Below are 113919 nucleotides of genomic sequence, written 5' to 3' on the forward strand. Positions count from 1 at the left end.
TTTCCGCACGTGCTCGTCGTAGAAGCGCTCGAACTCGGGGTGCTCGGCATCGCGGCCTTTCACCGAACTGTGGCTCGGGTCGTGGATGTCGGGGAAGAACGCCATCCACAGCATCTCCTCGAACGCCTCCGGGCTCTGCGAGGTCACCTCGATGCCATCCTTGTGAGCGCGCTCCTGGGCCTGCTCCTGGGCGTTGGGCACCTTCGCCAGCCAGCGATTCCACCAGTAAGGCGTCAGCAGAGGAGGGAAGTCGATGTAGCGGTGGGTTGCCACATCGGGGTGCGAGGCCAGGTGCTCGAGCAGGATCGTCGTGCCCGAGCGGGCCAGGCCGGCGACGTAGACGGGGCGGTCGACCCGCTTGTCGGTGATCGCATCCCGGACCGCGCGGGTCTCCAGGTTGCCAAGCTTGATCCAGGTGCGGGGTTTGCGGTGGATCCAGCCCCCCAGCCAGTGCATCCAGCCGGGGACCACGAAGCCCGGATCGCTGATGTCTCCACTGGCGGTCGTTTCGTTTCTGGCTGCGCCTGGCTCGGCGGCCCGAGGCGCCGAATCGTCGGAATCAAAGTGGTTCATTCGATTTTCGCCCAGCGATAGGTGATCAGAGAGACGATCGTCATGATCGGAAAGAAGACCGCCAGCCAGTGGCGCATCCAGCCCGGCCCGAACGGAAGATACTCGGGCTCCGGCAGGTCGAAGGCGATCCGCGTAATGCCGCTCTCCGCGGACAGGTAACCCAAGGGGTTGGCGGCCAGCCAGTTCCACCAGTGGCGTTGCTCGATCACCGGAATCGGCGCCGTGATGGCAACGTTGGCCAATTCGCTGTCGCTGTCGCTGACGATCACGTGGGGGCCATCGTCCTGCTGGACCCACTGCGCGTCGTAGGTGTCCGGCGTGACCTGCACGGTCGGGGTGTCGCCTGCCGCCGGCAAGGCGTGGGCGTAGTAGCTCTCCAGCCAGGTCAGTAGCGCCAGCAGGGGCAGGATCGAGACGAGTGTGGGCAGGAACACCAGCCCGAGATGCTTGAAGGCGGCGAGAAACTGGTTGCGGATCAAGGGTCCGGCATCACTGAACTCACCGTCGAACTCGTTGAGTCGCTGGCGTGCGGCGCGGGCCTCGCGCTTGGCGTGGCCGATTCTGCCTTGCGGCGAGACCAGTCGATACAGGAACAGCGTGCCGATACCGGCGATCGTCGCCCATACGATCAAGCGCACGGTGGCCGGCAGGAACGACTGCATCCCGCCATCGATGGCGCCGAAGATCGGATCGGGCAGATTCAGTAAACCCATGTGTCCTCCTGACACAAGCCGCTCCTCGGCGCGTCGCTCGGCGCCGAAGACAGGGGTGACGTTTCATGGCGAGGGGAAGTGCCTCGGGATCGATGCGCTGACCGGGACGCGCCAGGACGTCCCGGCCCATCACCCTGGCTTCACGAGCGCTGGTCGGCCTGCGGCGTCTCGCGCTGCGTCTGTTCGACGCGGGTGGTGGTCGGCGGCGACTCGGGGTCCTGGGCGGTGCGGGCCTGCGCCGTGGACGATTCGCCCGCCGAGGCCGCGGCGGCTTCGGCCTTTCGGCGCCGACGCATGCGACGGATCGGCCACATGATGACGAAGAACAGCGCCATGCCGACAGCGGCGATGATGCCCCATAGCGCCGTGAGAAGGCTCAGGCCGGCGCCCGGGCCGACGTAGGCCTCGGCGGTGAGCGGCAGGATGGCACCGACGGCCAGCACGCCCGTCAGCAGGAACTTGTCGTATCGCTTGGTCAAACGCGTCATGACGATCACCTCCTAGTGGTGTCGAGATCGGCGCGGAAATCCGCGTCGAGGTTGGCAGTGGCGATGCGCTGACCCGATGAGACCACGGGGACGTACTGCTCCTTGTCACCCCCGCGAGCGGGATTGATGAACTCCCAGGCGATCTCCCCCTGTGGAGTCGTCTCGAACAGCCGGCCGCCATCGGATTCGGTGATCAGCCGGTTGCCATTCGGCAGTGTCTGCGCGGCACCGCGCAGGCCGCTGTCGAAGGGGTGTTCATCAGTGCCGCTATAGCTTGCGACAATCGCATCGTCGTTCGGGTTCACTTCCAGAATGCGGGTACGATTGCCCCGCTCGAAATTGCCCAGGTTGTCGAACAGCGTGAAGTTGCCGTTGGGCTGGACGCGGGCGGAATGCTGGCCCAGCCACGGCCCTTTCATGGCCCAGGTCATCTCCCCGGCGTCCGGATCGACCAGCGCCACCGCCCCGGGGTGGCGGAACGACAGCATGATCTGGCCGCCGTGGCCGTTGGCCGGCGCGAAATTCCGGGTCAGTTCGTCGTCCAGGTATTGAACGCTATTGGTGTGAAGCGGGTCCTCGGTGGCGAAGCTCGGCACCGAGTAGAAAAGAGCGGCGAAGGGGGAGTCGATGAAGGCGTCGCCGAGCGAAACCTTGCTGATCTCCTCGCCCGTCTCCCCGTCCAGCCTGACCAGATAGTCGTCGAGCCACGGATAGGAGAGGGCCTGGAAGTCTGGCACCTTCCGCTGAGTGAACGCATGGGTCAGGGTGATCACGTCGCCGTCCGGGGTGATATCCAGGTCATGGTGGGTGCTGGCGTGATACTTCCAGATGACCCGGGAGTCGGCATCGAGTTTGACGATGCCGTATCCCCACGGGGTGTCGTTGTCGGCGATGTACATGGCGACCAGATCGCCGTTGGGCAGGACCTTGGCCTTGCGCCAGTACATGCGGTCGTCGGGACGGGGATCGCGGCCGGTCGGGCTGGTTTCCCAGACGTCGCTGTAGGGCAGTTCCCAGCGGTGAACGACCTTCCCGTGCATATCGACCAGGTTGGCGTAGGGGCCGTCCCCCGAGGTGTAGAGCGTCAGACCCTCGTAGGCTTTCTCCGGGTCGTCGATGGTGGTGCCTCGATCATCCCGGCGGGCGTCGCGCCACAGATCGGTCCCGGTGTAGAGGTCGTCATCGGACTGCTGCGCGATGACGGCAACCGCCGCCTTGTGGGCATCGTCGAGATAGGTATAGGGGAACGACTTCGTCAGAATGACGAAGGCGCCCCCGATGAAAGCCATGAAGGCAATCGCCACGCAGAAGATGGCGAAGCCGGCACGATCCGCATTGTGCATGTCGCCGTTCCTGAAGTTGCTGAGCCAGCCCCTTCAATCACCCCGGAGTCCGCCGGTCTGTCACCTGGCGAGCACTCTCTGCCGACGCTTCCTGCGCCGGTCGTTATCGTCAATCGAGCTTAAGGCGACCGGATCGAAAATGGATGAGGTTTTTTGTCAGCGGCTTTGCCGGTATGGGGGCGTTTGGTTACCGGTGGTGAGTCCGGTAACCCACGGCGTCGTCTCCCGCGGCCGGCCTCGGTGACGAGTGGGCCCGCGTCCCGGATTTTTCCTGGCGTTCGGTGACGGGGTCGATATCATCGTCCGCTTCGTTCGTCGGCAGCGTTCGGCGGATACCGTTCACGGTTCGAAAAGAGGCGATGCATGAATGCTGTGGTGCTGGCCATCCTGATCATGGTCACGTTGAGTCTGGCGCGGGTATCGGTCGTATTTGCGCTGATCGTTGCCGCCATCGCGGGTGGGCTTTATGCGGGCATGCCGCTCGATGCCATTCTGGAGGCTTTCAACGGCGGCCTGGGCAACGGGGCGACGGTGGCGATCTCCTATGCGGTGCTGGGGGCATTCGCGGTAGCGCTTTCGCGCTCGGGTATCACCCAGGGCCTGGCTCGGCGCGCCGTCCAGCGATTCCATCTCGAGGGCGCCGGCGCTCGCCCGCGTCGCGTGGTACTGGCGCTGCTGGGCTGTCTGCTGCTGGCGGCGATCAGTTCGCAGAACCTGATTCCGGTGCATATCGCCTTCATTCCGATCCTGGTGCCACCGCTGCTGACGCTGATGAACCGTCTCGAGCTCGATCGCCGCGCGGTGGCCTGCGTGATCACCTTCGGCATCACCGCCCCCTACATGCTGCTGCCGGTGGGGTTCGGGGCCATCTTTCTCAACGATATCCTGCTCAACAACCTCAACAGCAGCGGTGCCCAGCTCGGCCTCCAGGTCGAGGCGGCCCAGGTACCGCTGGCCATGGCGATGCCGATCGGCGGGATGGCGCTGGGGCTGCTGGTGGCGGTGTTCTTCAGCTATCGCCGTCGGCGGCATTACGAGGACCGCGCGCTGGTGGGGCAGCGGGACGACGAGCAGCCCGCGACCACGCTCGATGGAGAAGCCGGTCTCCGCGGCTGGCAGAAGATCGTGCTGGTGGCGTCACTGGTCGGCACGGTGGTAGTGCAGTTGCTGACCGACTCGATGGTGCTCGGCGGACTGTTCGGCTTTGCGCTGCTGTCGGTCAGCGGCGTGTTTCGCTGGCGTGCGCAGGACGACGTCTTTACCGAGGGCATGCGGATGATGGCGCAGGTCGGCTTCATCATGATCGCGGCCGCCGGTTTCGCCGGAGTGATGCAGGCGACCGGCGCGGTGGACAGCCTGGTGACGAGTTCGGCGGCGATGATCGGCGACCACAAGGGGCTGGCCGCGTTGATCATGCTGCTGGTGGGGCTGTTCATCACCATGGGGATCGGCTCGTCGTTTTCCACCATCCCGATCATCGCCTCGCTCTACGTGCCGCTGGCGCTGGGCTTCGGCTTCTCGCCGCTGGCGACCACCGCACTGGTGGGGACGGCGGCGGCGCTGGGCGACGCCGGCTCGCCGGCCTCGGATTCCACGCTCGGCCCCACCGCCGGACTCAATGCCGACGGCCAGCATGACCACATCTGGGACAGCGTGGTGCCGACCTTCCTGCACTACAACGTGCCGCTGCTGGTCTTCGGCTGGATCGCCGCGATGACGCTGTGAGCCGCGAGCCGCGAGCCGCGAGCCGCGGGCTAAGAGCGCTGGCTGGCGTAATCGGCGATGGCGCCCGGTGTCGTCCACCACACGCCCTGGGCCTCGCGGTAGTCGGCCAGCTCGGTGAGCACCTCCCGCAGTTGACGCAACCGGAACGGCTGACCGATCAACCAGGGGTGCAGCGCGATGCCCATGACGAGAGGCTGCCGGCGTGACTGCTCCAGCAGTTCCCGAAACTGATCGCGGATCATCGTCGTGAACTCCTCCATCGAGACGCGATGGGTCGAGATGGTCGGAATGTCGTTGAGCTCCTGCGGGTAGGGGATCGACCAGAGCGTGCCGGCGCGAGTGCTCATGGCGATCGGCCGGTCATCGTGCGCCCAGTTGAGCTCGTAGTCGAAGCCCGACCCCGCCAGCAGGTCCGGCGTCGCTTCGCTTTCCGAGATCCACGGTGACAGCCAGCCGGCAGGCGCCTGGCCGTAGCGCTCGGCGAGACGGTCGCGGCAGCTGCGAATCAGCTCTTGCTCCCGGGTTTCATCCATCTGGCCCTGGCGTTCGGCGTTGGTATGGCCATGGGCGATGATCTCGTCGCCACGCGCAACGAAGGCATCCAGCAGCTCGGGGCAGTGATCGAGAACCGAGGTGTTGGCGATGACGCCCGCCGGCAGGTTCAATGCCTCGAAGAGTTCGAGACAGCGCCATGCCCCTACCCGGTTGCCATATTCGCGCCACGCGTAGTTGAGCACGTCCGGCTCGCCTGCCGGCGCGGGCGGCGCGATCCCCACGCCGCGACCCTCGCCGAAGGCGTAATGCTCCAGATTGAGCCCGATGTAGACCGCCAGGTCGGTATTGCCGGGCCAGTGCCAATCGTCCCGATCGGTGATCGGGCGGTAGGCGAAGCGTTGGTGGTGGCGTAGCGGGCGTCGAGTCATCCTTGTCTCTCCGGTGGGTCGAGTGAGACCACTAGCGTAGACGCGAACGGGCGCCGATGAGGCAATCTCGCGTCAGGGGCTGCTAAGCTAGAGCCACCTTCATGACTCGTTTAGGAAAGATGCATGAGCAAAAGCACCGGCAAGAGCCCCAAGAGAACCGCCAAGGGCGGCCGAAATAGCGCCAAGCCGCTCGACGCGGATGCCATGGCGTTCCTCGAACGCTATCTCAACAACGCCTCGCCCACCGGCTACGAGTGGGAGGGGCAGAAGCTGTGGATGGAGTACCTGCGCCCCTACGTCGACGAGTTCATCACCGACACCTACGGCACCGCCGTCGGCGTGATCAACCCGGACGCCGAGTACAAGGTGGTGATCGAAGGCCACGCCGACGAGATCTCCTGGTACGTCAACTACATCACCGACAACGGCCTGATCTACGTCATCCGCAACGGCGGCAGCGATCACCAAATTGCCCCTTCCAAGCGGGTCAACATCCATACCGACAACGGCATCGTCCAGGGCGTGTTCGGCTGGCCGGCGATCCATACCCGCCGCCAGGGCCCGAAGGAGAAGCCGCCGGAGCTCGACAACATCTTCATCGACGTCGGCTGCAGCACCAAGGAGGAGGTCGAGGCGCTGGGCGTGCACGTCGGCTGCGTGATCACCTACCCGGACGAGTTCTTCGTGCTCAACGGCGACAAGCTGGTCTGCCGGGCGATCGACAACCGCATCGGCGGCTTCATGATCGCGGAAGTGGCGCGGCTGCTGAAGGCGCGCAAGCAGACGCTCGATTTCGGTCTCTACATCGTCAATGCGGTGCAGGAAGAGGTGGGGCTGCGCGGTGCCGAGATGATCGCCGAACGGCTCGACCCGAATGTGGCGATCGTCACCGACGTCAGCCACGACACCTCGACGCCGATGATCGAACCGCGCCGCGAGGGTGCCAACAAGATCGGCGACGGCCCGGTGATCTGCTACGCCCCGGCGATCCAGAACAAGCTGCGCGAGCGGTTGATCAAGGTCGCCACCGAGCAGAAGATCCCGTTCCAGCGGCTGCCGCGCTCGCGCGCCACCGGTACCGATACCGACGCCTTCGCCTACTCCAACTCCGGTGTCGCCTCGGCACTGATCTCGCTGCCGCTGCGCTACATGCACACCACCGTCGAGATGGTCCACAAGCAGGACGTCGAGAACGTGATCGAGCTGATCTACCACGCACTGCTCGACATCAAGCCCGGCGAGACCTTCAGCTACTTCGAGTAGGTGTCATGATGCCGGCCCGAGTCGGGAACTCGGGCTGGCGTCGTCGAGCCCCCGCCCTCGATTGCCGGGCCCCGCGTCACCCACGACAAGGCCGGGAGCGGTCGATAGACCAAAGCCCTATTGCACTATATGAATTGACTTGTCTGCTCTGGTATGCCAAAGATATGCCAAGGCGACGCCACAATACAAAACAGTCGCTTCGATCCGAAAGGCTGCCTCCCGGCGGCACACGACAACAACAACTCTCAGGAGTCGAACATGCAAGCGACCCTCTCCCGTCTGGCTGCCTGCGGCACGGCAGCGGTCCTCTCCCTGGCGACATTCGGCGTCCAGGCGGCGACGCAGTTGATGATCGTCACGCCGTGGCCGGAGGGCAACTTCCAGGTCAAGACGCTCAATCAGTTCGCGGACGCGGTCAAGGAAGCCACCGACGGTGAAGTCGAGCTGGACATCCACGCCGGCGGCGATCTGGGATTGAAAGGTCCCGAGCTGCTCTCTGCGGTGCGCGACGGCATCGTCCAGGGCGCCGACATGCTGCTGACCCAGCAGGTCGGCGAGGCGCCGCTGCTGGGTATCGAATCCGTGCCGTATCTCACTCGCAACCAGGACGATGCGGCGCTGCTGCGCGACACCGCCTGGCCTTACTACGAAGCCGTGGCGGCCGAGTTCAACCAGAAATTCCTTTACACCGTGCCGTGGCCCGGCCAGGGCGTCTTCACCCAGCAGCCGGTGAAGACCGTCGATGATCTCGCGGGCGTGAAGCTGCGCACCGTCGACAAGAACGGCACCGAATTCTTCAAGGCGCTGGGTGCTTCCCCGGTGCAGATGCCGTGGGGCGAGGTGGTGCCGGCGCTGGCCTCCGGGGCGATCGATGGAGTGACCACCTCGACGCCCTCCGGCGTCGACGGCAGCTTCTGGGAGTTCACCGACTACTTCAACAAGCTCGACTGGCAGCTCGCACCGGACGTCGTCTCGATCAATCTCGATGCGTGGAATTCGCTGACCGGCGAGCAGCAGCAGACGATCGAATCGCTGGCCCGGAAGATGGAGCCCCGGTTCCAGCAGATCTCCCAGGACGAGGATACGCGCAACGCGAAGATTCTCGCCGATCACGGCATCCACATGTCCGCTCCCGATGCCGCGCTATCGGAGCAGTTGACCGAGGCGGCGCAGCCCCAGTGGCAGCAGTTCCGCGACACGGCCGGCCCCAAGGCCGACGAGCTGATGACGCGCTACCTCGAGGCCCGCGACGCGCCCTGAGCGCATCGCCATCCGACAATCCGCGAATCGGCTTGCCGGTTCGCGGCTGACCCACCGGCTTTCTTGCCCGCTCTTTCTGGGGAGTCTTCCCATGATCTCTCGCTTGCTGCAGTGGAGTGATCGCCTGGCCCGGGCGAGCGCGGCACTGGCTGCGCTCGCCATGGCGCTGCTGTTCGTGCTGATGCTGTCGGAAATCGTCTCGCGCAATCTGCTCGGGACCAGTCTCGGTTTCAGCTGGGAGGTCAGCGGCTACCTGCTCGGGCTGATCATCTTCATGGCGAGCAGTTGGGCGCTGCGCCATGACAAGCACATCCGCATCACGCTGCTGCGCGAGCATCTGCCTGCCGGCGGCGTGCGCTGGCTCGATCTGCTGGCGACACTGCTCGGCGTGATCATCGCCGGCTTCTTCGCGGCGGCGTTCATCGGGTTCTGCCTGCAGACCTGGCACAGCGGCACGGTGTCGAGCACCCCCCAGCAGATTCCGCTGATCTACCCGCGTGCGTTGATGGCGCTGGGGCTGATCGTGTTCACGGCGACGCTGATCGTGCGCGCCCTGGTGCTGGTCGCCGCGCCGGAACTGATGAGCGATCAGAAGCGGCTGGACTCGGCGCTGCCGACGGAGGGCGAGTCATGACCGCGATCATGTTGACGGCGTTCGCGCTGCTGGTGGCGCTGCTGGCCAGCGGCGTCTGGGTCGGGTTGGGGCTGGCCGGTGTCGGTATCGTCTCGCTGGAGACGTTCCGCGGCTTCATGCCGGTGGAGAAGCTGCTCGCCCAGACGGTGTGGAACTCCACCACCAGCGCCGAGCTGGTGGCGCTGCCGCTCTTCATCCTGATGGGGGAGCTGCTGTTCCGCAGCCGTCTGACCCAGCTGCTGTTCGACGGACTGGCGCCGTGGGTCGATCGTGTGCCGGGGCGGCTGCTGCACACCAACGTGCTGGGTTGCACGCTGTTCGCGGCGATCTCCGGTTCCTCGGCGGCGACGACGGCGACGGTCGGGCGCATCACCTCCAGCGAACTGATGCGGCGGGGCTACGATGCCCGCATCGCCGCCGGCTCCCTTGCCGGGGCGGGCACCCTGGGATTCCTGATTCCGCCCAGCACGATCATGATCATCTACGGCGTACTGGCGCAGGTATCGATCCTCAAGATGTTCGTCGCCGGAATCGTCCCCGGGCTGCTGCTGGCGCTGGCCTTCATGACCTACCTGGGCGTCTACGCGCTGACCCACGCCAGCCAGCTGCCGCCGCGTCAGCGGGGGCTGGGCGTGCGGGACTACCTGCGCGCACTGGTCCAGTTGGGGCCGGTGGCGTTGCTGATCGCGTTCGTCATCGGCAGCATGCTCACCGGCATGGCGACGCCCACCGAGGCGGGCGCGGTGGGCGTGCTGGGGGCGCTGGTAGTCTGCCTGCTGCAGCGCTGTCTGAGCTTCAGGAGCCTGTGGAGCGCGCTGATGGGAGCGGCACAGATCACGTCGATGATCGGGCTGATCATCGTCGGCGCCATGTTCCTGTCGGTCGCGATGGGATTTCTCAACGTGCCGCGCACCATCGCCGACACCATCGGCTTGCTGGGGCTGTCGCCACTGGCGCTGGTGGTGGTGCTGCTGATCTTCTACGTGGTGCTGGGCATGCTGCTCGAGGGCATGTCGATCATCGTCATGACGTTGCCGATCACGTTGCCACTGATCACGCAGGCGGGATTCGATCCGATCTGGTTCGGTGTCTTTCTGGTGCTGGTGGTGGAGATGGCCCAGATCACGCCGCCGGTCGGTTTCAACCTGTTCGTGATCAACGGTATCACCGGCATGAAGATCAGCCAGATTGCGCGAGCGGTATTCCCGTTCTTCTTGATCATGGTCGCTTTCACGCTGCTGCTGGCCATCGTGCCGGAGATCGTGACCTGGCTTCCGGATCACCTGTCGCCGCGCCAGTGACGATCAATCTTCGAGTGTTCCGATGATGACGCCGACTTATCACATCGTGCCGCTGGCCGATCAGGGCGTACTGATCGATTGCGGCGAGACCATCGACATCGAGGTCAACCGCTGGATAGAAGCCGCCGCCCTGGCCGTACGGGCGGCGGGAATCGCCGGCGTGATCGGCATCGTGCCGACCTACCGTTCGCTGGCGATCGAGTACGACAGTGCGACGATCACCCAGCGCGAGTTGACCGCGCGCCTCGATGCACTGCTGGTGGCACTGAGTGTCGGCCAGCGCCGCAGCCGACGCTGGCGAATTCCGGTCGTCTACGGCGGGGAGTTCGGGATCGATTTCGACGACTTCCGCCGCCGCCACGAGCTCTCGCGCGATGAGCTCATTGCCCGCCATACGGCGCCGGATTACCGCGTGTTCATGATCGGATTCATGCCCGGTTTCGCCTATCTGGGCGGCCTCGACCCGCACCTGCACACGCCGCGTCGCGACTCGCCGCGGACAAGGACGCCGGCCGGCAGCATCAGCGTCGGCGGCCAGCAGACCGCCTTCGCGTCGGTGGAAGCGCCCAGCGGCTGGCATCTGCTCGGTCGCACACCCGTGCGCAACTTCGCGGTCGGGCGAACCCCGCCGATCCTGATCGAGGCCGGCGACTGCGTCCGTTTCGACGCGATCGACGGCGCACGCTTCGAGACGCTCCAGCAGGATCGTGACTGGCTTCCCGACTGGGAGTGGATCGAGAGTGGGGAGGCGAACCCATGAGCACCGCGATGGGGGTTCCGGAACCGGGCGCCGGCGTGGCATTCGTGGTCGAGGCGCCGGGCATGATGACGACGCTGCAGGATGCCGGACGCCTCGGGCAAGGCCATCTCGGGTTGCCGCCCTCGGGAGCGCTCGATGGCATGAGCCTGGGGCAGGCCAATGCCCTGGTCGGGAATGCGCCGAAGCCGGACTGCCAGACGGGCCAGCCCCAGGAGTTCGGCGCGCTGGAGATCACCCTGCTGGGCCCGCGCCTGCGACTCTCGGGCGGCCGCTGCGTGGTCGCGGTGACCGGTGACGCGGAGGTGCTGGTCAACGGCCGGCGCGTCGAGACCTTTCGCGCCCTGGCGCTGGAGGCGGGCGACGAACTGCACGTCCGGCGCGTCCTCTCCGGGGCCAGGGCCTATCTGGCGGTGGGCGGGGGCTTTGCCTCGACGCCGTTTCTCGGCAGCGTGTCGACGCTGGTGCGCGCCGGTGTCGGGGGCTTCGACGGGCGCGCTCTGGAGGCCGGCGACCGGCTGCCCCTGAGCGACCCGGCGGCCGGCATCGAACACGCCGGGCGCGTGGGGGAACGGCATCTGCCGCAGCGGGAGAAACGGCCCGTCCGGGTGGTACTGGGACCGCAGTCGGGCGCCTTCTCCCATGCCGGTATCACCCGCTTCCTGACCGCCGAGTGGACGATCTCGACGCTCGCCGATCGCATGGGCTATCGTCTCCACGGCCCCGAGTTGAAAAGTGCCGCAGGGCACAACATCGTGTCCGATGCGTTGCTGACCGGTAGCGTGCAGATTCCCGGCGACGGCCGGCCGATCATCGCCATGCACGACCGCGGCACCACCGGCGGCTACCCCAAGATCGCCACGGTGATCCGGGCGGATCTGGCTCGGCTCGGGCAGATGAAGCCCGGCGATCGGCTGCGCTTCGAGGCGATCGAGCCCGCCCATGCCGAGACCTTGTGGCGCGGGCGCCAGCGGGCCTTTCGTCGCTATCTGGCGGGACTTGCGACCTGAGTTACGTATACTCGAACATCGACGACGTTTAACCATTCACTGGCAGGGAACGCGGCAATGCAAACGCTGGATATCGACCGCATACTGCAAGGGACGCGCATCCGGAGTCTGTCGGGTCAGGCCTATCAGCAGCTGTTCGAGATGATTCAGCTGGGGCGCCTGCCGGCCGGTACGCTGCTGCAGGAGCGCAACCTGGCCGAAGCGCTCGATATTTCGCGCACGCCGGTGCGCGAGGCGCTGAGCCGGCTCGAGCACGAGGGCTTTGCGGTCCGCGTGGCCAGGGGGCAACTGGCGGTCAAGGCGCCCTCGGTACATGAGTACATGGAGATCCTGCGGGTGCGGGCCCTGCTGGAGGGCGAGTCGGCGGGGCACGCTGCCCAACGCCTCGCCATCGAGGCTATCGATGTCCTGGTGCAGCAGGTGACCACGCTGCTGGAGACATCCGAGGAGGCCCGCACGTCGGAGCAGCTGCACCGTGTCGACGATGCTCTGCACAACGGCATCGCGCTGGCCAGCGACAACCGGCTGCTGGCCCGAATGGTCGCCGACCTGCGCCTCAAGACCCGGGTGTTCGATCTGGCCCAGGTACCCGAGCGCTTCGAGCCCGGCTGCCACGAACACCTGGCCATTCTGGAACAGCTGCGGGCGCGGGACAGCCAAGGGGCGCGGGAGGCGATGGAGGCTCACATCGACAACGTCCGCCGGAGCATCATCAACCGTCTGGCGTACATCTGACCCGAACTGCCACACCGTGGTCGTCGTTCACGCCTGAATCAGCGCCGCTATCACGCGAACCCCCTCGGCAAAATCCGCCAGGCGCATCGCCTCGTCGGGATTGTGGCTGCCGTGCTGGTTGCGCACGAACAGCATCTGCGCCGGTATTCCCGCGTTGGAGAAGGTCGCCGCGTCGTGGCCCGCGCCGCTCGGCAGCAGGCGATGGGCGATGCCGAGCTCCGAGGCCAGCGCCCGACAGCGCTCGGTCAGGGCGGGGCTCATCGGCGCCGGTTGACTGGCGGTGCGCGGGCCCAGGTCGAAGCGGACGCCGCGCTCGTCCGCGATCCGCTCGGCGGTCGCGAACAGGAAGCGCTCCAGATGGCCCAACGTCTCGGGGCTCTCGCTGCGCACGTCGAGACAGAAACCGACCTCTCCGGGAATCTTGCTGAAGGCGTGCTGCGCCGGCGGAGTCGCGATCTGGCCGACGGTCACGGTGGCGCTTCGGCCCTGCGTCTCGAGCGCGGCCCACTCCCGCTCCAGGGCCAGTGCCAGTTCGCAGAAAGCCATCAGGGCATCGTGGCGGTGCGCCCTGGCCACGGCGCCGGAGTGCCCCCACTCGCCGAGACAGCGGGCCTGGCGATAGCGGAAGCTGCCCGCGATCCCGGTGACGATGCCCAGGGCCAGCTCCTCTGTCTCCAGCGTGGGGCCCTGCTCGATGTGAAGCTCCAGCATGGCGTGCAGGGCGCGCTGCCCGAGCCAGCTATGGCCGGCCGACACCGCCTCGGGGTCGCCACCGCAGTCCCGCATGTGATCCCCGAGTGAGCGCCCGGTGTCGGCTCTCGTCACCTCCAGATCCTCGGCACGCAGTTGGCCCAGCGCCGATCGACTGCCGAGGTAGGAAGCGGGGAACCAGGTGCTCTCCTCGGCGCGAAACGCCGCCACGATGATGTCGCGTCGGGGCGTGATGCCCGCGCTCAGCAGCCCGGCGATCGCCGTGAGGCCGGCAACCACACCGGCGGCACCATCGTAGTTGCCGCCCTGGGGGACGGAGTCGAGATGCGAGCCGATCAGCCACGCGGGCAGGCTCCGGTCACGACCACGGCACACCGCGAAGTGGTTGCCGGCGGCGTCGGCATGGGTTTCCAGTCCCAGGGCCTCTGCGGTGTCGACGAACCGTTCGTGAGCGGCTTGCTCGCCGGGGCCGTAGGCATCACGGGTGATGCCGACCTGCTGCGCGTAGGGCGCAGCCAATTCGGTGAACAGCCGCTCGGCCAGGGCGATGTCGGGCGGGATCTCGTTCATGAACTCAACCTGTCGTTCCAGGCAGTGGGATTGAGCATCGGGGTCGGCGCTTCTCCGCGACTGACGTCGATGACGTGTTGGGCGACCGCCCGCGCCGTGCGCGACATGCTGGCAGCGGTGGAGCCGCCGTTGTGGGGCGAGACGACGACATTGTCCAGTGCCAGCAGCGGATGATCGTAGGGCATCGGCTCGACGGCGAAGACATCCAGCCCGGCGCCCGCCAGGCGCTGTGTCGCCAGCGCCTCGGCCAGGGCGATCTCGTCCACCGTGCCGCCACGGCCGGTATTGATCAACAGCGCCGAGGATTTCATCAATGCCAGTTCCCGGCTGCCGATGAGATTCCGGGTCCGTGCGTTGAGGCCGACATGCACCGACACCACGTCGGCGCGTGTCAGTAGCGCCTCCAGCGAATCCATGCGCTCGGCGCCCACCTCGGCCAGGGCGCTGTCCGGGGCGTTGGGCGAATAGGTGATCACGCGCATGCCCAGCCCCGTTGCCATGCGGGCGGCGCGCTGGCCGATATTGCCGAAGCCGACCACGCCGAAGGTGAGCCCGTCGAGTTCGAGCATCGGCACGCTGTATTTGAAGGCGAAGAAGTCGCCTTCCCGCACGGTACGGTCGGCCAGCGGCACTCGCTTGGCCGCGGCGAACATCAGCGAGATGGCCTGTTCCGCCACCGCCTGGGCGTTGCTGCCTGGCGTGTTGGCGACGACGGTGCCATGGTCCGTCGCGGCGGGAATATCGATCGCGTCGACGCCGACACCGTGGACGCCGATCACCTTGAGCCGGGGTGCACCTGCCAGCATGGTGCGGTTGACCGCGGCACTGCGCACGATCAGGGCGTCGGCATCGCCGAGTAGCGCCCCGACCGAACCCGGATCGGCGGCCGGGGCGTCGATGACGCGGATGCCTGCCTGACGCAGTGCGTCGACGCCGTCCTGGTGGATGGGTTGGGCGATCACGCAGGTGAAATCGGTCACGCAAAGCTCCTCGTATTGTTATTGATCGCGTCATGGATAAAGTGTCTCGCCACTCGCCATGGATCTTTTCGTTGGCGATGGCCAGGGGAATACGCGAATTGCATACTATTGGTATACCATGGCGCAAGGCCATACGACACCGCCTTGGTCTCGAGCGATCTTTCAACAACAAATGACGCAACGACTTCAGGAGACACCAGATGAGTACCCGCGTGGACCTCAACTGCGATATGGGCGAGAGCTTTGCCGCCTGGCGCATGGGTGACGACCTCGCCATGCTCGATATCGTCACCACCGCGAACATTGCCTGCGGGTTTCATGCCGGCGACCCGATGGTGATGCACGAGACGCTGACCCAGGCCCGCGAGCGTGGGGTCCAGGTCGGCGCGCATCCGAGCTTCATGGATCTGGTCGGATTCGGACGGCGCCGGATCGAGGGCGAGACCCCGGCGGATCTGGAAAAGCAGTTGATCTATCAGATTGGCGCCATGCGCACCATGGCCGAGGTGGTGGGGCACCCCATCCGCCACGTCAAGACACATGGTTCGCTCGGCAACATGGCGGCCGAGGATCGGCAACTGGCACTGGCCGTCTCCCGGGCGATCGTCGCCGTCGACCCCGCCCTGATCCATCTGGCCATGCCGGGCATGCAGACGTCGCTGACCGCGCAGGAGCTGGGGCTGCAGGTGGGCAACGAGGTCTTCGCCGACCGGGCCTACGCCGACAACGGCAACCTGCTGTCGCGCAAGCTGCCCGGCGCGGTGATTCACGACCCCGACGTCGCTGCCGACCGGGTCCTGCGCATGCTCGAGGAGCAGGCCGTCACCACGGTTTCCGGCAAGCGCATCCCGCTCGAGATCGACAGTATCTGCGTTCATGGCGATACGCCCGGCGCCGTCGAGATGGCAGCCGTGCTGCGTCGGCGCCTCGAGAACGCCGGCGTCGAGATCCGGCCGATGGCCGACATCGTCGCCGCCCGCCAACCGTCGGGAGGTCTCCGTCGATGATTCGATTGGCCGGACGCCTGTCCGTCGTTCGCCCCTCCGCATCCATCGAAATCAGCGGGCGCGCCGCAACGATGCGCGCCGAGGGGATCGATGTGATCTCGCTCTCCCAGGGCGAGCCCGATTTCGAGACGCCAGTCGCCATCCGCGAGGCCGCCAAGGCCGCACTGGATGCGGGGGAGACCCGCTATACCGCCGTCGACGGCACCCCCGCGCTCAAGCAGGCTATCGTCGAGAAATTCCGCCGCGACAACGGCCTGGCGTACCGCACCGATGAGATCAGCGTCGGCGCCGGTGGCAAGCAGGTGATCTTCAACGCGCTGATGGCGCTGGTCGATCCGGGCGACGAAGTGATCTTCGCCGCGCCGCACTGGGTCTCCTATCCGGACATGGTGCGCCTGGCCGGTGGCATGCCGGTGGCGGTCCCTTGTCCGGCGGAGACCGGCTTCAAATTGACGCCGACGCAGCTGCAGGCCGCGATCACCCCGAAAACCCGCGTGCTGATCCTCAACTCACCCGGCAACCCCACCGGGGCCGGTTACACCCGTAGCGAGCTGACCGCGCTGGCGGCGGTGCTGCTGGATCACCCCGATATCGTCGTCCTGACCGACGATATCTACGAGTATCTCGTCTATGACGACTTCGAGTTCTGCACCCTGGCCGAGGTCGAACCGCGGCTGAAGTCGCGCACGCTGACCATCAACGGTGTCTCCAAGGGCCACGCCATGACCGGATGGCGAATCGGCTTCGGCGCCGGTCCGGCAGAGCTGATTCGGGCGATGGCGGTCATGCAGTCGCAGACGACCTCCAACCCGGCCTCGGTTTCCCAGGCGGCGGCGATCGCGGCACTCGCCCAGCCACAGGACGACATTCAGCGGCGCAATACGATATTTGCCGAGCGGCGCACGCGCTGTGCCGAGGCGATCAATGCGGTCGAGGGGCTGGTCTGCCGACTGCCGGAGGGCGCGTTCTATCTGTTCCCGAACTGCGAAGGGCTGCTGGGACGCGAAACGTCAGAGGGGGTGAAGATCGAGGACGACCAGGCGCTGGCGCTCTATCTGCTCGAGTCCGCCCGGGTCGCTGTCGTGCCGGGCAGCGCCTTTGGTCTGCCCGGTCATTTCCGGATCTCCTTCGCCACCGGTACCGAGCCACTGCTCGAAGCGTGTCGCCGGATCGACGAGGCCTGCCAGGCGCTGCACTGACTCGCCATCGTCGGGCGTGGAAAAACGGAAGGGCGGCAGGATGACCTGCCGCCCTTGAACGTTTAGTGATGTGTCGGGATGCTGCCTCGTAGCTCGTAGCTCGTAGCTCGTAGCTCGTAGCTCGTAGCTCGTAGCTTGCGGTGCTCAGATACCGACCAATCCCTCCCACCACTGGCGAATCGGCTTCCACCAGCCGGGGGCGTCTTCGCGCTCGTGCCGGTCGCCGTCGAGATAGACGGTGGCGGTGAGGCCGGCGGAGAGCTTGGTCCCTTCGGGAATGTCGTCGAGTGCGATACGCACCGGGATGCGCTGGGAGAGGCGTACCCAATCGAAGGAGGCGTTGACCGTGGCAAGGCCGTTCTGCTGACTGCTCAGGCTGCTGTCGCTGATGCCGCGGGCGAAGCTGTCCACATGACCCCATACGGGCCGGTCGCTGGAGAGTAGCTGGATCCTGGCGGGCGCGCCGATGTCGATGCGGTCCAGCTTGGTCTCCTCGAAATAGCCCAGCACGTAGAAACTGTGGGCATCGACCAGGGTCATGGCATCCGTTCCCACGGTCACGTACTGGCCCGGGCGCAGCAGCAGGTTGGTGACGTAGCCGTCGACCGGCGCGCGCACGGTGGCGCGCTCCAGGTTCAGCTTGGCCTGATCGACCTCGACCTTGGCCTGCTCGACTGCGGCCTGGGCCGTGGCCAGCGAGAACCGAGCGTTGTCCTTGTCCTCCTGGGAGACGTAGTTCTTCAACCGCTGGCGACGGCTGTTGGCGGCCTGGGCCTCGTCACGCTTCTGCACCAGCTGGTGCAGGTTGGCCTGGGCCTCGTCCAGGGCCAGCCGGTAGCGCTGTTGATCGATGGTGAACAGCACGTCGCCTTTCGCCACCCGCTGGTTGTCGTGTACCTCGAGACTGTCGACGAGCCCGGCGACATCGGTGCCGAGATTGACGACGTCGGCACGGACCCGACCGTCGCGGGTCCACGGGTCGTGCATGTAGTGATTCCAGAGCTGGGCGACGGCGACGATCGCCGCGACGACCAGGGCGAGGGTCAGCAGCAGCCGCACAGTCTTGCGGAGTCCGGTAGGCCAGTTCATCAAGGTCTTTTCCTCATCCAGCGATCGGTAGCGAGCCCGTCAGGGCCAGCACCGACCACAACAGCAAAGCGTAGATCGCGATATCCGCGAGCACCGGTTGCCAGAACCAGTGATAGAGCCCCAGGCGCACGAAGAGACGCCGGAGAACCAGGTAGAGCCCCAGCGCCACCAGAACCGGAACGGCCAGCGGCGGCATCAGAAATCCCAGGAAGGACCATTCAGCCAGCATGTCGCGACTCTCCGGTAGTGGCCGCCATCGAGACGTCTGCCGTCTCGGCGTTGGCGCGGGCTTCGAGGGTCACGCCCGGCGCCTCGCGCATCAGGTGGCCCAGCATGGCGATCTCCCCGATGCTGGCGATCGGCAGGTGGGTCTCGTGATAGAGCCGCTCGACCCAGGCGATGGCCTCGTCGGCCAGGCTTTGCCAGACGGCGGGGTCGTGGCGTTCGCGGGCGATCAGTCGTGCGCCGATGCCCGCGAGCCAGGCTTCGATCTCGGCACGGTGGGGGCCGAGGGCGCCGCGCAGACGGCGGATGCGCCATACGCACAGCGCCATGGCATGGAGGTCGATGGCTTCGCGCAGGGCTTGGTCGCTGCCGCCGAGGGCGACCAGCCGGCCCAGCCGGTCGTAGAGGCGACTCTCCAGGCGGGGACGGTTGGGCAGTGATTTCTCCCGCATCAGCCGACTCAGGCCGCGCCAGTAGGTGGCCATCAGGATGCGGATGCGCTCGTCCGGCGAGCGCTGGCGCAGCAGGGAGTAGGTGAACATGGCGCAGAGGGTGCCGATGATCGAGGCCAGCCCGCCGTTGATGTAGCGCGCCGGGGCGAAAGTGTAGGTGGAGTTGAGGTTGAGCAGCGTCATCATGGTGATGGCGCCGGCCAGCCCGATCGCCGACCAGCGCGGATGAGGGGTCAGCAGCGTGCCGATGGTCACCGGTATTGCCACCGCCAGCGCCAGCAGCGGGAAACCGTTGATCACCGGCAGCACCAGGAACAGCAGCACGCCGCCGAAGATCACCGCGGCGATCGAGCCCCACAGGAACTGATAGACCACCGCCGCGGGATCGGGCGCCTTGGCGAACAGCATGGTGAAGACGCCCAGCAGCATCATGGCGAGATAGCCGGAGTGCCAGCCGCTGTGGATCCAGAACAGGCCCAGCAGCTCGAAGGCGACGAACACGCGGAAGGCGTTGAAGCGGGCCACGAAGTGCTCGTTGTGGGTGGTTCGCGAGCGGCGCTCGCGGGGTAGCGTCTCGATCCGCGACGAGGCCGGGTCGTCGAGCGCGTGGCGCAATCGCCGGCCGTGCTGGAGCAGCCCCAGCACCTCGCCCAGACGCTGGCGCACCAGCTCGGCGCGGGCACGGCTGCGTGGCTCGACCGTGGTGTCGTCCCAGTCGAAGTCGGCCAGCACCAGGCGTTCGCTGGGTTCGCCATCCGGCGCCGACTCGATCGTCTCGAGCAGCGGGACCGCCGCCGTTGCGAGTTGGTTCAGCCAGCGTTCGCCGTCGTCGCAGGCGCGCAGGTAATCGAGCGCCGTCTGCAGTTCCCGCACGGCGGTGAGCAGGGCCAGACCATCGGCGGCAAAGCGATCCAGCGCGGGAATGAAATGGCTGAGCCGGCGGGTCTCGAGGCGCGTCAATCCTCGCAACTTCTCGAACTGCTGATAGGTCGCCAGCAGCGCCTTGAGCCCGTCGTCCCGCTGCGCCCGTGAGCGCGGGGCGTCCAGCGAGGCCAGCGTTTCCCGGGCGCTCAGCGAGAGGAAGGATGACAGCGCGCCGGGCAGCGCGCGGCTGCCGAAGCGCGGCGCGATGACCACGTGCATCAGCAGTCCGCAGCCGATCCCCAGCGCCGTCTCGGTGAAGCGTGCCAGCGCGATCGTCCAGATCTGGTCGACGCCGGTACCGATCGCCGTCAGCGAGACCAGGGTCGCGGTATAGCCGCTGAGCATCATCACGTAGCCGAGATACTCGTCCTGCTCGAGCATCACCCAGTACATGCAGAAGGCGAGCCAGCCGCCGGAGAACAGCAGATAGAGCATGGGCTGCTGGCCGAACAGGGCGATCAGCGCCAGCCCGACGACCGCCCCGAACAGGGTGCCGAAAAGCCGTGCGACGCTGCGCCCGATGATGATCCCGAGCGGAGGCGTGCCGCCGGTGAACATGACCGGCTGCAGGGTCACGATCATCACCGCCAGGATCGCCCAGGCGGGTTGGTAGAGATCGAGGCGCATGGCCAGGAACAACGCTAGCCAGACGGCCAGCACCGTTCTCAACGCCAGTAGCCAGTGATCGGCAGGAATTCGAATCATGAATGACCAACGCCCATGGGTGCGCTCACCCATGGGTCATTATTGAAGCGGAGTAAAAGTTAGGCTGCGAATGATCACATTCTCTTCGCCGCAAGTCTACAGTTTTGGGCAAAAATCGCTGAGGAGGTGTTAACCCACTCGGTGAGTGAAGGCGGGACCAGGCAACATCGAATGGGAGAAGGACCGGGCTGACGCTCCAGTTTGCGCTGGAGGAAATGCGCAGTCTGAGGCGGGCGCCGAGTTCGGGCTCGCGTGCGAGGCCGATTCCAACGCCCTATTGTCGAGCGCAGGCTTTTGCCAGCCACCTCTCGAGGGACGAAACCGGGAGGCGAGCCCTATGCCTGGCCACCGGGCGGTGGCCAGGGAGGATCCGAGCGTGTGGCGGCGGTTCGCTTCAGAAGCGGTAGCCGATGCCGCCCATGACCACGACGGGGTCGATATGGACCGTGGTGTCGTAGGACTCGCCGCCGATCGTGGCGGTGGTGTCGGAGTCGATATCCAGGTACCAGGCCGCCGCATTCAACGACCAGTGGTCATCGATCAGCAGGTCGATGCCCAGTTGCGCCGCGGCGCCCCAGGAGTCATCCATCTTCAGACTGCCGCCGTCGACCTTCTCGTCGGAGAAGTGGGTGTAGTTCAGGCCGGCGCCGACATAGGGCTGAACCCGGGCATCGGTGCCGCCGAGTGGGTAGTACTGCAGCGTCAGGGTCGGCGGCAGATGTTTGGTGGAGCCCATCTGGGTGCCATCCAGATTGATGTCGTGCTTGAAACGTTGGGCGGCCAGCAGTTCGACGCCCCAGTTGTCGAGGAAGCGATAACCGAGCGTGAAGGCGAAGCCGCTTTCGTCGTCGACGTCGATCTTGTCGACGCCGATGGCATCGAAGTCACCGTTGTCGCTCTTGGGCGAGACCTTGGCGATACCGAAGTGGGTGAACCAGTCGCCGGCACCGTAAGCGAAGGCGCTGCTGGCGCCGAGCGATGTCGCTACCGCCAGTCCGGCGATGCTCAAGCGGCGTAGGATCGTGTTCATGAGTGGCGTTCCCTTGATGGCCCTTGGTGTACTCGCCGCGACCGGTTCGGGTCGTGGCATCGGGATCAGGCTACGACCGAATAACCACAAAAAGAATGTGGTTATTGGTCGCAGAAGTATTCTTAGGGAAACGGGAAACGGGAAACGGGAAACGGGAAACGGGAAACGGGAAACGGGAAACGGGAAACGGGAAACGGGAGGCAGGAAAAGGAAAGAGCCGGCGCCTTGCCGGCTTCAGAGATGGCGCCGCCGCTGCGACTCTACCGGCCAGTGGTTGGAGAGCCTCTGAGCCAGCGGGCGTTCGCAGGCGAGATGGATGCGCGGCAGCCCCAGCCACGTTGCCAGTTGCTCGAACTGCTGCGCCAGGGCGGCGAGTTGCGCCTCCCCGAAGCGGACCTCCGGCTCCGGGTGGAGCGCGAGAACCGTCAGTTCGCCCTCGGCACGACGAGCGCGGAGATCGATGCGGCCGACGAGCCGGTCGCCGTGGAGAAAGGGCATGACGTAGTAGCCGTAGACGCGCTTGCGAGGCGGTACGTAGAACTCGAGGCGATAGTGGAACCCGAACAGCCGCTCGGTTCGTTCGCGGTACCAGACGAGCGAGTCGAACGGTGACAGCAGGGCAGCGGCTTCGATGCGCCTCGGCACGCTGGGGTCGCCGAGCAGATAGCCGGGCTGGCGCCAGCCCTGCACCGCGACCGGCGTCAAGGTGCCGTCCTCAACCAGGGTCTCGAGCGCGGCGCGGGTATCGTTCGGTGCCAGCCGATAATAGTCGCGCAGGTCTTTCTCGGTGGCCACCCCCAGGGCGGCGGCGGACTGGGCCAGTAGTTGGCGATGGGCTTCGAGCAGGTCGGGCTCGGGCCGGTTCAGCACCGCCGCCGGCAGCACCCGCTCGGGGAGATCGTAGAGCCGTTCGAAGCCCCGGCGGCGGGCAACGGTGACCTCGCCGGCGGCGAACAGCCACTCCAGCGCTTGTTTCTCCTCGCTCCAGTCCCACCACGGGCCGGACGGCCCTTCCCGCGTGTTCAGCGCCCCCGCCCCCAGTGGCCCCTGCTCGCGCACGCTGGCCAGCACGCGCTCGATCACGTCGCGCCGCTCCCGCCCGAATCTCGCCAGGTGCTTGTAGATGCCGATGCCGTCCTGGGCGCGGCGCATGCGCCAGCGCATCGCCGGATAGAGCGAGAGCGGCAGCAGCGAGGCTTCGTGGCCCCAGTACTCGAACAACGACCGATGGCGATTGCGGCTCCAGGCCGCCTCGTCGAGCAGTGCCGTCGGATACGGGCCGAGCCGCGACAGAACGGGCAGGTAGTGGGAGCGTGCGAGGGCGTTGACGGAGTCGATCTGCAACACGCCAAGGCGACTCAGCAGGCGGTTGAGATGGCCGCGGTTGACGGTTTCGGGGGAGGAGGCGCTGAATCCCTGGGCCTTCAGGGCGAGCCGCCGGGCCTGGGCAAGAGAGAGATGACGGTGGGGGGCAGTCACTGGCGGCATGAAAACGACACTGTCTCGGCGATGGTTCGAGAAGCAGTGTCGTTCAGGTGGCCTTGATTGACCAGTGCGAGAAACGGCCGGCGGTGCCGCCGGCCTCGCCGCGTCAGTCGTTGGTCGTCAACGCCTCGATCAGCGTGTCGACGTTGTGCTGGAACATCCCGAGGTAGGTGCTGCCTTCGCCATCGGGTGTCAGCGCGTCGGCATACAGCGTGCCGCCGATGGCGATGCCGGTCTCTTCGTGCAACTGGTTGATCAGCGCCGGGTTGCTCATGTTCTCCAGGAACAGTGCCTTGGCGTGACTGCTCTCGATCTGCTGCGTCAACTGGGCCATGTCGCTGGCGCTGGGTTCGGCCAGGGTATTGATACCCACCGGCGAGAGCAGCTCGAGACCGTAAGCGTCGGCAAAGTAGCCGAAGGCGTCGTGGCTGGTGATGATCAGGCGATTCTGCTCAGGAATCTGCGCCATGCGCTGCTTGGTCTCGGTGTCCAGCGCTTCCATCTTCTCGATGTACTGCTTGGCGTTGGCGCGGTAGTCGTCGGCATGATCCGGATCCGCCTTCACCAGCGCATCGCGGATGTTGCGGGCGTACTGCTCGCCGTTCTCGAGATCCTGCCAGGCGTGCGGATCGACATCGCCATGGTGGTGGTGACCTTCCTCACCGCCATTCGCGGCCTGATCATGTTCGTCGTGGTCGTGGTCGTGGTCGTGGTCGTGGTCGTGGTCGTGGTCGTGGTCGTGGTCGTGGTCATCATGATCGTGACCATGGTCCTCGCCCTCATCCTCGTCGCCATGACCCTCGAACGGCCGCGTCTTGACGCCGTCGCTGGCGACCACGATGTCGCCCTGATATTCGCTGGCGTCGATCAGGCGATCGATCCAGCCTTCGAGCTGCAGGCCGTTGACCACGATCAGGTCAGCGTCGGCCAGCGACTGCGCGTCAGAGGGCTTGGGCGAGAACGCGTGCACGTCGCCATCCGGGCCGACCAGCGAGGTGACCGAGACGTGATCGGCACCGATGGTCTCGACCATGTCGTCGAGGATGCTGAAGCTGGTGACGACCTTGAGCGGCTCCGCCTGGGCATAGATCGGTGACAGGGCGGCGACGCTCAGACCGCCGGCGATGAGGCCCTTGAGCAGCGTGGAAGCGATGGATTGACGTGACATCTTGAATTCCTCGAGTGAAGTTGAACGATGGAGTGCCGAGTCAGCCGTGGGCGTCCGGCGGCAGCATGGGCTGGACGCGCCGACGCCAGCGGGCAAAGACGCTGTGGTACCGCCCGAACAGCGCGGAAAACAGATAGATGACGCCAGCGAGCAGAATGATGCAGGGACCGGAGGGCAGGCCGGCGTGATAGGAGAGCAGCAGGCCTCCCACGCTCGAGATCATGCCGATGGCGATCGCCAGCCCCATCAGGCCTTCGAGGCGTTTCGACCAGAAGCGCGCCGCGGTGGCCGGCAGCATCATCAGGCCGACCGCCATCAGCGTCCCCAGCGTCTGGAAGCCGGCCGTCAGATTGAGCACCATCAAGCCCAGGAACAGGCCATGCACGGCCCCGCCGCGAATGCCCTGGCCGCGCAGGAACAGCGGGTCGAGGCACTCCACCACCAGGATGCGGAAGATCGCGGCGAGCACGATCAGGGTCAGGCTCGACACGCTGACGATCAGCCACAGCGCGGTACTGTCCACCGCCAGGATCGAGCCGAACAGCACGTGGGTCAGATCGACGCTGCTGCCGCGCATCGAGATCAACATCACCCCGGCGGCGAGCGAGATCAGGTAGAAGCTGGCGATGGCGGAGTCTTCGCGATGGCCGGTCAGGCGCGACACGCTGCCCGCCAGCCCTGCCACCAGCAGCCCCGCGATCAGGCCGCCAAAGCTCATCGCCGGCAGCGAGAACCCGGCCAGCAGGAAACCCACCGCCACGCCCGGCAACACGGCGTGGGCCATGGCGTCGCCGACCAGGCTCATGCCGCGCAGGGTGAGGAAAACCCCCAGTGGCGGAGCGACCAGCGACAGCGCCAAGCCGGCCACCAGCGCGCGGCGCATGAAACCGAAATCGATTAACGGAGAGAACAGCCAGTCGATCATATCAGCGTCTCCGCCGTGGAGGAGGCGTCGCCGACCCGGGCGGGCGTCGACCAGGTGCCATGCCCGCGCTCCAGGTGCAGGATCCGGTCGGCCAGCCGGGTCATCTGATCGTGATCGTGCAGCACGATGATGATCGCCGCGCCCTTGGCCGCCATGTCCTGCAATACCTCGATCAGCACCTCGACGGTGGCGGCATCGACATTGGCGAACGGCTCGTCCAGCAGCAGCAGTTGGGCTTCCTGCATCAAGGTACGGCCCAGCAGGGCGCGCTGGCGCTGGCCGCCGGACAGCTCGCCCAGCGGGCGATGTTCGAACGCCTGCAGGCCCAGGCGCTGCATCACCGCCTGGCCGCGGCGGTACTCCGCCGGGCCGTAGCGCTTGAAACTGCCGTGGGTCGGCCAGCAGCCGCTCATCACCAGCTCCTCGACGCTCATCGGGAAGGTCAGATCCAGCGCCAGCTGCTGCGGCAGCCAGGCGCGCCGGGCGTTGGGTACCCGACAGTGAACTCGACCGCTGACGGGGCGCAGCTCGCCCATGATCCCCTGGACCAGCGTACTCTTGCCGGCGCCGTTGGCGCCCACCAGCGCGGTGATGGTGCCGGCCTCGAAATGACCGTCGATACCCTCCAGCACCATGCGGTTGCCCTGCGCCAGCGATAACGATTCCAGCGTCAGCAGGGTGTTGGGCTCATCCTGCGCCTCTGTTCTCCACTGCCCCATCAACCGAACACCCCGGCAGCCCAGCCCGCGACGAGCCACAGCACAGCCAGCGGCAACAGCGCCAGCAACACGCGCCGCCCGGCGCCCAGCGACATCAACGAAAAATGGCACGGCCCATCGGGGCGGTGCCGGTGACGGTGTGACATGACGATCTCCTGAAACGGAGGCAAAGGTTATAACATAACAAATGATGTGGAAAGGGGAGATTGTGAACGACGCGATCTTGTAGGAGATCGCTGACAGTCCTTTGGTTGGACTTGTGGTGCCGCAGCATCTGCGTTACCAACGGTTACGGGACGAACCGGTAGGTAACGAAGCGATGGAAGATCTATCTTCAAGCGATCTCAAAACGATCCTGCACTCCAAGCGTGCCAATCTCTACTACCTCCAGCACTGCCGGGTACTGGTCAACGGCGGCCGCGTGGAGTATGTCACCGACGAGGGCAAGCGCTCGGCCTACTGGAACATCCCCATCGCCAACACCACCTCGCTGCTGCTGGGTACCGGCACCTCGATTACCCAGGCGGCGATGCGCGAGCTGGCCAAGGCGGGCGTTCTGGTCGGCTTCTGCGGTGGCGGCGGCACGCCGCTGTTCTCCGCCAACGAAGTCGATGTCGAGGTCGCCTGGTTCAACCCACATAGCGAGTACCGCCCCACCGAGTACTTACAACAGTGGGTGCGTTTCTGGTTCGACGATGCGCTGAGGCTAGAGGCGGCACGCAGCTTTCAGCGTGCGCGCCTGACCCAGGTCGAACGGCACTGGCTTGACTCACGCTTTCAACGCGATACCGATTTCAAGCCCAGCGCAGCCGAGTTGAAGGCACTGCTAGAGGGCAGCCGCAGCGCCATCGACCAAGCAGCGGACACCACCGCACTGCTGACGGAAGAAGCCCGGCTGACCAAGCAGCTGTTCCGGCTCGCCACCCAGGCGGTCGGCTATGGCGAATTCGTGCGCGCCAAGAAAGGTAGCGGTGTCGACCCCGCCAACCGTTTTCTCGATCACGGCAACTACCTCGCCTACGGACTGGGCGCCACTGCTAGCTGGGTGCTGGGATTACCCCACGGTCTGGCGGTGCTCCACGGCAAGACCCGACGCGGCGGCCTGGTGTTCGACATCGCCGACCTGATCAAGGATGCGGTCATTCTGCCGCAGGCGTTCATCTCCGCTAGCCGTGGCGACGAAGAGCAGGCATTCCGCCAGGCCTGCATCGAACGGCTCACCCGCGTCGAGGCACTGGACACGCTGATCGAGTTGGTGCAAGGCGTTGCCGAGCGGCTGGACGGGGAAGCGCGGCGATGAACGTGCTGATCGTCTCCCAGTGCCGCAAGAACGCCCTCAAGGAGACCCGCCGGGTTCTCGACCAGTTCGCCGAGCGCCGCGGCGAGCGCACCTGGCAGACAGCGATCACCAAAGCCGGACTCGACACGCTGAGAAAGCTGCTGCGCCAGACAGCGCGCAAGAATACCGCCGTCGCCTGCCACTGGATTCGCGGCCACGACCACAGCGAGCTGCTATGGATCGTCGGTGACGCCTCGTCATTCAATGACCGCGGCGCCACGCCGACCAATACCACCAAGCGCAATGTGCTGCGGGGCGAGGATGAGAACGACTGGCACTCGCTGCGTCAGATACATCTTCTAGCCTCGATGGCTGCACTGTTCCACGACCTGGGCAAGGCCACCGACGCCTTCCAGATGCGCCTCTCCGGAAAGTTGGAGGGGCGCAACCGTTATCGCCATGAGTGGGTATCGCTGCGGTTGCTCGAGGCCTTCGTCGGTGACGATAGCGATGCCGAGTGGCTGGCGCGGCTACATCAGCCAACAGCCGAAGACGACGCCTGCTGGCTGACGCACCTCAGAAGAGATGGGCTAGATATCCCCGCGGCAGGCGAATCTCCCTTCGCACGCTTACCTCCACTCGCCGCCGCCATCGGCTGGCTGATCGTCAGCCACCACCGCCTGCCGGCGCTACCCGCCGAAAACGACGACGGCTCCCAGAAGTGGGTGGGGGCCAAGTCGATACTCAATGCCAGTAGTCTTCCAGCTCTGCCGGAGGCCATTTCGGCCACCTGGAACGAATGCGTCGAGCCCGCGGATGCCAGCGAGCTGGCGCCATGGTGGCGGTTTTCTCACGGCCTGCCGATCACGGACAAACCATGGCGAGAGCGGGCGCAACGCTTGGCCCGGCAACTAGGCGAGCTGCATTGGCAGACGCCACCGCTGGAATCGCCCTATGTCATGCATCTGGCCCGGCTCGCCTTGATGCTCGCGGACCATCACTACTCGAGCCTCGTCGATGTTGGGCGACTCAGCGGGCCTTGGAACGAGGCGCTCCATGCCAATACCACCGTTGACCAGGGCAAGCGCGAGCGCTGCCAGCCGCTGACCGAGCATCTGCTGGGCGTGACGCGCGCCACCGGAGAGATCGTTCACTCACTGCCGGATATCGCCACGGCACTACCGCGAATCGCACGCCACAAAGGGTTCAAGGCGCGCAGCCGTGACGCCCGCTTTCGCTGGCAGGACAAGGCCTTCGATCTTGCCTCCGGCCTACGCGACATGGGCCAGGAACAGGGCTTTTTCGGCATCAACATGGCGTCCACCGGCTGCGGCAAGACCATCGCTAACGGTCGCATCCTGTATGCGCTGGCCAACCCGGAGAGCGGCGCGCGCTTCTCGATCGCGCTTGGCCTGCGTACGTTGACCCTGCAGACCGGACAGGCTTACTGCGAAAGGCTCGGGCTCGGCAGCGATGAACTGGCCATCCGCGTGGGCGGCAGCGCCAGCCGCGCGATGTTCGCATATCAGCAGAGCACCGGCGGCTCTGAGTCCCGCGCCGAGCTGCTCGATGATCAGGGGCACGTGCTGTTCGAAGGCGATATGGATGCCCACCGCGTACTGGGTAAGGCTGTCGTCGATCCGCAGGCACGGGCGCTGATCCAGGCGCCAGTGCTGGTCTGTACGATCGATCACCTGATGCCGGCTACCGAGAGTCTGCGTGGTGGCGGACAGATTGCGCCGATGCTGCGGCTGATGAGCGGCGATCTGGTGCTCGACGAGCCGGACGACTTCGATATCGATGATCTGCCCGCGCTGACACGGCTGGTCTATTGGACCGGCCTGCTGGGCTCTCGCGTGTTGCTCTCTTCCGCGACACTACCTTCGGCGCTGGTGCGCGGCCTGTTCGACGCTTACCAGGAAGGGCGCGCCGACTACCAGCGGCATCGCGGCATGCCCCATGCGCCGGTCGCTCCCATCTGTGCCTGGTTCGATGAGCATGGCTGCACGCACCAGGGCTGCGCCGATGGGGGCGACTTCGATAGTGCCCACGCGGCTTTCGCCTGCAAGCGCGCTGCCCGGCTCGCTAAGCTCGACCCACTGCGACGCGGCACGCTCGTACCTATTTCAGCGCCTTCCAAGCATCCGGACGCCATTCATGAGGCAGTGGCGCAGACGATCCTTACAGAAGCCCTCGCCCTGCATGATCGGCACCACTCGCGTGATACGCACAGCGGCAAGCGCGTCAGCTTCGGCCTGGTGCGCATGGCCAATATCGAGCCGCTGGTCGCGGTGGCACAGGCCATCTATCGCGCTGAGATTCCCGAGGGCACCCAGATTCACCTGTGTGTCTATCACTCGCAATTTCCGCTGCTGCTGCGCTCACGCCTGGAAGCCCGGCTCGACCGGGCGCTGGACCGCCGCGACCCGGCTGCAGTGTTCGAACTGGCCGACATTCGCCGGCGACTCGTCGGTGACACCGACGATCACCTGTTTGTCGTGCTGGGCTCACCGGTGACTGAAGTCGGCCGGGATCACGATTTCGACTGGGCCGTGGTCGAACCCTCCTCCATGCGCTCGATCATCCAGCTCGCCGGGCGCGTGCGGCGCCACCGGCCCGAGCCAGTCGAGATACCCAATATTGCCCTGCTGGAAACCAACGTGAAGCATCTGAAGGGCGAACGACCCGCTTTTCGCCGGCCAGGCTTCGAAAACAATGATTGGCCGCTGACTAAGCATCGACTGCCTACGCTGCTGCGCGATGAGGAAGTCGCCGCCATCGACTCGCGCCCGCGCTTACTGCCGGCCGAGCCCCTCGAGCCCACCAGCAAGCTGGTCGATCTCGAACACGCGCGGCTCACGATGCTGATGGTGGAGGGCGCCGAACCACCCGGCCAGCGACGCACGCGTCGGCGCAAGCCGATCCACCTGGGCGCCTATCTGTTCTACCGGCCAACGGCGATGTCACTGAGCGCCGTGGCGATCCAGCAGCAGCCTTTCCGGGAAGACAACGTGCCGGATGCCGAATTCGTGCTGCGTCCCGACGAGACCGAAGAGGATTACGGCTTTTGGCGTGTGGGTCAGGAAGGCCAGGAGGCGACGCTGACCCCGGTTGAATCCGAGCTGGACCGTCTACCGGACGAGGCGCTGCACAACCCGCGCGTATCACCTTGGAACGAACCGGACTACCTGGCGACCTTGAGTGAACAAGCCGAGGCCATGGACATGACGCTCGAGCAATGCGCGATGCGTTTCGGCCGCATTCGCCTGAAACCGGATCGGGCCCCGCAGGGTTGGCACTTTCATCCGGCGCTAGGGTTTGTGAGGAAAAAATAACCGTTCACGCTACCAATGAGGGGGAATATGTCAGAACCGATGAATAGTCCACCGTCGACGCTTGAGTCAGTCATTCGCGGATTCATCTACAACCGTTTTCTGACCAAGACGGAAAAGCTCGCGCCGGACGACCCCGTTTATCTCAAACTGCAGCAGCAGTTCGATCCGCAGGCCTGGCTTTCCGACGCCGCGCGTCGCGTCAGTCAGCTTCAGGTCGTCACCCACTCGCTCAAGGCGATTCATCCCGACGCCAAGGGCACCAATCTCTATGTAGAGCCCGCTCAGCTAAAGCGCCGCGAACTGGTGGGGAGCCACTGCCTGCCGGCTGACTTCGAAGGCGATGTCGTAGGTAACGCAGCCGCTTTGGATGTCTACAAGTTCCTCAAGCTGAGATGGGAAGAACACTCGTTACTAGAGCTAGCGCTCGATGGCGACGAGGCACTGATCGAGGCCTTGAGTCCAGATCGGGCGGAAGCAGAAAGCTGGGTAAGCGCCTTCGCGGATATCGTCGAGCCAAAAGGGACGCCGAGTTCCCATGCGCGTGGCAAGCAGGTCTATTGGCTGGTGGGCGATAATCCTGCCAGTGACGAAGACTATCGCTTGTTGGCACCTCTATATGCGACAGCGCTCACCCATCCGGTTCATGCACGACTGAGCGAGGCACGTTTCGGGGACCACGCCAAGGCAGGTCGTAAGGCACGACGCGAAGACGCCATTTTTCAGGGTGGCTATGCCGACTACCTGAATCTCTCGGTTCAAAAGCTTGGCGGTACCAAACCCCAGAACATCTCCCAGCTCAATAGCGAGCGTGGCGGCCAAAATTACCTGCTCGCCTCCCTTCCCCCCAACTGGCAGTCACGCGAGATCTACGCGCCGATGCGTGATCCGTTCAAGGCGTTCAAAGGGCGCCCGGAAGTTCGGCGCACGCTCAATGAACTGAAGCACTTTCTCGAATCCGACCCCACCGCCAACATGCAGACGCGTGATTTACGCGATGACCTGACCGCCATGCTGGTCGATGAGCTGATGCTGTTCACTTTCGACATGCACTTGCTCCCACCGGGCTGGACCACTGAAGCGCGCTGCGAACTCGCACCGGAAGAGCAGTACTGGCTCGACCCCGGGCGGGCCGAGCAGGACGCGGAATTCGCCGAGGCGCGACGCCAATCCAATTGGCACGACGAGATCAGCGCGCGTGCTGCGCTCTGGCTCAATCGCGAGCTGGGACAAAAAAGCCCGCTGCAGTTCGGCGATATCGAGCATGAGCATTGGAAAGGTCGGTTCGACAACGTTTTGAAACGCTTCCGCCGCCAGCTCGACGACCTGCAGGATGCGCTGCGTGATGACGAGGAAGACACAGGAGAGCTGACATGATCGATTCCATCTCGCATCTCCTGGTTCTGCCCCGACTTCGCATCCAGAACGCCAACGCCATCTCCAGCTCGATGACCTGGGGCTTCCCCGCCATGAGCGCCTTCATGGGCGCCATCCAGGCGCTGGAGCGCAACCTTCCCGACGATATCCGGATTGTCTTCGATGGTGTCGGCGTGGTGTGCCACCACATCGAGCCGCAGGTCACCGAGGGCGGATTTACCCGAGCGTTTCACCTCACGCGCAATCCCGTGGACAAGTCCGGCGCCACGGCAGCCATCGTCGAGGAAGGACGCGCGCACCTAGACGTGACCCTGCTTATCGGCATCGAGTCCGATGGCGACGATCTGAGTAATACCGAGCGTCGTCGGGCCATTGCCCGCCAACTGTTCGATCAGGTGCGGAGCATGCGAATCGCCGGTGGCAGCGTCATGCCGCCTCTCAGCGAGGCAAAACGGCAGCGCCCTGAGCTGATCACCTTCGATGACAACGAAGAAGAACGCAGCAAACAGTGGCGACGCCTCAAGCGACGGCTACTGCCTGGCTTTGCGTTGGTGCTGCGAGATGACTATCTGGCCGAACACACGAAAACACTCGAGGCCGACGACGACAGCGCGACGGCTCTGGATGCCTGGCTCGATCTCTGCCGGCTCAATCATGAATGCCGAATCGAGACACATGAGGACAAGGAGGGCCAGAAAAAAGAAGTGGCTCACTGGGAGATTCGTCGTCCCTATCCCGGCTGGCTGGTGCCCATCCCGGTCGGCTATGGCGCTATCTCCGAGCTATTCGATCCCGGCGAGGTCACCAATGCGCGTGATTCGCGGATGCCGTTCCAATTCGTCGAGAGCCTCTATTCGATCGGCGAGTGGGTCAGCCCGCATCGGCTGCGCACCCCGGACGCGCTGTTGTGGTTCGTCGACAACGATCTCGAACGTGGCGTTTACCGCCTCACCAACGATTACAGCCTGACCCATTCCGAAGCAGACTGATCATCAAGGAGAATCCATCATGGCCAAGAACGACGCTCTAAAAACCGCTTCCGTCCTCGCCTTCGAGCGCAAGCTCGACCCCTCCGATGCCCTGTTCAGTGCCGGCAACTGGGACAAGCGCGACCAATTTACCGCCTGGCCCTGCATCCCGGTCACGGAAAAGTCCGTGCGTGGCACCATCTCCAACCGCCTGAAGACCAAGGATCAGGACCCGCTCAAGCTCGATGCCGCCATCGAAAACCCCAACCTGCAGACCGTAGACGTCGCCGCGCTGCCCCACGACGCCGATACCCTGGCGGTACATTTCACGCTGCGCGTGCTGGCCGGCGCCGGTACCCCCTCAGCCTGCAATAGTGCCGACTATCAAGCCAAGCTGAAGCAGGCTGTCGAGGGCTACGTCAGCGAGCACGGCTTCAGCGAACTGGCCCATCGCTACGCCTGCAACCTCGCCAACGGCCGCTTCCTGTGGCGCAATCGCCTCAAGGCCGAGGCGCTCGAAGTGACGGTACGCCAGACTAAGGCCGGGGAAACTGAACAGGCATGGACCTTCGACAATGCTCTCGACCGCTCGACCCGTGATTTCAACGGCGACGAGCAGACCCGCGCGCTAGGGGAGGTAATCGCCAGTGCCTTGGCCGGCGAGCAGTATCTACTGCTGGACGTGGTCGCCTTTGCCCGTATCGGTGCCGGTCAGGAAGTCTTCCCATCGCAGGAGCTGATCCTAGACCGCACCCGTGGCGACAAGAGCAAGACGCTTTACAGCATCGGGGATGACAAAAGCGCCGCCATTCACTCCCAGAAGATCGGCAACGCCCTGCGTACCATCGACACCTGGTACCCAGCACCAGAGGACGGCAGCGACTTGGGGCCGATCGCCGTCGAGCCCTACGGCTCGGTAACCACCCAGGGAACGGCCTACCGCCAGCCGAAGCAGAAAGTGGACTTCTACAACCTGCTCGACAACTGGCTGCTCAAGGATCAGGTGCCGGCGACCGAGCAGCAGCACTTCGTGATGGCGACCCTGATCCGTGGCGGCGTCTTCGGCGACGCGGGGTGAACCATGGACCACTATATCGACCTGCGACTGCGACCCGATCCGGACTTTCCGCCCGCGATGTTGATGGGCGCGCTCTACGGCCGACTGCATCGCGCGCTGTTCGACCTGGACGCGAACGATATCGGCGTGAGCTTCCCGGATCACAAAACCGGTGTGAAGGCACGCACGCCGGGCGACCGGCTACGTCTGCATGGAACACAACAGAGTCTGGCGCAACTCATGACGCAACCCTGGCTCGCCGGCATGCGCGAACTCGTGGAAATCGCGGAAACCCTACCGGTGCCCGACGACGCGCTTCATCGCGTGGTCAGGCGCCGACAGTTCAAGACCGGCAATGATAGCCAGGTAAAGCGCTATGCACGGCGTCATGCCATCGATCTTGAGGAGGCGCAAGCCAAGTTCGCACACACCAACGGGCCACGCATCCCCTTGCCCTTCGTGTCACTCAGCAGTCGATCCAGCCAGCAACGCTTTGCGCTGTTCATCGAGCATGGCGAACCGCAGCCGACACCGATCAGTGGTCACTTCAACCACTACGGCCTGAGCCAGGAGGCGACCGTACCCTGGTTCTTTTGACCCTTTTTTCGAGCGTTTTTATAGCGCTCGGAAAAACAAGGGTTTAGCGACGCCTCCGCAAAAAGGGAGGCGTCGCGTTTTATGGCTATTGCTCTTTAACAATCAGGGTATTAGCTTGGAAAAGCTCTAGTTGGCTGCCGCCCAGGCAGCTCAGAAATACCACATCAACGGCACCGGCAAGGTGGTCGTGTTGGCTGCCGCCCAGGCAGCTCAGAAACTGCTCATTGTCTTCACCAGGCCGTCATCCTAGTTGGCTGCCGCCCAGGCAGCTCAGAAAGGATGTCTACGGTGAGCAATGCGCAGCTTGATGTTGGCTGCCGCCCAGGCAGCTCAGAAAAGCATGCCAGCAGACTTCGCCGCGCCTTTGGCGTTGGCTGCCGCCCAGGCAGCTCAGAAATCGAGCGTCGCGTTTCCAACGGATCGGCTCAGGTTGGCTGCCGCCCAGGCAGCTCAGAAAGTCCGGAAAGGAATCCAGCCAAACGTCATCCTGTTGGCTGCCGCCCAGGCAGCTCAGAAAAACTCGTCGAGATCCAACTGATCGTCGGTGTAGTTGGCTGCCGCCCAGGCAGCTCAGAAAAGCTCGGCGCGGCGGGCCGCCGTGTGGTCATCGTTGGCTGCCGCCCAGGCAGCTCAGAAATTTCCATCATCCGGGGGTGCCTCAGAGTGTCCGTTGGCTGCCGCCCAGGCAGCTCAGAAATGATCCATCGGACCCATCACCAGAGCCACCACGTTGGCTGCCGCCCAGGCAGCTCAGAAAAGTACGTGATCGACTCCGGTATTGCCGATATCGTTGGCTGCCGCCCAGGCAGCTCAGAAAAGGGGCCGCGTCAGCGCCACGAGCAACAGGCAGTTGGCTGCCGCCCAGGCAGCTCAGAAAATGGCCGCGTACGAGTGGCTGATCGACAAGCCGTTGGCTGCCGCCCAGGCAGCTCAGAAAGATCAAGTCGCCCAGGTGGCCGGCGTGGGCTCGTTGGCTGCCGCCCAGGCAGCTCAGAAAATAGCGGCAACACTGACAGTATCGCTAATCTCGTTGGCTGCCGCCCAGGCAGCTCAGAAAACGATAAGGGCTATCATCTGGTAGCCCTTCATGTTGGCTGCCGCCCAGGCAGCTCAGAAAAGGCGGGCGATAATGAATATCGAGCAGAGCTTGTTGGCTGCCGCCCAGGCAGCTCAGAAATGCTGCGCGTTGAGCCCCCACGCCAGGGCCTTGTTGGCTGCCGCCCAGGCAGCTCAGAAAAGCCGGGCCCGGACCGACTGCGCCGTGGTGCCGTTGGCTGCCGCCCAGGCAGCTCAGAAACAGGAGCCAGATGCCGATGAAGACGCGTAAAAGTTGGCTGCCGCCCAGGCAGCTCAGAAAATACTACTGGGCGTCATACGTCGACGTCAGCGGTTGGCTGCCGCCCAGGCAGCTCAGAAAAGCGGGGCAAGCCGCTGAGTGCGGAGGCCACGGTTGGCTGCCGCCCAGGCAGCTCAGAAATTGGCATACTCCTGCTCGACTTTGCCGAGCGCGTTGGCTGCCGCCCAGGCAGCTCAGAAAAATCCCGAGCTGCCGGAGTCGCCCAGGCTTTCGTTGGCTGCCGCCCAGGCAGCTCAGAAATTACGCAGCGCGCCGAGCTGACTGGTCAGCGCGTTGGCTGCCGCCCAGGCAGCTCAGAAACTATGGCGAAACCACGCAAGCCCACCAGCTATGAGTTGGCTGCCGCCCAGGCAGCTCAGAAAAGATGAATTTCGATCTCGAAGATGGCCAGGACGTTGGCTGCCGCCCAGGCAGCTCAGAAAGTCGTGCCGACGTTCTTGTGGTCAGTGCTGAAGTTGGCTGCCGCCCAGGCAGCTCAGAAAATCCGCAACGAGCGAACGGTGCCGTTCATGGTGTTGGCTGCCGCCCAGGCAGCTCAGAAACCACATGCTACGCGTGCGTTGAGCGCGCTGGAGTTGGCTGCCGCCCAGGCAGCTCAGAAATGCATAATCGACAGCACGTCCTGGGCGCCAACGTTGGCTGCGCCCAGGCAGCTCAGAAACAGACGGTCACAGTGGACCGCCAGGGCGAAGAGTTGGCTGCCGCCCAGGCAGCTCAGAAACAGTACCTAGACGAGCGAAGGAGGATGCTGCAGTTGGCTGCCGCCCAGGCAGCTCAGAAATCCATTTCTGCGGAAGACGGCAGCCTGCCAATGTTGGCTGCCGCCCAGGCAGCTCAGAAAGCCACGACCAGAATTCTGTCGCGTCCAATGCTGTTGGCTGCCGCCCAGGCAGCTCAGAAAGACATATCGACGTTGGCGCCGGCGGCTTCCTGGTTGGCTGCCGCCCAGGCAGCTCAGAAAGAATGCCTGCGGGTACACCAGCAATCCTATCGAGTTGGCTGCCGCCCAGGCAGCTCAGAAATGACGACGGGAACCGCGATGGGCTTCCCGATCGTTGGCTGCCGCCCAGGCAGCTCAGAAAGTGTAGACGTTGATACGATGCAGCTTGTCGCGGTTGGCTGCCGCCCAGGCAGCTCAGAAAATCCGTCCGCTGGAATCAAGCAGCGTTGACGCGTTGGCTGCCGCCCAGGCAGCTCAGAAACAGTGGCGCACCATCGCGGGCGCCAAGTCGATGTTGGCTGCCGCCCAGGCAGCTCAGAAAAGCGTCAGGGCGCTGGCCTTGAGGTCGCCAGTGTTGGCTGCCGCCCAGGCAGCTCAGAAAACCTGGTGTGTAGAGGAACAGGTTTCGGAAGTGTTGGCTGCCGCCCAGGCAGCTCAGAAATACAACGATCTACTGATGGAGGCCATGTAATGGTTGGCTGCCGCCCAGGCAGCTCAGAAAAAGCTCTGGCATGGATCGAATATCCATTACATGTTGGCTGCCGCCCAGGCAGCTCAGAAAGCTTCAATGAGCGCCTTGATGTTTGATGCCCTGTTGGCTGCCGCCCAGGCAGCTCAGAAATGCCACTGGATGAACGCCGCCGCGTTGCGCAGGTTGGCTGCCGCCCAGGCAGCTCAGAAAAGAAAACAAGACATCAATCTTGTCGAAGGTACGTTGGCTGCCGCCCAGGCAGCTCAGAAACGGCGCTGGGCCGGGCGAAATACGCAGGGAAAGTTGGCTGCCGCCCAGGCAGCTCAGAAATGACCGCGGCGACGCCGAGATTGACCGCCCCGGTTGGCTGCCGCCCAGGCAGCTCAGAAATGCGGAGCATCGCCAATTTCCTCATCGCCTTCGTTGGCTGCCGCCCAGGCAGCTCAGAAAAAGTTGCGCTTCAAGCCGCGCATCATCGTTGTGTTGGCTGCCGCCCAGGCAGCTCAGAAAGCCAAGCAGATGCGCGGACGCCTGCAGGCTCTGTTGGCTGCCGCCCAGGCAGCTCAGAAAGGTTACCGAATGGACTGGAAGCCGCGTTACCGGTTGGCTGCCGCCCAGGCAGCTCAGAAATCAAGCGCGATCGCCGCCTGGTGAACCTTGTAGTTGGCTGCCGCCCAGGCAGCTCAGAAAGCCACGCAAGAAAGGGAAGGGCGCACCCCCGAGTTGGCTGCCGCCCAGGCAGCTCAGAAATCTATCTCATCTCTGTTTTCAATCGGCAGGTAGTTGGCTGCCGCCCAGGCAGCTCAGAAAGGATCGGCCATGGCGTGTGGCCGAAACCCGGCATTGGCTGCCGCCCAGGCAGCTCAGAAACCAGTGGAGCGATCTAGCGGAACGGGGGGAGCGTTGGCTGCCGCCCAGGCAGCTCAGAAATGAGCCACCACCAGAGTCGCCAGAGCCATCGCGTTGGCTGCCGCCCAGGCAGCTCAGAAAAGGACGTGCCAGTGCAGCGGCGCGCGGATCACGTTGGCTGCCGCCCAGGCAGCTCAGAAAGCCCATGACTCCTCAGCTCGCCTCGTTGCTATGTTGGCTGCCGCCCAGGCAGCTCAGAAATCGGCGACGAACGCTTCGATGCATCGGTCACCGTTGGCTGCCGCCCAGGCAGCTCAGAAAATGTACGACGCCGCGCAGGCGGATATCGATGCGTTGGCTGCCGCCCAGGCAGCTCAGAAATACCCGGTAGACGAAGACCGGCGGCTGTTTGCGTTGGCTGCCGCCCAGGCAGCTCAGAAATCGAGGCCGCCAAGTTGAAGCAGCAGGGCGTTGTTGGCTGCCGCCCAGGCAGCTCAGAAAAGCTGGTACGCCAAAACGATGCGCTGAAATCCGTTGGCTGCCGCCCAGGCAGCTCAGAAAGACATATGGATATCGCCACCCTTGCCGCCGTAGTTGGCTGCCGCCCAGGCAGCTCAGAAAGGTTCAACGGCTACACCTACACGCCGACACCGGTTGGCTGCCGCCCAGGCAGCTCAGAAACGGTCGAAAACCAGTTCCTGGTACCGGACACCGTTGGCTGCCGCCCAGGCAGCTCAGAAATTGAATCGGGACAGGGCTTCGCTGGCGGAAACGTTGGCTGCCGCCCAGGCAGCTCAGAAATGAAACCGCCGGCGGCAGCATTGGACGGATTCGTTGGCTGCCGCCCAGGCAGCTCAGAAATACCCCGATCCACGGCCCGCATGGCTCGGTGGGTTGGCTGCCGCCCAGGCAGCTCAGAAAATGATGCTATCCGCCGGCGAACCGCTCGCCTGGTTGGCTGCCGCCCAGGCAGCTCAGAAAATCGCCCACGACGCCCTCAAAAAGCAGAAGCCGTTGGCTGCCGCCCAGGCAGCTCAGAAAATCAAGGCGTACAAGCGCCAGGACTCACGTGGGTTGGCTGCCGCCCAGGCAGCTCAGAAAACGAGAGCGACCGGATAGCACGCTTGCGAGACGTTGGCTGCCGCCCAGGCAGCTCAGAAAATTGCACTTGATATCCCATGGCGCGTAGGCCGGTTGGCTGCCGCCCAGGCAGCTCAGAAAGCCGGCTGAAGTCGATCCAGTCCGTCGAACGCGTTGGCTGCCGCCCAGGCAGCTCAGAAAGTTCGCGCATTGCGGATGGATATCGACTCAGAGTTGGCTGCCGCCCAGGCAGCTCAGAAAGATCGACAGCACGTCGTCATCGTCGAGCTGATGTTGGCTGCCGCCCAGGCAGCTCAGAAAGCAGATATAGCGCTGCGGGCGCCGCTAGTGCGTGTTGGCTGCCGCCCAGGCAGCTCAGAAAATGACGGAACGCAATGACAATCCCCCTCTCGGGTTGGCTGCCGCCCAGGCAGCCGATAAGGACATAGACCGGGGGAGGGCGCCTTGGGCGAGGCCTCACTCCTCCAGCGCGTAATCGATCGTCGTCACCACTCGTACCCGCTTGATGTCGGGGGTGTAGCTGTCGACATCTTCGATCGAGAAGTAGCCCTGGTTGGCGCTGCGGATCTCGCCGACGCGACTGCCTGAGTCCCTGGCGAATTGCTGGGCGACGCCGCGCGCATCCTTGGTGGCTTCGGCGACCATCTCCGGCTTGATGTCATTGAGGCCGGTAAACAGGAATTCGGTGCGGTAGTCGTAGTTGGGTGACAGCACGACCCCGGCGCGGACCAGTTCTCCGGTCTGGGGCATCGCTTTCTTGACGCTATCCACCGCCGGCGTACGCAGCAGCACCGTGGCTTCGGCCTGGTAGCGCTCGTCGGGCCGGTCGGCGCCGTAGAGATTGGCGAAGCGGTCGGTCACCTGGGGCGAGGTCACGGTGATGTTGTCGGTCTGGAAGCCTCGCTGGGTGAGAAACTCGCGAATGCGGCTCTCCTGTGTCGTCAATTCCTGCTGCAGCGTTTCCAGCTCGTTGGCGGTGACGGTGTAGTGCAGCGGCCAGAGTGCCATGTCCGCCGGCACCTCGCGCTCCGAAAGACCCTTGACCGTGACGCTGCGGCCGGCGTCACGCCAGGTTTCGGCGGCGTCCTCGATGTAGCTTCCGCCCCAGATCATGCCGATGGCCAGCAATCCGCCCAGAATGATCGCGCTCCGTGCCTGTCCCATTGGTTTCCCCTGTTTTCCGTACGCCGGCTGGCTTCGTTATCGTAGCCGGTTGGCAGTGCCACAGGGCAGCCCCCGCGTGGCGGGTACGGATATTTTTCTATCAATCTCGGTGATAGACGACTTCAAGGCAACTGATTAGCCACCTAATAAACTGGCCCCCATAATCTCTTCAACGGTCAGGCCAAGAGGCCAACCACGCAAACGAAGATGATTGGAGGTTTACCATGAAAACTCGCATTCTCGCCGCTGTCGCTCTGGCTATCGCACTTCCCGCTGCCGCTCAGGCCAACAGCGTCATGGAACAACGCGCTTTCGCTCAGCAGCATGAAGCCCTCAATACCCAGGCGACTTCCCAGTACCAGTTGCTGCCGAGCGAGTATCGAATCAACACCGTCAGCGGTGGCCACAGCACCGCAGCCGATAATTCCCTGGCCTATGTCGCTGCTACGACCCAGCGTGCAACCGACATCGCGGGCGGCAACGATAGCCTGGTAGGCCAAGGCCAGAGCACGGCCGCTGCCCAGGCGCTGAAGAATGTGAATGGGGGCGGTAACAGCGAGCGGGGCAGCGTGGAAATGTCCTTCGCCAGCCTCGATTGATACCGACGACACACGATATCCCTGCGTTGCGCCCGTGCTGACGGGCGCAGCGAATCGGTAGGCACTGCTTCGGGTCCCGCGACCTTCCAGTACCTCCAACTTCCCCGGTCCACCCCCTGGACCGGGGCTTTTTGCATTCAGTCCTCGTCGTCCTCTGACGCCTGGAAAGCGCGCTTGTCGTCGGGCAGGCGGACCATGTCGCCCTTGGCGAGGTCCCCGAAGCTGTCGTGACGCTCACCGTCATCGCCGATCAGTGCCGCGACCTTGCCGATGCTGACGCCATCCTTGTAGGCCTCGACCTGAACGCGCACCGTCGCGCCGTGGTAGCGCGCGGTCAGCATCATCCCCGGTTGCGGGGTGACACGATGCTGTTCGTCCTTGGCGTAGTGGGCGTCGACACTGGCGCCGCCCGGCGCATCCCACTCGATATGCTTGTGCATGGCGTTCTCCTTGCCGTTAGCGTTGTCGCGGTTTCAGCGTAGCCGCTAATCGATTGATTTGCCGCCGGCATCGCAGGTTGCCTCATGCTCGGCGAGATCGCCGCGGTGCCACGATCGGGCCGCTCGAGCACGCCGAAAGGTGAAGACACGAACGGTTACGGACGCTTGTCTTTTGGACGGCTTGCCAGCAGAGTGAACGTGGTCTTTCGCAACCCAACAAAGAGCGATAAAAGCGATGAAGAAGACAGTACTTGCACTCGCCATTGCGGCAACCACGGCATGTGCCGGTGTCGCGCAGGCGGATGTCAAAGTGGGATTTCTGGGGGGCTTCACCGGCGGTATCGAAAGCCTGACGCCGCCGATCTTCGATGGCGCCAAACTCGCGGTGCAGGAGATCAACGATCAGGGCGGCCTGCTGGATGGTGAAAAGATGGTCATGCCCTCGGGTGACACCACCTGTTCGGATGCCTCGGCCGCCTCCAACGCCGCCGACCGGCTGGTCAACAGCGAGAAAGTGACCGCGATCGTCGGCGCGCTGTGCACCGGTGCCACCATCGCCGCGGCCAACAATGCCGCGATTCCCGGCGGCGTGGTAATGGTGTCGCCGGCTTCCACGGCACCGGCGGTGACGGATCTCGATGACAACGATCTGGTCTTCCGCACCGTGCCCTCCGACGCCTTCCAGGGTGAGCAGTTGGCCAAGCTGCTGCTCTCCAAGGGGATCGAGGACGTCGCCGTGACCTACGTCAACAACGACTACGGCCAGGGCCTGGACGACGCTTTCACCAAGACGTTCGAGGCCGAAGGCGGCTCGATCTCCGCCAACCTGGCCCATGAGGACAATCGAGCGGACTACCGGTCGGAGATCGGCAAGCTCTCCTCCGGCGGCTCGCAGACGCTGGTGGTGCTGGCCTACGCCGATACGTCCGGCCAGACGATCCTGCGCCAGGCCTACGAGAGCGGCGCCTTTACCCAATATGCCGGCGGCGACGGCATGGTCGGGAACGCGCTGGTCGATGCGGTGGGCGCCGACGTGCTGGAGGGCATGATTGCGACGCGTCCGGGCTCGCCGGACGTGCCTGGCTCGGATATCTTCAACGACCTGGCCGAGAAGGCCGGCATCGACCCCAGCGCGGTGTTCGCGGCGCAGGCCTACGATGCCGCGTTCCTGCTGGCGCTTGCCATCGAGAAGAACGGCAGTGCCGACCGTGAGGGCCTTTCCGAGGCGCTGCGTGACGTTGCCACGGCGCCGGGCGAGACGATCCTGCCGGGAGAGTGGGAGAAGGCCAAGAAGCTGATCGATGAAGGCAAGGAGATCAACTACGAAGGCGCCTCCGGCAGCGCGGAGTTCGACGACAACGGCGACGTGCCGGGTATCGTGGTCGAAATGGCGGTCGAGGATGGCAAGTTCGTGACCAAGGGTCCGATTGGTGAATGACTAGTGTGACCCAAGGGTTGATCGCCGACTGACCATTATCGGCGTCCACTCAGCAAAATCCCGAGCCAAGGCTCGGGATTTTGCGTTCTGGCCTACCGAATCGGCAGGTCTCGGTGCGGTCGGCTTCAATCGTGGTGCGCGACCTTCTCCGGGATCAGCCCGCGCGGGGCGAAGCGCAGCACCAGCAGGATCAGCAGCCCGATCACGAACACTCTCGCCTGCAGGGCGCGGCTGTCGAGATTCCCCGGTTGCCAGTCGAACCAGTGCGCGCCCAGTGCGACGATGGCGTGCATCACGGCCAGCGCCATCGGCCCCGACATGATCCAGATCACGTAGACCAGCACCGCGCCGAACAGCGTGCCCAGGTTGTTGCCCGGGCCGCCGAGGATCACCATCACCAGCACCAGGAAGGTGTGGTTGAGCGGCAGGTAGCCCTGCGGATCGAACAGCCCGTTGAAGCTGGTGAGCACTGCGCCACCGATCCCCATCAGGATACAGCCGAAGACGAAGATCTCCTGGCGGCGACGGTTGATCGATTTGCCCATGGCCGCGGCGGAAACCTCGTTGTCGCGGATGGCGCGGATCATGCGCCCCCAGGGGGCGTGATAGGCGCGATGGAGCAGGAAGAAGATCACCGCGATCATGACCACGGTCACCGACAGGTAGAGCGAGCGGGCGGTCAGGAAGCCGACCTGGCCGGGGTCCGGTACCGGCCAGGGCAGGGGCGAAATGGTCGCGGTGCCGCGCGTGAGCCAGTCCGAATTCTTGAGGAACGCCTTGATGATCTCGGCGATCCCCAAGGTCGCGATGACCAGATAGTCGCTGCGCAGGCCCAGGCAGATATGGCCGATGAAGTAGCCGACACCGCCGGCCAGGGCGCCACCCACGATCCAGCCCAGCCACACCGGCAGCCCCAGCCCGCCGATGAACTCCACCTGGGACTCGATATCGCCGGTGACGCTGCGCAACCAACTGATCACGACCAGATAGCCCACCAGCCCGGCGACGATGGCGAGGATCGTGCGCAGCAGCTTGGGGACGCCGATGCGGTCGAGCCGGCTGATGGCGAACACGATCGCGGTGACCACGACCATCGCCAGCAGCACCCAGCCCAGCCGACCGGGAAGGTCGCTTGACCAGAACGCATGATTGACCGGGATGCTGAAGAACGTCGCCGAGAAACCGCCCAGGGCGACGAAGCCCATGATGCCGGCGTTGAACTGACCGGCGTAGCCCCACTGGATGGTCAGGCCGAGAGCCAGGATCGCGTAGCAGGAGGCCTCCACCAGCATGCGGGTGGAGTAGGCCGGACCCATGGTCGCGAAGACGGCGAGAACCACGAGGGCAAGGCCGCCGAACAGCACCAGCTCGCGGATCGGGAGCGTGCGACGATCGGAAGTTGCGGGGCGTTGCGTTGAGGGGGCAGTCATCAGATCACCTTCCCTTTGAAGATGCCGGTCGGGCGCCAGATCAGCACCGCCACCAGAATGAAGAAGGGCACCACGATCTTGTACTCGGTACCCACCAGCGCCAGGTTGTTGGGCAGTTCCAGCCAGGTCGGCAGGCTGTCCCGCAGCGGCCTGAGCAGTACCGACCAGTTGAAGACCGCCAGTGTCTCGGCGAAGCCGACCAGGAAGCCGCCGGCGATGGCGCCGTAGGGGTGGCCGACGCCGCCGACGATGGCGGCGGCGAAGATCGGCAGCAGCAGGAAGAAGCTGAGGTCCGGCTTGAAGGCGACATCCAGCGACAGCAGCGTGCCGGCGATGGTGGCCAGCGACCCGGCAATGACCCAGGTCAGGGTAATGATCAGCTTGGTATTGATGCCGGAGGCGCGTGCCAGGTCGGGGTTGTCCGACATCGCCCGCATCGCCTTGCCCAGGCGCGCCCGGGTCAGGAACAGGTGCAGCCCGACCACGGCGACGATGGTGATCACGAACAGGATGATCTGGGGCTCGGTGAGGATGATCGGCCGGGTCACGCCGGGCACGTCGATACGAAAGATCTCCTTGCGCGCATCGACGTAGAGGTTCTGCGAGCCGGTGCCGGCGAACAGCCGGATCAGTCCCTGCAGCATCAGCGTGACACCGAGCGAGGCGATCACCATCACGATCGGCTTGACGCCATGGCTTCGCAGCGGCTGGTAGAAGGCGCGATCGATTCCCACGGCCACCAGCGAGGTGAACGCCATCGCCACCGGCAGCATGACGATCGCGGTGGGCAGCCCGAGGGGATCACCGGCGTGGGGGAATGCGAGTGTCAGCAGCAGCACGGCGAGGGTGCCGAGCGTCATCATGTCGGCGTGGGCGAAATGGGCGAAGCGCAGGATGCTGTAGATCAGCGTCACGCCGACGGCGCCGATGGCGTAGATGCAGCCGGTGACACTGCCGGCCACCACCACGTAGTTGAAGAAGTAGATCAGCTCATTCACGACGAAATCTCTTGTTGAAGACGGGCTCTCGCAAGCCTTGGCTCGCCAGCGGGACGACGGCGCTCAACCACCGAGGAAGCTCTTGGCCACCTGAGGATCGTTGAGCAGCGCTTCGCCGGTATCGCTGAACCGGTTCTGGCCGGCCGCGAGCACGAAGCCCTTGTGGGCGATGCGCAGCGCCTGCTTGGCGTTCTGCTCCACCATCAGCACGCCGACGCCGGCGGCACTGATGGTTTTCACCCGGTCGAATATCTCGTTCATGTAGCGTGGCGAGAGCCCGGCGGTGGGCTCGTCGAGCAGCAGCACGCTGGGTTCGTTCATCAGCGCCCGCCCCATGGCCACCATCTGGCGCTGGCCGCCGGAAAGCTCGCCGGCGGGTTGGCGGCGCTTCTCCCGTAGCGGGGGGAAGAATTCGTAGATCTGCGCCTTGAGCCGCGAGACGGTGGCGGGCTTGAGAAAGGCGCCCATTTCCAGGTTCTCCTCGACGGAGAGACTCGGGAAGATGTTCTTCTCCTGCGGCACGAACCCCATGCCCATCTCCACCAGCTTGTGCGGTGAAAGATTGGTGATCGGCTTGCCGCGCAGCCGGATCTCGCCCTGGGTGATCGTCAGCAGGCCGAAGACCGCCTTGAGCATGGTCGACTTGCCGGCGCCGTTGGGGCCGACGATGACGCCGATTTCGTCGGCCTCGATCGTCATGTTGACCCCGTTGAGAATGTTCATGCCGCCGTAGCCGCCATGAACGTCAACTGCTTCGAGTAGTGGCATTGGGTGCTCTTTGTTATTGCTTGGCAATGGGTTGCCGTCGTGTCTCGGTCCTGGCCTAGGCGGTCTCGGAACCAAAATAGGCTTCGATCACTTCCGGATTGTTCTGGATCTCGCCGATCGAGCCTTCCATCATCACCTGGCCCTGGGCCAGCACGATCACCGGGTCGCACAGGCGACCGATCATGTCCATGTCGTGTTCGATGACCAGGAAGGTATAACCCAGCTCGCGATTGAGCCGTTCGATATTGCCCATCAGGTCGCCGAGCAGGGTGCGGTTGACCCCGGCGGCGATCTCGTCGAGCAGCACCACCTCGGCGTCGGTCATCATGGTCCGGCCGAGTTCGAGCAGCTTCTTCTGGCCGCCGGAGAGGTTGCCGGCCAGTTCGTTGCGGACATGGGACAGGCCGACGAAATCGAGCACCTCGAGGGCGCGGCGGCGGACCTCGGCCTCCTGACGCCGCACTTCGCCGGGTTTCAGCCAGGTGCTGAACAGGTTCTCGCCCTCCTGCCGGGGCGGGACCATCATCAGGTTCTCCAGCGAGGTCAGGTGGCTGAACTCGTGGGCGATCTGGAAGGTGCGCAGCAGCCCGCGGTGGAAGCGCTGGTTGGCGGAGAGATGGGTGATCGCCTGGCCGTTGAGCAGGACCTCGCCGCTGTCGGGCGCGAGGCTGCCGGCGATGATGTTGAACAGCGTCGATTTACCGGCGCCATTGGGACCGATCATGCCGGTGATGGAGCCCTTGGCGACCTGGATGGAGCAGTCGTCGATGACCGTGAGGCCGCCGAACGACTTGCGGATGTTGCGGACATCGATGATCGGCGTCATCGCGTCTCCCCCGAGCATTTATTGATATTGTCCTGGCGCGCCGTTGGGGGGCGCCTGTCTCTGTCTACCGCGATCTCGACCTCGTTGCGCCCGCTGGCGGCGTGCGTGAAGAGACGGAATGCCGGTGTCTTGTAGCCTTGTTGTTGCCGATTGTACAGCCGTCGGTCGCCATGAGTAGTCTTTCTTAATCAACGCTACGCTGGCCCAAACGACGACACCCGCCGAAGGGCGGGTGTCGTGGTTATTGCCACTGCGATCTGACGGCAGTGGAGGCTCGCGGGGCGATCAGCCTTTCTTGCCGGCCCGCTTGCGCTCGTTTTCGGTCAGGTGTTTCTTGCGCAGACGAATGAAGCTCGGGGTGATCTCGACCAGTTCGTCGTCGTCGAGGAACTCGATCGCCTGCTCCAGGGTGAAGCGAATCGGCGGCGTCAGCACGATGTTCTCGTCGTTGCCGGAGGCGCGCATGTTGTCGAGCTTCTTGCCCTTGGTCGGGTTGACCACCATGTCGTTGGCGCGGTTGTTGATGCCGATCAGCATGCCTTCGTAGACCTCGGTGCCGTGGTCGACGATCAGCTTGCCGCGCTCCTGCAGGGTGTAGAGCGCATAGGCCAGCGCCTTGCCCGGCACCATCGACACCAGCACGCCGTTACGACGTTCGATCGCGGCGTCCGGCTTGAGCGGGCCGTAGTGATCGAAGCGGCTGGTCAGGATGCCGGTACCGGAAGTCAGCGTCAGGAACTGGCCACGGAAGCCGATCAGGCCGCGAGCCGGGATGATGAAGTCCAGGCGCACCCGGCCCTTGCCGTCCGGGTTCATGTTGGAGAGCTCGCCCTTGCGGTAGCCGAGCTCTTCCATCACGGCGCCCTGGTGCTGCTCTTCGCAGTCGATGATGACTTCTTCGTAGGGCTCCTGCTTGACGCCATCGATCTCGCGGATGATGACCTCGGGGCGGCCGACGGCCAGTTCGAAGCCTTCGCGACGCATGGTCTCGATCAGCACCGACAGGTGCAGTTCGCCACGTCCGGAGACCTTGAACTTCTCGGAGGACTCACCCTGCTCGACGCGCAGCGCGACGTTGTGGATCAGCTCCTGCTCGAGGCGATCCTTGATGTTGCGGCTGGTGACGTACTTGCCATCCTTGCCGGCGAACGGCGAATCGTTGACCTGGAAGGTCATCGAGACGGTCGGCTCGTCGACGGAGAGCGGCGGCAGCGCTTCGACGTTGTTGACGTCGCACAGCGTGTCGGAGATCGCCAGGTTGTCGATACCGGTGATGCAGACGATGTCGCCGGCGGTGGCTTCGTCGGTCTGGACCCGCTCCAGGCCCATGTGGGTCATGACCTGGCCGATCTTGCCCTTGCGGACGGCGCCTTCCTTGGTGATGACGCTGATCTGCTGGCTCGGCTTTACGCTGCCGCGCTTGATGCGGCCCAGGCCGATGACGCCGACGTAGCTGTTGTAGTCCAGCGCCGAGATCTGCATCTGGAACGGGCCGTCGAGTTCGACCTTGGGCGGTTCGACGATGTTGACGATGCTCTTGAACATCGGCGTCATGTCTTCGGCCATGTCGTCCGGCTCCATGCCGGCGATGCCGTTGAGCGCGGAGCAGTAGATGATCGGGAAGTCGAGCTGCTCGTCGGTGGCGCCGAGGTTGTCGAACAGATCGAAGATCTGATCGACGACCCAATCCGGGCGCGCGCCGGGACGGTCGACCTTGTTGACCACCACGATCGGCTTGAGACCCTGGGCGAAGGCCTTCTGGGTCACGAAGCGGGTCTGCGGCATCGGGCCGTCGACGGCATCGACCAGCAGCAGTACCGAATCGACCATGGACATGACGCGTTCGACTTCACCACCGAAGTCGGCGTGTCCCGGGGTGTCGACGATATTGATGTGGTAGTCGCGGCCGTTGCCGTCGTTCCAGCGGATCGCGGTGTTCTTGGCCAGGATGGTGATGCCGCGTTCCTTCTCCTGGTCGTTGGAGTCCATGATCCGCTCCTGGCCTTCGGCCTTGCGGTCCAGGGTGCCGGATTGGCTCAGGAGCTTGTCGACCAGTGTCGTCTTGCCATGGTCGACGTGGGCGATAATGGCAATGTTCCTAATGCTCTCGATGCGAGCGTTAGAGGCGTTGTCACTCATGGGGCGGTTTCCATCGTAAAATGTGTGCGCCCATGTCTAGGGGCTGTTGACGTTTCAGCGCGAGCCGCGGTGCTGCGCCAAATGGCGCCAGGCCAGGCGCGGGATGCAGAGAAGGGTGGTTCCCTTTTTTCAATCCCGCAACGCCGCATGGCGCCATTTGCCGCGCAACCCGAAGGGCCGGGCCAGTGTTTGCGTGGTGCTGCGTCATTCGTCATTCATTTGGAATGACCAAACTACGCTCCTCACGCCTTGCCCCGCACAATCACTGGCTCCGGCGCGGCCGTGCATGAAACGCCGACAGCCCCTAAGTCGATGATCCGCGCTCTAGCGCTGGATCGACGAGTCCCCTGGGCACTGAGTAGGAGGGTCGGGCGCGCATTGTACAGGCAAGCGCGCGACACTGGCTACTTTAGTCTATCGGTGCCATTCGCGGGCTTTTTCGACGACAATCCCGTCGCCGCCCGTGCGCCTCGACGATCTCGAAAGCGGCGAGCCAATCCATTGAAAAGCGAGGGTTTCATGTCGTCGGAGGAAGGAGAGCGGGAGCGCGCGGCACGAATCATCGGATGGGTTCGTGCCGACGCCTGGCGCCTGGATGCGCTGCGCCAGGCGCGTGCGTTGCGTCTCCCCGACTGGTGGCTGGCCGCCGGTTTCGTGCGCAACCTGGTCTGGGATCGCCTGCATGGCTATTCGTCATCGACGCCGCTGAACGATATCGATCTGGTCTACTTCGATGCGACCCACGTCGACACCTCTGTCGATCGGGCCCTCGAGCGCGAACTCCGGCGCGTTGCCCCGCTGCCCTGGTCGATCAAGAACCAGGCGCGGATGCACGAGCGCCATGGGCATCGTCCCTACACCTCTATAGAGGAAGCGTTGAGCGTGTGGGTCGAGTGTGAAACGGCGGTGGCGGTGACCCTCGATGACGATGACGGCATTCGCCTGACGGCCCCCCTTGGCACCGCCTCGCTGCTGTCGGGTCAGGTGACGCCCAACCCGCGGCATGGCGATAGCGAAGTGTTTCGGCGCCGCGTCGTTGCCAAGGGGTGGCAGCGCCGCTGGCCGGAACTCGAGATCCGGGGGCTTTGAGAGGCGCTACGAGGGCAGGTTGCCCAGCAGCCAGTCGAACAGTCTCCCCTGGCTGTTGGCGACCGGCTGCGTAATGACGAAGCGCGGCAATAGCACCGTGTCGATCGGTGGTTCGAGCCAGCCCGTGCGGTGCGTCAGCACACGTTCGATGCCGGCGCTGGTCGCCAGCCGCGCCAGCTTTTCGTCTGTCTCTGTCGAGGCGCTGGTGGCGATGCGAAGCGGATGGCGGCACAGCACCGCCAGCTGGTGCTGGCTCTCGCGGAGCTGCACGAGGGCGGAAGCGTCTCCGCTCGTGGCGTGCGTGGGGAGCAGGCTGCCGAAGCGGAACAGGCCGCCCTGCTCCAGACGGCGGATGCTGAAGGCGTCCAGGGTTTCGTCGGCGAACGCCGGATCGCTATCCAGCGCCGAGGCGACGGCATGCAAGGTGATGGCGTCCTGCGAGTGATCGAGTTCGGCGACATAGTTCCTGATCGCCTGGCTGTAGCGCTCGTCGCGCTGCGCTCCGGCGGCGGGCGGCGCCGGCAGGCCGGCCTCGGCGAGCAGGCGCTTCGCGTGGTCGGCCGTCTCCTGGCTCCAGAGGGCTTCGCCGATGGCTTCGTGCCATGAGCTCCAGGCCCTTCTGGTGACCGGGCCGGGAAGAAAGACATTGGCCGGCAACGTCAGGCGCTCCAGGGTCGGCGACACCTGTTTCAGCGTATCGCGCCAGCCACCGTCGAAGGTGAGGGCAATGCGCGGCAACTGGTCGTGATGCAACTGCAACACGCTCTCCAGGCTGACGATCTGCGCGCTCTCGCTGAGGCTCTCCAGCAGATGACGAAAGCTATCCGGCCCCAGGCACCAGTCGGCCCTGTGAGGCAAGCGTGCCTCGGCTTCATCGTCCAGCACGCGATTCAGCGCGAGAATGGCGCTCCGCCCCCACAACGGCTCACTCAGGCTGAGACGCCAGTGACCGCGTAGACGCTGTACCACATCCTGTGTGCGATCCAGCCTAGACATGGGCCATTCCATTACTCGAGTCGTCGATCGCCATCAACACATGGCTTCTCTCTACAGTATCCGTTGCCTATCGATTTTCGGCAAAGGTTGCGAAGCGGATTCGCGAGCTTTCTTTTTTGGTGCAACGAGGCGTTTGTGTGCTCCAAGTTGGTGCGTCTAAGAGGTTTGAGCTACTCCCTTGGGAAGGAAGAGGCGGAAACGACGTCTGGAGGCGTCAGGCAGATTTTCGATAAAGCAATTTCAATCAAATACTTATTATCGGGCGTCCGGTCCTTGCCTCATTTTGGCACATTCTCTGCATAGTTATGTAAAAACGGTGTGCGCGTGGGCAAGAGCGTCGACTTCGTGCTACAAAACACGCATGCCACAAAACGGTGTTGGATATTCGCCAACGAATCGAGCCATGGCTCACAGTGGAGGACAACATGTCTGAGAAAACCCTCGCCCTTATCGAAGAACACGACGTCAAGTGGGTGGATCTGCGCTTTACCGATACCAAGGGCAAGGAGCAGCACGTCACCATTCCTGCCAGCGCCATCGATGCGGAATTCTTCGAAGACGGCCAGATGTTCGATGGCTCTTCCATCGAAGGCTGGAAGGGCATCAACGAGTCCGACATGATTCTGCGCCCGGAAGACGGCACCGCCTTTCTCGATCCGTTCACCGAAGACTCCACGCTGATCCTGCGCTGCGACATCATCGAGCCGGCGACCATGCAGGGTTACGAGCGTGATCCGCGCTCCATCGCCAAGCGCGCCGAAGCCTATCTGAACAGCACCGGTCTGGGCGACACCGCGTTCTTCGGTCCGGAACCCGAGTTCTTCATCTTCGACGAAGTGCATTGGAAGACCGATATCGAAGGCTCCATGTACAAGATCTCCTCCGAAGAGGGCGCCTGGTCCACCGACCGTCAGGTCGAAGGTGGCAATCTGGCACACCGTCCGCGCGTCAAGGGTGGGTACTTCCCGGTGCCGCCGGTCGACAGCTTCCACGACATTCGCAGCGCGATGTGCAACACGCTGCAGGCGATCGGCCAGAGCGTCGAAGTGCATCACCACGAAGTGGCCAACGCCGGTCAGAACGAAATCGGCGTCAAGTTCAACACGCTGGTGAAGAAAGCCGACGAAGTTCAGGAGATGAAATACGTCATCCATAACGTCGCGCATGCCTACGGCAAGACGGCAACCTTCATGCCCAAGCCGCTGGTTGGCGACAACGGTTCCGGGATGCACGTTCACCAGTCTTTCTGGAAGGACGGCACCAACCAGTTCGCGGGTGACGAGTACGCCGGCCTGTCCGAGATGGCGCTGTATTACATCGGCGGTATCATCAAGCACGCACGTGCCTTGAACGCCTTCACCAACGCTTCGACCAACTCCTACAAGCGTCTGGTGCCGGGCTTCGAAGCGCCGGTCATGCTGGCCTACAGCGCGCGTAACCGCTCTGCGTCGATTCGAATTCCGTACACTGCCAGCCCGAAAGGCAAGCGCGTCGAGACCCGTTTCCCCGACCCGACCGCCAACCCGTACCTGGCGTTCTCTGCGATGCTGATGGCCGGTATCGACGGCATCAAGAACAAGATTCATCCTGGCGATGCCATGGACAAGAACTTGTACGACCTGCCGCCGGAAGAAGGCAAGAAGGTCCCGACCGTGGCGACCAGCCTCGATCAGGCCCTGGAAGCGCTCGACACCGATCGCGCCTTCCTGACCGAAGGTGGCGTGTTCACCGACGACATGATCGATGCCTATATTGCGCTGAAGAGCGAGGACGTCGAGCGCCTGCGTCTGGCGACGCATCCGGTCGAATTCGATCTCTACTACAGCGTCTGAAGCTCGAGCCCAGGCCCGATGCCTTGCAGAAAGAGAGCCCCACTTCGGTGGGGCTTTTTCGTGGGGCCGTCTCCCGGAATGGTGGCCATGAAGCGGACCTTGGAAAGCGGGGCGAGTGGCAGGAGATACCGGCCAGGTGAAGGATCGAAGCCGCCGGCCGATAACAGGGTGATCGACAAGGGAGCGCCAACGGATGCGCACGAGGATGGTGGTATCGGTGATATCGATTTGCCTGGTGGCCGGGGCCGTCCTGCCCGCGATGGCGGCATCGGTCTATCGACACGTCGATGCCGAGGGTAACGTGGTCTACAGCGACGAGCCGGGAACGGGCACGCGCGTCGATCTCAAGCCGATCACGGTGGTCGATCCCACCGAGGTCGAGCCACGTGCGGACTCGCGCCAGTCGATCACGCCCGAGACCCCGGCAGTGGAGTACGAGCGTTTCGTGATCACCCGTCCGGAGAACCAGCAGACGCTGCCGACAGGACAGGCGGGAAATGTCCAGGTCAGGTTGGCGATCGAGCCCGCGCTGCAGCGGGGCGACCGTGTCCAGCTAAGGGTGGATGGCAAGGTGAGCCAGTCGCCGATGCACACCAGCGTCTTCGTGCTGACTCAGTTGCCGCGAGGCGAGCATCAGCTTCAGGCCGACCTGGTCGATGCCCAGGGGCAGGTGAGGCTTTCGACGCCATCGGTGACGCTCTACGTGCAGCGTGCCAGCATCAACCTGCCGGCCAATCCCAACAATCCCAATCGTGGCAAGTAGTTCCGTCTGCAGCGGCGTCGTGCCTCCAATCGGTAGCCACGGCCTCCAGCGTTTGCACTATTTTGGTGAATGAATTTCCAATTTTTATCCGGACCTCCCTGTCCATGGGCGAAATCGGGGAGTGGCGCGGTTTTTGCACTGTATAAGCACGTACCGGATCACCACGATGGAACAACGCATGTATCAACGTTTGCTGGAGCATCTGACGACCGCCGTCCTGTTACTCGACGAGCGGCTTCACGTGCGCTGGCTCAACCCCGCGGCCGAAGCACTGTTGGCGGCTAGCCGGCCCCGGGTGGTCGGTCAGTGGCTGGAGTGCCTCAACGGCGAGGATGGCAGTGTGCGTCAGGTGCTGCACAAGGCCATGCAGGAGTTCCATCCCTATACACAACGGGAAGCGGCACTGGTGCTGGCCGCGGGGGACGTGATCACGGTCGATTTCACCGCGACACCGATCACCAGTCGGGAACTGCTGCTGGAGATCGAACCGCGGGATCGACTGCTGCGCATCTCGCGGGAGGAGGCCCTGATCGCGCGACAGGAGACGGTCAAGGTGCTGATGCGAGGACTCGCCCACGAGGTCAAGAATCCGCTGGGCGGCATTCGTGGCGCCGCCCAGTTGCTGGAGCGTGATCTTCCCGACCCGCAGCTCACCGAGTTCACCCGGATCATCGTCGAGGAGGCGGATCGCCTGCGGGACCTGGTCGACCGCATGCTCGGCCCCAACACGCTGGTGCGTCACGAGCCGCTCAACGTGCACAAGGTGCTGGAGCGCGTTCGTGCACTTCTCGAGGTGGAGCATCACCGGTTGAGCTTCGAACGCGACTACGATCCCAGCGTGCCGGATCTGGTCGGCGACGAGGCGCAACTGATCCAGGCGGTTCTCAACATCGCGCGCAACGCCGTCCAGGCGATGGAGGAGTTCGGGACGCCCGAGCCGCGGCTGCTGCTGCGGACTCGCGTCCGCCGTCAGTTCACCCTCGGCGCCGAGCGCCACCGGCTGGTATGCGAGGTCGCGGTGATCGACAACGGCCCCGGCATCCCCGAGCACATCCGCGAAACGCTGTTCTTTCCGATGGTCTCCGGGCGTGCCGAGGGCAGCGGTCTGGGATTGTCCATCGCGCAGTCGATCCTGCATCAGCATCAAGGCCTGATCGAGTGCGACTCCCATCCGGGGATCACGGAGTTCCGGTTATTGATCCCCTTCGAGGCGCCACAGTGAGCGTGTCGGCTCGCTATATCGCTGCCGAGTCTGGCGAGTGGCCCATATCGACGCCGCCAAGCACACGATTCACCGTTCTGCTGGAGAACTGCCATGACTGAAGTCGCCCGTATCGCGATCGTCGATGATGACCGCGCTATCCGCTGGGTCCTGGAAAGGGCGCTGGCACAACCGGATCTCGAGGTGCAGTCCTTCGAGCGTGCCGATGCGGCGCTCGAAGCGATCGAGCGACAGCCCCCGGACGTGCTCCTGACCGATATCCGCATGCCGGGGCTCGACGGTCTCGACCTGATGGCCAAGGTGCGCGAGATGCATCCCGATCTGCCGGTGATCGTGATGACGGCGCACTCGGATCTGGATAGTGCGGTCGCTTCCTACCAGGGCGGTGCCTTCGAGTACCTGCCCAAGCCGTTCGACGTGGACGACGCACTGGCGCTGGTGCGGCGCGGCGTTGCCCATGCCCGGGAGCGGCGCTCGCCGGCGGCGATGCCGGAAGGGCTCTCGGCCGAGATCATCGGCGAGGCGCCGGCGATGCAGGAGGTGTTTCGCGCCATCGGCCGGCTGTCGCAGTCGCATATCACGGTGCTGATCAACGGCGAGTCGGGCACCGGCAAGGAGCGTGTCGCCCAGGCCCTGCACCAGCATAGTCCGCGCAGTGGTCACCCGTTCATCGCGCTCAACATGGCGGCGATTCCCAAGGACCTGATGGAGTCGGAGCTGTTCGGTCATGAAAAGGGGGCCTTTACCGGCGCCGCCGCCCAGCGCCGCGGGCGTTTCGAGCAGGCCGACGGCGGCACGCTGTTCCTCGACGAGATCGGCGACATGCCCGCCGATACGCAGACGCGGCTGCTGCGCGTGCTGGCGGATGGTGAATTCTACCGGGTCGGTGGCCACGTGCCGGTCAAGGTGGATGTGCGGATCATCGCCGCAACCCACCAGAACCTGGAAAAACTGGTGACGGAAGGCCGTTTTCGCGAGGATCTGTTCCACCGGCTGAACGTCATTCGCGTCCATCTGCCACGGCTGTCGGAGCGACGCGAGGACATTCCCCGGCTGGCCCAGCATTTTCTCGCCGAGGCCGCCAAGGAGCTCTCCACCGAGCCCAAGGTTCTGACCCGCGAAGCCGAGACGCATCTCACGCATCTCCCCTGGCCGGGCAACGTGCGGCAATTGGAGAACACCTGTCGCTGGCTGACCGTCATGGCCTCCGGTCGGGAAGTGCTGGTCGACGATCTGCCGCCGGAGCTGCGCGAGCTCGAGGGGACCGAGGCGCCCAGCGGAGACTGGCGCAACGCGTTTCGCGAGTGGGCGGATCGGGCCCTGGCCTCGGGCCACACGCATCTGCTCGAAGAGGCGATGCCGGATTTCGAGCGGATCCTGATCGAGACCGCCTTGAAGCATACCGGCGGGCGCAAGGGGGAGGCCGCCGAGCTGCTGGGCTGGGGCCGCAACACCTTGACTCGGAAGGTGAAAGTGCTCCTGCCGGCGCTAGCGGACGAATAGGCCCAGTGCTGGCCAGCGCGCTCGATCGAGCGCCCGAGGGTGAACTCCGTCGGCGTTGACGTCAGGGGCCGATGGGACCAGGAGCGACCAAAGTCGCGCTTTTTCGACATGGCTTGGCCAGAGTAGGCTCGCGTAACCAACTGAAAACTGGTTTGACGAGGCCGCTCCTGCCATGGATCCGTATCAGTCGATACCCGCCCGGGTGCAGGTCACCGAGGTGGGACTCCGCGATGGGCTGCAGAACGAAGCCAGACGACTGAGCACCGATGAGAAGGTGGCCCTGGTACGGTCGCTGGTCGCCGCCGGGGTGCGCGAATTCGAGCTGACCTCGTTCGTCAGCCCGCGAGCGGTACCGGCACTGGCTGATGCCACGGAACTGGTGAGGGCGCTGGCCGACATCCCCAACGTGCACTGGTCGGCGCTGGTTCCCAACGTCCGCGGCGCCGAGCGCGCGCTCGAGGCGGGTATCGACTCGGTGGTGCTGTTCGTGTCGGCCTCGGAGACCCACAACGCCAAGAACGTCAACCGCGACATTGTCACCTCGCTAGCGGGTTTCGCCGAGATCGGGCGTCTGCTCGACGGTAGCGGGGTCGAACTGCGCGGCGCCATCGCCACGGCCTTCGGCTGCCCGTTCGAGGGCGACATCGACGTCGCCAAGGTTGGCGACATCGCCCGCGCCTTTGCCGATCTGGGCGCTCGCCGCGTAGCCCTGGGCGATACCACCGGCATGGCGACGCCGCCCCTGGTCAGCGAGCGAATTCTTCACCTGCGCGAGGTGGCACCCTCCCTCTCCCCGACGCTGCATTTCCACAATACCCGGGGCATCGGGCTAGCCAATGTGATGCAGGGCCTGTCGCTCGGTGTTGCCCGCTACGAGAGCGCCATCGGCGGGCTGGGCGGATGCCCCTTCGCCCCCGGCGCCAGCGGCAATATCGCCAGCGAGGACCTGGTCTATCTGCTCACCGAGATGGGCATCGACACCGGTATCGAGCTGGCGGCGCTGATCGAGGCGGGTCAACTGGCCACCCAGTTGATAGGGCGGCCGCTGCCCGCGCAGGTTACCAAGGCCGGACGGCGACTCGCGCTCAACGGCAGCGACACCGTCGCCACGGCACGGGGGTGAGCATGCCACCGTTGTCCTTCCCGACCGCCGGCTCACTCGATGGCATCCGCGTCATCGACCTCACGCGGGTCATCTCCGGCCCCTTCTGTACCCAGATGCTCGGCGATCACGGAGCCGACGTGATCAAGGTCGAGCCGCCCGGGCGCGGCGACGTGGTGCGCGCCCAGGGCAACATCGTCGAGGGCTTGAGCTGGTACTTCGCCCAGTTCAACCGCAACAAACGCTCCTTGACCCTGGACCTTCGCAGCGAGAGCGGCAAGGCGGTGCTCTGGCGACTGCTCGAGGATGCCGACGTGCTGGTGGAGAATTTCCGTCCCGGCGTGCTGGCCAGGATGGGGCTGGACGACACCACGCTCCGCGAGCGTTTTCCGCGCCTGGTGGTCGGGCGAATCAACGGCTTCGGCTCCGAGGGGCCCTATCGCGATCGACCGGCCTACGATTTCATCGCCCAGGCGATGAGCGGTTTCATGAGCGTCAACGGCACGAGTGATGGCGAGCCCATGCGGGCGGCCCCGCCGCTCAGCGACATGGTCGCCAGCCAGAATCTGGCTTTCGGGCTCTGCGCCGCGCTGGTGCGGCGGGAGCGCACCGGTCGGGGGGAGATCGTCGAGACCGCCCTGACCAATGGTCTGATCGGGATGATGGGCTACCTCGCCGCCGAGTATTTCGCCACCGACCAGATGCCAGCCCGGACCGGCAACGACCATCCCATGGTCTATCCCTACGGCCTGTTCCAGGCCAGCGACGGCGACGTGGCGATCGCCCCCAGCAACGACGCCATGGTCGCGCGACTGCTGGGCGCGCTGGACCGGTTGGAACTGCTTCAGGACGAGCGCTTTGCCGACAATCGCCGCCGCATGATCCATCGCGAGGCGCTGCGCGATCGCCTCAATGCCGTGATCGGCACTCGCAGCGTGGCGGAGTGGATCGCGCATCTCAACGAGGCCGGGGTCCCCTGCGGCCGTGTCCACAGCCTGCGCGACACCTTCGACGACCCCCAGGTCCAGGCCCAGCAGATGCGCCTGGAGCTCGATCAGGGCGAACACGGCCGGGTGCCGACCACGGGCTTCCCGGTGAAGATGAGCGAAGCGCCGGCGGCGATCTATCGCCACGTGCCGGCCCTGGGCGAGCATACCCGCGAGATTCTGACCCAACTGGGCATCGACGAGACGGAGCTGCAACGACTTCAAGACGAGGGGGTCGTCTGACCTCCCCGACACGCTGGCGAAGGCATGACACCGACACAAGGAACAACAACATGGCTATCTCTCTGCGACCTTTGCACACCCTGGCGGTCTCGCTCCTGTTGGCGGGGGGCCTGACGGTCAGTGCCCCGAGTCAGGCGTTGCCGATCAGCGATTGCCTGGCACCGGCCGACCCGGGCGGTGGCTGGGACTTCACCTGCCGATCCGTGGGCAAGCTGCTCCACGAACTCGGCCTGGTCGACAGCCCCGTGCGAGTGATCAACATGCCGGGTGGCGTCGGCGCCGTGGCCTTCTCCAACGTGGCCGGCAAGCGTGCAGGCGACAGCAACCTGATCGTGGCCACCAGCACCGTGGGGGTGACCCAGATTGCCCAGGGGCGCTATCCGGGAGATGTCGATACCATGCGCTGGCTGGCCATGCTGGGCACTGACGTCGGGGTGATCCTGGTCGATGACGACAGCCCCTACCAGAGCCTCGACGAGCTGCTCGAGGCGATGGTCGACGATCCCACTTCGGTCGTCATCGCCGGATCCAGCGGGATCGGTGGCTGGGACCACGTTCGCGCCCTGATGCTGGCCAAGGCCGCGGGCCTGTCGAGCGAGCAGAGCGGCAGCGTGCGCTGGGTGCAGTTCGATGGCGGCGGCCCCGCCGTGACCCAGATGATGGGCGGGCACGTGGACGCGGTGTCCACGGACCTGGGCGAGATTGCCGGCTTCATCAACTCGGGCGACGTCCGGGTGTTGGCGGTGCTCGCCGACGAGCCGCTGGCTCCGCCCTTCGACGACCTGCCGACGGCGATCTCCCAGGGCTATGACGTGACCGGCTACAACTGGCGGGGGTTCTACACCGGCGGCGAGGTCTCGGATGCCGACTACCAGTCGATGGTCGAGACTCTGAAGACGCTCTACGACTCGCCGGAATGGAAGCAGGTCGCCGAGCGCAACGGCCTGGTACCCCTGTGGCGCGGCGGTGACGAGTTCGACGCCTTCGTTCGTGACACGGCCGACAAGGTCGAGAGCATCTCCCAGGAGATCGGGGTCATCCAGTGACGGCGGAAGCATCGGGCGCCGCGCCCTCCACGGCGGCGCTCGGCGATCGTATCGCCGGGGCCGTGCTGGCCGTGCTGGCGGTGGCCGCCTGGTGGCACGCCCAGACCTTTGTCTCCGGTTTTCGCCAGCCGGTGGGGCCGGACCTGTTTCCGCGTCTGGTCTGCGTGCCGCTGGGTGTGCTGGCGCTCTACTTGATGTGCCGGCCCGGGCTCAATCAGCGCTGGCCGCGCGGCGTGGCGCTGCTGCGGCAGGCGGGACTGCTGGTGGTGCTCGGCGGCTATGCCGGTTTCCTCGAGCCCTGGGGGTTTCTGCCGGCAACGCTGGTCTGCAGCGTGCTGTTGATTCGGCTGTTCGATGCCGCGTGGCGACAGGCGCTGGTCAGCGGGTTGTCGTTGACGGTGATCCTCTACCTGCTGTTCGAGTACGCGCTGGGCATTCCGCTGCCCGCCGTCCCCGGACTCGGCGTTTGAGGGCCGACATGCCATGGATATTCTCGCCTTTCTCCTGCACGGTTTCGTGATCGCCCTCGAACCCCAGAATCTCTTCCTGGCCCTGATCGGCTGCGCCGTGGGCACCTTGATCGGTGCCTTGCCGGGGCTGGGGCCGGTCAACGGGGTGGCGCTGCTGATCCCCTTGGCGTTCAATTTCGGGCTGTCGCCCACAGCCGCGCTGATCCTGCTGGTCAGTGTCTATTACGGCACCATGTACGGCGGGCGCATCAGCTCGATCGTGCTCAACATTCCCGGCGACGAGCCGGCGATGATGACCACGCTCGACGGTTACCCGATGGCGCTGAAAGGGCGGGGCGGCGAAGCGCTGGGGCTGTCCGCGGTGGCGTCGTTCGTCGGCGCGACCGTGGCGACCATCGGCTTGACGCTCTTTGCGCCGTTACTGGTGGGGTTCGCCATCCGGTTCGGGCCTGCCGAGTACTTCGCGCTGTTCATGCTGGCGTTCGCTACCATCGGCGGGGTGACCAGCGGCAGCTTCACCAAGAGCTTCATCGCCGCCGGCCTCGGGCTGCTGCTGGGCACGGTAGGCCTCGATCCGGCGACCGGCGTGTCGCGCTACACCTTCGGCCTCTACGAACTCTACGACGGCATCGACTTCATCGCCGCGCTGGTCGGGCTGTTCGCCATCTCGGAATGCCTGATCCTGCTCGAGGATCGCCGCCGGGAGACCGCCACCAACCAGGAGCTGGGATCGGCCATTCCCGGGATGAAGAGCGCCCGACAGTGCGCGCCGACCATCGCGCGCGGTTCGCTGATCGGCTTCGTCGCCGGCGTGCTGCCGGGGGCCGGGGCCTCGCTGGGCAGCTTTCTCTCCTATACGCTGGAGAAGCGCTGGCTGGGACGCAAGGGCGATTTCGGCAACGGAGACCCGCGCGGCGTGGCCGCGCCCGAGGCGGGCAACAATGCCGCCGCCGGCGGTGCCCTGATTCCCATGCTGTCGCTGGGCATTCCGGGCAGCGGCACGACCGCTATCCTGCTGGCGCTGCTGCTGTCGATGAACATCACCCCTGGGCCGCTGCTGTTCGAACAGCAGCCCGACATGGTGTGGGGACTGGTGGCGGCGCTGTTCATCGGCAACATCATGCTGCTGGTACTGAACGTACCGCTGGTAGGCCTGTTTGCCCGCGTACTGCGGGCCCCCACCTGGCTGTTGATGCCGGTGGTGATCCTGGTGGCGTTCGTGGGCGTCTATTCGCTCAACAACAGCGCTTTCGACCTCTACGTCATGCTCGCCTTCGGGGTGCTGGGCTACGTGCTGCGCAAGCTGGACATTCCCTCCGTGCCGGTGGTGCTGGGGTTGTTGCTGGGCGGGCAGATGGAGTTCAACCTGCGCCGGGCCATGTCCATCTCGGGAGGCGACTGGAGCATTCTGGTCTCCAGCGGTATCTCGATCGGCATCTACGCGTTCGCCGTCGCCCTGATGGCGGCCGGGCTGCTTTTCGCCTGGTGGCTGAAGCGGGAGGAAGCCGGGCGCTGACCCTTGCCGGCACCGCCCGCTGGGGACGTCGGCGGGCCAGGCAGTGGCCTCGGCTGCCTCCCGAATTTAACCTCGATCACAAAAACCGCTAGTCTGACACGACGCCCGGCGCTGGCTTCCATGCCAGGTCGGGCGTCGTCGTCGCTGGCTGATCGTTACCGGCGTGAAATAGATGACACCAACACGGGGACTCGCATGTCCGATTCGACCCAATGGTGGCGTGGCAGCGTCATCTATCAGATATATCCCAGAAGCTTCATGGACGCGCGTGGCGATGGCGTCGGCGATCTGCCCGGGATCACCGCGAAGCTGGACTATATCGCCGAGCTGGGTGTCGATGCGATCTGGATTTCGCCGTTCTTCCCCTCGCCGATGAAGGACTTCGGCTACGATGTCACCGATTATCGCGGTGTCGACCCGATGTTCGGCTCCTTTCACGACTTCCAGATGCTGCTCGAGCGGGCCCACGGGCTGGGGCTGAAAGTGATCATCGACCTGGTGCTCAGTCACACCTCGGATCAGCACCACTGGTTCGTCCAGAGTCGCAGTTCGCGGGAAAACCAGAAATCCGACTGGTACGTGTGGGCCGATCCCAAGCCCGATGGCACCCCGCCCAACAACTGGCTCTCCTTCTTCAGCGGCAGCGCCTGGACCTTCGACAGTCGGCGCCGCCAGTACTACCTGCACAACTTCCTCTCCTGCCAGCCGGACCTCAACTTTCACAACCCGGCGGTGCGTAAGGAGCAGCTCGACAACGCCCGCTTCTGGCTCGATCTCGGGGTCGACGGCTTTCGCCTGGATACCTCGAATTTCTACTTCCACAGCCTGGCGCTGCAGGATAACCCCGCGCTCGGCAGCGGCGAGCTCAAGACGCCCAGCGTCCCGGCATCGAACCCCTATTCGATGCAGCGCCACCAGTTCGATATCAGCCAGCCGGAGAATCTCGGCTTCCTGAGCGAACTGCGCGCCCTGATGGACGAGTACCCCGGCACCATGACGGTGGGCGAGATATCCGACGATCGCCCGCTGGAGCGCATGGTCGAGTACACCATCGGCGAAGACCGGCTCCACATGGCCTACACCTTCGACCTGTTCGATGCCGAGTTCAGCGCCCAGCGGCTGCGCGACATCATCGAGCATTTCCAGTACTACGCGGGCGACGCCTGGCCCTGCTGGGCGCTCTCCAATCACGATGTCATGCGTGTCGTCTCGCGCTGGACCCAGCACGAGAACCTGGAGCAGCAAGGGCCGCTGGTGGCCAAGCTCGCGACGGTCATGCTCTGTTCGCTCTACGGTAGCCTCTGCCTCTATCAGGGCGAGGAGCTGGGGTTGCCGGAAGCGGACGTCCCCTACGAGCGTCTGGTCGACCCCTACGGGCTGGCGCTGTGGCCGGATTACAAGGGGCGCGACGGCTGCCGCACGCCGATGCCCTGGACGAGCGGCGAGTACGGGGGGTTCACCTCGACGGAGCCTTGGCTGCCGGTGGACGGCCATCACCGTCAGCTGTCGGTGGAGCGGCAGCTCGCCGACGCGGACAGCACCCTGCGCGTGACGCGCGAGTTCCTGCACTGGCGCAAGTCGCAGCCGGCGATGGTCGACGGCACCTTGATTCTGGGCGACTTCGACGACGACTTGCTGGGCTGGTTGCGGGTCTCCCGGGACCAGGCGATCCTGGCGGTCTTCAATCTCACCGATGAAACGCGCCACACCAGTCTCCCGGACGGTGCTGGCGAGATCGTCTATCAGGCGGGATTCACGGCGCACCTCGAGAACGGCGAGCTGACTCTGCCTGCCTTCCAGGCGGCGTTCGTGCATGTCGACCGGGCTAGCATCGACCCCCGGGCGCTGATCGACCAGGAGCCCGACCCCGAGCGCAAGGGCTTTCTCAGCCGGCTGCTGGGGTCGCTGATGGGGCAGGACGAGGGCGGGGCGCGGCAGGGCTGAGCCCGCGCCCCAAGACCGGCCGGCGGCTCACCCGCCCCAGTAGTCGCGGGCCAGGTCGACCACTAGCCGCACCTTGTCCCACTGTGCCCGTTCGGCGAGTTCGTTGCCCTCCTCGGTGGAGGCGAAACCGCACTGCGGGCTCAGACAGAGCTGCTGCCGGTCGACGAATCGCGTGGCTTCGTCGAGACGCGCTCTGACGGCCTGGGGCTCCTCGAGCTCGCCCACCTTGGTGGTGATCAGCCCCAGCACCGCCTGCTGGTGACCCTCCGGGACGAAGCGCAGCGGATCGAAGCTGCCAGCACGGTCGCTGTCGTATTCCAGGAACCAGGCATCGACGTTGACGCGGCCGAACAGGGTATCGGCCACCGGCTCGTAACCGCCTTCGCTGATCCAGGTGGAGCGGAAGTTGCCGCGACAGACGTGGAGCGAGACATGGAGGTCGTCCGGCTTGCCGGCGAGGGCATGATTGAGCATCTCGGCGTAGATCGCCTGCAGGCGGTCGGGGTCGTCGCCGCGGTCCCGGGCCGCCTGCAGCTCCTTTTCCGAGCAGAGATAGGCCCACACGGTGTCGTCCAGTTGCAGATAGCGGCAGCCGGCATCGTAGAAGGCGCGGACGGCGTCGCGATAGGCGTCGGCGGTATCGGCGAAAAAGGCGTCCAGGCTGGGGTAGACGCCACTGTCGATCTTCTTGCGACCGCCGCGGAAGTGCAGCACGCTGGGACTCGGGATCGTCATCTTGGGCATGACGCTGGCGACGCTGGCCAGATAGCGGAAGTGATCCAGCATCGGGTGGGTATCGTCGAAGCCGACCTTGCCGTCGACCCGGATCTGCTTCGCGCCCGTCTGCACGCCCTGGAACTGAATGCCCTGGTCGCCGGTGAAACCGGTGACGCCAGCGAGCCGTTCGAGGAAATCGAAGTGCCACCAGGCGCGACGGAACTCGCCGTCGGTCACCACCTCGAGGCCGGCGGCTTCCTGCTGCTCCACCACCTGACGGATCTCGCGATCCTCGACGGCCGCGAGCGCGGCGGCGTCGATATCGCCTCGATGGAAGAGGGTCCGGGCCTCCTTCAGCGCCTGCGGGCGAAGAAAGCTGCCGACGATATCGGCTCGGAATGGGGGATGCGCTTGCGACATGAACTTGCCTCCTGTGCTGGGACTTCGCCATGCGGTGTCATCGGCGGCTGGCGATGGCGAGGTCGCCAATGATGCGGGCTGGGCGGCCATTCGACCAATGAAGCGAGTTCAAGCTGAGCATGTGTATCGTTCATCGTGAGGTGGGTGGCCGATGTGACCGGCGTCGCGCCCTCAAACTTTAGTGGTAGGATTGTCGGCCCCCGCCGACGCATTCACCGACGTGCCATCGGCATCGGCCGGGAGTCTTTTTCCATCGCGCCCCAACGTCGAACGCCGGGGTAAAGAACAGGAGTGTCCCGTGACGACCCCCTCTCAGCATGATCTTCGCAACGCCTTCCGCGAACTGCTCGCCAGTGGCGAGTGCTACTACACGGCCTCGGTGTTCGATCCGATGTCGGCTCGCATCGCCGCCGACCTCGACTTCGAGGTTGGCATTCTGGGAGGGTCGGTCGCCTCGCTGCAGGTGCTGGCGGCGCCCGATTTCGCCTTGATCACCCTGAGCGAATTCGTCGAACAGGCGACCCGGATCGGCCGGGTGGCACGGTTGCCGGTGATCGCCGATGCCGACCATGGCTACGGCAACGCGCTCAATGTGATGCGCACGATCACCGAACTGGAGCGGGCCGGTGTCGCCGCGCTGACCATCGAGGACACCTTGCTGCCGGCGCAGTACGGCCACAAGTCGACCGACCTGATTCCCGTGGAGGAGGGCGTCGGCAAGATGCGCGCCGCACTCGAGGCCCGGATCGACCCGGCGCTGTCGATCATCGCCCGAACCAACGCCGGCCAGCTCGACGACGATGCCGCCATTGCCCGCATTCGCGCCTACCAGGCGGCCGGCGTCGACGCCATCTGCCTGGTCGGGGTCCGGGACTTCGAGCACCTCGAGAAGCTGGCGGCACCGTTGACGGTGCCGCTGATGCTGGTCACCTACGACAACCCGGCCCTGCGGGATCGCGCGCGCCTCGCGGCACTGGGCGTGCGCATCGTCGTCAACGGTCACGCTGCCTACTTCGCCGCGATCAAGGCGACCTACGACTGCCTGCGCGAGCAGCGCGATATCGCGACCAACGACCTGGATGCTTCGAAGCTGTCGACGCGCTACTCGACGCTCGAGGAGTATCGAATCTGGGCCCGCGAATACATGGATGTGAAAGAGTAGCCACGAGCTACGAGCCACGAGCCACGAGCTACGAGCTTAGAGCCGAGAGCAGGGGTGATGGGTTCGCGGGCGGGAGGTGGATGCTTTTCTTTCCGCGACCCGGACGGCATCCTAGTCGGTTCGAAGCCCGAAGCCCGAAGCCCGAAGCCCGAAGCCCGAAGCTGCCTTTAGTGTTAACGGAGATCACGATGACTGTCATGCAGTGGGAGCGCCTGCTCGATCCTGTCCGGCTGCACGATGCCCGGACGTCGCGCGGCGAAATCGGCCGGAGTCCGTTTCACAAGGACTACGACCGCATCGTCTTCTCCGGTTCGTTTCGGCGTCTGGGGCGCAAGACCCAGGTCCATCCGCTGACCGACAACGATCATATCCACACCCGATTGACCCACTCGATCGAGGTCGGCTGCGTCGGTCGCAGCCTGGGCATGATCGTCGGCGAGCAGCTGCGCGACAGCCTGCCGGATTGGGTCACGCCCGCTGATCTCGGCGTCATCGTCCAGGCGGCCTGCCTGGGGCACGACATCGGCAACCCGCCGTTCGGGCATGCCGGCGAATACGCGATTCGCGACTGGTTCAAGTGGGCCGAGGCCCAGGGGAGCGGTCTGCTGGAGGGGCTCGACGAGGCGCAGCGCCGGGATCTGTTGACCTACGAGGGGAACGCCCAGGGTTTCCGGATCGTGACCCAGATCGAGTACAACCAGTTTCGCGGCGGCATGCGGCTCTCCGCCGCGACGCTGGGTACGCTGCTGAAGTATCCGTGGACGGTCGAGCATGGTGGCCAGATGGGCAAGTTCGGCTGCTATCAGTCCGAGAAGCATCTGCTGGTCGAGGTCGTCGAGCGGCTCGGTCTCAAGTCGGTCGATGGTTCCAAGTGGTGCCGGCATCCCCTGGCCTATCTGGTCGAGGCGGCGGACGACATCTGCTATGCGCTGCTCGATCTCGAGGATGGTCTGGAGATGGGCATCCTGCGCTACGAAGAGGTCGCTCAGGTACTGCTGCAGATTGCCGGCGAGCCGCCGAGGGGTTATGAACAGATGGCCGCCGACGGTGTGTCGCAGCGTCGGCGGATCGCGGCGCTGCGCGGCGCGGCGATGGAGAGGGCGGTCAACGAAGTCGGCGATGTCTTCGTTCAACACGAGAAAGCGTTGCTCAACGGCGCCCTCAACGACGATCTGCTCGAGCTCTGCCACCCGGATCTCACCTGGGGCGTCTCCTCGGCGAAGCAGCTGGCTCGCGAGCGCATCTTCCAGAACGAGCGCAAGGCCAAGCTCGAGATCGGCGCCTATACCACGCTCGGTATTCTGCTGGAGGCCTTCATCGGTGCGGCGCATGAGCTGCATCACACCGGGCACTCTTCCTTCAAGCACCAGCGCGTGCTGGCGCTGATCGGCGAGAACACGCCGAAGCCGAACTGGCCGCTCTACGACAGCTATCGTCGGATGCTCGATTTCATCGGCGGCATGACCGATCACTACGCGGTCGAGCTGGCCCAGGAGATGGGTGGCCGCCTCAAGGGAGACTGAACGCTCTCCCGCTTCTCCTCTCGTCGCCGGGCCCGCTCCCGGCGTCGTCGTATCTGGCACCCATTAGACCATTGCCTCGGGCGAGTGTCGGGTATGGCTGTTGAAACCAGACTCACAACTCCGTATTTTAATTGAACGGTCAATCAATAAAGATCGGTTCGACCGCACGCCAGGGGTCGAGAGCGAGCACCCGATCGCCGATTCAGGCCGCCGGCCAACGTCGCCACCGCCCGCTGGGAAAAACCATTCTCGCTTTTACCCGGCGATGAGCCATATTTCAGACGCCAGCCGGCATCGCCAGGCTGGCAAAAACGCGCGACGCGTGGGCCGGCGGTTCCACGACCTGACGCCGGGATCGGCAGATGACAGCCAAGCGTCAGGGCTACGGAGTGGGTCGAGTCTTCCGTTGAACACGTGGCTGGATTCAACGACTGAAGTCGACTTAACTCAACTCGAGGTCAGATGACCTCGCGGCGGGAACACGGGAACGAGCCAAGGGCCTCAAACGCCCTGCGCCTCTACAGGTCATGTCAGCCGCCAGGGGCGTCGCTGCTCGTCAACGCAAACTATCTGACCATGATGGGAGCCGCATGAGCACAAGCCCCGATAATAATTCCACGACCCAGGACAGACTGAATCCAGTCGTCTTCTATGGGTCGGTCATCGGCATCGTCGCCTTTTCGCTGTGGGCGATGATCGCTACCGAGCAAGCGAACGGCATCATCAACGCGCTGCTGGGCTGGATCTCCAACACTTTCGGCTGGTACTACTTTCTCACAGTCGTCATCTACCTTGCCTTCGTGGTGTTCGTGGGCTTTTCCCGCTTCGGCAAGATTCGTCTCGGGCCGGAGCATTCGAGGCCGGATTTCAATATCTTCTCTTGGTCGGCGATGCTGTTCTCCGCCGGTATCGGCATCGGGGTCATCTTCTTCGCCCTGGCGGAACCGCTGACCCAGTTCTACAACGCGCCCAACGCGCCGAGCGACCAGGTGGCGGCCGCCCGTCACGCGATGCAACTGACTTTCCTCCACTGGGGGCTTTCGGGCTGGGGGATCTACACCCTGGTGGGCATGTCGCTGGCGTTCTTCAGCTATCGACACAACCTGCCGCTGACCATCAGTAGCGCGCTCTATCCCATCTTCGGCAAGAAGATCTACGGCCCCATCGGTCACGTGGTGGACATCGCCGCCGTACTGGGCACGGTGTTCGGTATCGCTGCCAGTCTCGGCATCGGCGTCATCCAGCTCAACTACGGGCTGAACTTCATGTTCGGCATCGCGGAAAGTGCCTGGACCCAGACCATCCTGGTGCTGCTGATCGTGCTGTTCGCGACGATCTCCGCGGTGACCGGTGTCGAGAAGGGGATTCGTCGCCTTTCCGAGTTCAACATTCTGCTGGCGATCGCGCTGCTGCTGTTCGTGCTGTTTGCCGGCAAGACGGTGTTCCTGCTCAATGCGCTGGTGATGAACATCGGCGACTACCTCTCCGGCTTCATTTCCATGTCGTTCGACACCTATGCCTTCGATCAGCCGACGGACTGGCTCAACGCCTGGACGCTGTTCTTCTGGGCATGGTGGATCGCCTGGGGCCCGTTCGTCGGTCTGTTCCTGGCGCGGATTTCGCGCGGCCGCACCATCAGAACCTTCGTGGCCGGCACCCTGACGCTGCCGATCGCCTTCATGATGATCTGGATGTCGATCCTGGGTAACAGTGCCCTCGACATGGCGATGAATGGCGCGACGGACTTCGGCGAGCAGGTCATGAATACGCCGCCGGCGGGTATCTATCTGTTCCTGCAGGAGTATCCGTTCCCGGTCTTCTCGACCATCGCGGTCAGCATCCTGGCGATCGTGTTCTTCGTCACCTCCGGTGACTCGGGCGCCCTGGTACTGTCGAACTTCACCTCCAAGCTGAAGGACGTCAACAGCGACGCGCCGATCTGGATGCGCATCCTGTGGTCGGCGGTGATCGGGGTGCTGACCCTGTCACTGCTGCTGGCCGGTGGGCTGTCGACGCTGCAGAGCGCGGTGGTCATCACCGGGCTGCCCTTCTCGATCGTGCTGTTCTTCATGATCGCGGGGCTCTACAAGGCGCTGAAGGTCGAGGCGTTCAAGGAGGACAGCCACCGCCTCAGCCTGTCCGGCTCGCTGTCGGGACGCATGTCCGCCGGCGGGCGCGATCGCGCTCACGACTGGAAGACCCGGCTCAAGCGTGCCATGTCGTTCCCCAATCGCCAGCAGGCCCAGCAGTTCCTGGAAGAGACCGGGCGGCCGGCAATGGAGGCGGTGCGTGAGGAGCTGATGAAGCAGGGCGTCGAGGTCGACATCAGCACTGGCACGCAGAACGATGACGACTACCTGTCGCTCTACGTCGATCTCGGCAGCGAGCAGAACTTCGCCTACCAGATCTGGACGCACCCGTTCTCGACGCCGTCCTTCGCCATGCGGACACCGCGCAGCAGCAGTCGGTACTATCGTCTGGAGGTGTATCTGCTGGAAGGTAGCCAGGGCTACGACCTGATGGGCTACACCCGCGAGCAGGTCATCGATGACATCCTCGACCAGTACGAGCGCCACCTGCAGTTCCTGCACCTCAATCGGGAAGAGCCGGGCAGCATCAATATGCCTGACAGTCCGGAACAGCCGCCGGGCTGAGATCGCCTGGCTTCTCGCTGACCACGACCCCGGCTTTCTGGCCGGGGTCTTTTTTGTGTCCGCCATCCCTGGCGATCGCCATTCAGACCATCGCTGGCGCGACGTCCAGAAGCCCTTCCGGAAAGCCCTCGATCGGCTCCGCCGCGATACCGGCGTCGTTCGCGGCGGGCGTTCCCTGGCTGCGGTTGAGCCATTCCAGGATGGCCGTGGCCGTCGTCCTGCCGGGGTCGGCGATGCCCTGGGTGCCGAACAGGCGGTTGAACTCGAACAGGAAGGGGTGATCCCCGACCATGGCAACGTCGAACCCGGCGTGATCGACGCCCAGTCTGGCGGCCACACGCTGGACCAGCGCCAGCGCGGAGGGAGGGATGTCGTCGTGATCGATCGTGCCGCCCTGGGCGACGTTGGCGCGATATCCTCCCGCCGGCGTCACCCGCCAGTAACTGGCGAGGATCCGATCGCCGATCAGGACGATGCGCAGGTCCCGGTCGATGGGAAGGAGGGTCTGGGCGTACAGCACCTCCTGGGACGCGGCCAGCGTTTCGAGTTCGCGTCGCCTCTCGATCAGGTGCACGCCCTGGCCACGGGCGCTGCGGATCTCCTTGACGATCATCGGGTAGCCGACTTCCGCCTCGGCGATATCGATACCGTGGCAGGTGCTGGCCTGAATCGTCGTCCGCGGGAGGTTGTCCGGGCAGATGGCCTGGAAGGCGCGGGTCTGCTCCACCTTGTCGTGGCCCAGATAGTAGGTGGCCGGCGACGGGAAGATGCGCTTGTGCATCGCATGCAGCAGCGTGCTGACCTGCCAGTAGCTGGGAAACAGCAGCCAGTCGGCGGCCTGGATCTCGTCGAGATGTTCGAACATGCGCTCGGGCTTGATGTAGCGAACGCCGGGGATGTGCAGGGTGCGAGAAACGTCGAAGGAGATCAGACGCATCGGATGCCTCTTGAAATACCAGCCCGCTGGTGGGAGGGAGAAAAAAGCGCGCTATCATCGGGCCGTTTGGGGAACTTGGCAAGTCCTTCGCGACCGGGCGATGGGAACAATCCCCCGCCGCCGGCGCCGGGGTGACATATCGACGACGTGCTACGCTCAATTTTGTCGATAACAAAAAAGCGAGGACGGGATGTGGGCGCTTTCACTTGGTGGGATACCGCGGTTCTGATCGTCTACGTGGTGGGCATTGCCTGGGTGGGCGCCCGCTTCGGCAAGGATCAGGAGAGCACGCAGGACTATTTTCTCGGTGGCCGCAAGATTCCCGGCTGGGCCATCGGCCTGTCGGTGATGGCGACCCAGGCCAGCGCGATCACCTTCATCGGCGCACCCGGCTGGGGGTTCGAGGGCGGCCTGGAGCGCCTGGCGACCTTCATCAACGTGCCGCTGGCGATGGCGGTTTTGATTCTGGTGCTGGTACCGATCTTCCATCGAGCCGGCATCTACAGCATCTACGAGCTGCTCGAGCGTCGCTTCGGGGCGCTGACCCGATCGCTGGCGGCGCTGCTGTTCCTGGTCGCGCGTGGCCTCGCCACGGGCGTGGTGCTCTACGCACCGGCGCTGGTGCTCTCGGTCGTCACCGGTTGGGACGTCAACCTGACCATCGTGCTAATGGCGGTGATCGCGGTGAGCTATACCGTGCTCGGCGGCATCAGCGCGGTGATCTGGACCGACGTGATCCAGATGTTCGTGCTGTGGCTGGGCGCGATCCTGAGCATGGTGCTGATGGTCTCGAGCCTGCCCGGCGGCTGGGGCGACGTGTTCGCCTACGGCGCCGCCAACGGCATGTTCGACACCATCGATTTGTCGCTCGATCCCACCGTGACCTACTCGCTATGGGCGGGGCTGATCGGCGGCGTGGTCATGCACGTGGCCTATTTCGGCACCGACCAGAGCCAGATCCAGCGGGTACTGACCAGCCCCTCGATCGCCGAGGGGCAGCGCTCGCTGCTGATCGGCGGCTACCTGCTGGTGCCGCAGATGCTGCTGTTCCTGTTCATCGGCGTGATGCTCGCCGCCTACTACCAGCAGCACGGCCTCACCGCGCCGGAGAACCTGAACGAGCTGTTCCCGCGCTACGTGGTCAACGCCTTTCCCGTCGGGGTGACCGGGCTGGTGATCGCCGGGGTCTTCGCAGCCGCCATGTCGAGCCTGGATTCCGCGCTCAACTCGTTGTCCGCGGTGACGGTGCGCGATTTCTACGCCCGCTACGTCAGGCCCGATGCCGACGAGAGGCACTACCTCAAGGCGTCGCGCTGGGCGACCATCTTCTGGGGACTCTACGCCACCGCGTTCGCGTTCTTCGCCGGTAATCTCGGCCCGGTCATCGAAGCCGTCAACCGCATCGGTTCCTGGTTCTACGGCGCGCTGCTGGGAACCTTCCTACTGGCCGTGCTCAGCCATCGCAGCAACGGCAGAGGGGCGGTCAGCGGGATCATCGTCGGCATGGCGGCGGTATGGTCCGTCTCCCAGACCGATGTCTCCTGGCTCTACCAGAACTTCGTCGGGCTGATCGTCTCGGTCGTGGTCGGCTATGCGGTGAGTTTGACCGCGCCGGCGCCGTCGGCCGCGCAGCTCTCGGACGTGGTGATCGACGAGACCGCGCCCGACATGCAGGCGATCCTCAAGGGACGCAGCGAAGGTGCCGCCGAGATCGGTCGCGATGCGCGCCTGACACGGCGTCGCTGCATCGGCCTGGTCGTGTGGTTCTTCGTGTCGCTGACCGCACTGGCGCTGCTGCAGGGATGGGCCAATGGCTGATCGCCAAGGCGAGCGGCGGATGATGGCGGTGGATGAGACGGCGCCGGCGTCGAGGCTGCCTCGGCGGCTGGGCGCCGTCGCCGCCGAGCCGAGGCTGCGGCGCTACGGTGCCGAACGGTTCGAACCGGCGTGGTTGTCGCTGTGGGCAGTGGCGATCGGTCGCGAGACGGGGCCACCAATGGCTTGGCTGCTGGCGGCCGACAATCTGCCGAGAGCCATGCTGATGGCGGGGGAGTTGCCCCTCCATTCGGCGGACCACGACGGCGTGCTGGCCCTCGAAGGCGGTCGACCGCCGACGCTATCGCAGTTCGAGCGCTGGTGGCTATGGGAGCGACTGGCCCGGCCGCGCCGCTGGTCGCTGCGGGTTCAGCCCGCGACGTTGCGAGCGGTCGAATTCCCGCTGTGGCTGGGTTATTCGCCAGGGCGTCGCCATGCCCGGTTGATCGTTCTCAGCGGCCTCTCCGGCGAGGCGCTGGGGGCACTCAAGCCGGCGGTGCTGGCCGGGCTTCGCCACCGAGCGCGCGCCGAGGCCGCCAGCGGTCCGGCGACCCGGGACGACGAGCGCGTTCCCGGCTAGCGGGCATCGCCGCCGCGCTCCATGGCGACCAGTTGCTCCCGGTTGGGAAGGCCCTCCATGTCGCCGATCACCTGAACCTGGCGGGCGCCGATCAAGTTGCCGCGATGCAGCGCCGCGTGCCAGTCCAGCCCGTCCAGATAGGCGCTGACGATGCCCACCGCGAAGCCGTCGCCGGCACCGACGGTGTCGACGACCTGCTCGACGGGTGAGCCGTCGACGGTGCCCTCGCTGTCGGCGGTGCGGAAGTAGCTACCCTCCGGGCCGAGCTTGATCACCACTGCCCTGGCGCCGCGGTCGAGGTAGTCGCCGGCGATGTCGTAGGCCGTCTCGCGGCCGGTCAGCAGGCGGCCTTCGCTCAGACCTGGCATGACGATGTCGGCCTCGGCGGCGAGCGCATTGAGGGTCTCGATCATCACCGCTTCGCTGGGCCACAGGCTGGGGCGCAGGTTGGGATCGAACGAGACCGACAACCCGTCGCGGCGGGCCTGTCGCAGCAGATGAAAGGAGAGTTCGCGCGCCGACTCGGAAATGGCGGGCGGGATGCCGGTGGCGTGGAGATGGCGGGCCGCCTCCAGCTCGACATCGCTGGCGTCGGCGATGCTCAGGTGGCTGGCGGCGCTACCCCGGCGGACGTACTCGACGTGAGGGTCGGCGCCGTCGACGGCACGCTCCTTGAAGATCAATCCGGTGGCATTCGCTGCATCACGTCGAACATGCCGGCAGTCGAGACCTTCGGCCTCCAGTGCCCGCTGCAGGAAGGTGCCGTTGTGATCCGCGCCGACCCGGCTGAGCCAGCGCACGTCGAAGCCCAGCCTCGAGAGTCCGATCGCGACATTGGTATCGGCGCCGGCGGTGCGGCGATGAAATCTCGTCACCTGGTCGAGCGGGCCTTGATCGTCGGCGATGAACATCGCCATCGCCTCGCCAAAGGTCAGGACATCGTAAGCGGTGCGGGAATCGGAACGGGGCATGGCGTCTCCTGTTGGGTGCAAGCACGCTTCGTCAAGAACGTGATGTGGAAAAAGAGTGGGAAGATGGCGTCCGGGAAGCCGGCGCGAAACGTCGCCCCGGCGATGTCACTGGCTTGGGGGCTTGTTCACGCCGCACTGGTGGCGCCGGTTCAGGATCTCCACCAGATGCTGGCGCTGGGCGTCGTCGATCGCTTCGCCCTGGGCCGTACCCAACTGGGTGGCAAGATCGACGCCATCGACCACCCGGACGTCGCGGCTGTCGCCGAGATGCTCGGTTTCATCATCGATCTCCCAGCCGGGCAGTACCAGTATGCCACTCACCGGCACGCTCAACTTGGCGTGACGAGCCAGCCACTGACGCAGCCAGACCGTCGAAAGCCGAACCTTGCGCAGGACCTGGCGCTCGTTCCAGCCGCGAAAGCGCAGGCGTTCGCTCTCCACCGAGACGGTATTGATGGGGCGGCCCTCGAGATCGAGCGGGAATTCGCGGGCCACCGTCTGGATCACGAACACGCCCTGCGGCGTCACCAGCACGTTGTCGATGGTGTAGGAGTCGGCGGGGAAGTCGTGGAACACGAAGTAGGGCTTGGCCAGCGGGCGAATCAGGTGATCCAGCGCCTGGCCCACCGCCAGTTCACAGGCGAGGCTGCGCGTCAGGCGGCGCACTCGCTGCACGTCGCGCAGGATCAAAAAGCAGAACAGCATCGCCAGCAGGGTGCTGACCACGCCGTACAGCGACCACTCCAGCCAGCTCTGCTCCTCGGCGAACAGCATCCGGCCCATGCCGTAGACCAGCGGCATCAGGGTGAGCGTCGGCGCCAGCGTGGCGTCGAGGAAGAACACCATGCGGGCCTTTTCCAGCCGGTCCCGGTGGGCCTGGGCAATTTCACGAATCGGCTTGCCGTCGTGCGGGGAGCGGAGACCGACGGTCTGCACGTCGCGCAGGGTGATCGCCACCAGCGCGGCGGCGCCCAGCGGGGCGAGAAAGATCAGCGGCAGCACGTACTCCAACCAGGCCATGAGCGGTTGTCCTTGCAGTGGCGTGGGCGGGAAGAGGCTTCATTCTAGCCGAGGTCGAGCGTGGTCTGCGATGTTGGAACGCCGTCGACGCAGATCCGGTTGCGTCCGGCATGCTTGGCCGCGTAGAGCGCCTGATCTGCCTGCAGCAGCCACTGCTCGTGGTTCATCATCAGCGGGCTCTTGGCGGCCACGCCGATACTGCAGGTGGGCATCCTGAGAAGCGGCGGCGGTGGCGGGTAGCGCCCCAGCCGCTGCTGGAAATGCTGAAGCCTGGCCATGGCCTGCTCCAGGGTGGTCGACGGCATCAGCAGGCCGAACTCCTCGCCACCGTACCGGCCGAGCAGCACGTCATCGCCGAACGACTGGCGCAGCAGAGCCGCCAGCGTACGCAGTGTCTGGTCGCCGATGCCGTGGCCATGTTCGTCGTTGATGCGCTTGAAGTGGTCGAGGTCGAGCAGCGCGATGGTGGCGGGCGAATCGGTTGGCAGGTGGGTCGCCACCTGGCCCTCCCAGAAGCGGCGGTTGAACAGCCCGGTCAAGCCGTCGGCGCGGCTCAGCTCCATCAGCGTCGTCTTCTGGCGGTTGAGCTTGCGGGCCTGGAGATAGGTGATGTAGCCGATCGCGAGGGGATAGATGATGATCATCGGCAGGCTGCAGAGCAGCACGGTCGACGACGGGACGACGTTGGGGAAACCCGGCACGATCACCCACATGCCGATCGCCGCACCGGCGGCCAGCAGAGCGAAACCCCGCAGCAGCATGCGTATCCCGCCAACCGCGATATTGTCGAGGCTGATCATCGTCAACACCACCACGGAGGGAAGTACATTGAAATGCATGGCCGCCGTCCAGAAACCGCCCAGCAGACTGTCGGCGCCGAGATTCCAGCGTTCGGCATGATAGGGTGAGGCGTGATACCTCGCCCGCCAATAGGCGAGATGGGACCAGAATAGGATCTGCAGGGCCCACAGCGTCCAGACCCAGGGCGGGGTCGGCAATTCGTGGAGCGCGCTGCCAATACACAGCCCGCCAATCAGGAGACCCAGGGTCCGTGGTGCGTAGATCCGTCTAGCGAGACGGATGCCTCTCAAACGCTTTTCGACCACAGGATCCAGAGGCGTATCGGGCATATCGGAAGCCACCGGCGTTCAGGACGCCTATGTTGTGTTCATGAATGGTAGCTTTCATATCTAACATCGATCGGTGGAAAACAGTATGCCCAACGACTCAATTCCGGACGTCGCGGCGCTGGCCGATTTCGTCGAGCGCCATCCGCGGCTGTTCGTGCTGACGGGTGCCGGTGTCAGCACCGACTCCGGTATTCCCGACTATCGCGATGCGCGGGGCGACTGGAAACGGCCGCCGCCGGTCAGCCATCAGGCGTTCATGGCGAGTCATGGCGTGCGCCAGCGCTACTGGGCGCGCAGTCTGGTCGGCTTTCGTGCCCTCGCCGGGGCTCATCCGGGGCAGGCGCACCGGGCGTTGGCGACGCTGGAGCGACAGTCGCGGATCACTTCGCTGGTGACCCAGAACGTCGATGGTCTGCATCAGCGCGCCGGTGCCCGCCGCGTCATCGACCTGCACGGCCAGGCCGACGTGGTGAAGTGCATGCGCTGCGACGCGACGATGATGCGCCATGCGCTCCATGATGAGCTGGCCCGCCTCAACCCGCAGTGGTTGTCGCTGACCGCGGAGGTGGGGCCGGACGGCGATGCCGATCTCGACGGCCACGATTTTTCGACCTTCCAGGTACCCGGTTGCCATCGTTGTCATGTCGGCATTCTCAAGCCGGACGTGGTGTTCTTCGGCGACAACGTTCCCAAGCCACGGGTCGAACGGGCCTTGGCTGCCCTCGAGGCGGCGGCGGGGATGCTGGTGATCGGATCGTCGTTGATGGTCTATTCCGGGTTCCGCTTCGCTCGTCGGGCGGCCAGGGACGGCAAGCCGATGGCCTGCGTCAATCTCGGCGTCACCCGGGCCGACGAGCTGTTCGCGCTCAAGATCGCGGCGCCGATCGGACCGACGCTGATGGCACTGGTCGATGCACTGGAACGGCGGCGGGGTGGCATGATTCCGGAACGAGAGAACCCGGCCTCGGCCGGGTTCTGATGTCGCAGTTGGTGTCGGACGCTCACTGGCGCGTCGGTGGCGCCATGAACTCCGGGCCCACCGGATCCTTCACCTGTTTCGACAGAATCGCGTCGATATCCGCCATGTCCTCCTCGCTCAGCTGCCAGCCGGTAATGTCGCCCAGCGGATCGACCTGGTCCGGCTTGCGTGCGCCCCACAGCGCGACGACGTTGGGCGAACGATCCAGGATCCAGCGCACCGCCAGTGCCAGCACGCTCTTGTCGTGGCGGGTGCGAGCCAGCTCCGTCAGCGCGTCGACGGCGGCCAGATACTGGGCAAAGCGCGGTGGCTGGAACTTGGGATCCTTGTTGCGCAGATCGTCGCCGCTGAAGCGGTAGTCCGAGTGCATCTTGCCGGTGAGCAGCCCCCGACAGAGCGCGCCGTAGGTCAGCAGCGTCAGGTCGTTGTTCTCTGCGTAAGGCAGGATCTCGCCGTCGATGTCGCGCTCGAACAGGTTGTAGGGCGGCTGCAGCGTATGTAGTGGCGCCGAGCGGCGAAAGGTGTCGCACTGCTCGGGGGAGAAGTTGCTCACGCCGATCGCCCGGATCTTGCCTTCGCGGTGGAAGCGCGCCATCGCCGTGGCGGTCTCCTCGAGGTCGACCAATGGATCCGGCCAGTGAATCTGGTAGAGATCGATATGATCGGTTCGCAGTCGCCGCAGCGAGTCGTCGAGCTCCTTCTCCAGGCGTTTGGCGGTGGCGTTGCGGGCCAGGGTGTTGTCGTCGTACCACTCGAGACCGGCCTTGGTCGCCAGCACCAGCTTGTCGCGCTGGTCCGACTGGGCAACCGCCTTGCCGACGACCTCCTCCGAATGGCCGAAGCCGTACGCCGGAGCGGTATCGATCAGGTTGACGCCCCGGTCGATGGCGGCGTGGATGGTACGAATCGCGTTGGGATCGTCGGTGCCGCCCCACATGCGCCCACCCATGGCCCAGGTGCCGAGGCCGATGCGCGAGGTGACGATGTCCGTGCCCGGTAATGTCAGTGTTTCCATCCTGCCCTCCTTGGTGGCGAAGCGAAGCCCTACAGAGTGAGGCGCCAGCCCGACCGCCACAAGCCGTACCTTCGGTGGGTGGTCTCTTCAGTGCGTCGGCGCTGCGCCGGTGGTCGTGACCGGAATATCGGGTTCGGCGGCGTCACCGTCGCCGAATACCGAGACCGGTTCGGGATTCAGGTAGAGAATACGGTCGTCGTCGCGAATCTGCGCGCTGAGACGATAGAGATCGTCGTGATCGATCGCCTCGGCTGCGTACTGCAGCGTGACTGGAATCGGCAGTCGCCCCAGCTGTTCGTAGCGACTGCTGGCCAGGACGTCGCCGGTGGAAATGTCCTTCAGCTGAACCTCCAGTACCGCGGATTCGGGCAACGTGACCGGCTTGTCGGCAACCACGCGAGCCGCCAGCGTGTCGAACTGGGGGCCGCTGGCGCAGCCTGCCAGCATCCCGAGTGCCAGTGCGGCAGTGCCGAGTCGGAGCGAGCGTGAAGCGTTGGACGAGAACATCGAATCCCCTCGAAGATTGAGCGTTGAAGCGTGCGATAAGGGTGGGACAAGGGAACACGGCCTAAATTCCACGCGCCGGACAAGGTGCCGGAGTCCCTCGGGCTCACCCCCCGGCGAGCTTGACCTTGTAGCCTCGCGATTCCAGCTCGCGCTTGAGTACGTCGCGATGGTCGCCCTGGATCTCGATCACCCCATCCTTGATCGCACCGCCCGTCCCGCAGCGTTTCTTGAGCGTCTTGGCCAGCATCTTCAGCGCTTCGCTGTCCAGCGGCACGCCTTGAATCGTCGTCACACCCTTGCCCTTGCGGCCGCTGGTCTCGCGCCGGATACGAACGATGCCGTCGAGCGCGGCGATCCGTTCGGCCTCCTCCCGGGCCCGGCATTCGCACTCGGCGACAGGCCGACGGCAGTCGGGACAGGTCTCGCCATGTTCGGTCGAATAGACCAGGCCACGCAGTTGATCCTGTAACGAAGGCATGAAAACTCCGATAAGACGTGAAAAACACATGATAACGCGGCCATCCGGCCGGTAACGAGCGATCCGAAACGATCGCGGCCCGAGCCAGGGGCTCGGGCCGCGATCATCGCCGTAGGCGGTGGAACCTCCAGTAGTGGCCGTCGCCGAGTGCGCTTGGTCGAGCCGCTAGAGGTTGCCGACCGCGAGGGCCGGGATCAACTTGTCGATCACCGCCGGCAATTCGCGCATGTCGCGAATTTCGATGGCCTCTGACGGGGAGGGCTCGAGGTCGGGGAAGCGATTGATATGGACGACCCGCATGCCCGCGGCCAGCGCGGCGCGGACGCCCACCTGGGCATCGTCGATCACGATGCAGTCGGCGGGTTCGAAGCCCATGTCGCGGCCGGCATGCAGGAACAGGCCCGGTGCCGGCTTCCAGCTGCCCACGGTGTAGGCGCTGTAGATATGATCGCCGAAGAAGCCACGCAATCCGGTGCTGTCCAGCGCTCGCCGAATCTTGGCCTCGGGCCCGTTGGACGCGACGCAGCGCGGCAGGGCTCCGAGCGCGTCGAGCGCTTCCGGTACGCCAGCGATGGGCACGAGCTCGTCGACCATGCGCTCGTGCATCTCCTGGCGCATCGCCGTCTCGATTCGCTGGCGAACGGAATCCTCGAGGCGTCCGTGCAGTCGTTCCAGATGGGAGACGATGCTGGCGAAACGCGCGCCACGAAATTCCGTCAGATAGTCATTGGGCTGGAAGGGTAGGCCCGCCTGATTGAGATACTTCGCCATGATCTCGGCGAGGAGGGGTTCGCTGTCGACCAGAGTGCCGTCGCAATCGAAAAGCAGGCAGAGGGGATCGGGCATGGTGGGTCGCCTCGAGGGCGCTGTCAGTGGATGTGACGCCGGCCTTGGGTGAAACTGGCCGCTGCGGTTGACTCCAGTTCTCTGATTATCGGCCCCGTGATCGAAGACTGTAGGATTACGGAACACTGTTTTTAATCTATCTTGCAACTTTAGTCGCCCCGGCTGGAAATCACAAGCCGGAGCGAACGAGTCCCCAGAAATTGCACACTTTTTGATCGCCCTGTCTCAGCCCGCGTCCGGGCCGAAAGTCTGGGGTAGGTAGAGGACCAGGTCTGGGAAGGCGATCAGCAGGCCGATCACCACCAGCATCACCAGCAGATAGACCATCGTGGTACCCAGTGCCTTGAGCAGGGGGATGCCGCCGATCTTGGCCGAGATCATCAGGCACAGGCCGTAGGGCGGCGTGATCAGGCCAAGGCCGAGCGCCATGACGCTGATCACGCCGAACTGCAGCGGATCGACGCCCGCCTGGGCCGCCAGCGGTTGGAAGATCGGGGCCAGAATCGCCATCGCCGGCAGCGAATCCATGAAGGTGCCGACCAGCAGCATGACGATGGTGGCGATGATCAGCAGGGTGGTCGGGTCGGTGATCTCGACGCCAGCCATCAGTTGCGGCGGGATGCGGTAGAAGCTGATCAGGTAGCCGAAGATCGCGGCGCCCACCAGGCTGAACAGCGACAGCGAGCAGAGCCGGACGGTGTCGGTCGAGGCGTCCAGCACGCTCTTGAAGGTCAGCTCGCGGTAGACGATGGAACCCAGCAGCAGGGCATAGAGCACCGCCATCACCGCCGCCTCGGTTGGCGTGACGATACCGAGGGTAATGCCACCGATGATCAGCACCGGGATGCCAGCGGCGAGCAGGCCATCCTTGCCCGAACTGGCCAGTTGCTTGAGCGTGGCCCGCTTGCGCGTCGGCACGTCGTAGCGGCGCACGTAGCCCAGGTTGAGCAGCAGTTGTGCCACCGCGATCAGGACCCCGGGAACGATGCCCCCCAGGAACAGGCCGGCGATCGAGGTGCTGGTCAGCGCGCCCCAGACGATCATGTTGATCGACGGCGGAATGATGATGCCCATCACCGACGAGGCCGCGGTGACCGCGACACTGAAATGGGTCGGGTAGCCCTCTTTCTTCATCGCCGGGATCAGCACCGTACCGATGCCGGCACTGTCCGCCGTCGAGGATCCCGAAACCCCGGCGAACAGCATGCTCACCAGTACGTTGACATGGGCCAGTGCCCCTTTGACGTGGCCGACCAGATTGAGACACAGCGTGATCAGGCGATCGGTGATCCGGGCCGCATTCATCAGGTTGCCGGCGAGCAGGAACAGCGGGACCGCCAGCAGCACGAACGAATCCATGCCGTAGTACATGCGCTGGAACATGATCCAGGGGACGAGACGTGGGTCGAGCACGATGATCGAGAATGACGTCAGCACCAGCGACATGGCGATGGGGACGCCGAGAATGATGAATACGCCGAGCAGCACGAACAGGAGCCACGGCAGCAGGGGTAACCAGTCGGTGGGCATCATGATCGGTTCTCCGGGGTATCGAGTGTCTGCGTCGGGGGGGCGGCCCCCAGCTCATCTATCTCGGAAGGGGTGTCCAGCTCGCGTTCCATGGCGTCGACGCCGTGGCGCATCGTCAACAGCAGGCGCTGCAGACTGAACAGCACGATCAGCACGCCGCTGACGAAGAAGGTCGAATAGGTCACCACCATCGGCAACTGCGAGGCGCTGGCGATGCGGTCGAAGCCGGAGAGCAGGAAGCCGAAGCCGAAGACGACGAAGATCATGCCCACCAGCAGACAGGCGACGTCGCGAATCACTCGCGTTATCCGGTCCGGTCGGGAACCGCGCGGAAATGCCTCGAGCACGAAGTGGTCGGCATGCAGCACCCCGATCGAGGTGCCCAGCATGATCATCCACTGGAAGGCGAAACGGCTCATCTCCTCGGTCCAGTAGAGTCGCGGCATGAAGCCCAGATTGCGGCTCGCGATCTGATAGACGATCAGCACGATGAAGCTGGCCAGCAGCAGCAGCAACACGCCATTGAGGAAGCGCTCCAACTGACGGTTGACGCGGCCCAGGGTCATTGCGAATGCCATGAGGTGCTCCTCAATCCGTGTTGATGATGAGTTCGTAAAGATCGCGTAGCCCCATGTCGTCGATGACCCGCCCCAGCGGTTCGGCGACGATCTGCTGCATGCGCTGGCGGTCCATGGGATAGAAAGTGGCACCTTCCTCTTTCAGCTTGTCGCGGGACTCCTTGTCGAGCCGGATCTGCAGGTTGCGCGCGTACTGCTCGCTCTCGTCGGCAGCCGCCTGCACCGCCTGCCGCTGGTCCGGTGTCAGCGACTCCCAGGTGTCGTCGGAGATCGTCAGCAAGCGTACGGTGATGTCGTGCTCGGAGAGCCCGATATAGGGCGCGACCTCGTGGAAGCGCATGCGGTAGATCCACTCCGCTTCGTTGAGCAGGCCGTCGATGGCGCCGAGCTGCAGGCCGGTGTAGATCTCCTTGTAGGCCATCACCGTCGGCTGGGTGCCCAGCGCCGCCCAGGCGGTGATGACCGGACGGGTCGGATTGGTGCGCAGCTTCATGCCCTGGAGCGCATCGAGATTCTCGAGCGGTCGCGTGCTGACGATCTGGCGCGTGCTCCCGCCGTAGTAGGCAAGCACCTTGACCCCGGTCTCCTCTTCGATACGCCGGGCGATTTCCCGGCCCGGCTCGCCATCCAGCACGTGACGCCAGTGGTCGAGATCGCGATACAGGAAGGGAATCGAGAAGATGGTGGCGGTGTGCGAGAACTCCGAGATCAGGCCCGGATTGACGATCGAGAGGTCCAGCGCGCCCGCGGTCTGCTGCTCGAACATCTCGGTTTCGTGACCCAGCACCGAGTTGCTGTAGATACTGACCGTCAGGTCACCGCCGGTCTTCTCCTCCAGCAGCTGCTTGAAGCGCTCCGCACTGAGGTGATAGGCGGTATCCTCGGTGGCGCCATGGCCGAAGATCAGCTCGCGAGCCTGGGCGGCGGGAACGATGGCGACGAGCGCCGTCAGCGCCATTGTCGTCAGCAGAACGGTGGCTAACCCGCGAAAGGCCGGGGGGCGATGGTTCATGTCGACTCCTGCGTGACAGCGGATGAAATTCGGGAACTGGCGCGAATCACCAGGGGGGCCTCGAGCACGATGCGCTGTCGCTCGCCTTCGGGATGGGCTATTCGCTGTATGGCCAGTTCGGCAGCGTTCCGGCCGATCGCGCGAGGATGCGTCGCGATGCTGCTCAGCGCGGGCTCGGCGAGGGCGGCTTCCTCGATGTCGTCGACGCCGATCACCGCGCAATCCCGTCCCGCGTGAAGCCCGAGATGCGACAGCGCCAGCAGGGCGCCGAGCGCGACCAGGTCGTTGTGGCAGATCAGTGCGGTAGGCGCAGTGTCGCCGCGCAGCAGCGCCAGGGCTCGCTCGCGTCCCGCGCAACGGGTCAAGGGTCCGCGGTCGACGCTCGCCAGCTCGTCGAGACCGGCTTCGTGCATGGCGTGTCGATAGCCCGCGAGGCGCTCCCGATCGGCGGAGTGATCGGCAATGCCCGCGAGCAGCGTGATGCGGCGGTGTCCCTGAGTGACGAGATGACGGACGGCATTGATGACGCCGGCGCGGAGGTCGGCACCGACATAGTCTCCGAGCGGCGATTGGCCGACGTGGCGCATGACCTCGATACAAGGCATGCCCCAGTCGGCGATCGCCTCGATCGAAGACGCCGGCGTCTCTTCTGCCGGGCATAACAGCAAGGCGTCGACGCGATGCTCACGCATGCGAGCGAGAAAACGCGCCTGACGATCCAGGCTGTCGCCGCTGCTGGCCAGAAAGGGGATGTAGTCGGCGGCCTGTAGGGTTTCGTCGATCCCCGCCATCAAGGCACCGAAGAACGGGTTGGCGATATCGTGGACAACGACGCCGACGGTGGCGGTGCGCGAGCTTCTCAAGGTCGCCGCGCCGCGATTGTAGACGTAGCCCAGCGCGACGGCGGCTTCCTGCACCCGCTTGCGGGTTGCCCCCGCCACCAGTTCACTCTCTTGCATCACCAGCGATACGGTCGAGCGAGACACGCCAGCATGGGCAGCGATGTCCTTGAGCGTCACGCGAGTTCGAGCAGTGGATACCATCGTGGCCCCGTTTTTGGATCGATCCAAAAGTGTCGGAAAGACTAGTGCGCCACGACGATGTCGCCTATCCCCCTTTGGTGGTATATCGCCTTACCGGCAGTCGGGATCCCCGATGGAAAGCCCCGGTCGAATAGTCGAGGCGCCATCGAGAACGTGGTCGTGAGGTCAGTCGAAGCGGCCTGCCCAGGCTTCCTCGTTGAACGGGCTGAGCGGACGCTTGCCATCCAGCGCCAGCATGATGTTGTCCACGGCACGCTGCGCCATCGCCGTGCGCGTCTCATGGGTGGCGGAGCCGATATGCGGCAGGGCGACGACATTGGACATCCTGGGCAGCGGAGAGTCCGCCTGCAGCGGTTCCTGTTCGAACACGTCGAGACCGGCGCCACGGATCTGGCCGCTGGTCAGGGCATCGATCAGCGCCGCCTCATCGACCACCTGACCGCGGGAGATATTGATGAAAATGGCGCTTTCGCGCATCAGCCCGAACTCGCGGGCGCCGATGAGCTGGCGGGTCTCCGGGGTCAGCGGCACGATCGCGCAGACGAAATCGGATTGCTGCAGCAGTTCGTCCAGCTCGCAGTGGCGGGCGCCCAGTTCCGCCTCCAGCGCCGGCTTGGGCGAAGCGTTGGAGTAGAGAATCTTCATGCCGAAGCCGAGGGCGCCGCGGCGAGCCACGGCCTGGCCGATGCGACCGAAACCGACCATGCCCAGCGTCTTGCCATGGACGTCGCTGCCGAACTGCTCGGGCCCGATGCTCGCTTTCCAGTCACCGCGCTTGACGAATTCGGCCAGCTCTACCACCCGCCGAGCGGTCGACATGATCAGCGAGAAGCCGGTATCGGCGGTGGTCTCGGTGAGCACGTCCGGGGTATTGCAGAGCAGAATGCCGCGCCGGGTCAGCTCATCGACCGGGTAGTTGTCCACTCCCACCGAGATACTGGCGACCGCCTCCAGGTTGGGGGCGGCGTCGAGCAGTGCCGGCGTCAGGGTGACCCCGGCACCGATCAGACCGTGGGCCTCGCCCAGGGCTTCGCGAAACGCCGGATCGTCGGGCGACTCGAGCTTGCCGAAGTAGTCGACGTGAAAGCGTTCGCGTAGCTGCTCGAGTTGCTGGTCGTTGAGGCGGCGGTACGCCAGGATGCGCTTGCTCATGAAAGACTCTCCGGCTGAAGGATGGATGATGTCCACGGGCGACGATGTCGATGTCTGCCACGGTGGGGGACGGACGAGCTTACCGACAAATCCGGCTCCCCGAGGCGGCGCTTCGACGAAAGTCTAGACCAGTGAGCCAGGGGAGGCGGGACCGGGAGTGTGGCCGAAAGCCTTGAGCGGCGTCGCCTGGAGGCATCGAAGTGGGGTTGACGGGTGGCGCTGGCGACGGAACGTTGTAATGTGGAAGCACTGTTGGTGATGACGCGAGGCGTGGTGATGCAAGCGGATGTTCTGGTGCTGGGGGCTGGCATGATCGGCGTGTCGACGGCGCTGCAGTTGCAGCGCCGTGGCAGGCAGGTGGCGTTGATCGATCGGCGGGCGCCGGGGGAGGAGACTTCCTATGGCAACGCCGGACTGATTCAGCGCGAGGCCGTCGAGCCCTACCCGTTTCCCCACGACAGCCGCATGATCTTCAAGGTCATGCGCAAGGGCGGCATCGACGTCAACTATCACCCGCTGGCGCTGCCCAGGCTGGCTTCGCCGCTGGCGCAGTACTGGTGGTGGTCGTCGCCGTCTCGCTACGCCCGGGTCGCACGTGAATACAGCCGGCTGATCGAGCACTGCCTGAGCGAGCACGATAGCCTGATTCGAGAGGCGGGTGCCGATGCGCTGGTGCGCCAGACCGGCTGGCGCACGGCGTTTCGGACACCGAGCGCCATGGCCCAGGGCATCGCGCACGCCGAACGGCTGCAGCGGGAATATGGCGTCGAGCATACGGTCGTCGACGGCGCCGAGCTCGGTCGGTTGGAACCGGGGCTGAGACATCCCATGGCTGGGGCGGTGCACTGGACCCAACCCTGGTCGGTACGCGATCCCGGTGCCCTAGTCGCCAGTTATGCCGACCTTTTCCGGCAGCGTGGCGGCCATTTCGTCAACGGTGACGCGACGACGCTGGCGCAACACGGTAAGGGCTGGCGCGTTACCACCCAGGACGGTGTGATCGATGCCGAACAGGCGGTCATTGCGCTCGGTCCCTGGGCGGATACGCTGACCCGGCGGCTGGGGTATCGCCTGCCGCTGTTCGTCAAGCGCGGTTATCATCGCCACTACACGATGCGGAAGCCGCTCAGCATGGCGATGCTGGATGCGGAAAACGGCATCATGCTGGCGCCGATGAACCGCGGGCTGCGCATCACCACGGGCGCCGAATTCGCACGTCTGGATGCCCGCGCCACCCCGCTGCAGTCCGGCAGGGCCGAGGTCGCGGCGCGCCAGATTCTCGAGCTCGGCGAGGCGGTCGAAGCCGCCTCCTGGCTGGGGGCTCGCCCCTGCACCAGCGACATGAAACCGATCATCGGCCCGGCGCCAAGACACCCGGGGCTGTGGCTGCACTTCGGGCACGCCCATCAGGGCTTCACCCTGGGGCCGGCATCCGGGCGGCTGCTGGCGGAAATGATCTGCGGCGAGACACCCTATGTCGACCCCGCGCCCTACGCCGCGACGCGGTTCTGAGCGCAGGCCGCAAGCGTACACCCAAGAGGTCAGGCGTGCGCGCGGTGGGGTCGCTTGATCAACTGGCGGAATTTCGGCAACTGCCGGGCGATGGGCGGAATGCGCAGAATCATCAGCAGCGCGCCGACAGCGGCATAGAGGCTCCACTGCTCCAGGTCGGCCCGAACCACCCACAGGAAGTGCAAAAGCCCCAGGCCTAGCACCAGATAGACGATCTTGTGGAGGGTCTTCCAGCGCTTGCCGAGCTTGCGCATCGACCATTTGTTGGAGGTCACGCCCATCACGATCAGCCCGGCGAGGGCGAGCATGCCGACGATGATGTAGGGACGGCGAACGATCTCGCTGCCGAGGCGTGACAGATCCAGGCCGAGAATGAAGACGGCATAGCAGAACAGGTGGAGCACGGCGTAGGCGAGCGTCCACAGGCCGAGCTGGCGCCGGATCAGGGTGAAGCCTTTCCAGCGCGTCAACTTGGTCAGCGGCGTCAGGGAGAGAGTCAGCAGCAGCATCCACAGAATGCCCTGACCGATGTTGAGCAGCAGGTATCTCCCCGGCTCCGGCCCGGCCGCGTTGATCGCGACCTGGTAACTCCACCAGCCCAGCGGCGCCAGCGCGGCGATGAACACCACGATGCGCCAGAGCGTCAGCGTATAGCGCGGCATCGCCATCAGAAGTTCTTCCTCAGATCCATGCCCTGATAGAGGCTCGCGACCTCGTCGGCGTAGCCGTTGAACATGCGGGTATCGATGATGTTGGGATTGAACAGGCTGTTGGGCAGCCGGCGCTCGGTGGCCTGGCTCCAGCGCGGATGATCCACCTGCGGATTGACGTTGGCGTAGAAGCCGTACTCGTCAGGGGCAATCGCCTGCCAGGAGTTGACCGGCTGCTGCTCGACCAGCGAGATGCGCACGATCGACTTGATGCTCTTGAAGCCGTATTTCCACGGCACGATCAGGCGGAAGGGCGCGCCGTTCTGATTGGGCAGCTCGCGGCCATACATGCCAAGGCCGAGAATCGCCAGCGGATGCATCGCCTCGTCCATGCGCAGGCCTTCGGTGTAGGGCCAGTCGATCAGCGCGAACGAGGAGTTCTGCCCCGGCATCTGCTCCGGTGCGACCAGGGTCTCGAACTTGACGTACTTGGCTTTCGAGGTCGGCTCGGCACGCTGGATCACGTCACCCAGCGGAATGCCCAGCCACGGGATCACCATCGACCACGCCTCGACGCAGCGCAGCCGGTAGATGCGCTCCTGCAGTCGAGAGGGCTTGACGATATCCTCGAGGGCGAAGCGCCCGCCGTTGTTGACCTCGCCGTCGATCACCACGCTCCACGGCTGGGTCTTGAGCGAGTCGGCATTGCGGGCAGGGTCGCTCTTGCCGGTGCCGAACTCGTAGAAATTGTTGTAGTGGGTGGCGTCTTCGAAGGGCGTCAGCTTGTCCAGTTTCGGGTCGGCGGGGACCACGCTGTCCCACTCGGCATTCTCGAGCTTGGGGCCGAACCAGTCCGGCGGATTGCCGGCCGGTACGTCCTGGTAGTCGGAAGCGGCGGCCTGGGCGCGACCGGCCAGCGCCAGCCCCGCACCGACGCCGATCACGCCGCCCATGAAGCGGCGACGCGAGAGATAGACCGATTCCGGGGTGACGTCCGATTCGCGCAGGTCGCCGGGCTTGGCAATCTTGATCAACATGATGAGTCTCCAACCGCCAACAGTGGCATGTCGTGGATACGCTGGCAGCGCGCGGCTGGATGCGTACCGCTTCACTCGCCGCGCGCCGCGAGTTGCAGCTCGCGTCTCGTATGACGTTCAGTCTAGGTGATCTATTCCCGGCTCCGGAGCAAAAAATCGCGGCCCGCTCAGATCACGCCCAGCCAGCGCCACCAGCCGAAGTCGAGCGGCCACAGCAGCACGATGGTGATCAGTGCCAGCGGCACCGTGATCCGCATGGCCTGACGAATGGTCACGCCGGAGGTGAGCAGGCCGATGATCAGGGGTGGCGACTGATAGGGGAATACCACGGTCGAGAAGCCGATCACCTGGGACATCACCACGGCCGATGGCGACCATCCGGTGACGTCGGCCAGCTGCGGCGCCAGGGGTGTCATCACCGCGGGCACGCCGGGTAGCGTGACCAGCATGCCCAGTATCGTGGCGATCACGGCGAGCCAGGTGAAGTTACCGGCGGTCGATTGCGGTGACAGCGGCAGCACGTCGAGCAGCCGACCGGCGATCGCCTCGCCCAGCCCGCTCTGATGCGCCAGCGCCCCTAGGCTGACGATCCCCGCCACGTAGATGAATGGCTCGAGATTCATCTGCTGGAGGGGACGGGCCGGCAGCAGGCCACTACCGGGGAACAGGCAGGCCAGGGCCACCAGCATGCCGATCCAGGCCGGAGAAATGCCGTGCCAGGCATCGGTCATCCACATCAGCACGGCAAAGCCCAGCAGCACGCCCATCAGGTTGCCGCCGCGCCCCAGCCGGGAAGGTGCCTCGGCCGTGAACGGTGACGGTGGCGCCGCGCGGAACTGCCACAGGATCAACGCCATGATCAGTGCCCACTTGAGCAGCCCCAGCACGGGAAAGTGCAGCAGCAGGTATTCGCCGTAGCTGGGCGAATACCCGAGAACCGCTTCGCTGGCGCCCATCAGCACATTGTTGGGCACGTTGGCCGGCAGGATCGTGAAGGTGGGCAGAAAGCTCGACATGATGCCGCTGAGCAGGATGCCGATGCGGCCTGGATCGCCCGGCGCGTAGCCGAAGCGGTCGACCAGCATCAGCAGGATCGGCACCAGCAGCACGATCCGGCCCATCGCCGACGGCATGAAGAACGACGCGATCAATCCTAGCAGACCGATCCCCACGACCGCCTGTGGATAACCCGAGGCGAGGTGGGGGCCGATCCTCGCAGCGACGCGCTCACCCAGGCCGGTGTGATTGATCGCGGCGCCGATCACCATGCCCGAGAACACCAGCCAGGTCGCAGCCGACTCGAAACCGGCGAATGCCGTCGAGGCCGGGGCCACCTTGGCCACGGTGCACAGGGTGAAGAAGATCAGTGCGGTCAGCCATTGCGGCAGCCAGCCGGTGGCCCACAGGCCGATGCAGAGCACCACGACGATACCGGCCTGCAGTACCGAGCCGTCGGCGCTTCCCAGCAACAGCCAGCCCAGGGCGCCCAGCAGGGCCAGTAACGACACGCCCTGACGCCAGGGAGGAGCGGTAACCGAGGAGGAGATCATGGCGGTTCCAGAAACGAGCGAGGCGGCAGTATACCAGCGCCTCGAGAGGGTGGCGGATCGACTACGCTAAGCGGGGGGCCGTCTGGCAACGATCGGGAGGAGAGATGACGACGGGAGCGATGGCGACGCTCTGCCTGAGTGGCGAGTTGATGAACAAGCTCGAGGCGATCGCGCGGGCCGGGTTCGATGGCGTGGAGATTTTCGTCGACGACCTGCGGTCGAGCGGGCTGTCGCCGCGGCTCGTCGGCGATCGCTGCCGCGAACTCGGCTTGACGGTCGTGGCGCTGCAGCCCTTTCGCGATGCCGAGGCGCTACCGCCCGAGCTGCATCGAAAGAGGCTGGACCAGGCCAAGCGCCACTTCGATACCCTGGCCGAACTCGGTGGGGACTTTCTGCTTGCCTGCAGCAACACGCGGGAGGAGGCCGATCACGATCATGGCCGGGCAGCCGAAACCCTGCACGAACTGGCCGAGCTGGCTGCCGCAAGAGAGATGCGGATCGGGTTCGAGGCGCTGGCCTGGGCTCGCCATCTCTTCGATTATCGCGATGCCTGGAAGATCGTCCGTCAGGCGGATCATCCGGCGCTCTCCATCGTGCTCGACAGCTATCACATTCTTGCCCGGGAGCTGGAACTGGAAACCCTCGCCACGATCCCGGGCGACCGGATCGGCCTGGTGCAGCTGGCCGACTCGCCGTGGCCGCGAGGGCAGGACCTGCAGGCGCTGAGTCGCCATCGACGCGCCTTCCCCGGCGACGGCGAGCTGCCCATCGACGCCTTCATGACCGCACTGGAACGGACCGGTTACTCGGGGCCGCTGTCACTGGAAATCTTCAGCGACACGCTCGATGTCACGCCGACGGGCATGGCTGCCCTGCAGGGCAAGCAGGCGCTGGAGTCGCTGCGCTCCCCGAGGGGCTAGGTGAGCGGGCTCGCGCTAGACGAACCACAGATGGCTCAGCCAGATACCCAGCGCCAGCGTCAGTGCAGAGAGTATCGTCGCCATCACCATCGCCGCCGTACCCAGCTCGCCGAAGCCGTAGCGCTGGCCAAGCAGCGGGTACATCGAGAGCATCGGCGCACAGGCGAAAACGATGGCGGCGGTGGCGAAGACCGGATCGAGCCCCGGGACCAGCAGTATCATCAGCAGCACGCAGAGTGGGTGCAGGGTGAGCTTGGCGAGCGCGACTCGGGTCACGCGCTTGACCATGCCGCGCACGCGCAGGCCGCACAGCGTGCCGCCGATCACGAACAGCGCCACCGGTGACGATGACGCGGCGAGCATCTCCAGCACCCGGGCGATCGGTGCCGGCGGATGCAGGTCCAGCGAGGCGAGCAGCGTGCCCACGGCGATGGCGATGATCAGGGGGTGGCGCAGAACGCGCACGACCACCGGTTTCACCGTCTCCCAAATGCCGCTGCGGGCCTGACGGCCGAGCTCGGCGAGCACCAGCGCCGTGGGAATCACCAGCAGGTTCTCGATCAGCATGTTCAGCGCCAGGGCGATACCCGCCGCGGGGCCGATGACCAGCACCGCCACCGGATAACCGATGAAACCGCTGTTGGAGGCCGAGGTGCCGAGTGCATACATCGCCCGGCGCTCCAGCGGCGCGTTGCCGCGCAGCGTCACCAGCAGGAAGGTGATGGCGAAGGCGAGCCCGGAACCGAGCCCATAGACGAGCAGGTAGGGTACGTTGAAGACTTCGTCCAGCGGGCGCTGCAGCAGTGCCTGGATCACCAGCGCGGGCAGGGCGATGTTGATCACGTAGCGGCCCATGCCCTGGATGTGCGTCTTGTTCACGGCCCGCTTGAGCACGGCCAGGTAGCCGATGCCCAGCAGGATGAAGATGGGGATGATGGCGCCGAGGATGGTATTCACGAGGCTCTGATCACTACGAATTAGACTTAAGTCTAGTAGCATGAGCGTCGGACGGGCCACCGGCAAGTGGATTCACTCGAGGGTGCCCGTCCTCCGCGATCAGCGGATGTCCCCGGTCAGCGCTGCCAGCCGATCACCTCCAGTGCCCGCTGTCGGTTTGCCTCGCTGGCTTGGCTGAGCAGGCTCCCGCCCACGCACACGATCAGATTGAGCAGCAATCCCCACAGGCCACTGTAGACGCCCAGCGGACGGTAGCCGGCGAAGGTGAAGACGGCGGCCAGGATGGTGCCGGCGAGCATGCCGGTGAATACCGCCTGGGTATTGAGTCGGCTCCAGTAGAGGCCGAGGATCAGCGCCGGCGCGGTCTGGATCAGTACCTCGAACTTGAGCACGAAGATCTGATAGAGCGTTCCCGGTGGATACCAGGCGATCAATACCAGTACGACGACGGCGGCCACGCCCACCAGCTTGCCTACCAGGATCTTGCGCGACTCATCGGCGCCGGGCGCGATGTAACGTCCGTAGAGGTCGTTGGAGACGATCGACGAGAACGTCAGCAGTACCGAGTCGGCCGTCGACACGATGGCCGCAATCACACCGCCGAACAGCAGCACCATCGCCCAATAGAAGAAGGCGTTCTGATTGGCCAGCGCGTTGGCCATCATACCCACCAGTTGCTCGGACTCCGCGGTGGTCAGGTCGGGAAAGGCGGAGATGCCGATGATCCCGACCATGAACACTACCCCGGCGGTCAGAAACGGCATGTAGGCCATGCGGATGAAGGAGCGCTTGAGCGTACGCTCGCTGCGAGCCGCGAAGATCCGCTGGAAAGCGTGCGGGTAGATCGCCGCGCCGATACCCACCAGCACCAGCAGACAGAACCAGGTGGTGAGGCTACCCCCGCTTGGCGCACCCAGTTTCTCCGGCGCCTCGGCGATCATCGTCTCGGCTGCCGTCGGCAACCCGCCGAGGTAGATCAATGAGCCGATCAGCAGCGTGAACACCCCGAACAGCAGGGCGATGCCCTGGATCGTGTCGGTGTAGGCCACCGAGCGCATGCCACCCAGCCAGCTATAGGCGACCATGATCACGATGAAGAACACCACGCCGACCTGATAGGGAATCGTGCCACCGGTCAGGCCGGATACGCCCTGGCCGATGGCGACGAACTGCTCCAGCAGATAGTTGCCGAGACCGTAGAGCATTAGGATCGCGGCCAGGATCGTGACCTTCTTCGAACGGAAACGCAGATCGATCCAGTCCACCGGCGTCAGCAGGTTGAAGCGTCGGCCCAGCGCATAGAGCCTGGGTGCGAACAGCAGATAGACCATGATGATCATGATGAAGAACGGTACGGAAACCAGGTATTGGTAGCCGAGCCGGTAGGCCGTGGGCGGGTAGCCGACCACGGTGTTGCCGCTGTACTGAGTGGCGAAAAAGGTGAAGAACAGCACCATGACCCCGAGGCCACGTCCGCCCAGGTAGTACTCGTCGAGGCTTTCACGAACCTTGCGATTGCGCAGGAAAGCGAAGATGCCCACGGCCAGCATCAGGCCGCCGTAGAGCATCAGCACCAGGATGCCGGACCATCCGCTGAAGGCCAGTTCCACTTCCATCGTCAGGGCTCCTCGTCTTCGTCGGCGCCGGTCTCCCATTGCGTCTTCACCACCCAGGTGATGAAGATCGACAATGCCAGCGAGGCGAGCAGGATGATCAGGGCCCAGTAGGGGACGCCGAAGAATAGCGGCGACCAGGAGCCGGCGGGGAAATACCAGGGATTGATCAGGGCGAACAGAATGACGAAGCCGATCCAGACCAGCGGCTTCTTGACCGGTTCACTGACTCTTCTTTTCATCAAGGCACCTCGATGGCGTGCACGATGGCGACACGAATTCGGCGCGGCGGCGCGACAGCAAACGAGGGACTATAGCCAGCCGCGGCGACGGCTGGCCATTACCGGTTGGCAAAGCGAGGCTTCGTCTATGGCGAAGCAGTGCGACGTTGGTCGTAAGGGGTTTCGGGGCGGGCGATGGTCAGCGGCCGGGGCTCGATCGCGTCATGCCCCTCGCTTTCGCAGCATCCACGCCGCGCCCACGGCGGAGAGCAGGCAGCCGGCGGCCAGGTAGATCGCGACCGGCGTCCAGCTGCCAGCGTAGAAATCCACCAGCGCGGCGGCGATGAACGGCGTGAACCCCCCGCCGATCACGCTGGCGACCTGGTAGCCGACTCCGGCGCCGCTGTAGCGGTAGGCGGTGCCGAACAGCTCGGCGAAGATCGGCTGCTGCACGCTGACCACCATGTCGTGGGCGAGGTTGGCGAGCGCCACGGCGAATACCACGATCCACAGGATCGAACCGGCCTGTAGGGCCATGAAGAACGGGAACGCGGCCAGCACGCCGACGATGGCGCCGGTGATGTAGACGCGCCGACGCCCCAGCGTGTCGGCGAGGAACGCGAACAGCGGGATGGTGACGCAGCTGATCGCGCCGACCAGCAGCCCGATGTGGAGAAACAGATCCCGCGACAGGTCGAGATAGCCGGTGGAGTAGCTCAGCGCGAAGGTGGTGACGATGTACATCGTGAACAGTTCGGCCAGGCGCATGGCGATGATGGTGACGAAAGCGCTGGGGTGGCGTCTAAGCGCCTCGAGGATCGGCGGTCTGGCCGGCGTCTGGTCGTTGTGCTCGACCGCTTCGACGAACTCCGGCGACTCTTCAAGGCTCGAACGGATCTTCAGCGCCACCAGCACCAGCACCACGCTGAACAGAAACGGCAGGCGCCAGCCCCAGGCGGTGAAATCGGCATCGCTCAGCCAGTAGCTGAGCAGCGAGACACTGCCGGTGGCCAGGATCAGGCCCACGCCGTAACCGACCTGGACGCCACTGGAGTAGAACGCGCGGCGACCGCGTGGCGCGCTCTCCACTGCCATCAAGGCGGCGCCGCCCCACTCCCCGCCGACGGCGAAGCCCTGCACCGCGCGCAGCGTCACCAGCAGGATCGGCGCCCACACGCCGATCTGGGCATAGGTCGGCAGCAGACCGATCAGCGCCGTCGCACCGCCCATCAGGATGACGGTAAGAATCAGCATGCGCTTGCGACCCAGGCGGTCGCCGTAATGACCGAATACCAGACCGCCGAGCGGACGAAACAGAAAGCCGACGCCGAAGGTGGCCAGTGCCGCCAGGGTGCCGGCGGCCGGACTGACGTTGGGAAAGAACTGCGAGTTGAAGACCAGCGCAGCGACGATGCCGTAGAGCAGGAAGTCATACCAGTCGACCACGGCGCCGACGAAACTGCCGATGGCGGCGCGTCGGGCCTGGCTTGTCGAGTGGGCGGGGGCGGTGGTCGTGGCTGGCGTGCTCATCCGGAACTCTCGGTGATCTATGTCTTTGATCGCAGCGCTGGCAGGCGCTGCGACGTCGCGGCGGCATATCTTACGGCATTGCGCTGCCGGACACAGACCTCGGCGGGTGGATCGCGCCCCTTGGCGCGAGACGACTACTGTTCCGGCGGTTCCAGGATCTGAAGTTCGCGATCCCAGCGGCGCAGAAAGGCCTGGCGGCGCAGCGGATCGACGAACGCCAGCAGCGTGGCGTTGATCGGGATCGGATAGAGGTGATCGCCCACCTGATCGCGCAGCCGCTGCGCGGTGTAGGGGCCGACGACATCATCGCGCACGCTGAACAGCGGCGTCTGGCCGGCCAGGATGTGCTGGCCCCGCTGGCTCAGCAGGAAGCTGACGAAGCGCCTGGCCGCCGCCGGATGAGGCGCGTCGCGATGGACGAACGCCATCCGCATCATTACCAGCGAGTAGTCGTTGGGGACCTGGACGATGATATCGGGATGGCTCTGGGCCCAGACCATGGCATAGGAGCCCAGCAGGTTGTAGCCGAGCCAGTAGCGACCGTCGCTAAGCCCCTCCAGCATGCGCTGGGTGGTGGCTTCGAAGTCCACATTGGCGGCGCCCATGGCGGCGATCAGGTCCCAGGCGCGGGGCGTGTAGCGGGCATCCTGCTGAAACAGGGTGTAGCCCACGCCGCTCTCGCGCGGCGAATAGCTGACCACGCGGCCGTCGAGCCACTGGCGATAGTGGGTCAGCAGGTCGAGCAGGTCGCGGTGGGTCTCCGGCGGCGGCATGTGCGAGGCGAGCTCGAGCCGGTAGGCCATCACCACCGGTTCGAAGGTGAAGCCGAACACCTCGTTGCGCCATTTGGCCCACGCCGGCCACTGATCGGCCTCCGGGGCGTCGAGGGGCTGGGCCATCCCGTCGTTGCTGAGCGCCAGCTGCCACGGCATGGCCGAACTGATCACCACGTCCGGCGGCGATTCTGGATCCCGGGCGCGGCGGTCGACCTCCAGCGTGGAGCGATCGCGGTAGTCGAGGTCGATCTGCGGGTTCTCGGCAGCGAAGGCGGCCAGCACCGGCTCGACGATCTGCCGATCCAGGGCCGCTTCGATGATCAGCCTTTCGGCCCCGCGGGCCGTGCCACTGCCGCCGACACCGAGACAGAGCGACAGCATTAGACTCAGGCCGAGGTGGAGGTGTCTGGTCATCCCGCGCCCCCCTCGGGCGGCTGACAGCGAGGCAGCGTCAGGCAGACTCTGAGTCCTCGAGGGATGCGGTTGGATACCTCCAGTCGACTGCCGTGACGCCCGGCGATGGAGTCGGCGATGGCCAGGCCGAGCCCGGAACCGTGGGTGTCCTGGCGATGTCCGCGCTCGAAGGGGCGAGTCAGACGGTCGAGGGATTCGGCGTCGACGCCGGGGCCGTCGTCCTCGATGGCCAGCGTCACCCACGCATCATCGCCGCGGAGCGCCAGCGTGATCTCGCTGCCGGGTGGCGTGTAGCGAAAGGCATTGTCGATCAGGTTGTTGAGCAGTTCGCGCAGGGCCCAGCTCTCGCCCTCGACCCAGACCGGAGCCGGTGCCTCGATGGCGAGCCCGAGGTCGTGATCGCGGCTGTCCTGGCGATCGGCCCAGTCGACGGTGATCTCGCGCATCAACTGATCCAGTGCCAGCGGCTGACATTCATGCAATGGCCCCAGATGCTGCAGGCGGGTCAGGCTCAGCATCTGTCCGGCCAGGCGGCTGGTACGCCCGGCGCTGTCGTGGACGGTGACCAGGGCCTGGTGCCAGACGCCGGGCTCGTGACTGGTCAGCGCCAGCTCGCTGGTGCTCTGGAGCCCCGCCAGCGGGGTCTTGAGCTGGTGCGAGGCGTCGGCGATGAAGCGCAATAGCGCGTCTCGATGATGGCGCTGGTCGGCGAACAAGCGGTTGAGCGTTTCGACCAGCTCCTGCATCTCCCGCGGCACGTCGAGCATCAACGGGCTGTTCTCCTCGGCGCGACGATCGCGCAGCGCCTGGCGCAGGCGTCGCAACGGCGCCAGCATGGTGTGCATGGCGATCCCCACCAGGGCCGCGGTGATCAGCACCATCGCGGCGAAGCGGGTCGCGCTCTTCCGGAATAGCTCCCGCGCCAGCAGGTCGCGCCCATGGCGGGTGTGGCCCACCCACAACTGCACCGGCTCCTGGGTATCCCAGCCGGCGGAGTCCACCTCGCGGCCGCTGAGGCGAATCGGCTGGCCGTCGTAGCGGGCATCGAGATAGACCGGTCCTTGCCGGGCTTCGGCCCGCATCGCCTCGGTGATCGGCAGGGCGGCATTCTGGGTGATCGTGGTGCCGTTATCCGCCTGCAACCAGTAGAAGACTCTCTCCTGCCAGCGGGTGGCAAGGATCTGCAGCGCCGAGGCGGGCATCTCCAGGGTGGGATTGCCCTCCGGCCACTGCAGCGACTCGGCGATGGTCAGGCTGGCAGCCTCGAGCTGGCCATCCATGGCGCGGTCCGCCGCCTTGCGGGCGCTGGTGTAGGCCTCGATCAGCAGCAGCGTTCCCAGACCGGCGACGATCACCACGAGCCATAGCGTCAGTCGCCGCTTGAGCGAGGTGCGAGGTGGCATCACTCGGGCCGCCCCTTCTCGAAGGGCGCCCGCGGCTCCTCGAGCCGATACCCCAGGCCGCGGAGCGTTCGAATCGACAGGCCGGAGCCGGCCAGGCGCTTGCGCAGCCGGCTGACATAGACGTCCAGGGCGTTGGCGCCCACCGCTTCGAAGCCGAACAGGCGGTTCTCCAGGGCTTCGCGCTGCACGATGCGTCCCGCATTGAGCATCAGCGCTTCCAGCAGGCTGAACTCGCGCCTCGGCAGATCGAGCGCCGTCCCGTCCAGCCAGGCGCTGGCCGAGCGGGTATCCAGTACCAGGCCACCGAAGCGAACGTTGTTGTCGAGCCGTTGCTGGCTGCGGCGCAGCAGGGCCCGCACCCGGGCTTCGAGTTCGGTGATCGAGAACGGCTTGGCCAGATAGTCGTCGGCGCCGAGGTCCAGCCCGCGTACCCGATCCGCCAGCGCATCCCGCGCGGTGAGAATCATCACCGGCGTCGAGTCGGTATGGGCGCGCATCCACTCCAGCACGTCGAGGCCGCTGCCGTCAGGCAGGCCGAGGTCGAGCAGTACCAGATCGAAACGACCCTGGCGCAACGCCTGGATGGCATCGTCGATGCGGGCCAGGGCATCGACGGTATAGCCATGGCGGGTCATCGCCTGGGTCAGCGAGCGCGACAGCAGCGGGTCATCCTCGATCACGAGCAGATGCATGGCGGTGTCTCGCGTCATCGGATCCCCATGCCTTATGCGACTAATGTCCTATACGACAAAGGTTTAGATGACAGGTTGATGAAAGGTTAGCGCTCTAGCATCGCGCTGTCGGTGGGCAAAACCGGCCCGAGTCCGGTGCCCGCCATGAGCGTTGCGAGCATAACAACCCAGGTAGGAGACGCACAGCATGCCTCACAATCACGTGTCCAAAGCGAAAGGCCTTCATCGCTGGCTGGTCGCCGCCGTTACCGGTGGTGCGCTACTGGCCGGTGCCGTCCAGGCCCAGGCCAAGCCGCCGGAGTGCATCGCGCCGGCCAAACCGGGTGGCGGTTACGACCTGACCTGCCGGCTGGCAGCCAATGGCCTGCAGGAAGCCAAGTTGATCGACGAGCCGATGATGGTCAGCTACATGCCGGGCGGTATCGGTGCCGTCGCCTACAACCACGTTACCGGCGTCCGCGACGACGATCCCAACCTTATCGTGGCCGCCAGCACCGGTGCCGCGCTCAACCTGGCGCTGGGCAAGTTCGGGCAGCAGCACACTGTCGACGACGTGCGCTGGGTCGGTGCGCTGGGCGTGGACTACGGCGCGGTCGTCGTCCGCCAGGATGCGCCGTGGACCAACCTTGACGAACTGATGAAAGCGCTGAAGAAGGACCCCTCCAGCGTGGTCATCGGTGCCGGTGGTACGGTCGGCAGCCAGGACTGGATGAAGGCGGCGCTGATGGCCAAGTCCGACGACGTCGATCCACGCAAGCTGCGCTACGTCTCCTTCGAGGGTGGCGGTGAAGCGCTGGCCGCACTGCTGGGTGAGCACATTCAGGTCTTCACCGGCGACCTGGCCGAGCTGAAACCACAGCTCGACAGCGGTGAGATCCGGATTCTGGCGTCTCTCTCCGAAGAGCGCATGGGTGGGCCCTACGCGGACATCCCCACCGCCAAGGAGCAGGGCTACGACGTCGAATGGCCGATCTGGCGCGGTTATTACATGGGGCCGGATGTCAGCGACGAAGACTATCAGGCGTGGGCCGACCGCCTGAAAGCGCTGAGCGAGACGGAAAGCTTCGCCAAGCTGCGTGAAGGGCGCGGTCTGTTCCCGATGGCCAAGTTCGGTGAAGACTTCCATCAGTACGTGAAAGACCAGGTTGCCGACTTCCAGCAACTGGCCAAAGAAGTGGGTCTGACCCAATGAAACTCGCCGCCGACCGAATCCTGAGTTTGCTGTTGCTCGGTCTGGCGGCGTTCGTCGCCGTCCAGGCCTGGCAGTTGGAAGTGCCGTTCAGTTACGACCCGGTCGGGCCTAAAGCCTTTCCGCTGATACTGTCGGGTCTGCTGGCGGTATTGGCCGTCGTGCTGTTCGTGCGCCCGGGCGCCAGCGGTGAGTGGCCGACCGGCGCGCTGTTGCTGCGCCTGCTCTTCACCATGGCGGTGCTGGGTCTCTATGCGGCGCTATTCATTAACCTCGGTTTCCTGGTGACGACCGCCCTGGTCAGCATCATCATCGCCTGGCTGTTCGGTGCCGCGCCGTTGAAAGCGGTCGTCGGCGGCCTGCTGCTGGCGGTGGGCAGTTATCTGCTATTCACCTACGGACTGGGAATCTCGCTGCCGACCGGTAGCTGGATCGAGCCGCTGCTGGGGAGCAACTAACCATGTTCGATTTTCTGATCCAGGGCTTCGGCGTCGCGCTGACGCCGCTCAATCTCGGGCTCGCTTTCCTCGGCGCGCTGCTCGGCACCCTGTTCGGTGCCTTGCCGGGTATCGGCCCGATCAACGGCATCGCCATTCTGATGCCGCTGGCCTATACCCTCGGCCTGCCGGCGGAATCCGCACTCATCCTGCTGGCGGGCATCTACACCGGTTCCGAGTACGGCGGGCGCATGTCGAGCATTCTGCTCAACGTGCCCGGCGATGCCGGCGCGGTCATGACCACGCTGGACGGCCATCCGTTGGCCAAAAAGGGGTTGGCTGGGCCGGCCCTGGGACTCTCCGCCGTCAGCTCGTTCATTGGAGCGACCATCGCGATCATCGGCCTGACCCTGTTTGCGCCGTTGTTGGCGATCGTGGCGGTCAAGTTCGGTCCCGCCGAATTCTTCGGCCTGATGATCTTCGCCTTCGCTTCCATGTCCGCGATGATGGGCAAGGATCCGATCAAGACGCTGATCGGCGCCGTGCTCGGCGTGTTGATCTCGACCGTCGGCGTCGATTCCGGCACCGGCGTGCTGCGCTTCACCTTCGATATGCCCGAACTCTACGATGGCATCGATTTCGTGGTGATGATCATCGGCCTGTTCGCGGTCAGCGAGATTCTGCTGATGCTCGAGCACGCCTTCCGCCACGACCAGGATGGCGAGATGGCGCCGATCGGCCGCGTGATGGTCAAGATGAGCGAGGTCCTCTACTGCAAGTGGGCGATCCTGCGCTCCAGCGTGATCGGCTTCGTCATCGGCGTGCTGCCGGGCACCGGCGCCTCCGTCGCCAGTGCCGTGGCCTACACCACCGAAAAACGCATCAGTGACCGCGACAATACCTTTGGAACCGGTGACATGCGCGGCCTGGCGGCGCCGGAAGCGGCCAACAACGCCTCCGCCGCCGGTTCCTTCGTGCCGATGCTGACGCTGGGCATTCCCGGCTCCGGCACCACCGCGATCCTGCTGGGCGCGCTGATGCTCTACAACATCAACCCCGGCCCGATGATGTTCCGCGAACAGCCGGTGGTGGTAGGTGGCCTGATCGCCTCGCTCTATATCGGCAACGTCATGCTGCTGCTGCTCAACCTGCCGCTGGCCGGCGTGTTCGCCCGCGTACTGCAGGTGCCGCGCTGGCTGCTGGTACCGAGCGTGGCGATCCTCGCCTTCGTCGGCGTCTACCAGCTGCACTCCGATCTGATGGCGATCTACCTGATGCTGGTCATCGGCGTGTTCGGCTATCTGCTGCGCAAGTTCGGCTTCTCGCTGGCACCGGTGGTGCTGGGCTTCGTGCTGGGCGGCCTGATGGAAGAGAACCTGCGCCGGGCGCTCTCGATCAGCGGTGGTGACGTCGGCATCCTGTTCCAGTCCAACCTGTCGATCGGGCTCTGGATCGCCGCCGCCCTGGTGGTGCTGGTGCCGATGTTCGCGGGCAAGCTCAAGGCGAAATTTCTGCCGGCAGCCAGGCCGTCCTGATGTCGGGATGGCGTGACGCGCTGGCAGCACTGGATGGCCCCGCTTTGGCGGGGCCTTTTTCATTCGGGTCGGGATGGGAAGGCGCGACTCGGGCGGGTCGAAACGCCCGCGACGGGAAACGGTCGAGCTATCGATAAACCGCTGGTCACCACGAGGGCGGTTGCCGACGGTCGACGTGCCTGACGCTGCTTGTGATTACGAGAAAGCTCCCTTTCCCAGAAAGAAATTCTCCCTGTCCGATGCGGGGGATAATCTGCCAGCTCTCGTTGGCACTTTGATAGGGGAAATGGCGATGGCGGATATGCCCAAGGGAAAGATTGGACAGGCAGAATTGAAAGGTATCGCGATCGAGGCACTGGTGCGCCTCGGTCTCGTGACGGACGAAGCCGAGGACGTGGCGGATGTGCTGGTCATGGCTGACATGATGGGGATTCACACCCATGGCGTGGCGCGCATCATGTCCTATGGCGAGAGGATAAAAGTCGGCGGGATCAACGCCAATCCTCGGATCGAATGGCACCAATCCTACCCTACCGTCGCTACGCTCGCCGGGGATAATGCGCTTGGCCCATTGCTCGGCAAGAGGGCACTTTCTCAATCCATGAAGATGGCCTCGGAGTTCGGTGTCGGCATGGTTTTCGTCAGGGGAAGCAATCACTTCGGCCCTGTCATGCCGTACTCGTTCATGGCCGCCGAGCAGGGGTTCATGAGCTTCATCGCCAGCAATGCCACGACGACGATAGCTCCTTATGGTGGCACTTCCCCAAAGTTGGGCAACAACCCGCTCGGCTTCGGTTTTCCCAATCCCTGCGGGGAGCACTTTCTGCTGGACATGGCGCTGAGCACGGTCGCCCGAGCGAAGATTCGAGCCGCGAGGGACCGGGGAGAGTCGATTCCGCTCGACTGGGCGGTGGATACCAGCGGTGCTCCGACGAGCGACCCCAACGAAGCGCTTGCCGGTATGCTGCAGACGATCGGGGGGCATAAAGGCTACGGCCTGGCACTCGCCGTGGATATGCTGGCGGGGGTTCTGTCAGGGGCGGCCTATCTCAATCATGTCAAAGCCTGGGACAAGCAGCCCGACCAGCCACAAAATCTGGGCCACTTCTTTTTGACCATCAATACTCAAGGATTGGGCGGAGAGGGCTGGCTTGGCGAGAGGATGAGCGACTTTTTCGATATCATCCACGATACGCCGGCTATCGATGACGAAAGGCCCGTGCAGTTGCCGGGTGAGAGGGAGCTTGCAGCCTTCCGGCATCATCTCGAGCATGGTCTGGATTACGATGCTCTACAGCTGAACGCGCTTCGGGCCTATTAGTCAGGAGCGATCAACCGTCTAGAGGAACCGGTGAAACACGACCTTGCCTCGTTGAATATTTTTCTCTGTGTGGCGGAGGAGAAAAGCCTGACCCGGGCTTCCGTGAGAGCCCATATCGCCGTCTCCGCAGTCAGCAAGAGGATAGCCGAACTCGAAGGCAGGGTCGGAACGCCCCTGTTCGTGCGCTTTGCGCGCGGGGTGGAATTGACCACGGCGGGAGAGGCGCTGCTGGTTCACGTGCGCCGTGTCTTTGCCCGAATCGAAGAAATGGACGAGGAGCTGGCGAGCTTTTCCGAAGAGATTCGTGGGAATGTCAGGATTTGCGCTACCACCTCCGCCCTCTCGCAGTTTCTACCATTCGATATCGCTTCTTTTCGACATAAGTACCCTAAAATCAACCTGGATATCGAAGGGAGGGTGGGGGGCGCCATCCTTCGCGCCTTGAGAGAGGGTGAAGCGGATCTAGGCGTTTTTTCCGCGGAATCCACTCCTCCCGATATCGAGATCTTTCGGTATCGAACCTATGAGCTGGCGTTGGCAGTTCCCGTGGGCCACCCGCTGGCCAATGGTTCGCCCATACGATATGAGGCGCTGGCCGAGTATTCGATGGTCGCTCAGCACGTCGATAGTCTATTGTACGAACACCTGGAAAAAGAGGCTGAAATCCGCGGCTTCCAGTTGAAGATTGGCGTCAGAGTCAGCAGTTTCGACTGCATGTGCCAACTGGTTGCCTGTCAATACGGCCTGGCGATAATGCCAAGAGAGACCATCGAGGTCTATGCGAAATCCATACCCATCGTTGCGGTTTCGCTGAATGAGGATTGGGCCGAGCGCGACCTCGTCGTCGGCGTCAAGACCAATCGATATCTTGACCCGGCGGTTAAGTCTTTAGTGGAACACCTGACCCAACATTGAGTGCTAAGATCTTGTCTTTTTTTAGTTTTCTGTTTGGGAAAGACAGGCTTATCTGATAGAGAATTCTCAGGCGGTTTTCGAGTGTTTAGTTTTTCTCTGTTTCCAATGTTTCGGTGCGGTAATGATCGTGTTGGTGCAGATAATTAACTGAGGGTTCGACAATGAAGCACGCCATCATTAAAACGTTTCTTATTTTTCCCCTTCTGATTTTCAGCTCGCTGACCCTGGCTTACGAGCCGGGCAGCAAGACGGAGTGCATTGCGCCAGCGGATCCGGGTGGAGGATGGGACTTCACCTGCAGAAACGCAGCCAACGTTTTCCAAGAGCTCGGGCTCGTGCCGAAGACCATGCAGACTATCAACATGGCAGGGGCGGGGGGTGGCGTTGCCTTCGCTCACACCGTGAGCAAGCGCCGTGGAGACGATGACCTGCTCGTTGCGGCTTCCACATCGACGGTGACGCGTCTGGCTCAGGGTCAGTTTCCGGGTATGGATGCGAGCATGGTGAACTGGTTGGGAACGATCGGCGCCGATTACGGCGTGATCGCGGTCTCCAAGGACTCCCCCTACCATAACCTCAACGAGCTGATGGACGCGATGAAGCAGGATCCGCGAGCGGTCAAGTTCGCCGGCGGCAGCGCCAACGGCGGCTGGGATCACCTCAAGGTGCTGATCGCGGCCAAGGCGGCCGGGGTCGAGAACCTGCCGCGGATTCCCTATCTCTCCTACAACAACGGCGGCGAAGCGCTGACCCAGCTTGTCGGTGGTCATGTGGGCGCGTTCACCGGTGATATCACCGAAGCCAAGGGGTTCTTCGAGTCCGGTGACATCCGCGTGCTAGCCGTGCTCTCCGAGGATCGCCTTCCAGGAGCGTTCTCCACGATTCCCACTGCCAGGGAGCAGGGTATCGATGCGATCGGCGCGAACTGGCGCGGCTTCTACATGCCGGTCGACATCGATGACGACGCCAAGCAGTACTGGGTCGATGCCATCGACAAGCTCTATGCCAGCGACCAGTGGAAGAAGGTCATGAAGAGTAACGGCCTGATGCCGTTCCACCCGGACTCCAGCGAGTTCGAAGCCTTCGTCAAGCAGCAGATCCAGGATATCCAGTCGCTCTCCAAGGAAATCGGGCTGATTCAATGAGCAAGTTCAACGACCGCGTCTTCGGCCTGGTCATGCTGGTGATCGCCGTCGCCTACTACTACGGCGCCACCCAGTTTCCGGTCCCCTTCGGGGGATCGGAAGCCGTGGGTCCCGAGACCTTTCCCAAGCTGCTGGCCGTCATCCTCGCGATCTGTAGCCTGTACATGATCGTCAAGCCCGACCCGGACAACCACTGGCCGGTGGCCAGGACCTTCCTGGAGCTGGGCATTGCCGTCGTCGTGCTGATCGCCTACGCGCTGCTGCTTGAGCCGCTCGGGTTCATCCTCTCGACCATGCTCGCCGTCGGCACGCTGTGCTGGCGCATGGGCGCGCGCCCGGTGAAGGCCTATCTCACCGGACTGATCAGTGGCGTGGTGGTGTTCGTGCTGTTCACCTACGGGCTCGAACTGCCGCTGCCGCTCGGCCTGCTGGAGATCCACTGATGGAGACGTTGCACTATCTCTCGCTCGGCTTCGGCGTGGCGCTGCAGCCCGAGAACCTGATGTTCGCCCTGATGGGCTGTTTCATCGGCACCCTGATCGGCGCGCTGCCGGGTCTCGGCCCGGCCAACGGCGTGGCGATCCTGATTCCGCTCGCCTTCACCCTCGGCCTCAAGCCCGAAACGGCGCTGATCATGCTCACCGCGGTCTACGCCGGGGCGATGTACGGCGGACGAATTTCGTCGATCCTGTTGAACATCCCCGGTGACGAACCGGCGATGATGACCTGTCTCGACGGTTATCCAATGGCGCGCCAGGGCAAGGCCGCCGAAGCGCTGGCGATTTCGGCGATCGCCTCGTTCATGGGCAGCTTGATCGCCACCATCGGCCTGATTCTGCTGGCGCCGCTGCTGGCCCGGTTCGCGTTGACGTTCGGCCCGGCCGAGTACTTCGCCCTGTTCGTACTGGCCTTCGCGACGCTTGGCGGTATCACCGGCAAGAACCCGATGAAGACGCTGATGGCGGCAGCCATCGGCTTGATCATCGCCACCGTGGGGATCGATCTCTCCACCGGCACCCAGCGCTACACCTTCAACGTGCTGGAGCTCTACGAAGGGGTCGATTTCATCATCGCCATCGTCGGTCTGTTCGCGGTCTCCGAGCTGCTGTTCTTCATCGAGGAGAAGGCCGGCAAGGGGCGCGAGATGATCAAGGTCAACCCGCTCAAGCTGAAGTGGCGGGAGATCCTGTCGATCATGCCGACCACGCTGCGCGGCGGCGTGCTGGGCTTCATCGCGGGCGTGCTGCCGGGGGCCGGGGCCTCGCTGGGCAGCTTCATCACCTACACCCTGGAGAAGAAGATCGTCGGCAAGAAGGGCTACTTCGGCGAGGGTGACCCGCGCGGCGTGGCGGCGCCCGAGGCGGGCAACAACGGCGCCTCCAGCGGCGCGCTGGTACCCATGCTGACCCTCGGCGTGCCGGGCAGCGGCACCACGGCGGTGCTGCTGGCGATGCTGGTATCGCTCAACATCACCCCCGGGCCGCTGATGTTCACCCAGAACGCCGACCTGGTGTGGGGCGTCATCGCCGCACTGCTGGTGGGCAACTTCATGCTGCTGCTGCTCAACATTCCACTGGTCGGGGTGTTCGTGAAGATCCTGTCGGTGCCGCCGATGTACCTGCTGCCGATCGTGACCATGGTCGCGTTCGTGGGCATCTACTCGATCAGCCACTCGACCTTCGATCTCTACTTCATGATCGCCTTCGGCGTCGCCGGCTATATCCTGCGCAAGCTGGAGATTCCGCTGGTGCCGGTGATCCTGGGCTTGCTGCTGGGACCGGAGATGGAGAAGAACCTGCGCCACGCGATGCAGATCTCCGACGGCGACTGGTCGATTCTGTGGAGCAGCGGTCTGTCGATCGGGCTGTGGCTGGTGGCGATCATCGGGCTGCTGCTGCCGGTGATCGTGGGGCCGATCCTGCGTCGGCGGATGCAGGCGGCCAGAGCCGGAACCCAGGATCGATGAATGGGATCAGCTATTATCCTTACTCGCTTTCTCTCTGAGGAACGTTACATGAGCGATGCAAAATCGGCGGTCATCGAAGCGCTGGCGCCGCAGGGGCGACTGCGCGTGGCGATCAACTACGGCAATATCGTCCTGGCCCAGCGTGGCGAGAACGGTGAGCCTGCCGGGGTCTCGGCGGTACTGGCACGGGCGTTGGCGGACGAGCTTGGGGTGGAAGCGGAATTTGCCACCTTCGACGGTGCCGGTGACGTGTTCGCCGCCATCGACGATGACGTCTGGCGGGTCGGCTTTCTCGCCCGCGACCCGGTGCGGGCCGAGAAGATCCACTTCACCGCCCCCTACGTGATCATCGAAGGCACCTACCTGGTGCCGGAGGCGGCGCCGTTTCAGGAGGTCGACGAGCTGGATCGGGGCGATGTCCGCATCGCCGTGGGCAAGGGTGCGGCCTACGACCTCTATCTGACACGGGCGTTGAAGCATGCCAGCCTGGTTCGCGCCGCCACGTCCGCCGCGGCGATCGAGCTGTTCGTCGACCGCCAACTGGACGCTGCCGCCGGCGTGCGCCAGCCGTTGGCGAGCTACGCCGCAGAGCATCCGGGGTATCGCGTGCTGGCGGGGCATTTTACCGCCATCGAGCAGTGCATGGCGGTGACGAAGGCGCAGGCGTCGGATGAGGTCACGCGCTACGTCGAGGATTTCCTCTCCCGCATGAAGCAGAGCGGGCTGGTGAAACGGGCGTTGACGGAGAGCGGTCAGGACGAGAGCCAGGCGGCGCCGTGAGCCAGAAAGCGATGTGAAATGGCAGATCGTTGCCCAGAGACGGCGACACCGACCCTCGGGTCGGTGTCGCCGTCTGTCATCAGGCCATGAAATGGCGCTATTTGGCAGTCGCTGCCAGCGCCGCGACCGCCGGGAGCGTCTTGCCTTCGACGTACTCGAGGAAGGCGCCACCACCGGTCGAGATGTAGGAGACCTGGTCGGCGATGCCGTACTTGTCGATGGCGGCCAGGGTGTCGCCGCCACCGGCGATGGAGAAGGCGGGGCTGGCGGCGATCGCCTTCGACAGCACTTCGGTGCCCTTGCCGAACTGGTCGATCTCGAACACCCCGACCGGGCCGTTCCACAGGATGGTGCCGGCGTTTTCCAGCAGGCTGGCGAGGTGCTTGGCGGTCTCCGGGCCGATATCCAGGATCATCTCGTCGTCGCCGACCTGGTCGACGGGTTTGACGGTCGCGGTGGCGGATTCGGAGAACTCGGTGGCAACGACGACGTCGGTGGGCAGCGGGATCTCGACCTTGGCCATCAGCTCCTTGGCCTTGTCGATCAGATCCGCTTCATGGAGCGATTTGCCCACGCCGTAACCGGCCGCGGCGATGAAGGTGTTGGCGATGCCGCCGCCGACGATCAGCTGATCGCACTTCTCCGACAGCGAATAGAGCACGTCGAGCTTGGTCGACACCTTGGACCCGCCGACGATGGCGGCCATCGGGCGCTTGGGTGCGCTGAGCGTCTGCTCCAGTGCGTCGAGCTCGTTGGCCAGCAGCGGGCCGGCGCAGGATTGCGGTGCGAACCGGATCACGCCGTGGGTGGAGGCCTGGGCGCGGTGGGCGGTGCCAAAGGCGTCCATCACGTAGATATCGCAGAGGGCGGCATACGCCTTGGCCAGCGCTTCGTCGTCCTTCTTCTCGCCCGCGTTGTAGCGCACGTTCTCCAGCAGCACGACTTCACCGGTGGCGATCTCGACGTTGCCGTCGAGGTACTCCTTCTCCAGCCGCACCGGCTTGCCCAGCAGCTCGGAGAGATGTTCGGCCACCGGGGCCAGGGTGAATTCGTCGGCGGGCTCGCCCTCGGTGGGCCGCCCCAGGTGACTCATCAGCATCACGCTGGCGCCGGCGTCGAGCGCGGCCCGGATCGTCGGCAGGCAGGCGCGGATGCGGGCATCGCTGGTCACCTTGCCGCCCTTGACCGGGACGTTGAGATCCTCGCGGATCAGCACGCGCTTCCCGGAGAGATCCAGTTCAGACATCTTGAGTACGGTCATGAAATCCTTTCCTTAGAGGGTGTTCAATAAAGGGCTGCACTCGCCGATACGGCGTTGAAACCTTCTTCAACATGCTCATTTACTGCTCGTAAACTCCGCTGTTTCATCCGGTTTCGCCTTGCCTCGTCTTCGTTCGCCTGTTTCTTGAATACCCTCTCCTGAGGAGGTGGCGGGTTCGGAGACGGGAGATGAGAGTTCGAGCCAGTGGCGGGCGACATCGAGCATTCTGTTGGCGAAACCCCATTCGTTGTCGAACCAGCACAGCGCCTTCAGCAGGCGGCCGCCGGCCACGCGGGTCTGAGTGGCATCCACGATACCCGAGCGGGGATCGTGGTTGAAGTCGACCGAGGCCATCGGCTCGTAGGTCACGCCGAGCAGGCCCAGGTAACGCTCGCGAGTGGCGGCTTCCAGGCAGGCGTTGACCGCATCGGCGTCGGTATCGCGCTCGAGCGAGATCGACAGGTCCATGGCCGAGACGTTGATGGTCGGCACGCGGACGTGAAGGCACTCGAAGCGGTCGGCCAGATGCGGCATCAAGCGGCCGATGCCGCGCGCCAGGCCGGAATCGACCGGGATGATGGAGTGCATCGCCGAGCGGGTCAGGCGCAGATCGCTGTTGTGGTAGGCGTCGATCACCGGCTGGTCGTTCATCGCCGAGTGAATGGTGGTGGTGACGCCGTGGGAGACGCCGAAGCTGGCTTCCAGCACGTCGAGGATCGGTATTAGGCAGTTGGTGGTGCATGACGCTGCCGAGACGATTCGCATCCCGGGGGCGATCGCCGCCTGATTGACGCCGTAGACCACGGTGGCATCGACATCCGCTTCTGCCGGCTGGGAAAACAGCAGCCGCGACGCGCCGGCCTGAAGGTGGCGTTCGGCGGTGGCGCGATCCTTGAAACTGCCGGAGCACTCCAGCAACAGGTCGACGCCGAGCTCCCTCCACGGCAACGTCTCCGGTGCCTCGGCGTTGAGGACACGAATGGATCTACCGTTGACGATCAGGCAGCCATCACCCGCTTCGACATGACCGGGGAAGCGCCCGTGGGTGGTGTCGTAACGGGTCAGGTAGGCGATCGTCTCGAGATCGGAGCGCTCGTTGATGGCGACGATCTCCAACGGTAGATCGGGGCGCTCGATCAGTGCCCGCAGGACGCTCTGGCCGATACGGCCGTATCCGTTGATGGCGACGCGGTAGGTCATGGGCGAGTCCGATAACCCGAGGTTGAGGGCGAGGTTCGAGGCCGTCCATCTTAGCGCATTCACATCGGGCCAGCCGAGTCTGAGCCGGATGTCAGGCCAAAGCACTGGACGCGGGAGCGCTCGGCTCATAATTTGAGACGATCTCTCTCATGTCGGGAAGCTGCTTTGATCGTCGTTGCCATCGCCGCTGCCGTGGTTCTCGCGCCCTCGCCGCTCTTCGAGGCGGCAGCGTCGTGATGCGCCGCCTCGAGTCGCTGTCGTTCTACCTCTCCGCCACCGACTGCCTGGTCGAGGGCGAGGCCAGCGGCGTGGTCCTGACCCGCGCGATGCCCTGCCGGTTAGGGGAGGGCCCGCCAGAACGGGACGAGCCGGGCGGCGAGTCCGTCACCGGGCGAGCGCTGGTCGTTTCCTGCAGGTCGGGTTCAAGCAGCGCTGGCGCGGGACTGCTGGAAGCCATCCATGCCGACCAGGGGCCGGCACTGGTCGTGCTCGACCGTCCCGACCAGGCCGTTGCCCTGGAAGCCATCGTTGCCGAAGAGATACTGTCACGTTCGCTGCCGCTGGTGGTGCTGGACGATGCCCGCTTCGCCATGGCCCAGGCGGCGCATCTCATCTCGCTCTATCGCGGCGGGCGGCTGGTCCTGAGCGGCCCCCGCCTGGCGGGGTTGGCCAGCGTCACCGCCGGCGGCGAACTGGGATACGAGCCGGCCCCCGTCACCGCCGCCAACGATGGCTTCGCGCTATCGCCGGAGGACCGGCGCTGTCTCGATGGCGGCGCCGGCCCGGCCGCCCAGGCCGCGATGCGGGTCGTCGTGCGCATGGCTCGCCTGCGTGGCGCCCGGGCGCTGCTCGACGTGGATCGCATGCATGTCGGCAGCGATATCGATGTCGGCCCGGTGGGCCTGGCCCTTGTCGCCCGCCTGGTCGAGTGGGGCGACGGGTTTCGCGTGCCGACGACGATCGGGGCGTCCGGCAAGGCGACGACGCGCTTCGCCGAGGCTTGCCGAGCGCTCGGTGGCATGCCGCTCAGCGACCCGGCGTCACTGCGAGCGAGCGCCGAGATGCCGTGGCCGCTCGCGCTCTGCGTGGCGATGGTCGGCCGGGCGCCCGCACCCTCCACCCACTGAGGTCGTCACGGCATCTCTGCGGCGATGGCATTGAGGCGCTCCGCCAGTGTCTCCGGCATCTCCATGGGCAGGAGATGCCCGTAGCCGGGAAAGACTTCCAGCTTGCCTTGGGGGAGGTGGGGCATCACCTCGGAGCGCTGGATGTCCGGTGGCAGCGACGGATCCCTGTCACCGACCAGCACCCAGGCCGGGTAGGGGAGCTTGCCGACGGGCTCGCGCCAGTCCTCGGCGTACGTCGTTGTCGGCCAGGCCCTCCATGCCGACGGATTGGCGTTGATGGCGTCCTCCACCGCCTGCTGGTAGAGCGCCGGTGGCAGAGACACTTCGCTGGCGCCGTCGATGAACTGGCGTGCTTGGGCCTCGCTGAAATCGAAGTCGAGCTGGAACCGGTGTTCCTCCTCGCTGATCGACTGTGGCCCGGGTGGAGAGGGCGCGATCAGGATCAAGGCGCGCAGCCAGGCGGGGCGATCGGCGGCGACGGTCATCGCGATCCGGCCGGAGAACGAGTGACCGACCAGGATGACGTCGTCGAGATCGGCGTCGTCGACACACTGCTCCACGTGGCGGGTCATCGAGGCGACATCGAATCCCGCCACGTCACTGGCGCGGCCGAAGCCGGGCATGTCCAGCGTGATCACCCGGTACCGCTCGTCGAGAAGCGGCAGGACCGCCTCCCACTCATGATGGGAACTGCCGAAGAAGTGCATGAGCACCAGCGTCGGGCTTCCCTGACCGCTGTCACTGGCTATCGTCATCGGGTCTCTCCTGTCGAGGCGTTGCCGTGTCCGGCGTTCCTTGCCGCGACCGTCGCTGCAGGCGACGGCCTGACTAACAGCGTAGCGGGATCTGCGTCGCTGTCAGGCATCGATTGGGGGCACGCCGCGATGCTCAGTCGAACAGATGCCAGACGAGAGGTAGCACGATGGCAGTGAAGGCACCCGTCAGGCTCATGCCCAGCGAAGCGAACGCGCCGGCGACGCTGCTGATCTCGAACGCGCGCACCGTGCCCAGGGCGTGTCCGTTGATGCCCAGTGCCAGGCCGATCAGTCGGGGGTCGCGAATGCGCAGGACCCGGCTGAGCCACTCCACGCCGAAAATGGCAGTGACGCCGGTCGTCAGCAGTGCCCCCATCAGCAGTGCCCGGGAGCCGCCGAGCTCTTCGGCCAGTCCGAGCGCGATCGGGGAGGTCACCGACTTGGGCGCCAGCGAGGCGAGCACTTCCGGCGGCGCGCCCATGACGGCGGCGATGATCACGGCGTAGCAGGCCGCCAGGGTCGCCGACAGCGGCAGCGTCAGCATGATGGGCTTCCACAGCGCGCGAATCTGCGGCAGTTGCTGGTAGAGCGGCACCGCCAGCGCGACGGTGGCCGGGCCCAGCAGCAGCATGAGCCAGCCGGCGCCGCGGTTGTAATCGTCGATGCCGATGGGCAATAGCGCGATGACCGCGGCGATCAGGAGCGCCGCGATCAGCATCGGCGGGCACCAAGTGGGCCGATGCATCAGCTTGAACAGGCGGATACCGAGGAAATAGGCGCCGAGCGTGAGCGCGATGGCGGCGACCGGGGAGTCGAACCACTGTTGCGGCAGCTGCGAAAGCCGCTCGAGCCACTCATTCATCGCCGGCATTCCCCGGAACGTCGCTCGCGGGTAGATAGCGCCGCATCAGCAGCAGGCTCGACAGCACGCTGAGCAGCGTGCCTGCGATCAGCGCGGTCACGATGGCGATCCCCTGGTCCGCGAACCGGCCGGCGACAAAGAATATCTCGACGACACCGGGCATGATCAATAGCGCCAGCATCGCGATCAGCGGCTGGCTGACGTGGACGACATCCGGGTTCATGCCACCCCGGTAGCCGAAGAAGAGCGTCAACAACAGCATCCCGATGACGCCGCTGGGGATCGGGAGATGGAACAGCTCCACCGCGGCCTGTCCCAGTAGCAG

At 64.8% G+C, this 113919-nt stretch carries 100 protein-coding genes and 2 CRISPR repeat arrays (2 of these 102 running past the window's edge); of the genes, 47 read left to right on the plus strand and 53 right to left on the minus strand.

The window, feature by feature from the left end; translation table 11 throughout:
- The 4 genes from AAGT95_RS08695 to AAGT95_RS08710 all read right to left on the minus strand — a co-directional run.
- Positions 1–573, minus strand: the beginning of a protein-coding gene (locus AAGT95_RS08695) for a sulfotransferase (protein ID WP_342596225.1). 609 nt of this gene lie to the left of the window's left edge; the window shows 573 of its 1182 coding nt (coding positions 1–573); the start codon lies at positions 571–573; its stop codon lies beyond the left edge, outside the window.
- Entirely contained in the window at positions 570–1286 is a 717-nt protein-coding gene (locus tag AAGT95_RS08700; RefSeq protein WP_342596226.1) for a hypothetical protein, read from the minus strand. Before AAGT95_RS08700 ends, AAGT95_RS08695 begins: the two co-directional genes overlap by 4 nt.
- 140 nt (positions 1287–1426) lie before the next feature.
- The gene (locus AAGT95_RS08705) at positions 1427–1774 is read right to left on the minus strand and encodes a hypothetical protein (RefSeq protein ID WP_342596227.1); all 348 of its coding nucleotides are present in this window, start codon (positions 1772–1774) and stop codon (positions 1427–1429) included.
- A 5-nt stretch (positions 1775–1779) separates the two neighbouring features.
- Positions 1780–3117: an arylsulfotransferase family protein gene (locus AAGT95_RS08710; protein WP_342596228.1), complete on the minus strand. Its 1338-nt coding sequence runs from the start codon at positions 3115–3117 to the stop codon at positions 1780–1782.
- A 363-nt stretch (positions 3118–3480) separates the two neighbouring features.
- Here AAGT95_RS08710 and AAGT95_RS08715 point away from each other — a divergent pair, with 363 nt between their 5' ends.
- Positions 3481–4842 (plus strand): Na+/H+ antiporter family protein, encoded by a 1362-nt coding sequence (locus AAGT95_RS08715; protein ID WP_342596229.1) that lies wholly within the window; start codon positions 3481–3483, stop codon positions 4840–4842.
- A gap of 29 nt (positions 4843–4871) precedes the next feature.
- On the opposite strand, the gene AAGT95_RS08720 is transcribed toward AAGT95_RS08715, so the two are convergent.
- The gene (locus AAGT95_RS08720; RefSeq protein WP_110597549.1) at positions 4872–5765 is read right to left on the minus strand and encodes a polysaccharide deacetylase family protein; all 894 of its coding nucleotides are present in this window, start codon (positions 5763–5765) and stop codon (positions 4872–4874) included.
- 123 nt (positions 5766–5888) lie between these two features.
- On the opposite strand from AAGT95_RS08720, the gene AAGT95_RS08725 reads away from it, so the two are divergent.
- From AAGT95_RS08725 to AAGT95_RS08755, 7 genes are all read left to right on the plus strand, one after another.
- Positions 5889–7028 carry a M42 family metallopeptidase gene (locus AAGT95_RS08725; RefSeq protein ID WP_342596230.1) on the plus strand — a complete coding sequence of 380 codons (1140 nt, stop codon included), beginning with the start codon at positions 5889–5891 and terminating at the stop codon, positions 7026–7028.
- Positions 7029–7286: 258 nt separating this feature from the next.
- Complete coding sequence (locus AAGT95_RS08730; RefSeq protein ID WP_110597548.1) at positions 7287–8288, plus strand: TRAP transporter substrate-binding protein; 1002 nt, start codon at positions 7287–7289, stop codon at positions 8286–8288.
- Positions 8289–8379: 91 nt separating this feature from the next.
- Positions 8380–8922 (plus strand): TRAP transporter small permease, encoded by a 543-nt coding sequence (locus AAGT95_RS08735; RefSeq protein WP_342596231.1) that lies wholly within the window; start codon positions 8380–8382, stop codon positions 8920–8922.
- Positions 8919–10223, plus strand: a complete 1305-nt coding sequence (locus AAGT95_RS08740; protein ID WP_342596232.1) for a TRAP transporter large permease subunit — start codon at positions 8919–8921, stop codon at positions 10221–10223. Before AAGT95_RS08735 ends, AAGT95_RS08740 begins: the two co-directional genes overlap by 4 nt.
- A gap of 22 nt (positions 10224–10245) precedes the next feature.
- Complete coding sequence (pxpB, locus tag AAGT95_RS08745; protein WP_342596233.1) at positions 10246–10983, plus strand: 5-oxoprolinase subunit PxpB; 738 nt, start codon at positions 10246–10248, stop codon at positions 10981–10983.
- On the plus strand, positions 10980–11990 hold the full coding sequence (locus tag AAGT95_RS08750) for a biotin-dependent carboxyltransferase family protein (RefSeq protein ID WP_342596234.1): 1011 nt from the start codon (positions 10980–10982) through the stop codon (positions 11988–11990). Before pxpB ends, AAGT95_RS08750 begins: the two co-directional genes overlap by 4 nt.
- Before the next feature lie 57 nt (positions 11991–12047).
- Positions 12048–12725, plus strand: coding sequence for a GntR family transcriptional regulator (locus AAGT95_RS08755; RefSeq protein WP_342596235.1), 678 nt, complete (start codon positions 12048–12050; stop codon positions 12723–12725).
- Positions 12726–12752: 27 nt separating this feature from the next.
- On the opposite strand, the gene AAGT95_RS08760 is transcribed toward AAGT95_RS08755, so the two are convergent.
- A complete protein-coding gene (locus AAGT95_RS08760; RefSeq protein WP_342596236.1) occupies positions 12753–14006 on the minus strand; it encodes a Zn-dependent hydrolase in 1254 nt (417 codons plus the stop codon).
- Positions 14003–14986, minus strand: coding sequence for a hydroxyacid dehydrogenase (locus AAGT95_RS08765; protein ID WP_342596237.1), 984 nt, complete (start codon positions 14984–14986; stop codon positions 14003–14005). Before AAGT95_RS08765 ends, AAGT95_RS08760 begins: the two co-directional genes overlap by 4 nt.
- 200 nt (positions 14987–15186) lie before the next feature.
- On the opposite strand from AAGT95_RS08765, the gene AAGT95_RS08770 reads away from it, so the two are divergent.
- Complete coding sequence (locus tag AAGT95_RS08770) at positions 15187–15993, plus strand: LamB/YcsF family protein (RefSeq protein WP_110597541.1); 807 nt, start codon at positions 15187–15189, stop codon at positions 15991–15993.
- Positions 15990–17192, plus strand: coding sequence for a pyridoxal phosphate-dependent aminotransferase (locus AAGT95_RS08775; RefSeq protein ID WP_110597540.1), 1203 nt, complete (start codon positions 15990–15992; stop codon positions 17190–17192). Before AAGT95_RS08770 ends, AAGT95_RS08775 begins: the two co-directional genes overlap by 4 nt.
- Before the next feature lie 144 nt (positions 17193–17336).
- Here the strand turns inward: AAGT95_RS08775 and AAGT95_RS08780 are convergent, their stop codons facing one another.
- The 9 genes from AAGT95_RS08780 to AAGT95_RS08820 all read right to left on the minus strand — a co-directional run bounded on the left by AAGT95_RS08780 (position 17337) and on the right by AAGT95_RS08820 (position 26060).
- Entirely contained in the window at positions 17337–18281 is a 945-nt protein-coding gene (locus AAGT95_RS08780) for an efflux RND transporter periplasmic adaptor subunit (RefSeq protein WP_342596238.1), read from the minus strand.
- Positions 18282–18294: 13 nt separating this feature from the next.
- Entirely contained in the window at positions 18295–18510 is a 216-nt protein-coding gene (locus AAGT95_RS08785; protein ID WP_110709866.1) for a DUF1656 domain-containing protein, read from the minus strand.
- Positions 18500–20587, minus strand: a complete 2088-nt coding sequence (locus AAGT95_RS08790; protein ID WP_342596239.1) for an FUSC family protein — start codon at positions 20585–20587, stop codon at positions 18500–18502. Before AAGT95_RS08790 ends, AAGT95_RS08785 begins: the two co-directional genes overlap by 11 nt.
- A 394-nt stretch (positions 20588–20981) precedes the next feature.
- Entirely contained in the window at positions 20982–21617 is a 636-nt protein-coding gene (locus tag AAGT95_RS08795) for an OmpW/AlkL family protein (RefSeq protein ID WP_110597536.1), read from the minus strand.
- A 234-nt stretch (positions 21618–21851) separates the two neighbouring features.
- A complete protein-coding gene (locus AAGT95_RS08800; protein ID WP_342596240.1) occupies positions 21852–23105 on the minus strand; it encodes a winged helix-turn-helix domain-containing protein in 1254 nt (417 codons plus the stop codon).
- Positions 23106–23208: 103 nt separating this feature from the next.
- Positions 23209–24270 (minus strand): metal ABC transporter solute-binding protein, Zn/Mn family, encoded by a 1062-nt coding sequence (locus AAGT95_RS08805; protein WP_342596241.1) that lies wholly within the window; start codon positions 24268–24270, stop codon positions 23209–23211.
- A gap of 40 nt (positions 24271–24310) precedes the next feature.
- A complete protein-coding gene (locus AAGT95_RS08810) occupies positions 24311–25195 on the minus strand; it encodes a metal ABC transporter permease (RefSeq protein WP_110597533.1) in 885 nt (294 codons plus the stop codon).
- The gene (locus AAGT95_RS08815) at positions 25192–25914 is read right to left on the minus strand and encodes a metal ABC transporter ATP-binding protein (RefSeq protein ID WP_342596242.1); all 723 of its coding nucleotides are present in this window, start codon (positions 25912–25914) and stop codon (positions 25192–25194) included. The genes AAGT95_RS08810 and AAGT95_RS08815 overlap by 4 nt, the downstream gene beginning before the upstream one ends.
- On the minus strand, positions 25914–26060 hold the full coding sequence (locus AAGT95_RS08820; RefSeq protein WP_167404608.1) for a hypothetical protein: 147 nt from the start codon (positions 26058–26060) through the stop codon (positions 25914–25916). The genes AAGT95_RS08815 and AAGT95_RS08820 overlap by 1 nt, the downstream gene beginning before the upstream one ends.
- Before the next feature lie 173 nt (positions 26061–26233).
- Here AAGT95_RS08820 and cas1f point away from each other — a divergent pair, with 173 nt between their 5' ends.
- Genes cas1f through cas6f form a run of 6 tightly spaced genes read left to right on the plus strand, consistent with a single transcriptional unit; the run spans position 26234 to position 34524 of the window.
- Entirely contained in the window at positions 26234–27214 is a 981-nt protein-coding gene (gene cas1f, locus AAGT95_RS08825) for a type I-F CRISPR-associated endonuclease Cas1f (protein ID WP_342596243.1), read from the plus strand.
- The gene (cas3f, locus tag AAGT95_RS08830; RefSeq protein ID WP_342596244.1) at positions 27211–30528 is read left to right on the plus strand and encodes a type I-F CRISPR-associated helicase Cas3f; all 3318 of its coding nucleotides are present in this window, start codon (positions 27211–27213) and stop codon (positions 30526–30528) included. The genes cas1f and cas3f overlap by 4 nt, the downstream gene beginning before the upstream one ends.
- Positions 30529–30555: 27 nt before the next feature.
- Positions 30556–31902: a type I-F CRISPR-associated protein Csy1 gene (gene csy1 / locus AAGT95_RS08835; RefSeq protein ID WP_342596245.1), complete on the plus strand. Its 1347-nt coding sequence runs from the start codon at positions 30556–30558 to the stop codon at positions 31900–31902.
- Positions 31899–32891 carry a type I-F CRISPR-associated protein Csy2 gene (gene csy2 / locus AAGT95_RS08840; protein WP_342596246.1) on the plus strand — a complete coding sequence of 331 codons (993 nt, stop codon included), beginning with the start codon at positions 31899–31901 and terminating at the stop codon, positions 32889–32891. The genes csy1 and csy2 overlap by 4 nt, the downstream gene beginning before the upstream one ends.
- A gap of 19 nt (positions 32892–32910) precedes the next feature.
- On the plus strand, positions 32911–33948 hold the full coding sequence (csy3, locus tag AAGT95_RS08845) for a type I-F CRISPR-associated protein Csy3 (protein WP_342596247.1): 1038 nt from the start codon (positions 32911–32913) through the stop codon (positions 33946–33948).
- 3 nt (positions 33949–33951) lie between these two features.
- On the plus strand, positions 33952–34524 hold the full coding sequence (gene cas6f, locus AAGT95_RS08850; protein WP_342596248.1) for a type I-F CRISPR-associated endoribonuclease Cas6/Csy4: 573 nt from the start codon (positions 33952–33954) through the stop codon (positions 34522–34524).
- Positions 34525–34653: 129 nt separating this feature from the next.
- A CRISPR array of direct repeats spans positions 34654–36484; the repeat unit is 28 nt; unit sequence GTTGGCTGCCGCCCAGGCAGCTCAGAAA.
- Positions 36485–36574: 90 nt separating this feature from the next.
- Positions 36575–39664: a CRISPR direct-repeat array (repeat unit 28 nt; unit sequence GTTGGCTGCCGCCCAGGCAGCTCAGAAA).
- Positions 39665–39699: 35 nt separating this feature from the next.
- Here the strand turns inward: cas6f and AAGT95_RS08855 are convergent.
- Positions 39700–40407 (minus strand): SIMPL domain-containing protein, encoded by a 708-nt coding sequence (locus AAGT95_RS08855; RefSeq protein WP_342596249.1) that lies wholly within the window; start codon positions 40405–40407, stop codon positions 39700–39702.
- A 224-nt stretch (positions 40408–40631) separates the two neighbouring features.
- On the opposite strand from AAGT95_RS08855, the gene AAGT95_RS08860 reads away from it, so the two are divergent.
- On the plus strand, positions 40632–41006 hold the full coding sequence (locus AAGT95_RS08860; RefSeq protein WP_110709878.1) for a hypothetical protein: 375 nt from the start codon (positions 40632–40634) through the stop codon (positions 41004–41006).
- A gap of 137 nt (positions 41007–41143) precedes the next feature.
- Here AAGT95_RS08860 and AAGT95_RS08865 read toward each other — a convergent pair whose 3' ends face one another.
- On the minus strand, positions 41144–41446 hold the full coding sequence (locus tag AAGT95_RS08865) for a hypothetical protein (RefSeq protein ID WP_110597526.1): 303 nt from the start codon (positions 41444–41446) through the stop codon (positions 41144–41146).
- A gap of 235 nt (positions 41447–41681) precedes the next feature.
- Between AAGT95_RS08865 and AAGT95_RS08870 the strand changes: the two genes are divergently transcribed.
- Complete coding sequence (locus tag AAGT95_RS08870) at positions 41682–42884, plus strand: ABC transporter substrate-binding protein (RefSeq protein WP_110597525.1); 1203 nt, start codon at positions 41682–41684, stop codon at positions 42882–42884.
- A 125-nt stretch (positions 42885–43009) separates the two neighbouring features.
- Here AAGT95_RS08870 and AAGT95_RS08875 read toward each other — a convergent pair whose 3' ends face one another.
- The 5 genes from AAGT95_RS08875 to typA all read right to left on the minus strand — a co-directional run bounded on the left by AAGT95_RS08875 (position 43010) and on the right by typA (position 49045).
- Positions 43010–44314, minus strand: a complete 1305-nt coding sequence (locus AAGT95_RS08875; RefSeq protein WP_342596250.1) for a branched-chain amino acid ABC transporter permease — start codon at positions 44312–44314, stop codon at positions 43010–43012.
- Positions 44314–45312 (minus strand): branched-chain amino acid ABC transporter permease, encoded by a 999-nt coding sequence (locus tag AAGT95_RS08880; protein ID WP_110597523.1) that lies wholly within the window; start codon positions 45310–45312, stop codon positions 44314–44316. The genes AAGT95_RS08875 and AAGT95_RS08880 overlap by 1 nt, the downstream gene beginning before the upstream one ends.
- Before the next feature lie 63 nt (positions 45313–45375).
- Positions 45376–46080 (minus strand): ABC transporter ATP-binding protein, encoded by a 705-nt coding sequence (locus AAGT95_RS08885; RefSeq protein WP_110597522.1) that lies wholly within the window; start codon positions 46078–46080, stop codon positions 45376–45378.
- A gap of 55 nt (positions 46081–46135) precedes the next feature.
- The gene (locus AAGT95_RS08890; RefSeq protein ID WP_110597521.1) at positions 46136–46906 is read right to left on the minus strand and encodes an ABC transporter ATP-binding protein; all 771 of its coding nucleotides are present in this window, start codon (positions 46904–46906) and stop codon (positions 46136–46138) included.
- A gap of 285 nt (positions 46907–47191) precedes the next feature.
- A complete protein-coding gene (gene typA, locus AAGT95_RS08895) occupies positions 47192–49045 on the minus strand; it encodes a translational GTPase TypA (protein ID WP_342596251.1) in 1854 nt (617 codons plus the stop codon).
- 519 nt (positions 49046–49564) lie between these two features.
- On the opposite strand from typA, the gene AAGT95_RS08900 reads away from it, so the two are divergent.
- Positions 49565–50134 (plus strand): nucleotidyltransferase family protein, encoded by a 570-nt coding sequence (locus tag AAGT95_RS08900; RefSeq protein WP_342596252.1) that lies wholly within the window; start codon positions 49565–49567, stop codon positions 50132–50134.
- A 6-nt stretch (positions 50135–50140) separates the two neighbouring features.
- Here AAGT95_RS08900 and AAGT95_RS08905 read toward each other — a convergent pair whose 3' ends face one another.
- Positions 50141–51130 carry a polysaccharide deacetylase family protein gene (locus AAGT95_RS08905; RefSeq protein ID WP_342596253.1) on the minus strand — a complete coding sequence of 330 codons (990 nt, stop codon included), beginning with the start codon at positions 51128–51130 and terminating at the stop codon, positions 50141–50143.
- Between the two features lie 425 nt (positions 51131–51555).
- On the opposite strand from AAGT95_RS08905, the gene glnA reads away from it, so the two are divergent.
- The 10 genes from glnA (at position 51556) to AAGT95_RS08955 (ending at position 63757) form a co-directional block, all read left to right on the plus strand.
- The gene (gene glnA, locus AAGT95_RS08910) at positions 51556–52962 is read left to right on the plus strand and encodes a glutamate--ammonia ligase (protein WP_110597517.1); all 1407 of its coding nucleotides are present in this window, start codon (positions 51556–51558) and stop codon (positions 52960–52962) included.
- 193 nt (positions 52963–53155) lie between these two features.
- Positions 53156–53725: a DUF4124 domain-containing protein gene (locus AAGT95_RS08915; RefSeq protein ID WP_240612240.1), complete on the plus strand. Its 570-nt coding sequence runs from the start codon at positions 53156–53158 to the stop codon at positions 53723–53725.
- A gap of 178 nt (positions 53726–53903) precedes the next feature.
- On the plus strand, positions 53904–54947 hold the full coding sequence (gene glnL, locus AAGT95_RS08920; RefSeq protein WP_110597515.1) for a nitrogen regulation protein NR(II): 1044 nt from the start codon (positions 53904–53906) through the stop codon (positions 54945–54947).
- A gap of 93 nt (positions 54948–55040) precedes the next feature.
- Positions 55041–56450 carry a nitrogen regulation protein NR(I) gene (glnG, locus tag AAGT95_RS08925; protein WP_110597514.1) on the plus strand — a complete coding sequence of 470 codons (1410 nt, stop codon included), beginning with the start codon at positions 55041–55043 and terminating at the stop codon, positions 56448–56450.
- Positions 56451–56622: 172 nt separating this feature from the next.
- On the plus strand, positions 56623–57573 hold the full coding sequence (locus AAGT95_RS08930) for a hydroxymethylglutaryl-CoA lyase (RefSeq protein WP_342596254.1): 951 nt from the start codon (positions 56623–56625) through the stop codon (positions 57571–57573).
- Positions 57574–57575: 2 nt separating this feature from the next.
- Positions 57576–58781, plus strand: a complete 1206-nt coding sequence (locus AAGT95_RS08935) for a CaiB/BaiF CoA transferase family protein (protein WP_110597512.1) — start codon at positions 57576–57578, stop codon at positions 58779–58781.
- A 50-nt stretch (positions 58782–58831) separates the two neighbouring features.
- Complete coding sequence (locus AAGT95_RS08940) at positions 58832–59827, plus strand: Bug family tripartite tricarboxylate transporter substrate binding protein (protein ID WP_110597511.1); 996 nt, start codon at positions 58832–58834, stop codon at positions 59825–59827.
- Complete coding sequence (locus tag AAGT95_RS08945; protein ID WP_110597510.1) at positions 59824–60297, plus strand: tripartite tricarboxylate transporter TctB family protein; 474 nt, start codon at positions 59824–59826, stop codon at positions 60295–60297. The genes AAGT95_RS08940 and AAGT95_RS08945 overlap by 4 nt, the downstream gene beginning before the upstream one ends.
- 13 nt (positions 60298–60310) lie before the next feature.
- Positions 60311–61813 carry a tripartite tricarboxylate transporter permease gene (locus AAGT95_RS08950; protein WP_342596255.1) on the plus strand — a complete coding sequence of 501 codons (1503 nt, stop codon included), beginning with the start codon at positions 60311–60313 and terminating at the stop codon, positions 61811–61813.
- Between the two features lie 195 nt (positions 61814–62008).
- Positions 62009–63757 carry an alpha-amylase family glycosyl hydrolase gene (locus AAGT95_RS08955; protein ID WP_342596256.1) on the plus strand — a complete coding sequence of 583 codons (1749 nt, stop codon included), beginning with the start codon at positions 62009–62011 and terminating at the stop codon, positions 63755–63757.
- A gap of 27 nt (positions 63758–63784) precedes the next feature.
- On the opposite strand, the gene AAGT95_RS08960 is transcribed toward AAGT95_RS08955, so the two are convergent.
- Entirely contained in the window at positions 63785–64894 is a 1110-nt protein-coding gene (locus AAGT95_RS08960) for a cobalamin-independent methionine synthase II family protein (protein WP_110597507.1), read from the minus strand.
- Between the two features lie 298 nt (positions 64895–65192).
- Here AAGT95_RS08960 and AAGT95_RS08965 point away from each other — a divergent pair, with 298 nt between their 5' ends.
- From AAGT95_RS08965 to betT, 3 genes are all read left to right on the plus strand, one after another.
- Positions 65193–66056 (plus strand): isocitrate lyase/PEP mutase family protein, encoded by an 864-nt coding sequence (locus tag AAGT95_RS08965; protein WP_110597506.1) that lies wholly within the window; start codon positions 65193–65195, stop codon positions 66054–66056.
- A 188-nt stretch (positions 66057–66244) separates the two neighbouring features.
- Positions 66245–67579: a deoxyguanosinetriphosphate triphosphohydrolase gene (locus AAGT95_RS08970; RefSeq protein WP_342596257.1), complete on the plus strand. Its 1335-nt coding sequence runs from the start codon at positions 66245–66247 to the stop codon at positions 67577–67579.
- A gap of 590 nt (positions 67580–68169) precedes the next feature.
- Positions 68170–70233 carry a choline BCCT transporter BetT gene (gene betT, locus AAGT95_RS08975; protein ID WP_110597504.1) on the plus strand — a complete coding sequence of 688 codons (2064 nt, stop codon included), beginning with the start codon at positions 68170–68172 and terminating at the stop codon, positions 70231–70233.
- An 82-nt stretch (positions 70234–70315) separates the two neighbouring features.
- On the opposite strand, the gene AAGT95_RS08980 is transcribed toward betT, so the two are convergent.
- Complete coding sequence (locus tag AAGT95_RS08980; protein WP_110709888.1) at positions 70316–71170, minus strand: ATP-grasp domain-containing protein; 855 nt, start codon at positions 71168–71170, stop codon at positions 70316–70318.
- A gap of 192 nt (positions 71171–71362) precedes the next feature.
- Here AAGT95_RS08980 and AAGT95_RS08985 point away from each other — a divergent pair, with 192 nt between their 5' ends.
- Positions 71363–72988 carry a sodium:solute symporter gene (locus AAGT95_RS08985; protein ID WP_342596258.1) on the plus strand — a complete coding sequence of 542 codons (1626 nt, stop codon included), beginning with the start codon at positions 71363–71365 and terminating at the stop codon, positions 72986–72988.
- Complete coding sequence (locus tag AAGT95_RS08990) at positions 72981–73565, plus strand: hypothetical protein (protein ID WP_342596259.1); 585 nt, start codon at positions 72981–72983, stop codon at positions 73563–73565. The genes AAGT95_RS08985 and AAGT95_RS08990 overlap by 8 nt, the downstream gene beginning before the upstream one ends.
- On the opposite strand, the gene AAGT95_RS08995 is transcribed toward AAGT95_RS08990, so the two are convergent.
- The 3 genes from AAGT95_RS08995 to AAGT95_RS09005 all read right to left on the minus strand — a co-directional run bounded on the left by AAGT95_RS08995 (position 73562) and on the right by AAGT95_RS09005 (position 76686).
- A complete protein-coding gene (locus AAGT95_RS08995; RefSeq protein ID WP_110597500.1) occupies positions 73562–74536 on the minus strand; it encodes a sugar kinase in 975 nt (324 codons plus the stop codon). The two genes, AAGT95_RS08990 and AAGT95_RS08995, sit on opposite strands and share 4 nt — an antisense overlap.
- Before the next feature lie 105 nt (positions 74537–74641).
- Positions 74642–75556 carry a nuclease-related domain-containing protein gene (locus AAGT95_RS09000; RefSeq protein WP_110597499.1) on the minus strand — a complete coding sequence of 305 codons (915 nt, stop codon included), beginning with the start codon at positions 75554–75556 and terminating at the stop codon, positions 74642–74644.
- 44 nt (positions 75557–75600) lie between these two features.
- Positions 75601–76686: a diguanylate cyclase gene (locus AAGT95_RS09005; protein ID WP_110597498.1), complete on the minus strand. Its 1086-nt coding sequence runs from the start codon at positions 76684–76686 to the stop codon at positions 75601–75603.
- Positions 76687–76771: 85 nt separating this feature from the next.
- Here AAGT95_RS09005 and AAGT95_RS09010 point away from each other — a divergent pair, with 85 nt between their 5' ends.
- A complete protein-coding gene (locus AAGT95_RS09010; protein ID WP_342596260.1) occupies positions 76772–77665 on the plus strand; it encodes an NAD-dependent protein deacetylase in 894 nt (297 codons plus the stop codon).
- A 22-nt stretch (positions 77666–77687) separates the two neighbouring features.
- On the opposite strand, the gene AAGT95_RS09015 is transcribed toward AAGT95_RS09010, so the two are convergent.
- From AAGT95_RS09015 to AAGT95_RS09055, 9 genes are all read right to left on the minus strand, one after another.
- Entirely contained in the window at positions 77688–78680 is a 993-nt protein-coding gene (locus AAGT95_RS09015; RefSeq protein WP_342596261.1) for an aldo/keto reductase, read from the minus strand.
- A gap of 87 nt (positions 78681–78767) precedes the next feature.
- Complete coding sequence (locus AAGT95_RS09020) at positions 78768–79187, minus strand: YbaY family lipoprotein (RefSeq protein WP_110709896.1); 420 nt, start codon at positions 79185–79187, stop codon at positions 78768–78770.
- A gap of 103 nt (positions 79188–79290) precedes the next feature.
- Positions 79291–79665, minus strand: coding sequence for a translation initiation factor Sui1 (locus AAGT95_RS09025; protein ID WP_110597494.1), 375 nt, complete (start codon positions 79663–79665; stop codon positions 79291–79293).
- Between the two features lie 165 nt (positions 79666–79830).
- Positions 79831–80511, minus strand: coding sequence for an HAD family hydrolase (locus tag AAGT95_RS09030; protein ID WP_110597493.1), 681 nt, complete (start codon positions 80509–80511; stop codon positions 79831–79833).
- 225 nt (positions 80512–80736) lie between these two features.
- The gene (locus tag AAGT95_RS09035; protein ID WP_110597492.1) at positions 80737–82044 is read right to left on the minus strand and encodes a TRAP transporter large permease; all 1308 of its coding nucleotides are present in this window, start codon (positions 82042–82044) and stop codon (positions 80737–80739) included.
- Complete coding sequence (locus AAGT95_RS09040; RefSeq protein WP_342596262.1) at positions 82041–82619, minus strand: TRAP transporter small permease; 579 nt, start codon at positions 82617–82619, stop codon at positions 82041–82043. The genes AAGT95_RS09035 and AAGT95_RS09040 overlap by 4 nt, the downstream gene beginning before the upstream one ends.
- A 10-nt stretch (positions 82620–82629) precedes the next feature.
- Positions 82630–83631 carry a TRAP transporter substrate-binding protein gene (locus AAGT95_RS09045; protein WP_240612239.1) on the minus strand — a complete coding sequence of 334 codons (1002 nt, stop codon included), beginning with the start codon at positions 83629–83631 and terminating at the stop codon, positions 82630–82632.
- Positions 83628–84674: a substrate-binding domain-containing protein gene (locus AAGT95_RS09050; protein ID WP_110597490.1), complete on the minus strand. Its 1047-nt coding sequence runs from the start codon at positions 84672–84674 to the stop codon at positions 83628–83630. Before AAGT95_RS09050 ends, AAGT95_RS09045 begins: the two co-directional genes overlap by 4 nt.
- A 165-nt stretch (positions 84675–84839) precedes the next feature.
- Positions 84840–85826: a 2-hydroxyacid dehydrogenase gene (locus tag AAGT95_RS09055; RefSeq protein ID WP_110597489.1), complete on the minus strand. Its 987-nt coding sequence runs from the start codon at positions 85824–85826 to the stop codon at positions 84840–84842.
- A 240-nt stretch (positions 85827–86066) separates the two neighbouring features.
- Between AAGT95_RS09055 and AAGT95_RS09060 the strand changes: the two genes are divergently transcribed.
- Positions 86067–87338 carry an NAD(P)/FAD-dependent oxidoreductase gene (locus AAGT95_RS09060; RefSeq protein WP_240612237.1) on the plus strand — a complete coding sequence of 424 codons (1272 nt, stop codon included), beginning with the start codon at positions 86067–86069 and terminating at the stop codon, positions 87336–87338.
- 29 nt (positions 87339–87367) lie between these two features.
- Here AAGT95_RS09060 and msrQ read toward each other — a convergent pair whose 3' ends face one another.
- The 3 genes from msrQ to AAGT95_RS09075 all read right to left on the minus strand — a co-directional run bounded on the left by msrQ (position 87368) and on the right by AAGT95_RS09075 (position 90575).
- The gene (gene msrQ / locus AAGT95_RS09065; protein ID WP_342596263.1) at positions 87368–88006 is read right to left on the minus strand and encodes a protein-methionine-sulfoxide reductase heme-binding subunit MsrQ; all 639 of its coding nucleotides are present in this window, start codon (positions 88004–88006) and stop codon (positions 87368–87370) included.
- Entirely contained in the window at positions 88006–89025 is a 1020-nt protein-coding gene (gene msrP / locus AAGT95_RS09070; RefSeq protein ID WP_342596264.1) for a protein-methionine-sulfoxide reductase catalytic subunit MsrP, read from the minus strand. The genes msrQ and msrP overlap by 1 nt, the downstream gene beginning before the upstream one ends.
- Positions 89026–89192: 167 nt before the next feature.
- The gene (locus AAGT95_RS09075) at positions 89193–90575 is read right to left on the minus strand and encodes an SLC13 family permease (RefSeq protein ID WP_110597486.1); all 1383 of its coding nucleotides are present in this window, start codon (positions 90573–90575) and stop codon (positions 89193–89195) included.
- 104 nt (positions 90576–90679) lie between these two features.
- Here AAGT95_RS09075 and AAGT95_RS09080 point away from each other — a divergent pair, with 104 nt between their 5' ends.
- Entirely contained in the window at positions 90680–91495 is an 816-nt protein-coding gene (locus AAGT95_RS09080; protein WP_342596265.1) for a sugar phosphate isomerase/epimerase family protein, read from the plus strand.
- 15 nt (positions 91496–91510) lie between these two features.
- On the opposite strand, the gene AAGT95_RS09085 is transcribed toward AAGT95_RS09080, so the two are convergent.
- The 7 genes from AAGT95_RS09085 to AAGT95_RS09115 form a co-directional block, all read right to left on the minus strand.
- On the minus strand, positions 91511–92452 hold the full coding sequence (locus tag AAGT95_RS09085; protein ID WP_342596266.1) for an AEC family transporter: 942 nt from the start codon (positions 92450–92452) through the stop codon (positions 91511–91513).
- 116 nt (positions 92453–92568) lie between these two features.
- A complete protein-coding gene (locus tag AAGT95_RS09090) occupies positions 92569–94068 on the minus strand; it encodes a sodium:solute symporter family protein (RefSeq protein ID WP_342596267.1) in 1500 nt (499 codons plus the stop codon).
- 2 nt (positions 94069–94070) lie between these two features.
- Positions 94071–94307 (minus strand): hypothetical protein, encoded by a 237-nt coding sequence (locus AAGT95_RS09095; RefSeq protein WP_342596268.1) that lies wholly within the window; start codon positions 94305–94307, stop codon positions 94071–94073.
- Between the two features lie 201 nt (positions 94308–94508).
- Positions 94509–95816 (minus strand): shikimate transporter, encoded by a 1308-nt coding sequence (gene shiA / locus AAGT95_RS09100; RefSeq protein WP_342596269.1) that lies wholly within the window; start codon positions 95814–95816, stop codon positions 94509–94511.
- Positions 95817–95950: 134 nt separating this feature from the next.
- Positions 95951–97006, minus strand: coding sequence for an ABC transporter substrate-binding protein (locus AAGT95_RS09105; RefSeq protein WP_342596270.1), 1056 nt, complete (start codon positions 97004–97006; stop codon positions 95951–95953).
- Positions 97003–98409 carry a sensor histidine kinase gene (locus AAGT95_RS09110; protein WP_342596271.1) on the minus strand — a complete coding sequence of 469 codons (1407 nt, stop codon included), beginning with the start codon at positions 98407–98409 and terminating at the stop codon, positions 97003–97005. The genes AAGT95_RS09105 and AAGT95_RS09110 overlap by 4 nt, the downstream gene beginning before the upstream one ends.
- Positions 98409–99101: a response regulator gene (locus AAGT95_RS09115; protein WP_110597479.1), complete on the minus strand. Its 693-nt coding sequence runs from the start codon at positions 99099–99101 to the stop codon at positions 98409–98411. Before AAGT95_RS09115 ends, AAGT95_RS09110 begins: the two co-directional genes overlap by 1 nt.
- 187 nt (positions 99102–99288) lie before the next feature.
- Between AAGT95_RS09115 and AAGT95_RS09120 the strand changes: the two genes are divergently transcribed.
- The 9 genes from AAGT95_RS09120 to AAGT95_RS09160 all read left to right on the plus strand — a co-directional run bounded on the left by AAGT95_RS09120 (position 99289) and on the right by AAGT95_RS09160 (position 108389).
- Positions 99289–100293: a tripartite tricarboxylate transporter substrate binding protein gene (locus tag AAGT95_RS09120; protein ID WP_342596272.1), complete on the plus strand. Its 1005-nt coding sequence runs from the start codon at positions 99289–99291 to the stop codon at positions 100291–100293.
- Complete coding sequence (locus AAGT95_RS09125) at positions 100290–100748, plus strand: tripartite tricarboxylate transporter TctB family protein (RefSeq protein WP_110597477.1); 459 nt, start codon at positions 100290–100292, stop codon at positions 100746–100748. The genes AAGT95_RS09120 and AAGT95_RS09125 overlap by 4 nt, the downstream gene beginning before the upstream one ends.
- A gap of 2 nt (positions 100749–100750) precedes the next feature.
- On the plus strand, positions 100751–102262 hold the full coding sequence (locus AAGT95_RS09130; protein ID WP_110597476.1) for a tripartite tricarboxylate transporter permease: 1512 nt from the start codon (positions 100751–100753) through the stop codon (positions 102260–102262).
- A gap of 160 nt (positions 102263–102422) precedes the next feature.
- Complete coding sequence (locus tag AAGT95_RS09135; protein ID WP_205909352.1) at positions 102423–103583, plus strand: Ldh family oxidoreductase; 1161 nt, start codon at positions 102423–102425, stop codon at positions 103581–103583.
- Between the two features lie 30 nt (positions 103584–103613).
- Entirely contained in the window at positions 103614–104498 is an 885-nt protein-coding gene (locus AAGT95_RS09140) for a LysR family transcriptional regulator (RefSeq protein ID WP_110597475.1), read from the plus strand.
- Positions 104499–104659: 161 nt separating this feature from the next.
- On the plus strand, positions 104660–105643 hold the full coding sequence (locus AAGT95_RS09145; protein ID WP_342596273.1) for a Bug family tripartite tricarboxylate transporter substrate binding protein: 984 nt from the start codon (positions 104660–104662) through the stop codon (positions 105641–105643).
- Positions 105640–106086 (plus strand): tripartite tricarboxylate transporter TctB family protein, encoded by a 447-nt coding sequence (locus tag AAGT95_RS09150; RefSeq protein ID WP_110597473.1) that lies wholly within the window; start codon positions 105640–105642, stop codon positions 106084–106086. Before AAGT95_RS09145 ends, AAGT95_RS09150 begins: the two co-directional genes overlap by 4 nt.
- Complete coding sequence (locus AAGT95_RS09155; protein ID WP_342596274.1) at positions 106086–107609, plus strand: tripartite tricarboxylate transporter permease; 1524 nt, start codon at positions 106086–106088, stop codon at positions 107607–107609. Before AAGT95_RS09150 ends, AAGT95_RS09155 begins: the two co-directional genes overlap by 1 nt.
- A gap of 48 nt (positions 107610–107657) precedes the next feature.
- Entirely contained in the window at positions 107658–108389 is a 732-nt protein-coding gene (locus tag AAGT95_RS09160; protein WP_110601296.1) for a transporter substrate-binding domain-containing protein, read from the plus strand.
- Between the two features lie 97 nt (positions 108390–108486).
- Here the strand turns inward: AAGT95_RS09160 and AAGT95_RS09165 are convergent, their stop codons facing one another.
- Complete coding sequence (locus tag AAGT95_RS09165) at positions 108487–109650, minus strand: phosphoglycerate kinase (RefSeq protein ID WP_342596275.1); 1164 nt, start codon at positions 109648–109650, stop codon at positions 108487–108489.
- Between the two features lie 75 nt (positions 109651–109725).
- Complete coding sequence (locus tag AAGT95_RS09170) at positions 109726–110850, minus strand: type I glyceraldehyde-3-phosphate dehydrogenase (RefSeq protein WP_342596276.1); 1125 nt, start codon at positions 110848–110850, stop codon at positions 109726–109728.
- Positions 110851–111086: 236 nt separating this feature from the next.
- Here AAGT95_RS09170 and AAGT95_RS09175 point away from each other — a divergent pair, with 236 nt between their 5' ends.
- Positions 111087–111977, plus strand: coding sequence for an aconitase X (locus tag AAGT95_RS09175; protein ID WP_342596525.1), 891 nt, complete (start codon positions 111087–111089; stop codon positions 111975–111977).
- Between the two features lie 5 nt (positions 111978–111982).
- Here the strand turns inward: AAGT95_RS09175 and AAGT95_RS09180 are convergent, their stop codons facing one another.
- From AAGT95_RS09180 to AAGT95_RS09190, 3 genes are all read right to left on the minus strand, one after another.
- Positions 111983–112732 (minus strand): alpha/beta hydrolase, encoded by a 750-nt coding sequence (locus tag AAGT95_RS09180; protein WP_342596277.1) that lies wholly within the window; start codon positions 112730–112732, stop codon positions 111983–111985.
- Between the two features lie 133 nt (positions 112733–112865).
- The gene (locus tag AAGT95_RS09185) at positions 112866–113594 is read right to left on the minus strand and encodes an LrgB family protein (protein ID WP_110601289.1); all 729 of its coding nucleotides are present in this window, start codon (positions 113592–113594) and stop codon (positions 112866–112868) included.
- Positions 113587–113919, minus strand: the 3' portion of a protein-coding gene (locus AAGT95_RS09190; protein ID WP_342596278.1) for a CidA/LrgA family protein. The gene runs 39 nt beyond the window's last position; 333 of the gene's 372 nt are visible here — the last part of the coding sequence; its start codon lies off the right edge, out of view; its stop codon occupies positions 113587–113589. Before AAGT95_RS09190 ends, AAGT95_RS09185 begins: the two co-directional genes overlap by 8 nt.

Origin of the sequence: Salinicola lusitanus (genome assembly GCF_038648475.1) — a bacterium.
GTDB classification, from domain to species: Bacteria; Pseudomonadota; Gammaproteobacteria; order Pseudomonadales; family Halomonadaceae; genus Salinicola; species Salinicola lusitanus.

What these genes read in the sequence shown, in the direction of transcription:
- AAGT95_RS08855 (WP_342596249.1), bottom strand. Translation starts at nt 40,407, where the DNA reads ATGGGACAGGCACGGAGCGCGATCATTCTGGGCGGATTGCTGGCCATC.
- cas6f (WP_342596248.1), top strand. Translation starts at nt 33,952, where the DNA reads ATGGACCACTATATCGACCTGCGACTGCGACCCGATCCGGACTTTCCG.
- AAGT95_RS08805 (WP_342596241.1), bottom strand. Translation starts at nt 24,270, where the DNA reads ATGTCACGTCAATCCATCGCTTCCACGCTGCTCAAGGGCCTCATCGCC.
- AAGT95_RS08740 (WP_342596232.1), top strand. Translation starts at nt 8,919, where the DNA reads ATGACCGCGATCATGTTGACGGCGTTCGCGCTGCTGGTGGCGCTGCTG.
- AAGT95_RS08780 (WP_342596238.1), bottom strand. Translation starts at nt 18,281, where the DNA reads ATGAACTGGCCTACCGGACTCCGCAAGACTGTGCGGCTGCTGCTGACC.
- AAGT95_RS08760 (WP_342596236.1), bottom strand. Translation starts at nt 14,006, where the DNA reads ATGAACGAGATCCCGCCCGACATCGCCCTGGCCGAGCGGCTGTTCACC.
- pxpB (WP_342596233.1), top strand. Translation starts at nt 10,246, where the DNA reads ATGATGACGCCGACTTATCACATCGTGCCGCTGGCCGATCAGGGCGTA.
- msrQ (WP_342596263.1), bottom strand. Translation starts at nt 88,006, where the DNA reads ATGGCGATGCCGCGCTATACGCTGACGCTCTGGCGCATCGTGGTGTTC.
- AAGT95_RS08970 (WP_342596257.1), top strand. Translation starts at nt 66,245, where the DNA reads ATGACTGTCATGCAGTGGGAGCGCCTGCTCGATCCTGTCCGGCTGCAC.
- csy2 (WP_342596246.1), top strand. Translation starts at nt 31,899, where the DNA reads ATGATCGATTCCATCTCGCATCTCCTGGTTCTGCCCCGACTTCGCATC.
- AAGT95_RS09095 (WP_342596268.1), bottom strand. Translation starts at nt 94,307, where the DNA reads ATGAAAAGAAGAGTCAGTGAACCGGTCAAGAAGCCGCTGGTCTGGATC.
- AAGT95_RS08770 (WP_110597541.1), top strand. Translation starts at nt 15,187, where the DNA reads ATGAGTACCCGCGTGGACCTCAACTGCGATATGGGCGAGAGCTTTGCC.
- AAGT95_RS08900 (WP_342596252.1), top strand. Translation starts at nt 49,565, where the DNA reads ATGTCGTCGGAGGAAGGAGAGCGGGAGCGCGCGGCACGAATCATCGGA.
- AAGT95_RS08755 (WP_342596235.1), top strand. Translation starts at nt 12,048, where the DNA reads ATGCAAACGCTGGATATCGACCGCATACTGCAAGGGACGCGCATCCGG.
- msrP (WP_342596264.1), bottom strand. Translation starts at nt 89,025, where the DNA reads ATGTTGATCAAGATTGCCAAGCCCGGCGACCTGCGCGAATCGGACGTC.
- AAGT95_RS08980 (WP_110709888.1), bottom strand. Translation starts at nt 71,170, where the DNA reads ATGCGTCTGATCTCCTTCGACGTTTCTCGCACCCTGCACATCCCCGGC.
- cas1f (WP_342596243.1), top strand. Translation starts at nt 26,234, where the DNA reads ATGGAAGATCTATCTTCAAGCGATCTCAAAACGATCCTGCACTCCAAG.
- AAGT95_RS09185 (WP_110601289.1), bottom strand. Translation starts at nt 113,594, where the DNA reads ATGAATGAGTGGCTCGAGCGGCTTTCGCAGCTGCCGCAACAGTGGTTC.
- AAGT95_RS08815 (WP_342596242.1), bottom strand. Translation starts at nt 25,914, where the DNA reads ATGGGGCAGTGGAGAACAGAGGCGCAGGATGAGCCCAACACCCTGCTG.
- AAGT95_RS08870 (WP_110597525.1), top strand. Translation starts at nt 41,682, where the DNA reads ATGAAGAAGACAGTACTTGCACTCGCCATTGCGGCAACCACGGCATGT.
- AAGT95_RS09020 (WP_110709896.1), bottom strand. Translation starts at nt 79,187, where the DNA reads ATGTTCTCGTCCAACGCTTCACGCTCGCTCCGACTCGGCACTGCCGCA.
- glnG (WP_110597514.1), top strand. Translation starts at nt 55,041, where the DNA reads ATGACTGAAGTCGCCCGTATCGCGATCGTCGATGATGACCGCGCTATC.
- AAGT95_RS08935 (WP_110597512.1), top strand. Translation starts at nt 57,576, where the DNA reads ATGCCACCGTTGTCCTTCCCGACCGCCGGCTCACTCGATGGCATCCGC.
- AAGT95_RS08705 (WP_342596227.1), bottom strand. Translation starts at nt 1,774, where the DNA reads ATGACGCGTTTGACCAAGCGATACGACAAGTTCCTGCTGACGGGCGTG.
- AAGT95_RS08915 (WP_240612240.1), top strand. Translation starts at nt 53,156, where the DNA reads ATGCGCACGAGGATGGTGGTATCGGTGATATCGATTTGCCTGGTGGCC.
- AAGT95_RS09160 (WP_110601296.1), top strand. Translation starts at nt 107,658, where the DNA reads ATGAGCGATGCAAAATCGGCGGTCATCGAAGCGCTGGCGCCGCAGGGG.
- AAGT95_RS08885 (WP_110597522.1), bottom strand. Translation starts at nt 46,080, where the DNA reads ATGCCACTACTCGAAGCAGTTGACGTTCATGGCGGCTACGGCGGCATG.
- AAGT95_RS08930 (WP_342596254.1), top strand. Translation starts at nt 56,623, where the DNA reads ATGGATCCGTATCAGTCGATACCCGCCCGGGTGCAGGTCACCGAGGTG.
- cas3f (WP_342596244.1), top strand. Translation starts at nt 27,211, where the DNA reads ATGAACGTGCTGATCGTCTCCCAGTGCCGCAAGAACGCCCTCAAGGAG.
- AAGT95_RS09005 (WP_110597498.1), bottom strand. Translation starts at nt 76,686, where the DNA reads ATGCCCGATACGCCTCTGGATCCTGTGGTCGAAAAGCGTTTGAGAGGC.
- AAGT95_RS09150 (WP_110597473.1), top strand. Translation starts at nt 105,640, where the DNA reads ATGAGCAAGTTCAACGACCGCGTCTTCGGCCTGGTCATGCTGGTGATC.
- AAGT95_RS08940 (WP_110597511.1), top strand. Translation starts at nt 58,832, where the DNA reads ATGGCTATCTCTCTGCGACCTTTGCACACCCTGGCGGTCTCGCTCCTG.
- AAGT95_RS08860 (WP_110709878.1), top strand. Translation starts at nt 40,632, where the DNA reads ATGAAAACTCGCATTCTCGCCGCTGTCGCTCTGGCTATCGCACTTCCC.
- AAGT95_RS09155 (WP_342596274.1), top strand. Translation starts at nt 106,086, where the DNA reads ATGGAGACGTTGCACTATCTCTCGCTCGGCTTCGGCGTGGCGCTGCAG.
- AAGT95_RS09050 (WP_110597490.1), bottom strand. Translation starts at nt 84,674, where the DNA reads ATGGTATCCACTGCTCGAACTCGCGTGACGCTCAAGGACATCGCTGCC.
- csy3 (WP_342596247.1), top strand. Translation starts at nt 32,911, where the DNA reads ATGGCCAAGAACGACGCTCTAAAAACCGCTTCCGTCCTCGCCTTCGAG.
- AAGT95_RS08950 (WP_342596255.1), top strand. Translation starts at nt 60,311, where the DNA reads ATGGATATTCTCGCCTTTCTCCTGCACGGTTTCGTGATCGCCCTCGAA.
- AAGT95_RS09130 (WP_110597476.1), top strand. Translation starts at nt 100,751, where the DNA reads ATGTTCGATTTTCTGATCCAGGGCTTCGGCGTCGCGCTGACGCCGCTC.
- AAGT95_RS09175 (WP_342596525.1), top strand. Translation starts at nt 111,087, where the DNA reads ATGCGCCGCCTCGAGTCGCTGTCGTTCTACCTCTCCGCCACCGACTGC.
- AAGT95_RS08800 (WP_342596240.1), bottom strand. Translation starts at nt 23,105, where the DNA reads ATGCCGCCAGTGACTGCCCCCCACCGTCATCTCTCTCTTGCCCAGGCC.
- glnA (WP_110597517.1), top strand. Translation starts at nt 51,556, where the DNA reads ATGTCTGAGAAAACCCTCGCCCTTATCGAAGAACACGACGTCAAGTGG.
- AAGT95_RS09170 (WP_342596276.1), bottom strand. Translation starts at nt 110,850, where the DNA reads ATGACCTACCGCGTCGCCATCAACGGATACGGCCGTATCGGCCAGAGC.
- AAGT95_RS08790 (WP_342596239.1), bottom strand. Translation starts at nt 20,587, where the DNA reads ATGATTCGAATTCCTGCCGATCACTGGCTACTGGCGTTGAGAACGGTG.
- AAGT95_RS09035 (WP_110597492.1), bottom strand. Translation starts at nt 82,044, where the DNA reads ATGATGCCCACCGACTGGTTACCCCTGCTGCCGTGGCTCCTGTTCGTG.
- AAGT95_RS09110 (WP_342596271.1), bottom strand. Translation starts at nt 98,409, where the DNA reads ATGCCACCTCGCACCTCGCTCAAGCGGCGACTGACGCTATGGCTCGTG.
- AAGT95_RS08890 (WP_110597521.1), bottom strand. Translation starts at nt 46,906, where the DNA reads ATGACGCCGATCATCGATGTCCGCAACATCCGCAAGTCGTTCGGCGGC.
- AAGT95_RS09075 (WP_110597486.1), bottom strand. Translation starts at nt 90,575, where the DNA reads ATGATCTCCTCCTCGGTTACCGCTCCTCCCTGGCGTCAGGGCGTGTCG.
- AAGT95_RS09120 (WP_342596272.1), top strand. Translation starts at nt 99,289, where the DNA reads ATGCCTCACAATCACGTGTCCAAAGCGAAAGGCCTTCATCGCTGGCTG.
- AAGT95_RS09015 (WP_342596261.1), bottom strand. Translation starts at nt 78,680, where the DNA reads ATGGAAACACTGACATTACCGGGCACGGACATCGTCACCTCGCGCATC.
- AAGT95_RS09180 (WP_342596277.1), bottom strand. Translation starts at nt 112,732, where the DNA reads ATGACGATAGCCAGTGACAGCGGTCAGGGAAGCCCGACGCTGGTGCTC.
- AAGT95_RS09165 (WP_342596275.1), bottom strand. Translation starts at nt 109,650, where the DNA reads ATGACCGTACTCAAGATGTCTGAACTGGATCTCTCCGGGAAGCGCGTG.
- AAGT95_RS09105 (WP_342596270.1), bottom strand. Translation starts at nt 97,006, where the DNA reads ATGACCAGACACCTCCACCTCGGCCTGAGTCTAATGCTGTCGCTCTGT.
- AAGT95_RS09000 (WP_110597499.1), bottom strand. Translation starts at nt 75,556, where the DNA reads ATGGCCTGGTTGGAGTACGTGCTGCCGCTGATCTTTCTCGCCCCGCTG.
- AAGT95_RS08820 (WP_167404608.1), bottom strand. Translation starts at nt 26,060, where the DNA reads ATGTCACACCGTCACCGGCACCGCCCCGATGGGCCGTGCCATTTTTCG.
- AAGT95_RS08795 (WP_110597536.1), bottom strand. Translation starts at nt 21,617, where the DNA reads ATGAACACGATCCTACGCCGCTTGAGCATCGCCGGACTGGCGGTAGCG.
- AAGT95_RS09115 (WP_110597479.1), bottom strand. Translation starts at nt 99,101, where the DNA reads ATGCATCTGCTCGTGATCGAGGATGACCCGCTGCTGTCGCGCTCGCTG.
- AAGT95_RS09045 (WP_240612239.1), bottom strand. Translation starts at nt 83,631, where the DNA reads ATGAACCATCGCCCCCCGGCCTTTCGCGGGTTAGCCACCGTTCTGCTG.
- AAGT95_RS09025 (WP_110597494.1), bottom strand. Translation starts at nt 79,665, where the DNA reads ATGCCTTCGTTACAGGATCAACTGCGTGGCCTGGTCTATTCGACCGAA.
- AAGT95_RS09040 (WP_342596262.1), bottom strand. Translation starts at nt 82,619, where the DNA reads ATGGCATTCGCAATGACCCTGGGCCGCGTCAACCGTCAGTTGGAGCGC.
- AAGT95_RS08735 (WP_342596231.1), top strand. Translation starts at nt 8,380, where the DNA reads ATGATCTCTCGCTTGCTGCAGTGGAGTGATCGCCTGGCCCGGGCGAGC.
- typA (WP_342596251.1), bottom strand. Translation starts at nt 49,045, where the DNA reads ATGAGTGACAACGCCTCTAACGCTCGCATCGAGAGCATTAGGAACATT.
- AAGT95_RS08710 (WP_342596228.1), bottom strand. Translation starts at nt 3,117, where the DNA reads ATGCACAATGCGGATCGTGCCGGCTTCGCCATCTTCTGCGTGGCGATT.
- AAGT95_RS08905 (WP_342596253.1), bottom strand. Translation starts at nt 51,130, where the DNA reads ATGTCTAGGCTGGATCGCACACAGGATGTGGTACAGCGTCTACGCGGT.
- AAGT95_RS08730 (WP_110597548.1), top strand. Translation starts at nt 7,287, where the DNA reads ATGCAAGCGACCCTCTCCCGTCTGGCTGCCTGCGGCACGGCAGCGGTC.
- AAGT95_RS09030 (WP_110597493.1), bottom strand. Translation starts at nt 80,511, where the DNA reads ATGCCCGATCCCCTCTGCCTGCTTTTCGATTGCGACGGCACTCTGGTC.
- AAGT95_RS08750 (WP_342596234.1), top strand. Translation starts at nt 10,980, where the DNA reads ATGAGCACCGCGATGGGGGTTCCGGAACCGGGCGCCGGCGTGGCATTC.
- AAGT95_RS09055 (WP_110597489.1), bottom strand. Translation starts at nt 85,826, where the DNA reads ATGAGCAAGCGCATCCTGGCGTACCGCCGCCTCAACGACCAGCAACTC.
- AAGT95_RS09010 (WP_342596260.1), top strand. Translation starts at nt 76,772, where the DNA reads ATGCCCAACGACTCAATTCCGGACGTCGCGGCGCTGGCCGATTTCGTC.
- AAGT95_RS08990 (WP_342596259.1), top strand. Translation starts at nt 72,981, where the DNA reads ATGGCTGATCGCCAAGGCGAGCGGCGGATGATGGCGGTGGATGAGACG.
- AAGT95_RS08775 (WP_110597540.1), top strand. Translation starts at nt 15,990, where the DNA reads ATGATTCGATTGGCCGGACGCCTGTCCGTCGTTCGCCCCTCCGCATCC.
- AAGT95_RS08865 (WP_110597526.1), bottom strand. Translation starts at nt 41,446, where the DNA reads ATGCACAAGCATATCGAGTGGGATGCGCCGGGCGGCGCCAGTGTCGAC.
- AAGT95_RS09090 (WP_342596267.1), bottom strand. Translation starts at nt 94,068, where the DNA reads ATGGAAGTGGAACTGGCCTTCAGCGGATGGTCCGGCATCCTGGTGCTG.
- shiA (WP_342596269.1), bottom strand. Translation starts at nt 95,816, where the DNA reads ATGAGCACGCCAGCCACGACCACCGCCCCCGCCCACTCGACAAGCCAG.
- AAGT95_RS09145 (WP_342596273.1), top strand. Translation starts at nt 104,660, where the DNA reads ATGAAGCACGCCATCATTAAAACGTTTCTTATTTTTCCCCTTCTGATT.
- AAGT95_RS09080 (WP_342596265.1), top strand. Translation starts at nt 90,680, where the DNA reads ATGACGACGGGAGCGATGGCGACGCTCTGCCTGAGTGGCGAGTTGATG.
- AAGT95_RS08995 (WP_110597500.1), bottom strand. Translation starts at nt 74,536, where the DNA reads ATGCCCCGTTCCGATTCCCGCACCGCTTACGATGTCCTGACCTTTGGC.
- betT (WP_110597504.1), top strand. Translation starts at nt 68,170, where the DNA reads ATGAGCACAAGCCCCGATAATAATTCCACGACCCAGGACAGACTGAAT.
- AAGT95_RS08960 (WP_110597507.1), bottom strand. Translation starts at nt 64,894, where the DNA reads ATGTCGCAAGCGCATCCCCCATTCCGAGCCGATATCGTCGGCAGCTTT.
- glnL (WP_110597515.1), top strand. Translation starts at nt 53,904, where the DNA reads ATGTATCAACGTTTGCTGGAGCATCTGACGACCGCCGTCCTGTTACTC.
- AAGT95_RS08875 (WP_342596250.1), bottom strand. Translation starts at nt 44,314, where the DNA reads ATGACTGCCCCCTCAACGCAACGCCCCGCAACTTCCGATCGTCGCACG.
- AAGT95_RS08700 (WP_342596226.1), bottom strand. Translation starts at nt 1,286, where the DNA reads ATGGGTTTACTGAATCTGCCCGATCCGATCTTCGGCGCCATCGATGGC.
- AAGT95_RS08785 (WP_110709866.1), bottom strand. Translation starts at nt 18,510, where the DNA reads ATGCTGGCTGAATGGTCCTTCCTGGGATTTCTGATGCCGCCGCTGGCC.
- AAGT95_RS09125 (WP_110597477.1), top strand. Translation starts at nt 100,290, where the DNA reads ATGAAACTCGCCGCCGACCGAATCCTGAGTTTGCTGTTGCTCGGTCTG.
- AAGT95_RS08725 (WP_342596230.1), top strand. Translation starts at nt 5,889, where the DNA reads ATGAGCAAAAGCACCGGCAAGAGCCCCAAGAGAACCGCCAAGGGCGGC.
- AAGT95_RS08715 (WP_342596229.1), top strand. Translation starts at nt 3,481, where the DNA reads ATGAATGCTGTGGTGCTGGCCATCCTGATCATGGTCACGTTGAGTCTG.
- AAGT95_RS08720 (WP_110597549.1), bottom strand. Translation starts at nt 5,765, where the DNA reads ATGACTCGACGCCCGCTACGCCACCACCAACGCTTCGCCTACCGCCCG.
- AAGT95_RS08810 (WP_110597533.1), bottom strand. Translation starts at nt 25,195, where the DNA reads ATGATCGACTGGCTGTTCTCTCCGTTAATCGATTTCGGTTTCATGCGC.
- csy1 (WP_342596245.1), top strand. Translation starts at nt 30,556, where the DNA reads ATGTCAGAACCGATGAATAGTCCACCGTCGACGCTTGAGTCAGTCATT.
- AAGT95_RS08955 (WP_342596256.1), top strand. Translation starts at nt 62,009, where the DNA reads ATGTCCGATTCGACCCAATGGTGGCGTGGCAGCGTCATCTATCAGATA.